Source organism: Microbacterium sp. 67-17, assembly GCF_001898325.1.
Taxonomy (GTDB): domain Bacteria; phylum Actinomycetota; class Actinomycetes; order Actinomycetales; family Microbacteriaceae; genus Microbacterium; species Microbacterium schleiferi.
Genome location: NZ_MKTR01000024.1, coordinates 293,601 through 407,712, shown reverse-complemented (window position 1 = coordinate 407,712; position 114,112 = coordinate 293,601). Strand labels below are relative to the sequence as shown.

Annotated in this window: 107 protein-coding genes (2 of these 107 only partly in view); 34 read left to right on the top strand and 73 right to left on the bottom strand. The window is 66.9% G+C overall.

The genetic code is table 11. The features are described from left to right. The 3 genes from lexA to BGO47_RS11620 all read left to right on the top strand — a co-directional run. Positions 1 to 310, top strand: the final stretch of a protein-coding gene (lexA, locus tag BGO47_RS11630; protein WP_292712095.1) for a transcriptional repressor LexA. 371 nt of this gene lie to the left of the window's left edge; only the last 310 of its 681 coding nucleotides appear in the window; the start codon falls outside the window, past its left edge; it ends in the stop codon at positions 308 to 310. Between the two features lie 63 nt (positions 311 to 373). Continuing rightward, positions 374 to 1,744 (top strand): hypothetical protein, encoded by a 1,371-nt coding sequence (locus tag BGO47_RS11625; protein WP_292712093.1) that lies wholly within the window; start codon positions 374 to 376, stop codon positions 1,742 to 1,744. A 10-nt stretch (positions 1,745 to 1,754) separates the two neighbouring features. After that, the gene (locus tag BGO47_RS11620) at positions 1,755 to 3,695 is read left to right on the top strand and encodes a prolyl oligopeptidase family serine peptidase (protein ID WP_292712092.1); all 1,941 of its coding nucleotides are present in this window, start codon (positions 1,755 to 1,757) and stop codon (positions 3,693 to 3,695) included. Here BGO47_RS11620 and hflX read toward each other — a convergent pair. Further along, complete coding sequence (gene hflX / locus BGO47_RS11615; protein WP_292712161.1) at positions 3,658 to 5,205, bottom strand: GTPase HflX; 1,548 nt, start codon at positions 5,203 to 5,205, stop codon at positions 3,658 to 3,660. The two genes, BGO47_RS11620 and hflX, sit on opposite strands and share 38 nt — an antisense overlap. Before the next feature lie 85 nt (positions 5,206 to 5,290). Here hflX and BGO47_RS11610 point away from each other — a divergent pair, with 85 nt between their 5' ends. After that, positions 5,291 to 5,932, top strand: coding sequence for a methyltransferase (locus tag BGO47_RS11610; protein WP_292712090.1), 642 nt, complete (start codon positions 5,291 to 5,293; stop codon positions 5,930 to 5,932). A gap of 19 nt (positions 5,933 to 5,951) precedes the next feature. Here BGO47_RS11610 and dapF read toward each other — a convergent pair whose 3' ends face one another. The 13 genes from dapF to dapA all read right to left on the bottom strand — a co-directional run bounded on the left by dapF (position 5,952) and on the right by dapA (position 19,475). Beyond that, positions 5,952 to 6,824: a diaminopimelate epimerase gene (gene dapF / locus BGO47_RS11605; RefSeq protein ID WP_292712088.1), complete on the bottom strand. Its 873-nt coding sequence runs from the start codon at positions 6,822 to 6,824 to the stop codon at positions 5,952 to 5,954. Between the two features lie 50 nt (positions 6,825 to 6,874). Beyond that, positions 6,875 to 7,789, bottom strand: coding sequence for a tRNA (adenosine(37)-N6)-dimethylallyltransferase MiaA (gene miaA, locus BGO47_RS11600; protein ID WP_292712160.1), 915 nt, complete (start codon positions 7,787 to 7,789; stop codon positions 6,875 to 6,877). Positions 7,790 to 7,834: 45 nt separating this feature from the next. Beyond that, positions 7,835 to 9,382, bottom strand: coding sequence for a tRNA (N6-isopentenyl adenosine(37)-C2)-methylthiotransferase MiaB (gene miaB, locus BGO47_RS11595; RefSeq protein WP_292712086.1), 1,548 nt, complete (start codon positions 9,380 to 9,382; stop codon positions 7,835 to 7,837). Positions 9,383 to 9,497: 115 nt separating this feature from the next. Beyond that, positions 9,498 to 10,217 carry a regulatory protein RecX gene (locus BGO47_RS11590; RefSeq protein ID WP_292712084.1) on the bottom strand — a complete coding sequence of 240 codons (720 nt, stop codon included), beginning with the start codon at positions 10,215 to 10,217 and terminating at the stop codon, positions 9,498 to 9,500. 5 nt (positions 10,218 to 10,222) lie between these two features. Next, positions 10,223 to 11,272, bottom strand: coding sequence for a recombinase RecA (gene recA, locus BGO47_RS11585; RefSeq protein WP_292712082.1), 1,050 nt, complete (start codon positions 11,270 to 11,272; stop codon positions 10,223 to 10,225). 260 nt (positions 11,273 to 11,532) lie between these two features. Continuing rightward, positions 11,533 to 11,754, bottom strand: coding sequence for a DUF3046 domain-containing protein (locus BGO47_RS11580; protein WP_292712080.1), 222 nt, complete (start codon positions 11,752 to 11,754; stop codon positions 11,533 to 11,535). Positions 11,755 to 11,771: 17 nt separating this feature from the next. Beyond that, entirely contained in the window at positions 11,772 to 12,080 is a 309-nt protein-coding gene (locus tag BGO47_RS11575) for a helix-turn-helix transcriptional regulator (protein ID WP_195693428.1), read from the bottom strand. A 178-nt stretch (positions 12,081 to 12,258) separates the two neighbouring features. Next, complete coding sequence (locus BGO47_RS11570; protein ID WP_292712077.1) at positions 12,259 to 12,750, bottom strand: CinA family protein; 492 nt, start codon at positions 12,748 to 12,750, stop codon at positions 12,259 to 12,261. Then, positions 12,747 to 13,337, bottom strand: a complete 591-nt coding sequence (pgsA, locus tag BGO47_RS11565) for a CDP-diacylglycerol--glycerol-3-phosphate 3-phosphatidyltransferase (RefSeq protein ID WP_292712075.1) — start codon at positions 13,335 to 13,337, stop codon at positions 12,747 to 12,749. Before pgsA ends, BGO47_RS11570 begins: the two co-directional genes overlap by 4 nt. 49 nt (positions 13,338 to 13,386) lie before the next feature. After that, positions 13,387 to 16,053, bottom strand: a complete 2,667-nt coding sequence (locus tag BGO47_RS11560) for a DNA translocase FtsK (RefSeq protein WP_292712073.1) — start codon at positions 16,051 to 16,053, stop codon at positions 13,387 to 13,389. Positions 16,054 to 16,248: 195 nt separating this feature from the next. Then, a complete protein-coding gene (locus BGO47_RS11555) occupies positions 16,249 to 16,743 on the bottom strand; it encodes a GNAT family N-acetyltransferase (protein WP_292712071.1) in 495 nt (164 codons plus the stop codon). Positions 16,744 to 16,797: 54 nt separating this feature from the next. Continuing rightward, positions 16,798 to 18,474 carry a ribonuclease J gene (locus tag BGO47_RS11550; protein WP_292712069.1) on the bottom strand — a complete coding sequence of 559 codons (1,677 nt, stop codon included), beginning with the start codon at positions 18,472 to 18,474 and terminating at the stop codon, positions 16,798 to 16,800. 23 nt (positions 18,475 to 18,497) lie between these two features. After that, positions 18,498 to 19,475 (bottom strand): 4-hydroxy-tetrahydrodipicolinate synthase, encoded by a 978-nt coding sequence (gene dapA, locus BGO47_RS11545; RefSeq protein WP_292712067.1) that lies wholly within the window; start codon positions 19,473 to 19,475, stop codon positions 18,498 to 18,500. A 56-nt stretch (positions 19,476 to 19,531) separates the two neighbouring features. Between dapA and BGO47_RS11540 the strand changes: the two genes are divergently transcribed. Then, positions 19,532 to 20,077, top strand: coding sequence for an NUDIX hydrolase (locus BGO47_RS11540; protein WP_292712065.1), 546 nt, complete (start codon positions 19,532 to 19,534; stop codon positions 20,075 to 20,077). 6 nt (positions 20,078 to 20,083) lie between these two features. On the opposite strand, the gene BGO47_RS11535 is transcribed toward BGO47_RS11540, so the two are convergent. After that, positions 20,084 to 20,848, bottom strand: a complete 765-nt coding sequence (locus tag BGO47_RS11535; protein WP_292712063.1) for an SDR family oxidoreductase — start codon at positions 20,846 to 20,848, stop codon at positions 20,084 to 20,086. 28 nt (positions 20,849 to 20,876) lie between these two features. Further along, positions 20,877 to 21,602, bottom strand: a complete 726-nt coding sequence (gene thyX, locus BGO47_RS11530; RefSeq protein WP_292712061.1) for an FAD-dependent thymidylate synthase — start codon at positions 21,600 to 21,602, stop codon at positions 20,877 to 20,879. Positions 21,603 to 21,746: 144 nt separating this feature from the next. Between thyX and BGO47_RS11525 the strand changes: the two genes are divergently transcribed. From BGO47_RS11525 to BGO47_RS11510, 4 genes are all read left to right on the top strand, one after another. Further along, positions 21,747 to 22,184 (top strand): thioredoxin family protein, encoded by a 438-nt coding sequence (locus tag BGO47_RS11525; RefSeq protein WP_292712059.1) that lies wholly within the window; start codon positions 21,747 to 21,749, stop codon positions 22,182 to 22,184. Continuing rightward, complete coding sequence (locus tag BGO47_RS11520) at positions 22,177 to 22,644, top strand: DUF4395 domain-containing protein (protein ID WP_292712057.1); 468 nt, start codon at positions 22,177 to 22,179, stop codon at positions 22,642 to 22,644. The genes BGO47_RS11525 and BGO47_RS11520 overlap by 8 nt, the downstream gene beginning before the upstream one ends. Before the next feature lie 117 nt (positions 22,645 to 22,761). Beyond that, a complete protein-coding gene (locus tag BGO47_RS11515) occupies positions 22,762 to 23,187 on the top strand; it encodes an OsmC family peroxiredoxin (protein ID WP_195693419.1) in 426 nt (141 codons plus the stop codon). Then, positions 23,180 to 24,091 (top strand): TIGR01777 family oxidoreductase, encoded by a 912-nt coding sequence (locus tag BGO47_RS11510; protein WP_292712052.1) that lies wholly within the window; start codon positions 23,180 to 23,182, stop codon positions 24,089 to 24,091. The genes BGO47_RS11515 and BGO47_RS11510 overlap by 8 nt, the downstream gene beginning before the upstream one ends. A 9-nt stretch (positions 24,092 to 24,100) precedes the next feature. Here the strand turns inward: BGO47_RS11510 and BGO47_RS11505 are convergent, their stop codons facing one another. The 6 genes from BGO47_RS11505 to BGO47_RS11480 all read right to left on the bottom strand — a co-directional run bounded on the left by BGO47_RS11505 (position 24,101) and on the right by BGO47_RS11480 (position 31,885). Then, positions 24,101 to 24,553 (bottom strand): hypothetical protein, encoded by a 453-nt coding sequence (locus BGO47_RS11505; RefSeq protein WP_292712051.1) that lies wholly within the window; start codon positions 24,551 to 24,553, stop codon positions 24,101 to 24,103. Beyond that, a complete protein-coding gene (gene dapB / locus BGO47_RS11500) occupies positions 24,550 to 25,380 on the bottom strand; it encodes a 4-hydroxy-tetrahydrodipicolinate reductase (protein ID WP_292712049.1) in 831 nt (276 codons plus the stop codon). Before dapB ends, BGO47_RS11505 begins: the two co-directional genes overlap by 4 nt. A 42-nt stretch (positions 25,381 to 25,422) precedes the next feature. Continuing rightward, complete coding sequence (locus tag BGO47_RS11495) at positions 25,423 to 26,025, bottom strand: histidine phosphatase family protein (protein ID WP_292712047.1); 603 nt, start codon at positions 26,023 to 26,025, stop codon at positions 25,423 to 25,425. 64 nt (positions 26,026 to 26,089) lie between these two features. Continuing rightward, positions 26,090 to 27,115, bottom strand: a complete 1,026-nt coding sequence (locus BGO47_RS11490) for an aldo/keto reductase (protein WP_292712045.1) — start codon at positions 27,113 to 27,115, stop codon at positions 26,090 to 26,092. 201 nt (positions 27,116 to 27,316) lie between these two features. Next, a complete protein-coding gene (locus BGO47_RS11485; protein ID WP_292712043.1) occupies positions 27,317 to 29,596 on the bottom strand; it encodes a polyribonucleotide nucleotidyltransferase in 2,280 nt (759 codons plus the stop codon). A gap of 249 nt (positions 29,597 to 29,845) precedes the next feature. Continuing rightward, positions 29,846 to 31,885, bottom strand: a complete 2,040-nt coding sequence (locus BGO47_RS11480; protein WP_292712042.1) for a glycosyltransferase — start codon at positions 31,883 to 31,885, stop codon at positions 29,846 to 29,848. Positions 31,886 to 32,062: 177 nt separating this feature from the next. Here BGO47_RS11480 and BGO47_RS11475 point away from each other — a divergent pair, with 177 nt between their 5' ends. The 4 genes from BGO47_RS11475 (at position 32,063) to BGO47_RS11460 (ending at position 36,655) form a co-directional block, all read left to right on the top strand. Further along, positions 32,063 to 32,689, top strand: a complete 627-nt coding sequence (locus tag BGO47_RS11475) for a VTT domain-containing protein (RefSeq protein ID WP_292712040.1) — start codon at positions 32,063 to 32,065, stop codon at positions 32,687 to 32,689. A 185-nt stretch (positions 32,690 to 32,874) separates the two neighbouring features. Beyond that, positions 32,875 to 33,657 (top strand): DeoR/GlpR family DNA-binding transcription regulator, encoded by a 783-nt coding sequence (locus tag BGO47_RS11470; protein ID WP_292712038.1) that lies wholly within the window; start codon positions 32,875 to 32,877, stop codon positions 33,655 to 33,657. Continuing rightward, positions 33,654 to 34,619 (top strand): 1-phosphofructokinase family hexose kinase, encoded by a 966-nt coding sequence (locus tag BGO47_RS11465; protein WP_292712037.1) that lies wholly within the window; start codon positions 33,654 to 33,656, stop codon positions 34,617 to 34,619. The genes BGO47_RS11470 and BGO47_RS11465 overlap by 4 nt, the downstream gene beginning before the upstream one ends. A 20-nt stretch (positions 34,620 to 34,639) precedes the next feature. After that, positions 34,640 to 36,655 carry a fructose-specific PTS transporter subunit EIIC gene (locus BGO47_RS11460; RefSeq protein WP_292712035.1) on the top strand — a complete coding sequence of 672 codons (2,016 nt, stop codon included), beginning with the start codon at positions 34,640 to 34,642 and terminating at the stop codon, positions 36,653 to 36,655. Between the two features lie 51 nt (positions 36,656 to 36,706). On the opposite strand, the gene BGO47_RS11455 is transcribed toward BGO47_RS11460, so the two are convergent. From BGO47_RS11455 to rpsO, 7 genes are all read right to left on the bottom strand, one after another. Further along, entirely contained in the window at positions 36,707 to 37,348 is a 642-nt protein-coding gene (locus BGO47_RS11455) for an FMN reductase (protein ID WP_292712033.1), read from the bottom strand. A 1-nt stretch (position 37,349) separates the two neighbouring features. Beyond that, on the bottom strand, positions 37,350 to 38,546 hold the full coding sequence (locus BGO47_RS11450; RefSeq protein WP_292712158.1) for an LLM class flavin-dependent oxidoreductase: 1,197 nt from the start codon (positions 38,544 to 38,546) through the stop codon (positions 37,350 to 37,352). Positions 38,547 to 38,659: 113 nt separating this feature from the next. After that, a complete protein-coding gene (locus tag BGO47_RS11445; protein WP_292712031.1) occupies positions 38,660 to 39,559 on the bottom strand; it encodes an alpha/beta fold hydrolase in 900 nt (299 codons plus the stop codon). A gap of 48 nt (positions 39,560 to 39,607) precedes the next feature. Then, on the bottom strand, positions 39,608 to 40,897 hold the full coding sequence (gene efeB / locus BGO47_RS11440) for an iron uptake transporter deferrochelatase/peroxidase subunit (RefSeq protein WP_292712029.1): 1,290 nt from the start codon (positions 40,895 to 40,897) through the stop codon (positions 39,608 to 39,610). 2 nt (positions 40,898 to 40,899) lie between these two features. Further along, positions 40,900 to 42,132, bottom strand: a complete 1,233-nt coding sequence (gene efeO / locus BGO47_RS11435) for an iron uptake system protein EfeO (RefSeq protein ID WP_292712028.1) — start codon at positions 42,130 to 42,132, stop codon at positions 40,900 to 40,902. Beyond that, positions 42,113 to 43,099 carry an iron uptake transporter permease EfeU gene (efeU, locus tag BGO47_RS11430; RefSeq protein ID WP_292712025.1) on the bottom strand — a complete coding sequence of 329 codons (987 nt, stop codon included), beginning with the start codon at positions 43,097 to 43,099 and terminating at the stop codon, positions 42,113 to 42,115. Before efeU ends, efeO begins: the two co-directional genes overlap by 20 nt. 168 nt (positions 43,100 to 43,267) lie before the next feature. Continuing rightward, on the bottom strand, positions 43,268 to 43,537 hold the full coding sequence (gene rpsO / locus BGO47_RS11425) for a 30S ribosomal protein S15 (RefSeq protein WP_228177722.1): 270 nt from the start codon (positions 43,535 to 43,537) through the stop codon (positions 43,268 to 43,270). Between the two features lie 145 nt (positions 43,538 to 43,682). On the opposite strand from rpsO, the gene BGO47_RS11420 reads away from it, so the two are divergent. Both BGO47_RS11420 and BGO47_RS11415 read left to right on the top strand, forming a co-directional pair. Next, a complete protein-coding gene (locus BGO47_RS11420) occupies positions 43,683 to 43,904 on the top strand; it encodes a DUF167 domain-containing protein (RefSeq protein WP_292712022.1) in 222 nt (73 codons plus the stop codon). Continuing rightward, positions 43,904 to 45,211 carry an MFS transporter gene (locus BGO47_RS11415; protein WP_292712020.1) on the top strand — a complete coding sequence of 436 codons (1,308 nt, stop codon included), beginning with the start codon at positions 43,904 to 43,906 and terminating at the stop codon, positions 45,209 to 45,211. The genes BGO47_RS11420 and BGO47_RS11415 overlap by 1 nt, the downstream gene beginning before the upstream one ends. 70 nt (positions 45,212 to 45,281) lie before the next feature. Here the strand turns inward: BGO47_RS11415 and BGO47_RS11410 are convergent, their stop codons facing one another. Both BGO47_RS11410 and BGO47_RS11405 read right to left on the bottom strand, forming a co-directional pair. Further along, positions 45,282 to 45,845, bottom strand: a complete 564-nt coding sequence (locus BGO47_RS11410; protein WP_292712018.1) for a YceI family protein — start codon at positions 45,843 to 45,845, stop codon at positions 45,282 to 45,284. Positions 45,846 to 46,024: 179 nt separating this feature from the next. Then, positions 46,025 to 46,393: an FKBP-type peptidyl-prolyl cis-trans isomerase gene (locus BGO47_RS11405; RefSeq protein WP_292712016.1), complete on the bottom strand. Its 369-nt coding sequence runs from the start codon at positions 46,391 to 46,393 to the stop codon at positions 46,025 to 46,027. A gap of 190 nt (positions 46,394 to 46,583) precedes the next feature. On the opposite strand from BGO47_RS11405, the gene BGO47_RS11400 reads away from it, so the two are divergent. Further along, a complete protein-coding gene (locus BGO47_RS11400; RefSeq protein WP_292712015.1) occupies positions 46,584 to 47,447 on the top strand; it encodes a fumarylacetoacetate hydrolase family protein in 864 nt (287 codons plus the stop codon). Positions 47,448 to 47,471: 24 nt separating this feature from the next. Here BGO47_RS11400 and BGO47_RS11395 read toward each other — a convergent pair whose 3' ends face one another. The 3 genes from BGO47_RS11395 to BGO47_RS11385 all read right to left on the bottom strand — a co-directional run bounded on the left by BGO47_RS11395 (position 47,472) and on the right by BGO47_RS11385 (position 50,258). Beyond that, a complete protein-coding gene (locus BGO47_RS11395) occupies positions 47,472 to 47,756 on the bottom strand; it encodes a hypothetical protein (RefSeq protein WP_292712013.1) in 285 nt (94 codons plus the stop codon). A gap of 108 nt (positions 47,757 to 47,864) precedes the next feature. Beyond that, positions 47,865 to 49,337 (bottom strand): aspartate ammonia-lyase, encoded by a 1,473-nt coding sequence (locus BGO47_RS11390; RefSeq protein WP_292712011.1) that lies wholly within the window; start codon positions 49,335 to 49,337, stop codon positions 47,865 to 47,867. A 12-nt stretch (positions 49,338 to 49,349) separates the two neighbouring features. Further along, positions 49,350 to 50,258, bottom strand: coding sequence for a phosphodiesterase (locus tag BGO47_RS11385; protein ID WP_292712010.1), 909 nt, complete (start codon positions 50,256 to 50,258; stop codon positions 49,350 to 49,352). A gap of 54 nt (positions 50,259 to 50,312) precedes the next feature. Here BGO47_RS11385 and BGO47_RS11380 point away from each other — a divergent pair, with 54 nt between their 5' ends. After that, entirely contained in the window at positions 50,313 to 52,421 is a 2,109-nt protein-coding gene (locus BGO47_RS11380; protein ID WP_292712008.1) for a S9 family peptidase, read from the top strand. 212 nt (positions 52,422 to 52,633) lie between these two features. On the opposite strand, the gene BGO47_RS11375 is transcribed toward BGO47_RS11380, so the two are convergent. The 4 genes from BGO47_RS11375 to BGO47_RS11360 form a co-directional block, all read right to left on the bottom strand. Then, positions 52,634 to 53,509: a DUF559 domain-containing protein gene (locus tag BGO47_RS11375; protein ID WP_292712007.1), complete on the bottom strand. Its 876-nt coding sequence runs from the start codon at positions 53,507 to 53,509 to the stop codon at positions 52,634 to 52,636. A gap of 345 nt (positions 53,510 to 53,854) precedes the next feature. Further along, complete coding sequence (locus BGO47_RS11370) at positions 53,855 to 54,883, bottom strand: 6-phosphofructokinase (protein WP_292712005.1); 1,029 nt, start codon at positions 54,881 to 54,883, stop codon at positions 53,855 to 53,857. A 135-nt stretch (positions 54,884 to 55,018) separates the two neighbouring features. Beyond that, positions 55,019 to 57,169 (bottom strand): DEAD/DEAH box helicase, encoded by a 2,151-nt coding sequence (locus tag BGO47_RS11365; RefSeq protein WP_292712003.1) that lies wholly within the window; start codon positions 57,167 to 57,169, stop codon positions 55,019 to 55,021. 232 nt (positions 57,170 to 57,401) lie between these two features. Continuing rightward, a complete protein-coding gene (locus BGO47_RS11360) occupies positions 57,402 to 58,022 on the bottom strand; it encodes a hypothetical protein (RefSeq protein WP_292712001.1) in 621 nt (206 codons plus the stop codon). A 93-nt stretch (positions 58,023 to 58,115) separates the two neighbouring features. On the opposite strand from BGO47_RS11360, the gene deoC reads away from it, so the two are divergent. Next, a complete protein-coding gene (deoC, locus tag BGO47_RS11355; protein WP_292712000.1) occupies positions 58,116 to 58,844 on the top strand; it encodes a deoxyribose-phosphate aldolase in 729 nt (242 codons plus the stop codon). A gap of 16 nt (positions 58,845 to 58,860) precedes the next feature. On the opposite strand, the gene BGO47_RS11350 is transcribed toward deoC, so the two are convergent. The 5 genes from BGO47_RS11350 to BGO47_RS11330 all read right to left on the bottom strand — a co-directional run bounded on the left by BGO47_RS11350 (position 58,861) and on the right by BGO47_RS11330 (position 62,303). Beyond that, positions 58,861 to 59,838, bottom strand: coding sequence for a bifunctional riboflavin kinase/FAD synthetase (locus tag BGO47_RS11350; protein WP_292711999.1), 978 nt, complete (start codon positions 59,836 to 59,838; stop codon positions 58,861 to 58,863). Next, positions 59,835 to 60,272: a hypothetical protein gene (locus BGO47_RS11345; protein WP_292711997.1), complete on the bottom strand. Its 438-nt coding sequence runs from the start codon at positions 60,270 to 60,272 to the stop codon at positions 59,835 to 59,837. Before BGO47_RS11345 ends, BGO47_RS11350 begins: the two co-directional genes overlap by 4 nt. Before the next feature lie 89 nt (positions 60,273 to 60,361). Then, positions 60,362 to 60,730: a hypothetical protein gene (locus tag BGO47_RS11340; protein WP_292711995.1), complete on the bottom strand. Its 369-nt coding sequence runs from the start codon at positions 60,728 to 60,730 to the stop codon at positions 60,362 to 60,364. Further along, positions 60,727 to 61,632 carry a tRNA pseudouridine(55) synthase TruB gene (gene truB, locus BGO47_RS11335; RefSeq protein ID WP_292711993.1) on the bottom strand — a complete coding sequence of 302 codons (906 nt, stop codon included), beginning with the start codon at positions 61,630 to 61,632 and terminating at the stop codon, positions 60,727 to 60,729. The genes BGO47_RS11340 and truB overlap by 4 nt, the downstream gene beginning before the upstream one ends. Next, positions 61,629 to 62,303, bottom strand: coding sequence for a uridine kinase (locus BGO47_RS11330; RefSeq protein ID WP_292711992.1), 675 nt, complete (start codon positions 62,301 to 62,303; stop codon positions 61,629 to 61,631). Before BGO47_RS11330 ends, truB begins: the two co-directional genes overlap by 4 nt. An 86-nt stretch (positions 62,304 to 62,389) precedes the next feature. Between BGO47_RS11330 and BGO47_RS11325 the strand changes: the two genes are divergently transcribed. Both BGO47_RS11325 and BGO47_RS11320 read left to right on the top strand, forming a co-directional pair. After that, a complete protein-coding gene (locus BGO47_RS11325; protein ID WP_292711990.1) occupies positions 62,390 to 63,298 on the top strand; it encodes an A/G-specific adenine glycosylase in 909 nt (302 codons plus the stop codon). Positions 63,299 to 63,309: 11 nt separating this feature from the next. Further along, the gene (locus tag BGO47_RS11320; RefSeq protein WP_292711988.1) at positions 63,310 to 63,819 is read left to right on the top strand and encodes a flavodoxin/nitric oxide synthase; all 510 of its coding nucleotides are present in this window, start codon (positions 63,310 to 63,312) and stop codon (positions 63,817 to 63,819) included. Positions 63,820 to 63,840: 21 nt separating this feature from the next. Here BGO47_RS11320 and rbfA read toward each other — a convergent pair whose 3' ends face one another. The 4 genes from rbfA to nusA form a co-directional block, all read right to left on the bottom strand. Beyond that, entirely contained in the window at positions 63,841 to 64,278 is a 438-nt protein-coding gene (rbfA, locus tag BGO47_RS11315) for a 30S ribosome-binding factor RbfA (RefSeq protein WP_292711986.1), read from the bottom strand. A 91-nt stretch (positions 64,279 to 64,369) separates the two neighbouring features. Continuing rightward, a complete protein-coding gene (gene infB, locus BGO47_RS11310) occupies positions 64,370 to 67,153 on the bottom strand; it encodes a translation initiation factor IF-2 (RefSeq protein WP_292711984.1) in 2,784 nt (927 codons plus the stop codon). Between the two features lie 57 nt (positions 67,154 to 67,210). Further along, complete coding sequence (locus tag BGO47_RS11305; protein ID WP_292711983.1) at positions 67,211 to 67,498, bottom strand: YlxR family protein; 288 nt, start codon at positions 67,496 to 67,498, stop codon at positions 67,211 to 67,213. Positions 67,499 to 67,543: 45 nt separating this feature from the next. Beyond that, a complete protein-coding gene (gene nusA, locus BGO47_RS11300) occupies positions 67,544 to 68,533 on the bottom strand; it encodes a transcription termination factor NusA (RefSeq protein ID WP_292711982.1) in 990 nt (329 codons plus the stop codon). A 130-nt stretch (positions 68,534 to 68,663) separates the two neighbouring features. Between nusA and BGO47_RS11295 the strand changes: the two genes are divergently transcribed. The 3 genes from BGO47_RS11295 to BGO47_RS11285 all read left to right on the top strand — a co-directional run bounded on the left by BGO47_RS11295 (position 68,664) and on the right by BGO47_RS11285 (position 71,662). Next, the gene (locus BGO47_RS11295; protein ID WP_292711981.1) at positions 68,664 to 70,169 is read left to right on the top strand and encodes an alanine/glycine:cation symporter family protein; all 1,506 of its coding nucleotides are present in this window, start codon (positions 68,664 to 68,666) and stop codon (positions 70,167 to 70,169) included. Then, the gene (locus tag BGO47_RS11290; protein WP_292711980.1) at positions 70,166 to 70,999 is read left to right on the top strand and encodes an NADH:ubiquinone oxidoreductase subunit 4 (chain M); all 834 of its coding nucleotides are present in this window, start codon (positions 70,166 to 70,168) and stop codon (positions 70,997 to 70,999) included. The genes BGO47_RS11295 and BGO47_RS11290 overlap by 4 nt, the downstream gene beginning before the upstream one ends. A 159-nt stretch (positions 71,000 to 71,158) precedes the next feature. Next, positions 71,159 to 71,662: a pyridoxamine 5'-phosphate oxidase family protein gene (locus BGO47_RS11285; protein ID WP_292711979.1), complete on the top strand. Its 504-nt coding sequence runs from the start codon at positions 71,159 to 71,161 to the stop codon at positions 71,660 to 71,662. 6 nt (positions 71,663 to 71,668) lie between these two features. On the opposite strand, the gene BGO47_RS11280 is transcribed toward BGO47_RS11285, so the two are convergent. Beyond that, positions 71,669 to 73,465 carry a proline--tRNA ligase gene (locus tag BGO47_RS11280; RefSeq protein ID WP_292711978.1) on the bottom strand — a complete coding sequence of 599 codons (1,797 nt, stop codon included), beginning with the start codon at positions 73,463 to 73,465 and terminating at the stop codon, positions 71,669 to 71,671. Between the two features lie 66 nt (positions 73,466 to 73,531). Then, complete coding sequence (gtfA, locus tag BGO47_RS11275; RefSeq protein ID WP_292711977.1) at positions 73,532 to 75,019, bottom strand: sucrose phosphorylase; 1,488 nt, start codon at positions 75,017 to 75,019, stop codon at positions 73,532 to 73,534. A 104-nt stretch (positions 75,020 to 75,123) separates the two neighbouring features. On the opposite strand from gtfA, the gene BGO47_RS11270 reads away from it, so the two are divergent. From BGO47_RS11270 to BGO47_RS11250, 5 genes are all read left to right on the top strand, one after another. Beyond that, on the top strand, positions 75,124 to 75,762 hold the full coding sequence (locus tag BGO47_RS11270) for a pyroglutamyl-peptidase I (RefSeq protein ID WP_292711976.1): 639 nt from the start codon (positions 75,124 to 75,126) through the stop codon (positions 75,760 to 75,762). A gap of 54 nt (positions 75,763 to 75,816) precedes the next feature. After that, on the top strand, positions 75,817 to 76,530 hold the full coding sequence (locus BGO47_RS11265; RefSeq protein WP_292711974.1) for a GntR family transcriptional regulator: 714 nt from the start codon (positions 75,817 to 75,819) through the stop codon (positions 76,528 to 76,530). Further along, positions 76,517 to 77,536 (top strand): 1-aminocyclopropane-1-carboxylate deaminase, encoded by a 1,020-nt coding sequence (locus tag BGO47_RS11260; protein WP_292711972.1) that lies wholly within the window; start codon positions 76,517 to 76,519, stop codon positions 77,534 to 77,536. The genes BGO47_RS11265 and BGO47_RS11260 overlap by 14 nt, the downstream gene beginning before the upstream one ends. Before the next feature lie 101 nt (positions 77,537 to 77,637). After that, positions 77,638 to 79,404 carry a maltose alpha-D-glucosyltransferase gene (gene treS, locus BGO47_RS11255; protein WP_292711970.1) on the top strand — a complete coding sequence of 589 codons (1,767 nt, stop codon included), beginning with the start codon at positions 77,638 to 77,640 and terminating at the stop codon, positions 79,402 to 79,404. Then, positions 79,401 to 80,846 (top strand): phosphotransferase, encoded by a 1,446-nt coding sequence (locus BGO47_RS11250; protein ID WP_292711968.1) that lies wholly within the window; start codon positions 79,401 to 79,403, stop codon positions 80,844 to 80,846. The genes treS and BGO47_RS11250 overlap by 4 nt, the downstream gene beginning before the upstream one ends. Positions 80,847 to 80,854: 8 nt before the next feature. Here BGO47_RS11250 and ispG read toward each other — a convergent pair whose 3' ends face one another. Continuing rightward, positions 80,855 to 81,985: a flavodoxin-dependent (E)-4-hydroxy-3-methylbut-2-enyl-diphosphate synthase gene (gene ispG, locus BGO47_RS11245; protein ID WP_292712156.1), complete on the bottom strand. Its 1,131-nt coding sequence runs from the start codon at positions 81,983 to 81,985 to the stop codon at positions 80,855 to 80,857. Between the two features lie 80 nt (positions 81,986 to 82,065). After that, complete coding sequence (locus BGO47_RS11240) at positions 82,066 to 82,350, bottom strand: 2TM domain-containing protein (RefSeq protein ID WP_292711966.1); 285 nt, start codon at positions 82,348 to 82,350, stop codon at positions 82,066 to 82,068. A gap of 197 nt (positions 82,351 to 82,547) precedes the next feature. Between BGO47_RS11240 and BGO47_RS11235 the strand changes: the two genes are divergently transcribed. Continuing rightward, positions 82,548 to 84,473 (top strand): chorismate-binding protein, encoded by a 1,926-nt coding sequence (locus tag BGO47_RS11235; RefSeq protein WP_292711964.1) that lies wholly within the window; start codon positions 82,548 to 82,550, stop codon positions 84,471 to 84,473. A 30-nt stretch (positions 84,474 to 84,503) separates the two neighbouring features. Here the strand turns inward: BGO47_RS11235 and BGO47_RS11230 are convergent, their stop codons facing one another. Beyond that, positions 84,504 to 85,823, bottom strand: a complete 1,320-nt coding sequence (locus tag BGO47_RS11230; RefSeq protein WP_292711963.1) for a M50 family metallopeptidase — start codon at positions 85,821 to 85,823, stop codon at positions 84,504 to 84,506. Positions 85,824 to 85,887: 64 nt separating this feature from the next. On the opposite strand from BGO47_RS11230, the gene BGO47_RS11225 reads away from it, so the two are divergent. From BGO47_RS11225 to pflA, 3 genes are all read left to right on the top strand, one after another. Continuing rightward, a complete protein-coding gene (locus BGO47_RS11225; protein ID WP_292711961.1) occupies positions 85,888 to 87,534 on the top strand; it encodes a UDP-N-acetylmuramoyl-L-alanyl-D-glutamate--2,6-diaminopimelate ligase in 1,647 nt (548 codons plus the stop codon). A gap of 219 nt (positions 87,535 to 87,753) precedes the next feature. After that, on the top strand, positions 87,754 to 90,024 hold the full coding sequence (pflB, locus tag BGO47_RS11220) for a formate C-acetyltransferase (RefSeq protein WP_292711959.1): 2,271 nt from the start codon (positions 87,754 to 87,756) through the stop codon (positions 90,022 to 90,024). Between the two features lies 1 nt (position 90,025). Beyond that, on the top strand, positions 90,026 to 90,838 hold the full coding sequence (gene pflA / locus BGO47_RS11215; protein WP_292711957.1) for a pyruvate formate-lyase-activating protein: 813 nt from the start codon (positions 90,026 to 90,028) through the stop codon (positions 90,836 to 90,838). Here the strand turns inward: pflA and dxr are convergent. Both dxr and BGO47_RS11205 read right to left on the bottom strand, forming a co-directional pair. Next, positions 90,832 to 91,917: a 1-deoxy-D-xylulose-5-phosphate reductoisomerase gene (gene dxr / locus BGO47_RS11210; protein WP_292711955.1), complete on the bottom strand. Its 1,086-nt coding sequence runs from the start codon at positions 91,915 to 91,917 to the stop codon at positions 90,832 to 90,834. The two genes, pflA and dxr, sit on opposite strands and share 7 nt — an antisense overlap. A 48-nt stretch (positions 91,918 to 91,965) precedes the next feature. Then, complete coding sequence (locus BGO47_RS11205; RefSeq protein WP_292711953.1) at positions 91,966 to 92,916, bottom strand: FKBP-type peptidyl-prolyl cis-trans isomerase; 951 nt, start codon at positions 92,914 to 92,916, stop codon at positions 91,966 to 91,968. Positions 92,917 to 93,101: 185 nt separating this feature from the next. On the opposite strand from BGO47_RS11205, the gene BGO47_RS11200 reads away from it, so the two are divergent. Beyond that, entirely contained in the window at positions 93,102 to 93,818 is a 717-nt protein-coding gene (locus tag BGO47_RS11200; protein WP_292712154.1) for a lysophospholipid acyltransferase family protein, read from the top strand. A gap of 9 nt (positions 93,819 to 93,827) precedes the next feature. Here BGO47_RS11200 and BGO47_RS11195 read toward each other — a convergent pair whose 3' ends face one another. Next, positions 93,828 to 94,310, bottom strand: coding sequence for an OsmC family protein (locus BGO47_RS11195; protein WP_292711951.1), 483 nt, complete (start codon positions 94,308 to 94,310; stop codon positions 93,828 to 93,830). A 52-nt stretch (positions 94,311 to 94,362) separates the two neighbouring features. Between BGO47_RS11195 and BGO47_RS11190 the strand changes: the two genes are divergently transcribed. Then, positions 94,363 to 95,352: an asparaginase gene (locus BGO47_RS11190; RefSeq protein WP_292711949.1), complete on the top strand. Its 990-nt coding sequence runs from the start codon at positions 94,363 to 94,365 to the stop codon at positions 95,350 to 95,352. Positions 95,353 to 95,358: 6 nt separating this feature from the next. On the opposite strand, the gene BGO47_RS11185 is transcribed toward BGO47_RS11190, so the two are convergent. From BGO47_RS11185 to prmC, 18 genes are all read right to left on the bottom strand, one after another. Continuing rightward, positions 95,359 to 98,163 (bottom strand): FtsK/SpoIIIE domain-containing protein, encoded by a 2,805-nt coding sequence (locus BGO47_RS11185; protein WP_292711947.1) that lies wholly within the window; start codon positions 98,161 to 98,163, stop codon positions 95,359 to 95,361. 96 nt (positions 98,164 to 98,259) lie between these two features. After that, complete coding sequence (locus tag BGO47_RS11180) at positions 98,260 to 99,036, bottom strand: protein phosphatase 2C domain-containing protein (protein WP_292711946.1); 777 nt, start codon at positions 99,034 to 99,036, stop codon at positions 98,260 to 98,262. A 106-nt stretch (positions 99,037 to 99,142) separates the two neighbouring features. Further along, entirely contained in the window at positions 99,143 to 101,164 is a 2,022-nt protein-coding gene (locus BGO47_RS11175; RefSeq protein ID WP_292711944.1) for an ABC transporter ATP-binding protein, read from the bottom strand. After that, positions 101,161 to 102,894 (bottom strand): ABC transporter ATP-binding protein, encoded by a 1,734-nt coding sequence (locus tag BGO47_RS11170; protein ID WP_292711942.1) that lies wholly within the window; start codon positions 102,892 to 102,894, stop codon positions 101,161 to 101,163. Before BGO47_RS11170 ends, BGO47_RS11175 begins: the two co-directional genes overlap by 4 nt. Before the next feature lie 183 nt (positions 102,895 to 103,077). Then, positions 103,078 to 103,749, bottom strand: a complete 672-nt coding sequence (locus tag BGO47_RS11165) for a DUF5684 domain-containing protein (protein WP_292711941.1) — start codon at positions 103,747 to 103,749, stop codon at positions 103,078 to 103,080. Between the two features lie 75 nt (positions 103,750 to 103,824). Then, positions 103,825 to 104,610 carry a peroxide stress protein YaaA gene (locus BGO47_RS11160; protein ID WP_292711939.1) on the bottom strand — a complete coding sequence of 262 codons (786 nt, stop codon included), beginning with the start codon at positions 104,608 to 104,610 and terminating at the stop codon, positions 103,825 to 103,827. Between the two features lie 129 nt (positions 104,611 to 104,739). Then, the gene (locus BGO47_RS11155) at positions 104,740 to 105,000 is read right to left on the bottom strand and encodes a F0F1 ATP synthase subunit epsilon (protein WP_292711937.1); all 261 of its coding nucleotides are present in this window, start codon (positions 104,998 to 105,000) and stop codon (positions 104,740 to 104,742) included. A gap of 2 nt (positions 105,001 to 105,002) precedes the next feature. After that, the gene (gene atpD / locus BGO47_RS11150) at positions 105,003 to 106,451 is read right to left on the bottom strand and encodes a F0F1 ATP synthase subunit beta (protein WP_292711935.1); all 1,449 of its coding nucleotides are present in this window, start codon (positions 106,449 to 106,451) and stop codon (positions 105,003 to 105,005) included. Positions 106,452 to 106,474: 23 nt separating this feature from the next. Then, entirely contained in the window at positions 106,475 to 107,371 is an 897-nt protein-coding gene (locus BGO47_RS11145; protein WP_292711933.1) for a F0F1 ATP synthase subunit gamma, read from the bottom strand. 22 nt (positions 107,372 to 107,393) lie between these two features. Further along, complete coding sequence (gene atpA / locus BGO47_RS11140) at positions 107,394 to 109,031, bottom strand: F0F1 ATP synthase subunit alpha (protein ID WP_292711931.1); 1,638 nt, start codon at positions 109,029 to 109,031, stop codon at positions 107,394 to 107,396. Between the two features lie 72 nt (positions 109,032 to 109,103). After that, positions 109,104 to 109,892 (bottom strand): F0F1 ATP synthase subunit delta, encoded by a 789-nt coding sequence (locus BGO47_RS11135; RefSeq protein WP_292711929.1) that lies wholly within the window; start codon positions 109,890 to 109,892, stop codon positions 109,104 to 109,106. Next, positions 109,892 to 110,446, bottom strand: a complete 555-nt coding sequence (locus BGO47_RS11130; RefSeq protein WP_292711927.1) for a F0F1 ATP synthase subunit B — start codon at positions 110,444 to 110,446, stop codon at positions 109,892 to 109,894. The genes BGO47_RS11135 and BGO47_RS11130 overlap by 1 nt, the downstream gene beginning before the upstream one ends. 28 nt (positions 110,447 to 110,474) lie before the next feature. Next, the gene (gene atpE / locus BGO47_RS11125) at positions 110,475 to 110,708 is read right to left on the bottom strand and encodes an ATP synthase F0 subunit C (protein ID WP_292711925.1); all 234 of its coding nucleotides are present in this window, start codon (positions 110,706 to 110,708) and stop codon (positions 110,475 to 110,477) included. A gap of 43 nt (positions 110,709 to 110,751) precedes the next feature. Continuing rightward, positions 110,752 to 111,543, bottom strand: coding sequence for a F0F1 ATP synthase subunit A (atpB, locus tag BGO47_RS11120; protein ID WP_292711923.1), 792 nt, complete (start codon positions 111,541 to 111,543; stop codon positions 110,752 to 110,754). Between the two features lie 166 nt (positions 111,544 to 111,709). Next, a complete protein-coding gene (locus BGO47_RS11115; RefSeq protein ID WP_292711921.1) occupies positions 111,710 to 112,177 on the bottom strand; it encodes a hypothetical protein in 468 nt (155 codons plus the stop codon). Beyond that, positions 112,174 to 113,328 (bottom strand): MraY family glycosyltransferase, encoded by a 1,155-nt coding sequence (locus BGO47_RS11110; RefSeq protein WP_292711919.1) that lies wholly within the window; start codon positions 113,326 to 113,328, stop codon positions 112,174 to 112,176. The genes BGO47_RS11115 and BGO47_RS11110 overlap by 4 nt, the downstream gene beginning before the upstream one ends. Next, positions 113,325 to 114,035, bottom strand: a complete 711-nt coding sequence (locus BGO47_RS11105; RefSeq protein ID WP_292711917.1) for an L-threonylcarbamoyladenylate synthase — start codon at positions 114,033 to 114,035, stop codon at positions 113,325 to 113,327. The genes BGO47_RS11110 and BGO47_RS11105 overlap by 4 nt, the downstream gene beginning before the upstream one ends. A 69-nt stretch (positions 114,036 to 114,104) precedes the next feature. Next, positions 114,105 to 114,112, bottom strand: partial view of a peptide chain release factor N(5)-glutamine methyltransferase gene (gene prmC, locus BGO47_RS11100; RefSeq protein ID WP_292711915.1) — the 3' end only. It continues 883 nt past the right edge of the window; the window shows 8 of its 891 coding nt (coding positions 884-891); its start codon lies beyond the right edge, outside the window; the stop codon is at positions 114,105 to 114,107.

Below are 114,112 nucleotides of genomic sequence, written 5' to 3'. Positions count from 1 at the left end.
GATCGAGGAGATCTTCCCGCTTCCGCGCCAGCTCGTGGGCAAGGGAGAGCTGTTCATGCTGCGCGTGAGCGGCGAGTCGATGATCGACGCTGCGATCTGTGACGGCGACTGGGTCGTCGTGCGCTCTCAGGCGACGGCAGAGAACGGCGACATCGTCGCCGCAATGCTCGACGGCGAAGCGACGGTCAAGGCGTTTCGCCAACGAGACGGCCACACCTGGCTCCTCCCCCGCAACTCCGCGTTCGAGCCGATCCTGGGTGACGAAGCGACAGTTCTCGGCAAGGTCGTGGCGGTGCTTCGAGCGGTCTGAACAGCATCAATCGCCACAATCGGGTGAGGCGCGGGGAGCGCACTTTCCGCCAGAATGGGGCCCATGAGCTTGCCGACGCCCGAAGACCTCGAATCCCGCATCCGCGCCCTTGAGGCAGAGAACGCCCGCCTGACGGGACGAACCTCTCCATCCGGCGGCTGGTGGCGCGCCGCGCTGTCGGCATTCGTGATCGTGGTCGCCACGATTCTCGTACCGGTATCGGTGGTGACCACCTGGGCGCGCGTGCAGCTGGTCGACGAAGAGGCATTCGTGTCGACCTTCGCTCCGTTGACCGAGGATCCCGCGGTCCAGGAGCTCATCGTCGATGAGGCCACTGCCGCGATTGACGAGCAGGTCGACTTCGCCGGTCTCACCGACCAGGTCTTCGACGGTATCGAGGACCTGGGACTGCCGCCAGCCGCGGCAACAGCGCTCAACGCGCTACGCGCGCCAGCGGCTCAGGGTGTTCAGAACCTCGTCAACTCAGCTGTCGAGCGCATCGTCGCTTCGGATGCATTCTCGGATGTCTGGGCCTTCGCGCTACGGGGGGTCCACCGCTCGATCACCACCGTTGCGACAGCCGACGGCGGCGGAATCCTCGTGCTCGATAACGACGGCCTCGGGATCGCCCTGGGGCCGATCATCGATCAGGTCAAGCAGCGCCTCATCGACAGCGGGGTCGGCGTTGCCGGGCTCATCCCGACGATCGATAAGACGATCATCATCGGCGACGGGGAAGCACTCATCGCCTTCCGGACCGTCTACGCACTCGCTGACGCCGTCGGCTGGTGGCTCTCGATCGTCACCATTGCGCTGTTCGTTCTAGCCATCGTCATCGCACGACGCCGCAGCGTTGCCGTGATCGGCGCGGGAGTGGGGCTGTTCATCGGCGGCGGCATGCTGGCCGCCGGCTTCGGAATCGGAGCTGCGGCGAGCACCGTCGTCGCCGGTCAGCTCGACCTCTCGCCCACAGCTCTCGGCGTTATCTACGCGCAGCTCACGGCGTCCATGGCGCAGAGCGCGCTCGTGATCGCGCTGCTTGGCGTCGTGATCGCCGTGATCGGCTGGCTCATGGGATCGAGCCGCTCGGCCACCACCACCCGCGGCGGAGTCAGCGGCTTCAATGCAACCATCCGCGGCGCCCTCGCTGCGCGGGGCCTCGACACCGGCGCTTTCGGACGATTCCTCGCTCGGTATCGCGTGGCGATCCGGATCGTGCTGGTCGTCCTCGCCGTTGTCTGGCTTCTCGCGCTGCGACCGCTTTCTTTCAGCGATGTCATCCTGGTGTTCCTGGTGACAGTCATCGTCGCCTGGGTCCTCGAGTTGCTGCAGCGGCGCGAGATCGTCGAGGTGGAGGTCATCGAGATGGACGCGCCCGACACAGCGGCCTCCGAAGAGATCGTCGTCGAGGAGCCCGCCAGCGACCGCGCGTAGCGTGGGGGCTATGGATTCCTCCGTCACTCGGCTCCCCTACGGCACCTGGCCCTCGCCGATCTCCGCGGCATCCGTTGCAGCGGCATCCCCGCGTTTCGAGGGTGCTGCGTTCGTCGGCGCACCGCAGGGTGAGGAGATCTGGTGGGGGCAAAGCGTTCCGACCGAGAACGGTCGTACGACGGTGCGGCGGCGCCTTCCCGACGGGAGGATCGAGGATCTGCTGCCCGCCCCGTGGAACGCACGATCCCGCGTCCATGAGTACGGCGGCGGCGCGTGGGCGGCGACAGATGACGGCGGGTTGTGCTTCGTCGAAAAGACCGACCAGCGGATCTGGATCCTCGACCCCGAGTCCGAGCCGCGCGCCCTGACACCGCCCGGGACGCGGATGCGATTCGGCGGACTGCGGTTCGCCGCCGGAGAGCTATGGGCGATCCGAGAAGACCACACACGGCCGGGCGTTCCCGCTCGCGACATCGTGCGAGTTCCGCGCGACGGTTCTGCCGCGAACGATGTGGATCAGATCGTCTCCGTGGGGGCAGGGAGTGACTTCGTCGCCCACCCCGCGGTTTCGCCCGACGGATCCCAGCTGGCCTGGATCGCCTGGAATCATCCAGCCATGCCGTGGGACAGCACCGAGCTTCGCCTTGGCACTCTCGTTGACGGTCGGATCCAGACGTGGCAGACCGTCGCCGGTGGCCCAAACCGAGCGCCCCTGCAACCCGAGTGGGCCGACGCCGGTCACCTCCTGTTCCTCGACGATCCTGACGACCGCTGGAACCTGCACACCTGGTCGGCCTCTCACGGCCCGAGGCGCGTGGCTGCAGCCTCGGAGGACACGGGCGGACCGCTGTGGTCGCTGGGGGGCAGTTGGTACTCGCTGACCGCCGATGGCACCACGGTGTGCGTCAGCACCCACGGCACCGACAAGATCGTCGCGGTGACGCCGGACGGTAGGGTCCGAGACCTCGGCGGACCGGTGAGCTCGGGAGCATCGGTTGAGGATGCCGCGGGTGAGCGCGCTCTGGTCATCGGATCGGGATCGGACGGCGCTGCCGGAGTATGGCTCGTCAACGCGGCAACAGCGCAGTGGGAGGCGGTCGCCGGAGGAGAGAGCACCTGGCCGGCAGGGTGGACGCCACAATCGATCGAGCTAAGCACCGAAGGCCCCCGGGGCGAGGTCCACGCCTTCGCCTTCCCCCCGACGAACCCGGCGGCGGCCGCTCCGGACGGGGAGCTTCCGCCCTACATCGTCCTCGTACATGGTGGTCCGACGGGCCATGTCGGCGGTGCGGCATCCCCGAAGATCAGCTACTTCACCAGCCGGGGAATCGGTGTGCTGGACGTGAACTACGGCGGCTCAACCGGGTACGGACGCGAATATCGCGAGAGGCTCCGGGGGCAGTGGGGTGTCGTTGACGTCGAGGACGTGCGCGACGCGGCGCTCGCGCTGGCGGAGTCCGGACTGGCAGACCCCGCCCGGATCGCGATCGACGGCGGCTCGGCAGGGGGGTGGACAGTCCTGGCTGCGATCGCCCGCACGGACGTGTTCGCCGCCGGAGTCTCCCGCTACGGTGTCGGCGATGCTCGGGCGCTTGCTGCCGACACCCACGACTTCGAGGCTCGGTATCTCGATGGCCTCATCGGTCCCCTCCCCGACGCGGAGGAGCTCTACATCGAGCGCTCTCCGCTCTCGCATCCCGACGGCTTCGATGTCCCCATGCTCCTGCTCCAGGGAGCCGAGGACGAGGTGGTGCCCCCGGCACAGGCAGAAGCCATTCGAGAGCTGCTAGCGTCGCGCGGCATCCCGCACGCCTACGTCCTTTACGAGGGAGAGGCTCACGGCTTCCGGCGCGCCGAGACCGTCATCCACGCCCTCGAAACAGAGCTTGCCTTCCTCGGAGCCGTGTTCGGTTTCACTCCGCCGGACGTCGCACCGCTGACGCTGAGCTGAAGGGCGCGAGCTCTGCCGCGAGCTTCTCCGAAACGAACGCGTGCAGCGCCGTCCCGGCTTCCTCGTGCGCGATGGTGATCACGTGGCCGGTCTCGTGAGCCGCTGAGACGAGATCGCCGCGGCCGTACGGGACGATCGCGTGAACTTCGACCGCCGGAAGCGGAAGCGCCCGCTCGATGGCAGCCCGAAGCTCCGCGATGCCCTCCCCCGTGCGGGAAGAGGCGAACAGCGCCGCGGGCTCGAGTCCTCGAAGAACCATGCGCGTCGATTCGTCGACGAGGTCTGCCTTGTTGAAGACGACGAGCTCCGGCAGATCGCGCGCTCCGACATCGCCGATGACGTCACGGACGGTAGCCAACTGCGCCGCGGGATCGGGGTGCGATGCATCCACCACGTGCACGATCACGTCCGACTGGCCGACTTCCTCGAGAGTCGACCGGAAGGCTTCGACAAGCTGGTGCGGCAGATTGCGGACGAAACCGACGGTGTCGGTGAGGGTGTAGACCCGACCATCGGATGCCTCAGTGCGCCGGACCGTTGCATCCAACGTCGCGAACAACGCGTTCTCGACCAGCACACCGGCGTTCGTGAGCCGATTGAGCAGACTCGACTTTCCCGCGTTCGTGTACCCGGCGATCGCAACCGACGGCACCGTGTTGCGCCGACGCTCAGCACGCTTGGCATCCCGCGCCGGCGCGAAGTCGCGGATCTGTCGCCGCAACTGCGCCATCCGGGTACGGATGCGGCGGCGGTCGAGCTCGATCTTGGTCTCACCGGGACCACGCGAACCCATACCGGCACCGCCGGCACCGACCTGGCCGCCGGCCTGTCGGCTCATCGACTCACCCCAGCCGCGTAGGCGCGGCAGCAGGTACTCAAGCTGTGCGAGTTCGACCTGCGCCTTGCCCTCACGGCTCTTGGCATGCTGGCTGAAGATGTCGAGGATGACGGTCGTGCGGTCGATCACCTTGACCTTGACGACGTCCTCGAGCGCGCGCCGCTGGCTCGGCGCCAGTTCGGTGTCGGCGATCACGGTATCGGCGCCGAGCGAGGCGACGATGTCGCGGAGCTCGTCGGCCTTGCCTCGTCCGAGGTAGGTAGCGGGATCTGGATGCGGGCGACGCTGGAGAACGCCATCGAGAACGACGGCACCCGCCGTCTCGGCGAGCGCGGCGAGCTCCCGGAGAGAGTTCTCCGCGTTCTCCTGCTCCCCCTGCGGGTGCACACCGACGAGGACGACATTCTCAAGCCGGAGCTGGCGGTACTCGACCTCGGTGACGTCTTCGAGTTCGGTCGACAGACCCGGGATGCGTCGCAGCGCCGCGCGCTCCTCGCGATCCCACTGGTCACCGTCCGAGTCCGCTCCCCCGGCAGTCGCGGCATCCTGCAGAGCCTGCGCCGAGCCGAAGACCCACACGTCCGATCTGCCGCGGGCGCGCTCGAGCACCCGGTCGACGGGGTCGACAGGGTGCTCCGCTGGGGTGGTCTGGGGATCTGGGATTTCGTCCATCATCATTTCTGTGGGATGCCCGCCATCAGGCATCCGTAAACTCTAGCCTCCCGGAGGCGGCCCGTCCTCCGCTACGCTCGTCGCCATGGAGAGCGATCACTACTTCACGTCGTCGCCTTCCAGTCCCGAAAATCTCCGCCGCATTCGTGTCTCGATTGCGGGGCATCCCGTCGAGGTCACGACGGCCGGCGGGATCTTCAGCCCGGATCACATCGACATCGGAACAACCGTCCTGCTGGAGAACACCCCTCCTCCGCCCGCAGGCGGACATCTGCTGGACCTCGGGTGCGGCTGGGGGCCTATCGCGCTGACCCTTGCCATGGACGCTCCCCACGCCACGGTGTGGGCTGTCGACGTCAACGAGCGAGCATTGGACCTCGTCCGCACAAACGCCAGTGAACTCGGTCTCTCCAATGTCAACGCCGTACTGCCTGACGATGTTCCCGACGACGTCGTCTTTCGAACGATCCGATCCAATCCGCCGATCCGGGTGGGCAAGAATCAGTTGCACGGGCTGCTCGAGAACTGGATCCCGCGACTGGACGAGCGCTCGGATGCGTGGCTCGTCGTCTCGCGCAACCTCGGTTCGGACTCCCTGCAACGGTGGATGACCACGACCTTCCACCGCGGGTACTCGGTGCATCGCTCAGCGACAGCCAAGGGCTTCCGAGTGCTGCGGGTGCGCCGCCACGGGTCCACTCCGACGGCTGCCATCGACATCGTCTGACGCCCGGCCCGGCACGAGGTCAGGCCAGAGCCATCTCGCCGGAGAACACGAGGGTGGCGGGCCCCGCGAGGAAGACGTGCGAGACATCATCCACGGATGCCACGCGAACCCCGAGCTCGCCGCCGGGCACACCGACCTGCCAGGCATCGGGCGCTGCAGCGCCGGCCCAGTGACGCACCGCGAGGGCAGCCGCAGCGACCCCCGTGCCGCACGAAAGTGTTTCACCGACGCCGCGTTCGAAGACGCGCATGCGGAGGCCCCCCGTGCCGCCCTGGACCAGAGGATCGTTCGGCACAACGAACTCGACGTTGGCACCCGCGACGGGAGCCGGCTCGAGCTGTGGAACGCGGGTGAGATCGATGCCGGCAAGCTCATCGGCTGTGGGGAGGGCCACCACGACATGCGGATTGCCGACATCCACCCCGATCCCGGGCCGCGCTACGTCGAGATGCCGAGCTCGAACCAAAACCTCGGACTCATCGATCTGGAAGGCGCCGAGATCCACTTCGAACCCGCGCTCATGGACCGTCACGGGCTTGATGCCGGCGCGGGTGCCCACCAGGACCGGGCCCGCTGCGGCATCCGCCCAGCCGACCGCGGTGAGGTACCGCACGAAGACACGGATGCCGTTCCCGCACATCTCCGCAGCCGACCCGTCTGCGTTCCGGTAGTCCATGAACCACTCCACGCCGGCGGCGGTGGCCGCAGCGCCCTCGGGGATCGCCGCGGCACGGACGACCCGCAGCAGCCCGTCGGCGCCGACCCCGAAACGTCGGTCGCACAGCGCCGCCACCTGGTCGTCGGAGAGGTCGAGGTCCCCGTCGGCGTCGGGCACGATGACGAAGTCGTTGCCCGTGCCGTGGCCCTTGGTGAAGGAGATGGGGATCGACATGCCTTCAGTCTAGAAGCGCACCGGCGCATGCTCGCCCCGGGGTGATCCCGTCACACGTCCAGCATCCGCGTGGCGTCGTCGTGAGGTTCAAGCCAGTGCACACCGGCGTATCTCCGGAACCACGACACCTGGCGACGGGCGTACCGGCGCGTGAGGGCCTGAGTCTGCGCTATTGCCTCCGCCTGCGAGAGCTCTCCCGCAAGCTGGCCCAGCGCCTGGGCGTAGCCGATGGCGCGGCGCGCGGTGACCCCGCGTTCGATCCCGGCGGCACGGAGCGATTCCACTTCGTCGAGGAGCCCGTCGGCCCACATCCGCTCGACACGGGCGTCGAGGCGAGCGACAAGGTCCTCTCTCAGCATCCGTCGCCCGAGGATCCACGTTCGCGGATGCCACGTCACGGGTCGATCGGGCAGCGCCGCGCCGTGGCCGGCGCTTCCCGATTCGATGACCTCGAGAGCGCGGATCACCCGCCGTTCGTTCGCCGGATCGATCCTTGCGGCGGTCTCGGGGTCGAGGGTGCGGAGGCGATCGACGAGGACACCGACGCCTCTCTCCGCCGCCTCGGCCTCCAGCGCAGCTCGGCGCGCGGGGTCGCGCGGGGGGAACCGGAAGTCGTAGATGACGCTGGAGACGTAGAGCCCTGATCCCCCGACGAGGATCGCTTCAGCGCCGCGCGCCTGGATCTGAGCGATCGCCGCGCGTGCTGCGGGCTGATAAGCCGCGACAGCCGCCTCTTCGGTCACATCGAGTACGTCGAAGAGGTGGTGCGGGATGCCCCTCCGCTCCGCCTCGGGGAGCTTGGCCGTTCCGATGTCCATGCCGCGGTACAGCTGCATGGCGTCGGCGTTGATGATCTCTGCGCGCCGCCCACGCCGCGTCAGCTCCTCAGCCAGGGCGAGCGAGGTCTCGCTCTTGCCGGTTCCCGTCGCCCCGACGATGACCCACAGCGTCGGCTCCGCCGTCATGTCAGCGCGGGCGCCCATGCCGGCCCATCCCCACGCGTGCTGGCGTCACGCGCTCACACGGATCGAGGGCACACCCAGCGAGACCGCACGGCGCTCACCGGTCGCGGACGGGGTCGGTACGGCGCACGACTCGGCGAGCGACCGATCCCACGCATCCCCTGCGCGCGTGCGGCGGACCCGAAGTCGTCCACCCTCGGGGGCATCGGCAAGCAGATGGAACGGCGCAGCATGGGTCACCGCTACCGTCACGACATCGCCGGGCCGCGGGACGTCCGAGCCCTCGGGGACCTCGAAATGCACGAGCCGGTTGTCTTCGGCGCGGCCCGTCAGGCGCCGGGTTTCGGCATCCTTCTTGCCCTCACCCGTCGAAACGAGCACATCGAGCTCCCGGCCCACTTGAGCCTGGTTCTCTTCGAGGCTGATTCGTTCTTGGAGTTCGATGAGCCGGTTGTAACGCTCTTGCACGACCGCCTTCGGCACCTGGTCGGCCATCGTCGCTGCCGGGGTTCCTTCGCGAATCGAGTACTGGAAAGTGAAGGCACTGGCGAACCGGGCGCGTTCGACGACACGCATCGTGTCTTCGAAGTCCTCGTCAGTTTCGCCCGGGAAACCGACGATGATGTCGGTCGAGATCGCTGCATGCGGAATGCGCTCACGCACACGGTCGAGGATGCCGAGGAATCTGTCGCTGCGATACGAGCGGCGCATGGCTCGCAGGATCCGGTCGCTTCCCGACTGGAGCGGCATGTGCAACTGCGGCATCACCGACGGCGTCTCGGCCATCGCGTCGATCACATCATCGGTGAACGCAGCGGGGTGCGGGCTGGTGAAACGAATGCGCTCGAGGCCCTCGATCTCCCCCGCGGCACGCAACAGCTTGCCGAAGGCCTGCCGGTCGCCGAACTCGACACCGTAGGAGTTCACGTTCTGTCCGAGGAGAGTGACTTCGATCGCCCCGTCGTCGACGAGCAGGCGGATCTCGTTCAGGATGTCGCCGGGGCGCCGATCCTTTTCCTTGCCACGAAGGCTCGGGACGATGCAGAACGTGCACGTGTTGTTGCACCCGACCGAGATCGAAACCCACCCCGACGCCGCGCTGTCGCGCTTGGTGGGAAGAGTCGAGGGGAAGATCTCGAGCGACTCGAGGATCTCGAGTTCTGCTTCCTCGTTGTGTCGCGCACGCTCGAGCAGAGTCGGCAGTGAACCCATATTGTGCGTGCCGAAGACAACGTCCACCCACGGCGCCTTCTCGAGGACTCGCTCCTTGTCCATCTGCGCGAGGCATCCGCCGACCGCGATCTGCATTCCCTCGCGCTTGTCTTTGCGGGACTTGAGGTGGCCGAGGGTGCCGTAGAGCTTGCCCGCAGCATTGTCACGGACCGCGCAGGTGTTGATGACGACGATGTCGGCTTCGTCACCGGCGGCCGCGCGCACGTAACCAGCGCTCTCGAGCGACCCGGAGAGTCGCTCGGAGTCATGGACGTTCATCTGGCAGCCGAACGTGCGCACCTCGTAGGTACGCGCCGCTCCCGTGGGTGACACGGCTGCGGGCGACGGCGCGATGAACGTCGGCGAAGCGGAGGGGGTGGTCATAGTGCCTGCCATTCTACGAGCCGCTCCGGGGTACTGGCCGAGTGCGCGTCCGCTCGGTATCAGTGAGAGCGAGCCGCAGATACCCGCGCAGCCCGGTGGATCCGAGGGGTCGGTCTCAGTCGCGCGGGTCAGCCAACGCAAGCCGTGCCGCGGTCATCGCCACCCCCGGTGGGTAACCGCGTCGCTGTAGCTGACCGACGAGGCGCCGGATCGCGACGTCGACGGCCACGCCACGGTAGCCACCGGCCTTCTGTCGTGCGAACTCGAGAGCCCGTTCGGCGTCGTCATCAGGAAGCGTTGCCAGCGCCGCATCGGCGACGTAACGGGGAATGCGGCGCTTGGCCAGCAGCTGGGCGATTGCTCGCCGTCCTTCGCGACGCCTGGTGACCGCGGTGTACACGAGCTGCTCTGCGAGGTCGGCATCACCGAGCCATCTCTTTCCCACGAGTTCGGCCACGAGCACCTCTGCGACGACCTTCTCAACGCCGTCGGCGACCAGCTCATCGGTGGCTTCCGCCTCCGACAGTCCGCGCCGGCGCAGCCGCATGATCAGTCGATCGAGCGCAGCACGGGTGACGGCCGACGACGCACGAGATTCCCCGTATGGGTCGGCGAAGTAGGAGTCGTCATCATCCTCAGCGAGATCGTCGTCATCGACCCACGTCGAATGCCACGTGCCTGCGGACAGTTCCGCACAAGCTTCACCGCGGTCTTCGCCGAAGAGATCTTCATCGCTGGAGACTGCGTCGCGGGCAGCTGGGCCGCGAGAGAAGGCCCCGTCACCGAACAGCGGGATGACGGGAGCGAGCGACTGCTCACCCCCGGTCTCACGCATCATGATCAGGCCGGGCGCCGCTTGGCGAGCTCGTCTTCGACATCACCCGCGGGCTTTGCTCCGCCGATGCCAAGCTTCTCTTTGATCTTGGTCTCGATGTCGGCAGCGATGTCTTCGTGCTTGAGCAGGAAAGACCTCGCGTTCTCCTTGCCCTGCCCCAGCTGCTCGCCGTCGTAGGTGTACCAGGCTCCGGACTTCTTCACGATGCCGTGCTCCACACCGAAGTCGATGAGGCTGCCCTCGCGAGAAATGCCCGTGCCGTAGAGGATGTCGAACTCGGCCTGCTTGAACGGCGGCGCCATCTTGTTCTTGACGACCTTGACGCGCGTGCGGTTACCGACAGCATCCGTGCCGTCCTTCAGCGTCTCGATCCGACGGATGTCCAGGCGCACCGACGCATAGAACTTCAGCGCCTTTCCACCGGCCGTGGTCTCGGGTGAGCCGAAGAACACACCGATCTTCTCGCGCAGCTGGTTGATGAAGATCGCCGTGGTCTTGGTCTGGTTCAGACCACCGGTGAGTTTGCGCAGCGCCTGGGACATGAGGCGAGCCTGCAGACCGACGTGGGAGTCACCCATCTCGCCCTCGATCTCGGCCTTGGGCACGAGCGCAGCAACCGAGTCGATGACCACGAGATCGATGGCTCCCGAGCGGATCAGCATGTCGGCGATCTCCAGCGCCTGCTCTCCCGTGTCGGGCTGTGAGACGAGAAGCTGATCGATGTCGACGCCGAGCTTCTGTGCGTAGTCGGGATCGAGCGCGTGCTCAGCGTCAATGAACGCGGCGATGCCACCAGCCTTCTGGACGTTGGCGATCGCGTGGAGGGTGAGAGTCGTCTTACCCGAGGACTCCGGACCGTAGATCTCGATGATGCGGCCGCGCGGCAGGCCGCCGACGCCGAGCGCGACGTCCAGGGCGATGGAGCCTGTGGGGATGACCTCGACCGGCGCGCGCTCGTCGCTGCCCAGTCGCATCACCGAGCCCTTTCCGAACTGGCGGTCAATCTGCGCGAGCGCTGAATCGAGCGCCTTCTCGCGGTCTGCGGGTGTGGGCATGGCGTGTGCTCCTTCAGCACTCGGTCCGTCGTCGGTCTGTCCGGCTCCGGAGGATCGGCCGCCTGTAGGCTGTCGCGCCGTTACTCGGATGAGCAGCAGCCCGACAAGGCGTGTGGTGTCGTTCGACGCTGCTCACGGTACGCGGGGGCTCCGACATTGCTGCCGGTCGGTCCGCGTGTCGTGAGGGAACGCCTTCTCGACTCCACTTGTGCAGGAGACTACGCGGTCATCGAACAGATCTTCGACGACACGCCGCCGCATCAGCGGCGAGGTTCGAGGCGACCGACGCCATACCGGCGCTGTGCGGGCACGTCGGTCTCCGCGCACAGGGCAAGCCACACATCCCGCGGCGGAACACCAGCCGTGAGCGCCTCGGTTGCCGTGCGCCCACCGACGCCAGCCAGAACGAGGTCCGCCAGAAGTGCGGCTGACTGCGCACCGAACTCGTCGGTTACGGCGCGGTCGAACTCGCTACGACGCATGCAGATCGCGGCGCTGGTCAGCGCAGCGAGAGCTCGGCGTCCATCGACGCGACAAGCTCGTCGGGGACGACATCGGGGAAGGTCTGCAGGCCCTCGAGCACCGCGAGGCGGTCACCAACCTCGCGCATGATTGTCGAGATAGGCACATCGAGCGCTTCGGCGACCGAGGCGAGGATCTCGCTCGAGGCTTCCTTCTGGCCGCGCTCCACTTCGCTCAAGTAACCGAGCGCGACGCTTGCGCGGCTGGCGACCTGACGGAGGGTGCGACCCTTCTGCTGGCGGAAGTCACGCAGGACTTCGCCGATCTCTTGACGTACCAGTACCATCTCGGGTCCCCTCCTCACTGACTGCTTCTGTTGGTGGTGATTCCGCTGGTGTCGCGGGTGGACAACAGTACAACACCGATGTAGGTCACACTAATGCTGCCTTCTGGGGAATGGGTGGGAATCACCGAAAGTAACGCATCCGAAACATCGTGTGTTCCCGCTTGCGACCCGCGCTCGCTCAGAGCGAAACGCGCAGCATCTCGAGGGCTGCCGCGACCGCTTCCGCACGAATCGCCGCCCGGTCACCGGCGAGCTGAAGCTCGGTGACCGCCTCACGCTCCGGTGTTACCACGGCAACGTAAACGCGTCCGACCGGTGCTCCGTCCTGCGGGTCGGGTCCGGCGACGCCGGTCGTCGCCACCCCGACCTCGGTGAGCGCGCCGGCGTCAGCGGTGGCTACCCGGATGCCGCGGGCCATCTGAATCGCAACCTCGGGGTGCACCGCACCCTCGCGCTGCAGGAGCGCGGCATCCACCCCGAGCAGGCTTGCCTTCAGATCGGTGGCGTACGCGACGATGCCGCCGCGCAAGACATCCGATGCCCCCGGGACCGACACGACCGCCGAAGCGAGTGCACCCCCGGTCAACGACTCAGCAACACCCAGCCGCCAGCCGCGGGAGCGAAGCGTCTCGAGAATCTCTGACGCATCCGCGGAGAGGCCGGACGTCATGATTCTGCCGAGTGCGCCGCCTCACCGCGCCGCGCGCGAGCGGCTCGGACTTCAGTGACGACATAGTCGATCCCGCTCGCGATGGTCAGGATGACGGCAATCGTCATCGCCACACCGTTGACCCAGAAGATCCACTCGCCGACGAGGGTCCACAGCGGCAGCAGGGCAAGCGAGAGCGCAACAGCCTGCGCGACCGTCTTGAGCTTTCCCATCCACGCCGCAGCCAGCACGTGATCGTTCACGACGATGAACCGATAGATCGTGATTCCCACCTCGCGAATCAGGACCACGATTGTGATCCACCAGGGCAACTCACCGAGGATCGACAGTCCGATGAACGCGAACCCGGTGAGCACCTTGTCGGCGATCGGGTCCAGGAGCTTGCCGAGGTCGGTGACGATCTCGTACTTGCGGGCAAGATAACCGTCGATCCCGTCCGTGGCGATGGCGACGATGAAGATCACCGCAGCCCACCACCGGAGCGCGCCATACGATCCCCCGTCAGCCAACAGCATCCAAAGGAAGACCGGCGCCATGAGAATACGCACGATCGTGATCGCGTTGGGCAGCTGCCGCGGAATCGCCATGGGCCGAGCCTACTGCGCGAGGCCTGCGCCGCTCTCAGGACCTGACCGGTCAGTCGCGACCGGTCAGCCCCCAAGCATCCTCGCTGCCCTCGTCACCGTCGACGACCTCGTACCCGGCGAACTGCCCATCGACCGCATCGGGACCGTACGGGTCCTCGGATGCCGCACTCGGCGCGTCCTCGCCGCGCAGACGCGCAAGCACGTCCGGGAGCTGCTCGGCCGTGACAAGTACATCGCGCGCCTTCGACCCTTCGGAGGGACCGACGATCTCGCGCGACTCGAGCAGATCCATCAGGCGACCCGCCTTCGCGAATCCCACGCGGAGCTTGCGCTGGAGCATCGAGGTCGAGCCGAACTGCGTCGAAACGACGAGTTCTGCCGCAGCCAGCAGCAGCTCGAGGTCGTCGCCGATGTCGGCATCCACTTCTTTCTTCTCGGCCGCCGCCTGAACGTCCGACCGATACTCGGGCCGCGCCTGCCCGGTGACATGAGCGACGACCTTCTCGATCTCGGACTCACTCACCCATGCGCCCTGCACGCGAAGAGCCTTGGAGGCCCCCATCGGCAGGAAGAGACCATCACCTTGGCCGATCAGGCGGTCAGCCCCGGGCTGATCCAGGATGACTCGAGAGTCGGTGACGCTGGTCACCGCGAACGCGAGACGCGAGGGGACGTTGGCCTTGATGAGGCCCGTGACGACGTCGACCGAGGGTCTCTGGGTCGCCAGTACCAGGTGGATGCCGCTCGCTCGCGCCAGCTGCGTGATGCGCACGATCGAGTCTTCGACATCGCGCGGGGCGACCATCATGAGGTCGGCGAGCTCATCGACCACGACCAAGAGGTAGGGGTAGGGCTTGAGCACCCGCTCGCTGCCCGGTGGAAGCTTCACCTCCCCGGCAACGACGGCACGGTTGAAGTCGTCGATGTGGCGGAACCCGAACGACGCGAGGTCGTCGTAACGCATGTCCATCTCTTTCACGACCCACTGAAGAGCTTCTGCAGCCTTCTTGGGGTTCGTGATGATGGGCGTGATCAGATGCGGCACGCCAGCGTACGAGGTCAGCTCGACCCGCTTGGGGTCGATGAGGACCATCCGTACCTCGGACGGCTTGGCCCGCATCAGCAGGCTCGTGATCATCGAGTTCACGAAGCTCGACTTACCAGAGCCCGTGGAGCCTGCCACGAGAAGGTGGGGCATCTTGGCGAGGTTCGCGATGACGAATCCACCGCCGACGTCCTTGCCCACCCCGATCGTCATCGGATGCGTGGACCCGGTGGCAGCAGCCGAACGCAGGACGTCACCGAGCGTGACGATCTCACGGTCGGTGTTGGGGATCTCGACCCCGATCGCGCTCTTGCCGGGGATCGGCGCGAGGATACGAACCTCGTTGGATGCGACGGCGTAAGCGATGTTGTTGGTGAGCGCCGTGATGCGCTCGACCTTCACGCCGGGGCCGAGCTCGATCTCGTACTGCGTGACTGTCGGTCCGCGGGAGAACCCCGTCACCCGCGCGTTGATCGAGAACTCCTCGAAGACGCTCGTGATGGCTCGGACCACGGCGTCGTTGGCCTCGGAGCGCGCCTTCGCGGGAGTTCCCGCCGAAAGATTGTTCACGGACGGGAGACGGTACGGCGCGGTCGGAGCGGACCGGGTCGCATCGCTGCCAATGCCGATCACGCCGGGCAACGCGGCATCCTCGTCATCGGCATCGTCATCCTGGAGCCCCGTACGCGACGCGCCAACCGCCTTCTTCGCGCCGTCGAGGACGGCCGGATCGATGACCTCGGTAAGCGCATCGGGCGCCGGCGCATCCGACGCGACAGCAGCGAAAGCCTGGTCGAACCCTCCCTCGGGCGGCCCCGGCGGAAGGAGTTCGGTGAGGAAGTCCTCCGTCGACATGCCGCCATCGGGATCCTGCTCGCGCCCCGAGCTGTTCCGGCGCCACCATGGCAAGGACGTACGCTCGGCAGACTCGGTCTCGTCGGTATCGGCCGACTCGGCAGGGCCCGTGGCGCGGTCGGCGCCGAACATCCAGGCGTAGAGGTCACCCAGACGCCTGCCGATGCGGTTGGGGGGCGTCTTGGTGAGGATCAGGATGCTGAGAATGCCGAGCAGGCTCAGCACGACGCCGGCACCGATCGAGGTCAGCCCCAGAGCGAGCGGCTCCCCCAGCATCCAGCCGAAGACGCCTCCCGCGGCACTGAGCGCGGGCAGGCCGTCACGCGGCTGCGGGCGGCCGCCGTAGACGTGCGCGAAGGCCGCGATGACCAGGATGATGAGGCCGAAACCGATTCCGATCCTGCCGTTGTCGTGAACGGATGCCGGATGACGAAACAGCCAGCCAGCGAGGATCACGAGCAGGACCGGCAGCACGAACGCGACGCGTCCGACAAGCGCGCCGACCGAATAGGCCGAGATCGTCTCACCGACATCCGACCCAATGAAGAACCACTCCACGACCGCACCGGCGATTGCCAGGAGCACGAGGAAGAAGGGGAATCCGTCGCGGCGCTGGTCTTTCTCGAGGGTCTCGGGACCGAACGCGCGGAACATCCCGCCGGTCGCATGGGCCAGGCCCATCCACATCCGCACGATCAGTGCGGGACGCTCCTCGTCACCGACGTACCGCTTGGGCGCCGGCGCTGACGCGCGCGAACGCGAACCCTTGGCGGGCGCACGACCAGAGGTCGAGGTCTTGGTGCTACTCCTCGGCATGACCTCCACGGTAGGTGCGACCGCCGACAAATCCCCGGAACGACGCGGCCTGTCGGCATCCGCCCGTATCCATCGACAAGCGCAGCCGTCGCCCTTTCGCCGAGAATTCGATCGGGCGCCGAGAATTCGCTCGGGCGGCGCCTCCCCGGGCGCCGGATCGGATTCTCGCTGTCTGGGCGTAGACGGATGCTCCCGTCAGCGCAGGCGCTTGACCATGGTGTCGCGGCCGAAGCCGCTCTGGACGACCGCAAAACCCTCTGTGCGGTAGAAGACCGCCGCGAAGTTGCCACGCTCCACGCTCAGACTCAGCCGCGCGAAGCCCTCGGCGCGGGCGTTGTCTGACAGTGAACGCAGGAGTGCGCGGCCGACCCCGTGTGCCCGCCAAATGGGCCGTACCCCGATGATCAGCTCGGGAACACCCGTGCCGACATAACCGAAGCCGGGGTCGGACCGCGGGAACATCCGATACCAGGCCGCTCCGATCGGCTCCCCCTGCGGATCTGACGCGACGAACCCGGCATCCCCGGGGCGCATCCAGCCCGAGACGTACCTGCCGTGCTCGGGGGCGGTCAGCACCTCATATCGCGGGCGCGAGCGTCCCGGCGACCAGTTGGCTGCCTCGACGACCATGTCACCCAGGAACGCGCCATCGGCAGCCGTTGCGGGGCGGATGCTGAAGCTGGCGGGCATGCCGTGATTGTAGCGAGCGCGACGGGTCGAGCATCCGCCGGCCGGCGGCGCAGCTCAGGCCTCGATGACCAGCGGTACGATCATCGGCCGACGACGCAGGGACTGGTTTACCCACCGGCCGATCGTTCGGCGCACGACCTGTGAGAGCGCGTGGTTGTCTCGCACACCGGACTGCGCGGCTTCGGCGAGCGCTGCAGCGATCTTGGGCTTCACACTCTCGAAAACTGCCGCGTCCTCCGCAAAGCCTCGCGCGTGGACCTCGGGTCCGGAAATGATGCGGCCGGTCGCGGCATCCACGACGACGATCACCGAGATGAAGCCCTCTTCGCCCAGAATGCGACGGTCCTTGAGGTCGGCGTCGGTGATCTCACCAACGCTTGATCCGTCGACGTAGACGAACCCGAGATCGAGCTGACCGACGTTGCGCGCGACACCGTCGCGCAGGTCGATGACCGACCCGTTCTCGGCGACGATCGTGTTCTCGGCCGGGACGCCGGTCTGCTGCGCCAGCTGAGCATTGGCCATCAGGTGCCGGTACTCACCGTGGACGGGGAGCACGTTTCGAGGCTTCAAGATGTTGTAGCAGTAGAGCAGCTCCCCCGCCGCCGCATGCCCCGACACGTGGACCTTGGCATTGGCCTTGTGGACGACGTTCGCCCCGAGCTTGGTGAGCCCGTCGATGACGCGGTAGACGGCGTTCTCGTTGCCGGGGATCAGGCTCGAAGCGAGGATGACGGTGTCGCCGGGGCCCGGCTCGATCTCGTGGTCGAGGTTCGCCATCCGCGACAGAACCGCCATCGGCTCGCCCTGCGATCCGGTCGACATATAGACGATCTGCTCGTCGGGGAGGTTACGGGCCTTCTTGTAGTCGATGAGCAGCCCATCGGGCACGTGCAGGTAGCCGAGGTCTTCAGCGATCGTCATGTTGCGTACCATGCTGCGACCGAGCAGCGCCAAGCGGCGTCCGTGGGCTGCTGCGGCATCCATCACCTGCTGAACGCGGTGGACGTGGCTGGAAAAGCTCGCGACGATGACGCGGCGCGGTGCTTTGCCGATGACCTGGTCGAGGACCGGACCGATCTCCTTCTCGAGGGACGTGAATCCCGGCACGTCGGCATTGGTGGAGTCGACGAGGAAGAGGTCGACTCCGGCTTCGCCCAGGCGCGAGAACGCCCGGAGGTCGGTGAGCCTGCCATCCAGCGGGAGCTGGTCCATCTTGAAATCACCGGTGGCGAGCACCGTTCCCGCATCGGTTCGGATGGCAACCGCGAGCGCGTCGGGGATCGAGTGATTGACCGCCACGAACTCGAGCTCGAACGGGCCGAGACGCTCGACCTGCCCCTCCTTCACCGTGAGGGTGTACGGACGCAGGCGGTGCTCCTTGAGCTTGGCTTCCGTGAGGGCAAGGGTCAGCCCCGAGCCGATCAGCGGCAGATCACCCTTGAGCTTCAGCAGGTACGGAACGGCGCCGATGTGGTCCTCATGGCCGTGCGTGAGCACGATACCGACGATGTCGTCGAGGCGCGCCTTGAGCGGTTCGAAGTCGGGGAGGATCAGATCCACTCCCGGCTGATGCTCCTCGGGGAAGAGCACACCGCAGTCGAGGACGAGGATCTTGCCGTCGAACTCGAAGATCGTCATGTTGCGGCCGACCTCGCCGAGACCCCCGAGCGGGATGACGCGCAGCGTCCCCGATTCGAGCGGAGGCGGGGCGAGAACAGCGTTGGACATGCGACTCCTATCGGCGCTGGGAATCAGCGCGTGGTGCCCGAGACCTTGGGCAGGGCACCGCCGGCGGCGGCGTTGCGGTCGGGGCGGAAGTTCGAGAAATCGACACCGGGAACACCTGAAACGAGGGCGAGTTCGTCCTCGATCTTGGCGGCTTCCCACTCCTCCGGGCCCACCAGCGGCAGGCGCACGCGGGGGCTGGTGATGCGGCCGAGCCCGTGGAGGATGTACTTGGCCGAGACGGTGCCGGGAACGTGGGTCATGACGGCCCGCACGAGCGGTTCGAGCTGACGGTGGGCGGCGGTTGCAACGGCGAGGTCCCCGGCATTGACGGCATCCACGATCACCCGATAGGGCTGCGCGGCAATATTGGCGGTCACCCCGATCAGGCCCGTCGCACCGATCGACAGGTGCGGCAGCACGTTCGCGTCGTCGCCGGAGAAGTACAGGAGGTCGGTCTGGTTGAGCACGCGGCTCACCTCGCTGAAATCGCCCTTGGCGTCTTTGATCGCGAGGATGTTCGGGTGCTTGGCAAGCCGCAGGATCGTCTCGTACTGGATCGGAACTCCGGTGCGGCCCGGGATGTCGTAGAGGATGACGGGGAGGTCCGTGGCGTCGGCGACCAGGCGGAAGTGGGTCAGGATGCCGGCCTGAGTCGGCTTGTTGTAGTAGGGCGTGACGATCATGATGCCGTCAGCGCCGACCTTCTCGCTGGCCTTATAGAGCTCGATCGCGTGGGCGGTCTCGTTGGAGCCGCCGCCCGTGATGATGGCGGCACGGCCTGCCGCGACATCCTTGCCGACCTCGACGAGGCGAATCTTCTCGGCGTCAGTCAGGGTCGAGGTCTCCCCCGTAGTTCCCGTCACGACGATGCCGTCGGCCCCGGCGCCGATCACATCGTCGATGTGCTTCTCGACGGCGGGCCAGTCGACCTCGCCATCGGCGGTCATGGGAGTGACCAGCGCGACGAGCACCTGCCCGAACGGGTTTGTCGAGTGCGTCATGGGTTCAGGCTATCGGTTCAGCATCCGGCGGCGCCTCGGCGCTCTAGCCTGGTGCCATGTCGTGGCGCACAGAATCCTCGAAGTCGATCTATGAGAACCGCTGGATCGCGGTTCGAGAAGACAGCGTCAGCGGCCCTGCCGGTGCGGGGATCTATGGCGTGGTCAGGATGCAGCATCCGGCAGTTTTCGTCGTGGCTGTCGATACGCACGACCGGGTCTGCCTGGTCGCCCTCGAGCGCTACCCGACCGGCAACCGATCCATCGAGGTTCCTGCGGGCGGCACCGATGGCGAGTCTGCCCGCAACGCGGCGGAGCGCGAGCTGCGTGAAGAGACCGGGCTTCAAGCGAGCGAATTCACTGAGATCGGCTTCATGTATGCCCTCAACGGCATCGCCGATGCCCCCGAGCACGTCTTCCTCGCAACCGGCCTCGAACCCGTCGTCGGAGCCGATCCGGCGGAGCGCCACGAAGAGGGAATCGACGAGGTGTCATGGGTCCCGTTTCCCGAGGTGCTCGGGATGATTCGTGATGGTGCGATCACCGACGGCGAGACGATCGCGGCGCTGATGTTCGCCGCGATCCACCTCGGGCGGGTGAGCTGACGGGCCTCACCGACCGCGGCGGCCGGCGGCTGCGGCGACGGATGCCGGCAGCAGGCGCGCGGCGGCAGTGATCAGCTTCCACTTCACGGATGGGATCGAGACTGCCCGGCCGCGGGCGGCATCGCGCAGGGACTGCTCGACGACGACGTCAGCGTCGAGCCACAGCCAATCAGCCACACCCTCGAGGCCCGGCGCCAGCCCCATCCGCTCGTGGAAATTGGTGTGGGTGAAACCGGGGCAGACCGCGGTCACCGTTACCCCGGACGGTGAGTAAGCAGCGTTGGCCCAGCGCGAGAATTCGACCACCCAGCGCTTGACCGCACCATAGGTCGACCGCGGCGTGTACGCGGCCACGGATGCGACATTGATGATTCGCCCGTGACCGCGACTGAGCATCGGTCCGAGAGCTGCGTGCATGAGCCGCATCGGCACCTCGACATGCAGCTCCAGGTGGCGGGCCTCATCCTCGATGTCATTGCGTTCGAACGCGAGAGGTAGCCCGAATCCGGCGTTGTTGACCAGCACCTCGATGGGGCGTTCGGGATCTGTCAGCCGGGCCTCGACCTTCGCCCGCTGCCGCGGCTTCGTCAGGTCGGCGACGAGGACCTCGGCCTGAACGCGGTAGCGATCACGGATCTCGGCGGCGACGGCATCCAGAGCTGCCCTGTCCCGACCCACGAGCACGACATCCGCCCCCCGCGCTGCGAGGCGGCGGGCGTACTCGGCGCCGAGCCCGGAGCTTGCCCCGGTGACGAGAACGGTCTTCGGCATGTGACTCAGCGGATCCTGCGGAAACCCATCACGGAGCGACGCGGCCGTTGGCTGCGAACGCGGCGTGTGTCATCGGCATGAGGGTCGCCCAGAGGTCCTCCATCTTTTCGGCGCACATCTCGATTTCGCGCTGCGGGAACGAGGGGAAGTGGGAGCCCTCGACCTTGGTTCGCAGCGAGAGGAAGTTCATGAGCGACCGGGCGTTCATCGTGACGTACATCGACGAGTAGGTGTTCAGCGGCAGCACGATGCGCGCAACCTCGCGGGCGACGCCGGCCTCCAGCATCCGTTGATACGCCGCGAACGCGTGCACTGACGCTTCCCGTGTCGCCTCGTCGACGATCGCGGTCTGCTCGGGGGTACCGTCGATGAAGTCGTACGCGCCGGGCTTTCCGACCTGCACGAGCTTGCGCTCGGGGGCTGGCACGTAGAACACCGGCCGCAATTCGCGGTAGCGCCCCGACTCCTCGTTGTACGAGGCGATCCGGTGCCGCATGAACTCGCGGAACACGAAGATCGGCGCCTGCACGTAAAAGGTCATCGAGTTGTGCTCGAACGGAGAGCCGTGCCGGTCGCGCATGAGGTAGTTGATCAATCCGCGGTCGCGATCGGAGGCCTCAACCCCCGCTGCTGCATCGCCGAGGGTCTGTTCACCCAGGGTGGATACCCGCGCCGCGAACAAGACGTCGGAATCTGCGGCACTGGCTCGGACAAGCTCGACGGTTACGTCGCTGCGAAACTCGATGTCGGTCACGGCTCACACCCTACTCGCGCAACTGCGCGTGACACGGTGCGCGCCGGGCGCGTCCTGCCTCCTGCAGCCGGCGCTCTGTCCGCCCAGCGTCACAGTCCGTCACGTGCGCCCGTCCCCTGTTCCGGTCGCTTAGTGTGGGATGCCGTGGAACCCGTCTCTGCTCTCATCGGCATCGCCGTTCTGGTCGCGGTCAGCGCCGTGATCGGCGTCCTGCTGCGCACCCGGCAGGGGCGCGCGCGACGCGATGTCAACCATGAGATCGTCGAACCCGCCCGTCTCGGCGCGGACCGCCTCGGGGATGCAGCAACCCTGCTGCAGTTCAGCACGGAGATGTGCAGCAGGTGTCCCGGGGTTCACCGGACGCTCGCCGAGATCGCCGCGTCCCGTCCCGGGGTTCTTCACCTGGATGTCGACCTGACCCACAGGCCCGACATCGCGCGCCACTTCAACGTGCTGCAGACCCCCACGACCCTCGTGCTCGACCGTGACGGCGCAGTGCAGACCCGATTCGGCGGCGTGCCGAACCGCCACGTGCTCGAACTCGAGCTTCAGCGACTGACGACGGAGAGCGCCCATGCCTGACAAAGCCCGCGGTATCGATCCTCGGGGTCCGCGGTTCGCCGCCGCGATCACCTCCGTCCTCCTGCTCATCGACGTGTTCCTCGGCCTCACCGGCGCCAGCGTCGCAGCGTTCGTACTGCTGGTCGCGATCGCCCTGCTGTTCCTGTGGGGTGTCGTATCGCCCCGCACCGCCCCGTGGGGCGCTCTGTATCGCGCCGTCATCCAGCCCCGCCTGGCGCCGCCGAGCGAGCTCGAAGACCCGCGTCCGCCCCGCTTTGCGCAGGGGGTGGGCCTGTTCGTCACCGCGATCGGCATCCTCCTGTTCGCCGTGGGTGTGCCCTGGGGAGTTCCAGCGGCCGCCGCTGCAGCGTTCGTCGCAGCCTTCCTCAACGCCGTGTTCGGACTGTGCCTGGGGTGCCAGCTCTATCTCGTGCTGCAGCGCGCAGGTATTCTCGGCCGGCGCCCCGCCAGCGCCGCCTGACCGAGGCATCCGGCCGGCGCCGCGGGTTTTGTCACGAGCCTGCCCTCCCCCGCGAAACGCCATTAGGCTGACCGCGGAAGCGCCCACTCCGGGTGCATGACGACCAGGGAGGTCCCCATGTCCGTGACGAGCGAAGCCACCACCGTCTGGAACGGCAGCCTGACCGATGGGTCGGGAACAGTGACGTTCGACAGTTCCCACCTCGGCACGTTCGATGTCAACTGGAAGGCCCGTAGCGAAGGCTCTTCGACGGTCACCACGCCCGAGGAGCTCATCGCGGCTGCCCATGCTTCCTGCTTCAGCATGGCGTTCTCGCACGAGCTCACCCAGAACGGCACGCCGCCGGAGTCGGTGCGGTGCTCGGCTGCAGTCACCTTCATCCCCGGCACCGGCATCACCGGAAGCCACCTCAACGTGCACGCCTCGGTCCCGGGTCTGTCGCAGGAAGACTTCGACCGCATCGCGAACGCCGCGAAGGCCGGATGCCCGGTCTCGGCAGCTCTCGCGGGGATCGAGATCACCCTCGAGGCGACGCTTGCCTGATTCGGCTCTGCGACACGTCGTCATCGGCGGAGCGTCCGGCCTCATCGGCCGGGCGTTCGCCGAGAGCCTGCGTGCCGACGGCATCCGTGTGACGACGCTCGTCCGCACATCCGATCCGGGTGCAGACGAGGTGCCGTGGCTCGTCGACTCCGACGTGCTCGACCCGGCGGTGCTCGACGGTGCAGACGCGGTCCTCGGCCTCAACGGGGCGAGCATCGGCCGATTCCCGTGGAACTCGTCCTACCGGCACACACTCCTGTGGTCGCGGATCACCCCGACGCGCGCTCTGGCGCGGGCCGTCCGCGAGCTGGGCGAGACGGCGCCACACTTCGTGTCGGCCTCAGCGGTTGGGTACTACGGCACGCATCCAGGCGGCCCGATCGCCGAGGACGCGCCGCGCGGGGACGGATTCCTCGCGGATCTGTGCGGCGAATGGGAGAGCGCCGCCTTCGGGGCTGGGGAGCGTGCGCGCGTCACGACGTTGCGAACAGCACCGATCGTCCACCGCGACGGCGTGCTCAAGCCCCTGGTCCTGCTGACGAAACTCGGCTTCAGCGGCCCCCTGGGTCGGGGCACGCAGGTGTGGCCGTGGATCTCTCTGGATGACGAGGTCCGCGCGATCCGGCACATCATCGACACCGGCACGACGGGCCCCGTGAACCTGTGCGGCCCGACCCGCGCGACCCAGAACGACATCGGCTTCGCGCTCGCCCGGGAACTGAACCGCCCGTACCTGCTGCGCGCCCCCGAGTGGGGCCTGAAGCTCGTACTCGGCTCGGACCCGACCGAGTCGCTGCTGACCACCGACGCCTACATCATCCCTGAGGTCCTTGCCTCATCCGGCTTCACCTGGACGCACGAGAGTGCAGAAGACGCCGTGCGAGCCGCCGTCGGCCGGCGCTGACCGATCTCGTCAGTTCTGCACACCCCGCCCGCGCTCAAGCCGGATGGCGGTTCGCACTGCGGCCCGGGCGCGTCGCCGGTCGCCCGCCGCGTCATAGACGATCCCGAGTCGATACCACGCCCGCCAGTCATCGGGTGCGTTCTCGACATCCGCTTTGAAGCGGGGAAAGAGCGCGTCCCCGTCAGCGCGCATGACCCGGCCGCTGGGGCGCACCGCGACGAGATCTTCCGGCACCTCCCCCTCGGCCTCAAGGCGCCGACCGAGTTGTTCGGCACGCACACCGAACCACAGTTCACGCGCAAGCGCCCAGATCGCGATGACCGGCAACACCACCAGCACAGCACCCATCGCCACACCGACCGGGTCGCCGCTGATCAGCAGCAGCCACGCCCGTTGGGCTACCAGGGCGATGTACAGCAGCAGGAGCGCCGCCATCACCCCCACGGCGATGCGCGAACTCATGCGCCGGTGGCGCGGGCTACCTGCCCGGGTACGCCGCCCTCGTCGACGGGGGCCTGGTCGACAAACGCCGGCAGACGGATGCCGATGTCAAGAAAGGTGTCCAGCCCGATCACGACGCCGCCGGGTTCGACGCCGGCGGAGCGATGGGCTACGGCTCCGAGTACGAGCCGGATGCCGGGGGCGTAGGCGGCTGCCGGGTCGATCGTGTCGTGGGCGAGGGTGAGCGTCTCCCCCGGCCCCGAGAGCACGACGCTCTGGCTCGCCACCACTCCCGGGCGCCGGAGGGAGTGGATGGGAACGCTCGCGACCTGCTGACCGCGCGCCCGCTGGTCGACATGGGGAGCGGCGACCGGGCCCGCATCTGCACGGGCTGCTGCAATCAGTTCAGCGGTACGCACCGCCGTTCCTGAGGGCGAATCGATCTTGGTCTCGCGGTGCGCTTCGATGATCTCGATCGAGGGGAAGAAGGGAGCAGCGGCGGCAGCGAGCGCTGAACCGATCACCGATCCGAGCGAGAAGTTCGGAATGAACACGGCCCTGATACCAGCCTGCTCGATCTCGGGCCGGACCCGCGCGATGCGCTCGGCCGACCACCCCGAGGTGCCGACGATGATGTCGATCCCACGCTCTGCCGCGGCGCGCACCACGTCGATCGACACGGCGGGAATCGTTGCATCCACGACAAGGTCTGCGCCGTCAAGCGCTGACATCGCTGACCGCGAGTCGAGCTCAGCATGGACCTCGAAGCCAGGCTCAGCAGCAATAACGTCGCGGATGATTCCGCCGAGCTTGCCCGTGGCACCGACGATGGCGACGCGTGTGGTCATGGGCTCCAGCCTATCCGCGGCATCCGGCCCCGCAGCGCACGCTCAGAACGCGTAAGCCTCGGGAAGCCCGGTGCGGTCTTCGACCGGAATATGCGCGAGGTCATTGTGGGAGAGCAGCGTCCAGGGCCTCCCCTGCTTCTGTGCGAGCACCGTCAGACCGCAGTTCGCCTGATTCAGCGTCATCCACTTCCACTCGGGAGCCTGGAGCACCTCACGGACGAACCATCCGATGACGAAGTTGTGGGTCACGAGCAGTTCGTGGACCTCACCGGACTTGCGCACCAGGAATGCGTTGACGGCGTCGGCCATCTGAGCACGACCCGCCTCAACCTCTTCTTCGGTGACCCCTCCGAAGAACGGCTCGAACACCGCGGGAGTCTCCTCGACCATGCCGGTGGGAACGCAATCGAACAACAGAGCCGACGGTGTCGGAGTGAGGGCAGGCATTCGCTCCGCGATCGCCCGCGCTGTCTCAGCGGCGCGATCGAGCGGGGAATGCCAGAGCGCGTTGAAAGGGATCCCCGAAAGGCGGTCGGCCAAGAAAGCTGCCTGCCGCTTGCCGCGGGGTGACAAGGGTCCGTCGATCAGACCATGCTCGGCATCCAGATGCTCACCGTGGCGAACGAGATAGATGTAGTGGGTCACGGGGCCGCTTCCTCGACGTGCTCGGAACAGTCCTACCCTAACCTCTCGGCCCGGGCGGGTGGTCTCAGTCCGCCGCGCGCGCGATATCTGCCAGCTGGGCTCGCGTGAGCCGCACGCCCACGCCCTGCACGAGCTCGTCGACCTGGTGGGGGGCGAACGCGTTGATGATCGGGGCCGTAATGATGCGCTGAGCGAGAAGCCAGGCAACGGCGACTGAGGCGTTGGTGACGCCCAGCTCCGCGGCAATCGCATCCAGCGCCTTCAGGGTGCGTGTACCGCGTCGGTTGACGTTCGCCGTGATCTGCTTCGCCCGAACCGACAGCGGTCCGTTGAGACGGTCGCGGTGCAGACCCGACAAGAACCCGTGCTCGAGGGCGTGAGAGGGCGTCACCGCCATCGACTGAGCGCTGGCGACCAGCCGCAGATCGCTGTCGAACTCGTGCCGCCGCAGGACGTTGAAGGGAACATCAAGAACCGAGATCCGGGGGTACCCTGCGGAGCACAGGATTCGAGCCTCCACGAGCTGCGCCGCTTGATACCCGATCGCCCCGATCGCGCGGACCTTGCCGGCGCTGATGAGCCACTCAGCGGTAGCGAGCGTCTCTTCGACCGCAGTAGTCGTGTCTGCCCGAGCGTCGAGGTAGAGGACGTCGATGCGGTCGGTGCCGAGGCGCGTGAGCGAGGCCTCTGCGGCTCGCACGAGGTCGACAGGCCCGAGCCCCGGGTGGTCGGGATGGGCACCGACCCGCACGGCCAGCACGACGTCATCGCGGATGCCGCGCTCAGCCATCCATCGGCCGATGATGTGTTCGCTGCGGCCGCCCGAGAAGCTGTCTGCCGTGTGGATGGCATTGCCGCCCGCACGCACATAGGTGTCGAGGATCTCGTGGCTCGTGGCCGCGTCGACGGTCCAGCCGAACTCACCGCCGCCGAGGATCAGGGGGAAGACCGACATCCCGGTCTCGCCGAGATCGACGCGCACGTTCGAGCCGAGCGGCTGACCCAGGACGGGAATCGGGGCGGAGGGATGGGCGGGGTTCACTGCCCCGGCTCCTGCCGTTGCCGCGGCACCGACGCCGAAAGCAGCCATTCCCTCACCCCCTTTCACGGTGTCCGTGGTGGTGAGTCACGGATGCCGGCGCGCTCCCCGGCGCGTGTTTCGAGGGTACGGCGTAACAGCGGTGGTGCGGCGGCGCCAGGCGACACAGGCGTGAATATTACATAACGCTTCGATCACGCCGGAAAGCGAGAACGCCCGCCCCCTGAGGGACGGGCGTTCTCGAAACCAAGCTCAGCCTTCGGCCGGAGCCTCCGGACCCTCGTTCGCGGCAGCGCGGCCCTCCTGGTCGGCGGGCTCGTCGATCACGGGCTCGAGCGAGAGCTTGCCGCGGTCGTCGATCTTGGTGATCTTGACCAGAAGCTTCTGCCCGACCGAGAGCACGTCCTCGACGTTCTCGACACGCTTGCCACCGGCGAGCTTGCGGACCTCGCTGATGTGCAGCAGGCCGTCCTTACCCGGCAGCAGCGAGACGAACGCACCGAACGTCGCGATCTTCACGACGGTTCCGAGGAACTGCTCGCCGACCTCCGGGTTGGTGGGGTTGGCGATCGCGTTGACCTGAGCGCGGGCGGCCTCGGCCGATGGACCGTCGGTCGCGCCGATGTAAACGGTGCCGTCTTCCTCGATGGAGATGTCGGCGCCGGTCGCATCCTGGATCGCGTTGATCGTCTTGCCCTTGGGGCCGATGAGCTCACCGATCTTGTCGACCGGGATCTGCACGCTGATCACGCGCGGAGCCGTCGGAGCCATCTCGTCGGGGCCGTCGATAGCGGCATTGATGACGTTCAGGATCGTCAGACGCGCTTCCTTGGCCTGCGTGAGAGCTGCCGAAAGCACCGACGACGGGATGCCGTCGAGCTTCGTGTCCAGCTGGATCGCCGTGACGAACTCGCTCGTGCCGGCGACCTTGAAGTCCATGTCGCCGAGCGCGTCTTCAGCGCCCAGGATGTCGGTCAGTGCCGCGTAGCGGGTCTGACCGTCGACCTCGTCCGAGACCAGACCCATCGCGATACCGGCGACGGGTGCGCGAAGGGGCACGCCCGCGTTCAGGAGCGAGAGCGTGGAGGCGCACACGGAACCCATCGAGGTCGATCCGTTGGAGCCGAGAGCCTCGGAGACCTGACGGATCGCGTACGGGAACTCCTCGCGCGGCGGCAGCACCGGCACGAGCGCACGCTCGGCCAGGAACCCGTGGCCGATCTCGCGACGCTTGGGGCTGCCGACACGACCGGTCTCACCGGTCGAGTAGGGCGGGAAGTTGTAGTGGTGCATGTAGCGCTTGCTCGTGGTGGGCGAGAGCGAATCGATCTGCTGCTCCATCTTGAGCATGTTCAGCGTCGTGACACCCAGGATCTGGGTCTCACCGCGCTGGAAGATCGCCGAACCGTGCACGCGCGGGATCACCTGGACCTCGGCATCGAGCGGACGGATGTCGGCAAGCCCACGACCGTCGATGCGCACGCCCTCGGTGAGGATGCGACCGCGAACGATCTTCTTGGTGACCGACTTGTACGCTGCCGAGAACTCACCCAGCGCCGTGTCGGGGAGCTCCCCAGCCTCAACGGCTGCAACGAGCTCTGCCTTGACGGCATCCTTGAGCTCGTCATCGGCGTTCTGACGCTCGACCTTGTCGGCGATCTGGTAGATCGGCACAAGCTTGTCGTACGCGCGACCAGCGACGAAGTCGTACGTCTCGTCGGCGTACGCGGGGAAGACCGGGTAGGGCTGGATCTCCTTGGCGGCGGTGTTCGCGACGACGTTCTGCGCGGCGACGAGCTCCTTGATGAAGGGCTTGGAGGCCTCCAGGCCCTGCGCAACGATCTCTTCGCTGGGCTTGGTGGCGCCGCCCTTGATGAGGTTCCAGCTGCCTTCGGTAGCCTCTGCCTCGACCATCATGATCGCGACGTCACCATCGGGCAGGACGCGCCCTGCGACGATCAGATCGAAGACGGCATCCTCGAGCTGCTCGGCCTTGGGGAACGCAACCCACTGGTCGGCGTGCTCGCCGTGACCGGGGATGAGCGCGAGACGGACACCCGCGATCGGACCCGAGAACGGCAGCCCCGAGATCTGGGTCGAGAGGGATGCTGCGTTGATCGCGAGCGCGTCGTAGAACTCGCCCGGCGCGATCGAGAGGACCGTGACCACGATCTGGACCTCGTTACGCAGCCCCGAGACGAACGAGGGGCGCAGCGGACGGTCGATCAGGCGGCAGACCAGGATCGCCTCGGTCGAGGGGCGACCCTCGCGGCGGAAGAACGAACCGGGGATCTTGCCCGCGGCATACGAACGCTCTTCGACATCCACCGTCAGCGGGAAGAAGTCAAAGCCCTCGCGAGGGTGCTTTCCGGCGCTCGTGGCCGAGAGCAGCATGGTTTCCTCGTCGAGGTAGGCGGCAACGGCGCCCTGAGCCTGCTGAGCGAGGCGTCCGGTTTCGAACCGGACGGTGCGGGTGCCGAAGCGGCCGTTGTCGAGAACGGCTTCAGCGGCGGTGATTTCAGGACCTTCCAAGAGGTCTCTCCTTCTTTGTTTCGACTCGCGCACCCGTGTGGCGCGCGAGCACATGCGAAGGAGCAGGAACAGGCAGTATCGAGCGTGCGGCACTTCCCCGCGTGAATCGTCGGCGCTGGCCACCAGTAGAAGACCACCCGGCGCTATTCGACGGGGAACCCACCACAGGGGACCAGCTTCCTGCCGGCCTGCTCCATGAAGCTCACTGTGAAGTTGAGCGGATGCCGTAAGGCAACCCTGACGATCCTATCAGGGCCGCGCAGGGCGCACCGGGTCGACCGACTGCCGCTCCGGTGATCGCCGCACCGGGCGGGATCCGGAATCCGGTGTGACGAGCGACGCCGTCGTCGAGATCGGTCGCCGTGAGATCGTGACGTAATCCCCGTGCTTCGCTGTCAGACCATCTCCGGCGGTGCGGCCGCGAAGCCGCCGCCAGAGCCAGGGCACGGCGTCGCGACGCACCCAGCCGCGCGGGTTCGGATCATCATCGTCGTGGAAGGCCGAGTCGAGGTTCGCGAGCTCGTCGGCGTACGGCACCCCCAGGGCCTCGGCTGCCCGATAGGCGACGAACCGGTGACCCTTCGACCGGAAGTGGACCTTGTCGTCGGCCCACATGTCCAGGTCGCTGATGGCCGGCTGTGCCTCGAGATCGAGCAGCATAGAGCCGGTGTGGGCGGCGATGCGTCGAATCTCGGAGTTGTAGATCGCGACACGTCGGGCGAAGATCATCGCCGCCCGGCGCCGAGGCAGCACGATGCTCACCAGCAGCACGTCGATGCCACGCGAGCGCAGCTCCACGACAGCCCGCTCGAGTCCCTTTGCCAGGGTAAGCGGATCAGCGCCGCGGCTTACCAGGTCGTTCGCGCCCATGAAGACCGACACCAGATCCGGCTCCATCTCCAGCGCACGCGGGAGCTGCTCGACGAGGAGGTCCCGGATCTTGCGGCTGCGCACGGCAAGATTTGCATACCGGAAGGGCTCCGCGGTCGCCGGGAGTCTCGCCTCTCGGGCCCCGGCCAGCAGATCCGCGAGGCGGTCGGCCCACCCGCGGTACTGACCCTTCGGCATCCGCGATGTGTCGCACAGTCCCTCGGTCAGGGAATCGCCGAGTGCAACGAAACGGGACCACCGCGGCGTCCCCTCCGTCGCGGGCGCTGGCGGCGCTGCGGGCCGAGTCGCGGCACGGGCAAACAGGGCGTCATCGATCGGGCGCAGCATCCGAGCTTCGCTGTAGTGGCCGATGAGCTGGCGGCCCAGGGCCTCCCAGGTGCGCTCGCGCACGGATTCACGGGCCGCGGTGGCAAACGCGCGCCGTTTGGATTCGTCGCCGATGAGGTCTGACACCCGCGCGCGGAGGTCGGCGAGGTCGCCTGGCCGATAAAGCCATCCGTCGACGCTGCTGCGAACAAGATCGACCGGTCCGCCCGTTCCTGTCGCGACAACCGGAACTCCCGCCGCGAGCGCTTCCTGGATCGTCTGGCCGAACGTCTCGCTTTCACCGGGGTGGACGAAAACGTCGAAGGATGCCATCGCCTCGCCCAGCGCATCGCCGGACAGGTGTCCGAGGAAGACCGCTCGCGGCAGGGCGCGCTCGAGCGCGGGTCGAGAGGGCCCATCCCCGACGATGACCAACCGGGTTCCCGGAAGATCGTGCAACGCGACGAGGTCTTCGACCTGCTTCTCGGGGGCGAGGCGCCCGACGTAGCCGATGATCGTCTCACCCGGGGCGACGCGCTGCCGCCAGCTGGCGCTGCGATGCTCGGGAGCAAAGCGCACGGCATCCACGCCCCGCCCCCACCGGCGGAGGCGATCGATGCCGAGACCTTCGAGCTGGGACATGCTCGCCGAGGAGGGCACCAAGGTCAGCGTCGAGCGGCGGTGCAGTCGCGTCAGGTGCGACTGCACGATGGATGTCGCAGCCGGCAGCCCATACTTCTGGGCGTACGCGACCACATCCGTCTGGTAGACCGCGACAACGGGAACCTTCAGCGCGTCGGCGGCCGCTGTCCCCTGCCAGCCGAGCACGAAGGGCGACGCCAGGTGAATGACATCGGGCCGGAACTCCCGCAGGTGAGCCGCAAGCTTCGCCGCGCGAGCGAACACGACACGAACCTGCGGGTACGAGGGCAACGGCACCGACCGCAGCATTGTCGTGCGAGCGCCGGACAGATCAGCGCCGCGCAGATCCGCCTCGACGTCGCCGGCCTTGGGCGCGATGACAAGGGTTTCGTGTCCCTCGTTCGCGAGATGACGAAGGATCTGGAGCACCGAGCCAGTGACTCCGTTCATGTGGGGGAGGAACGATTCCGCCAATACCGCGACTCTCACGCCTCCAGGGTGACGCGTGCCGGATCGCCGAACACGCTGAGGCAGGCAGGGTCGCCGAGAGTTCACCGGATGCACGCCATCGCGTCACCGGACGTGCCCCGTTCGGTCTCCGTTCACCCTCCAGTGTTACCCAGAGGTGTGATCGATGAGGTGCTGACGCACGTTGCCGGCAGCCCCTGGGCACTCCCCCTCATGTTCGCTCTCGTCCTGGCCGATAGCCTGCTCGTGTTGGTGCCGGGAGAGGTGGCCGTGACCGCCTTCGGGGCCCTCGCCGTGACCGTCGGCTCACCACCGCTCCTGGGCGTCGTGCTGCTGGCCGCGCTCGCTGCCTTCCTCGGCGACATGATCGTGTACCTCGTCGGGCGCCGCGTGGGGCTGGATCGGTGGGCGTGGATGCGGGGGCGCAGAGTGGGTGCCGCGATCGGGTGGGCCCACCGGCGACTGCACCGCTCGAGTGCGACGGTGGTCTTCACGGCACGGTTCATCCCGTTCGCCCGATTGGCGGTGAATCTGACGGCAGGAGCATCGCGGGTGCCGGCTCCGCGATATCTCGCCCTCGTTGCCGCCGCTGCGACGGGGTGGGCGGTCTACCAGGCCGCCGTCGGCGCGATCGTCGGACGACTCGTGCCAGGGGGCCCCATCGTCGCCGTCCTCATCTCCATCGGTGTCGCGATCGTGCTGGGCCTGGCGATCGACCTGATCGTCACGCGCATCTCGTCCGCGCGAGCCGACAGCTCTCCCGACGAGGAAGAGACCCCGGCGTAGCTCGCACCCCGGTTCGGCACACCCCACGGGCGCCACTCACCGCCCTCGGGCGAAACGCCGGACGTCAGCGGACCCAGAGCTACGCCTGAAATGCAGATCCATCCTTGTAAACCAACACATTCACAGCTACTCTCACACATACACAGATTTCGGGGTCAGGGATGACGCCGGGTGGGAGAACACTCATGTACGCGACGGAGCGCCAGCAGCGCATCGCGGGAATCGTCACCGACGAGGGCCGCGCATCGGTAACAACCCTGTCAGCCCTGTTCGGCGTCGCGCAGGAGACGATCCGCCGCGATCTCGACCAGCTGCAGGCCGACGGCGTGCTCCTGCGCGTGCACGGCGGCGCCGTTCCCGCGGGCCGAACCAGCGCTGCCGAGCCGAGCCTCGCTGCCCGCGAAGCGACCGCAACCGAAGCCAAGGAACGTATCGCCGCGGCAGCGGTGGATCTGATCCCCCGCGGTCTCGGCGGCGCTGTCCAGATCGATGCCGGCTCCACGGCAGCGCGCGTCGCCCGCCTTCTTGCCGCTCGAGAAGACGGCAACGCCTCGCTCACGCTCATCACGAACTCCGTGATCACCGCGTCGATGCTGAGCCACCTGACGACTCCGGGAGTGCGCGTGATCGGCGGACGACTTCGGGCGCTGACCGGCGCCCTGGTCGGCGCGGGAGCGATCGAGCAGATCGCCGGCTTGCGGCCGGATGTGGCGATCATCGGGACCAATGCCGTGCACGCGCAGTTCGGGCTGAGCACACCTGATGAAGCCGAGGCTGAGGTCAAACGAGCCGCTGTCGCCTCGGCGCGGCGGGTGATCGTCGTCGCTGACGCATCGAAACTCGGCGAGGAATCACTCGTGCGGTTCGGAGGGCTCGATGACATCGATGCCCTCGTGACCGACGGTGAACCGGATGCCGACCTGCGCGAGGCGCTGCGGGCCGCCGACGTCGACCTGGTGCGAGCATGATCGTGACCGTCACGATCAACCCGAGTGTTGATCGCACGATCCAACTTCCCTCCCGACTCGTCCGCGACGCTGTCCTTCGCGCGAGCGCTGTCACGTCGCAGGCAGCCGGAAAGGGCGTGAACGTCTCGCGGGCGTTGGCTCACGCATCCATCCCGACGCGGGCGATAGTCCGGGCCGATTACCACGATCCGTACGTGCGGGAACTCGTCGAGAGCGGCCTGGCGGTCATCACCGTGGATCCGGGCGCCACCGTGCGCACCAACATCTCGCTGGCCGAACCCGACGGCACGACGACGAAGATCAACGAACCCGGTTCACCGCTGAGCGCCGCCGCCGTGGCAGCCCTTCACGATGTCGTAGCAGCCGAGGCGCCCCGGGCCAGTTGGCTGGTTCTTGCCGGCTCGCTCCCCCCGGGCGCCGATGTCGAACTGCTCGCCGATCTGGCACGGACGGCGCGGATCGCCGCACCGGGCGTGCGCATCGCGGTCGACACCTCCGGCGCGCCGCTTGCAGCGCTCCGCACCGCGGGCGTGCGGATCGATCTGATCAAACCCAACATCGAGGAACTCGCGGAGTTGACCGGATCCGACCCCGCGGCTCTCGGGACACCGGAAGCGGTGGCGAGCGCGTGCGCAGCACTGCGGACCGACGGAATCGTCGCCGTGCTGGCAACTCTCGGCGCCGCGGGCGCGGTCCTCGCCTCCGCCGATGGCGCCTGGCACGCGACCCACCCGCCGGTGGTCGCCCGCAGCACTGTCGGCGCCGGCGACTCGTCCTTGGCCGGCTACCTCATCGCCGACGCCGAAGGGCTCCCGCCTGCTGCGCGCCTCGCACGCGCCGTGGCCTACGGCTCGGCCGCCGTCTCGCTTCCCGGGACCACCATCCCGCGCCCCACAGACACCCGCCCTGACCAGGTCACGGTCACCGAGATCCACCTGCCCGCCACGGTGACAGCACCGTGACGTTCATCAAAGGAGAGAACATGTCAATCATCACCCCGGAGCTCGTCGCTCTCGATGTCGCGTTGGGAGCGACATCCGGGGACGTCATCGATGCCCTCAGCACCATCATCGCCGGCGCGGGTCGCACAACCGATGCCCACGCGCTTTCGGCAGACGCTCACGCCCGCGAGGCGCAGACCTCGACCGGCATGCCCGGCGGGATTGCAATCCCCCACTGCCGCACGGCTGCCGTGACGGAGCCCACACTCGCCTTCGCGCGCCTGTCGGACCCGGTGGACTTCGGCGACGACGACCCGAGCGATCTCGTGTTCTTCATCGCCGCGCCGATCGGAGCCGACACCGATCACCTCGCGATCCTCTCCACGATCGCCCGCGCGCTGGTGCGGGAAGAGTTCGTGGACTCGCTCCGCGCCGCCACCTCGGCGCCGGAAGTCGTCGCCCTGATCGACGAGGCGATCGCCCCGGCGCCTGCCGCGACCACCGCGGCACCGGCGGCGCCCGATCAGCGCGTGCTCGTCGCCGTCACCGCCTGCCCGACCGGCATCGCCCACACGTACATGGCGGCCGATGCCCTCGTCGCCGAGGCGAAGAAGCGCGGCATCCGCCTCGAGGTCGAGACGCAGGGGTCGAGCGGGTCAACCGCGCTCGATCCCGCCGTGATTGCCGCTGCCGACGCCGTCATTTTCGCAGTGGATGTGGATGTGCGGGGCCGCGCGCGCTTCGCCGGCAAGCCGGTCGTTCAAGGCCCCGTCAAGCGCGGGGTCGAAGCTCCCGGCGCCATGATCGACGAGGCGCTGGCCGCGGCCGCGAACCCGGATGCTGCGCGCGTCGCAGGTACCGAGACCACGACGGCGAGAACCGATGCCGCCAGCGAACACGCCGGGCGCAAGCTCCAACGCTGGCTTCTCACCGGCGTCAGCTACATGATCCCCTTCGTTGCCGGCGGTGGTCTGCTCATCGCCATCGGGTTCGGCCTCGCGGGATACGACATCAACGCGACAGCTGGCGACATCGTCGCGTCGTCGTCCCTGTGGAACCTTCCCGACGGCGGCTTCTGGACCTACATCGGCGCTGTCGCCTTCGTCATCGGCGCCGCTTCCATGGGCTTCCTGGTGCCGGCGCTTGCAGGATTCATCGCCTACGCGATGGCCGACCGGCCCGGCATCGCGCCGGGGTTCGTGGTCGGCACGATCGCCGTCATGATGAACGCCGGCTTCCTCGGCGGTATCGTCGGCGGCCTCCTCGCGGGCCTCGTGGCAGCATCACTCACTCGTATCCCCGCGCCGCGGTGGCTCCGTGGTCTCATGCCGGTCGTCATCATTCCGCTGCTGGCCTCGATCGTGGCATCCGGTGCCATGATCCTCTTCCTCGGCGGACCGATCGCCTGGCTCATGACGACGCTCACGGACTGGCTCAACAGCCTCACCGGCGTCGGAATCGTGCTGCTGGGCGTGATCCTGGGCCTCATGATGTGCTTCGACCTCGGCGGGCCCGTCAACAAGGTTGCATACTCGTTCGCCGTTGCTGGGCTGGGCGCTGCATCGTTGGCCAACCAGGTGCCGCTGGAGATCATGGCAGCCGTGATGGCCTCGGGCATGGTGCCGCCGCTGGGCCTCGCTCTTGCCTCAACGGTGCTTGCCCGCAAGCAGTTCACTCCCGTCGAGCGGGAGAACGGTGTTGCAGCCTGGCTGCTCGGCGCATCCTTCATCTCGGAGGGCGCGATCCCCTTCGCCGCAGCCGATCCGCTGCGCGTCATCCCTGCCTCGATGCTCGGCGGTGCCGTGACCGGTGCGCTCTCGATGGCCTTCGGGGTCACCTCGCAGGCACCCCACGGCGGCGTTTTCGTGCTCTTCGCCATCGGGAACATCCTGTGGTTCTTGCTGTCTATCGCGATCGGCGCCGTGATCACCGCTGTCGCGGTCATCGGCCTCAAGCGCATCGGTCGGAAACCAAGCGCCGCGATCGTCGAGGCTGCGGGAGCCGCCGACGACACGGAGGCCAGCGGCGTGCTCGCCAGCGGTGCGGCTCGGGCCTGAGAACCCACGATGCCCCGGCCCTCGGGTGCGGCCGGGGCATCGTGTACTGCGTCAGTCGGCGCTCAGTCCGCCGAGCAGGCTCTCGAACGAGCGGCCCTCGCCAAGGTAGGTCGCCGGGTCGAACGGGTCCTCGGCGATGGTTGGGTCCCGACGAGCGACGGCATCTGCGAGTTCTCCAGCGGCCCGCTCGGTGCGCGAACGCAGCGAGGACGCCCCCTCGCCGCCGGCCCAGTCCTCGGCAGCCGCGAACACTGACGTCGAGACGGGGTTGGCGTGCAGATAGGTGAACAGCGGGCGCATCGCGTACTCGAGGGCCAACGAGTGCCGTGGTGACCCGCCGGTGGCAGCCAGCAGCACTGGCTTCCCGCGCAGTGAGTCCGGGTCCAGGATGTCGAGGAATGACTTGAACAGGCCGGAGTAGCTCGTCGTGAAGATGGGCGTGACGGCGATGAGGGCATCTGCGGAGGTCACGGTCTCGATCGCCTCAGCGAGCTCGGGGCGCGCGAACCCGGTGAGGAGATTGTCGGTGATCGCATGAGCGTGCTCACGCAGCTCGATCACATCCACCCCGACCTCGATCTCCCGTTCGGCCAGCTGTGCACGAACGGCCTCCGCCAGTCTGTCGGCAAGCAGCCTCGTGGATGACGGGTTCGAGAGCCCTGCGGTGACGACGGCGATGCGGCGCGTGGTCATCTCACACCCCCTGACGTGTCGCTGCGGCACCGAACGCGGCACCTGCCAGCGGCGCGCTGTCACGGTACGGGGAACCGCCGGTAACGTTGTCGCCGCGGTTGGGTCGGGGCCGAGCTTCCCGCGGTCCGCCCGCAGCTGCCACAAGACGCTCGTGGGTCGGAGCGTCGGCGACGCCTTCCGGGCGATGCTTTGCGAGCTCCTTGCGGAGCACCGGTACGACCTCGCCGCCGAGGATGTCGAGTTGCTCGAGGACTGACTTGAGGGGCAGACCCGCGTGGTCGATCAGGAACATCTGGCGCTGGTAGTCACCGAAGTGCTCCCGCATCTGCGCGTACCGATCGATGACCTGCTGCGGCGAACCCACCGTCAGCGGCGTCATCTCGGTGAAGTCCTCCAGGCTCGGTCCATTGCCGTAGACCGGCGCGTTGTCGAAGTACGGGCGGAACTCGCGGACCGCCTCCTGAGAGTTGCGGTGCATGTACACCTGCCCACCGAGCCCGACGATCGCCTGCTCCTGGGTGCCGTGTCCGTAGTGTTCGAACCGCTCACGGTAGAGCGTGACCAGCCGCTGGAAGTGCTCCTTGGGCCAGAAGATGTTGTTCGCGAAGAACCCGTCGCCGTAGTAGGCGGCCTGCTCGGCGATCTCGGGAGTGCGGATCGAGCCGTGCCAGACGAAGGGCGGTACGCCATCGAGCGGGCGCGGCGTCGAGGTGAACCCCTGTAGCGGCGTGCGGAACTGGCCCTGCCAGTCGACGACATCCTCACGCCACAGCCGGTGGAGCAGGGCATAGTTCTCGACCGCGAGGTTCAGACCCTGACGGATGTCCTTACCGAACCAGGGGTAGACGGGGCCGGTGTTACCGCGTCCGAGGATGAGGTCCGCCCGGCCGCCCGAAACGTGCTGAAGCATCGCGTAGTCTTCGGCGATCTTCACGGGGTCGTTGGTCGTGATGAGGGTCGTCGCGGTCGAGAGCAGAATGCGCTCGGTTTGGCCGGCGATGTAGGCGAGCGTCGTGGTCGGCGAGGACGACCAGAACGGCGGGTTGTGGTGCTCGCCCAGGGCGAAGACATCAAGTCCCACCTCCTCGGCGTGCTTGGCGATCTGCAACGTCGCGCGGATCCGCTCAGCCTCGCTGGGGGTGTGACCTGTCGTGGGGTCTTCCGTGATGTCGCTGACGGTGAAGATCCCGAACTGCATCTGGCTCATCGTGCTCTCCGCTTCCGGTCGCGGGGTGCGCGGCCGATCTATTCAAGTGAATGTATCTTGTGCAACGCCACCTCGTCGAATCTATTCCCGTCGCGCTCGAGACCTCACCGGCCCCTACGGCCGTCGATCTCGGCGAACATCGCGAGCATGTCCCGAACCAGTTGGTGCGGTGCTGTTTCACAGGGACTGTGTCCCGTCTCGTAGACCGCCACCTGCGCACCGATGCTCTGCGCGTACGACAGATACTGCTCGGTCGGCCACAGGTCGTGGGCGCCCGTCGCGACGAGCGTGGGCACGGATGCTGCGCGCACCGCATCGGCGACATCCGGCATCCGCATCATGAGCCCGACGATGTGATCGACACTTTCTCGTCGGGTGAGAGCGAACCGCTCACGAACGAACGCGATGCGTTGCGGGGGCACCCGGTTCAAGTTGTTGCGGATGCCCCACAGCATGAGGGATGCACCGCTTCGCGGCCCCGCGAGATTGCTGAAGCGGCCGATCCGCTTCACCCCCCGAAACACTTGTCCGGTCGCCGGCGGCGTCGACAACAGCGTGAGCGAGGAAAACAACTCCGGCCGCTCAGCAACGATCAACTGCGATACGAGTCCCGCGAAGGAGTACCCGAGGACGTGAGAGCGTGGCCCGCTCTCGAGGACGGCGGTCAGGTCGTCGATGAACAGCGGATAGTCGTAGCGGGCCCGGGGTGGATCCAGGTTCTCGGGACCGGCATCCCGCGACTCATATTGCCCGGCCAGGTCGTACGCCTCCACGCGGTAGCCGGCCTCAGCGAGCAGGGGCAGCATGAGAGTGAAGTCCTCTTTGGACCCCGTCACACCCGGAAAGAGCACGACCCGCCCGCGGGCTCCGCTGCCGAGAACGACCCGCGCCAGGGGTCCGCTCGGGGCATCGAACTGGTCGCGCACGGTGCCGACCGGAAACACCCGCCAGTCGAGGTCGGGAATCGCCGCGTCCCGTTCGCGGGCGTCGTCGGTAAGCGTCATCGACGCCCGAGACTACCCCAGCCCTCCGCACGCGGGCAGCATTCGCCGCTAGGAGAACAGCCCCGCGCCCACGAACGACCCGTCGGACGGTGCCGGCGGGATGGCCCAGATCCCGGATCCGATTGTGAGGAGATACTCCATCATGAGGTCGGTTGCGACCGACTTCTGAACCGTGATGAACCGCTCCGGCGAGCGCACGTAGCCGAGGAAGAAAAGGCCAGCATCGAGGCGTCCCAGCGCGGTGTTTCCGTCGACGTAGTTGTAGCCTCGGCGCAGCATCCGAATGCCGCCGTTGTGGTCGGGGTGCGCGCGGGCGACGTGGGATGCCGGGTCGATCGCGGTTCCACCGGATGCCGAGAGCGCCGCGAAGTCAGGGGCGGTGAACTCGTCACCTCCGCTCAGGGGGGCACCGCTGCCCTTGGCCCGGCCGGTGATGGTCTCCTGCTCGGAGAGACGCACCCGGTCCCACGTTTCGATCTTCATCGCGATCTTGCGGGCCACGAGGTACGAGCCACCGGCCAGCCACGCGGGGCCATCCTCGGCTGAGACCCACACGTGCTCGGCAAGAGCTTCCTCGTCGGTGGCCAGGAGGTTCGCTGTCCCATCTTTGAACCCGAACAGATTCCGCGGGGTCTGCTGCTGCGCGGACGTGCGAGACGTTCGACCGAAACCGAGCTGAGACCACCGCAGCCGCGCGCGCCCGAACGCGATGCGACTGAGGTTGCGGACGGCGTGAACCGCGACCTGCGGATCATCGGCGCAGGCCTGAACGCAGAGGTCACCCCCCGTGTGATCAGGGTCGAGGTCATCGCCGAGGAACGGGGGCAGCGGCGCGAGCACCTCAGGAGCCCCGGCCGCGATGCCGAAGCGGTCCACGCCATCTGCAGAGCGGAACAGAGTAGGCCCGAACCCGAAGGTGATGGTGAGGTTGCTCGCCGGCAGCCCGAGCGCCTCGCCGGTGTCATCAGGCGGCGCCTCGGGCGATCCGCCCACGGCTCCGGAGGCGCTCACCTCGAGTCCGAGCATCATCCTCGAGGCTGCATAGCTCCAGTCCTGGAGCAGTTCGACCAGTTCTTCGCGGGTTGTCGTATCCGAGACGTCGAACGCCGCGAAGTGGAGATGATCTTGCACCTCGGTCGTGATCCCGGACTGGTGCTCCCCGAAGAAGGGTTGCGTGTCGGCGCGCGGCGCGGCCTGCGCGTCCGAGACGCGCGCCACCGCGGCAGTGGCACCGACGCCGACGGCCACCCCGGCGGCGCCGGCGCCCAGCGCCAGGCCGAGCAGACCGCGCCTGCTCAGCCCGGCTGCGGGGCGCTCCGGCGATGCAGGATCGGTCATGCTCACTCCAGCACTGTCACCGTCAGCTGGGACAGCGGTTCGGCGAGGGCGTTGATCTGATCCGACAGCGCACGCTTGTCAGCCTCGGTCAGCGCACCGTAGGCGACGAATCCGTCGCTGAGCGAGCCGAAAGCCGCCAGTTCCGCTTCCAGCTGAGCGTAGCCGTCATCGATCTGCGCGACGTGCTCCTCGCCCTCGGGGCCGCTCGCGACGGCAAAGTCGCGCACGAGCGAGAAGGCCATCTTCGAGCCCTCGACGTTGGCGGCGAAGTCGTACAGGTCGGTTCCCGACCACCAGTCCTCCTCGCCGCTGATCTTGCCGGTCGCTACCTCATCAAGCAGCGCAATGGCGCCGTTGGAAATGCCCGCGATGCCTTGCGACTCGAGCGTGTCGACGAACTCCTGGCCGTGCACGTAGTCGTACAGTTCCTGCACGTCGGCGACGAGCAGGTCGCCGACGTCGGCCCGCTGCCCGGGAGTGGACGGTTCCCAGCCCTGCCACGCCGGGGTCACACCGTCGGAGTTGAGGGCGTCGGATGCGGGGACCCACAGATCCTTTTCGATGCGGTGGAACCCGGTCCAGTCGATGCCGTCGGCAACGGCGTCGACCTCACGGAAGTCGATGCGCGGATCCAGGTCGCCGAGGGCCTCGGCAACCGGCTCGATGCGCTCGTAGTAGGCGCGCACCTGCGGGAACATCTGCTTCGCGGTCTCGTCGTCACCTGCCACATAAGCCGTGACGAATTCGTCGACGGCTGGGACGAGCTGACCGACCTGGTCCTTCACGAATGCGGCATAGAGATCGACCGCCTGCTGCTTGAGCTCAGCATCCTCGCCGTCCACCGCGACGGACTCTCCGGTCACCGTGAATGCTGCTCGACCCACGCCGTCGCCGAGCATCCCGGGCTTGCACAGCGTGTAGTAGTCGCCGGGCTGGGCGAGCACGGTGAGTGTCCGGGACGCACCGGGGGCGATGTTCTCGACCTCCCCGACGATCCGCAGCCCGTCGCTGGCGAGCAGGTAGAACTCGGTGGTATCCGAACCCGCGTTCGTCACCGCGAAGTTCAGCGTGCCGCTGGCCGCACTGGCCGAGGAGATCTCGCAGGAGTCATTCGTGGAGGTCACGGTGAGCGCGTCACCGCCTTCCTGCTCGGCACGAGCTACGCACCCGGCGAGCACGAGCGAACCGGCTGCGGTCACGGCGACCAGGGCCAGGCTACGAGAGAGGACGTTCATGGGTCTCCTTGCTGTGGGAACTGGGGCCGGACGACGCTTCGCCGTGGGCGGATTCGACCGCCGTGGACTCGGCATCAGTGTGCACGGACGCCGCCCGCGGCGATGCCGTGAGCGCCCGAGCGAGAAAGAGGGTGCCGACGGCCGTGACATAGAGCACCCAGGCAATGACCTGCAACCAGCTCATGCGGGCGGTGAAGCCGACGGTGGCCTGCAGAAGCGCGGCAATCGGGCTCGTCGGATCGACCGCGCTGGTCAGGTCGAACGCCCAGCCGAACGGGAATCCGGACCAGCCGACCGCGACGGCACCACCCTCGAGGGGCGCAAGAACCGTGTTCGGACCCGGGAGGACGCCCGCCTCCTGCAGATCGCCGATCCCGTAGGCCAGCACACCCGCCGCGACCACGATCAGGAATGCACCGGTCCACGTGAAGAAAAGCCTGAGGTTCAGGCGCAGCATCCCGCGGGCAACAAACCAGCCGATAACTGCTGCGCACAGGATGCCGAGCACGGCGCCGACGAGGGCTTCTGGCCTATTACCCAGCGACTGCACCATGGACCAGAGCAGAAGCGTCGTCTCCACGCCCTCCCGGGCGACGGAGACGAACCCCAACACGACGATGCCCCACAGTCCTCCCGTCGCGATCGCCCGGTCTACGCCGCTGCGCAGTCCGCTTGCGAGCGTTCGTGCATGGTTCTGCATCCAGAAGATCATCCAGGTGACCATCGCGACCGCGAGCAGCGACAGCAAGCCGCCGATGATCTCTTGCGCTTCGAACGTCAGCGCATAGGCACCGAACGTGAAGAACGCTCCGATCGCAAGCGCCAGCGCGATCGCACCCCCGACACCAGTCCAGAGGCGCGGCAGCACATCACGACGCTCCAGCTGCGTGAGATAGGCCACAAGGATGCCGATGACGAGGGCAGCTTCGAGCCCTTCGCGAAGGCCGATGAGAAAGCTAGCGAGCACGCGGAACCTCAAGCGGTGACGGGTAGACCTCGGTAAGGCTTACCTAAGTCATCCGAGAGATTACTCCCCCGTCGTCAGGTGAGCAATTCCTGCGCGCACCGTCAATGACGAAGGGCCGCCCCACACCGTGGGACGACCCTTCGAGAAAGCGATATACGCGGTTCGCGCTTAGCGGCGAAGCCCGAGACGCTCGATCAGCTTGCGGTAACGCTCGATGTCGATGTCCTGGAGGTAGCCGAGCAGACGACGGCGCTGGCCCACGAGCAGGAACAGGCCACGACGCGAGTGGTGGTCGTGCTTGTGCTCCTTGAGGTGCTCGGTGAGGTCCTTGATGCGCTGCGTCATGAGCGCGACCTGCACCTCGGGGGATCCGGTGTCACCGGGGTGCGTTGCGTACTCTTCGATGATCGCCTTCTTGGTCTCTGCTTCCAGTGCCATAGAACGATCCCCTCTCTCTTCGTTGCGCGGTGCCCGTCACCTGCTGTGCGAGCTCTCTTTCTCCGCGGCCGATCTAACGGCAACCGAACAACTCTACCAGCCCGAGGCAGAGCCCGCGAGCGCGAGCGCAGAGTAGCCTCGTCGGGTGCGCATCACCGTCCGAACAAAGCCCGGGAGCCGGCGCGGTCCCCTGGTCGAGACGGTGGGATCCGATCTCGTCGTGTATCTGCGGGAACCGGCACGCGAGGGCGAGGCCAACGCCGCTCTCCCCCGGGTGCTGGCAGAACACTTCGGCACCTCGCCGAGCCGGGTCTCGATCGTTCGGGGACATTCGGCGCGCGTCAAACAGGTCGAGGTCGACCTGTGATGGCGCGGCTCTCGCGCGACCAGTTCCTTGATCTGCGTCCCTTCCGCGCCAGCCCCGCCTTCGCGCGGCTGTGGATCGGCTCGACCCTGGCGGGCCTTGGCGGGCAGCTCACGATCGTCGCGGTCATGCTCCACGTCTACGACCTCACGCAGAGCACCTTCGCCGTCTCCATGATCGCCGTCGTCGGGCTCGTCCCGATGGTCGCGGCAGGACTCTACGGCGGAATGCTCGCCGACGCCTTCGACCGGCGCCTGGTCGCGCTGGTGGCGGCATCCATCACCTTCGCCTCTACCGCTGTGCTCGCGATCCTCGCGTGGACCCAGCTCGAGTCGGTGTGGTCGCTCTACGCGCTCAGCATCATCAACTCCGCCGCGAACTCGGTGGTGCTCGCGACCCGTTCTGCGATCGTTCCCCGACTCCTGCCGCGTCAGCTTCTGCCCGCCGCTGCCGCACTGCAGGGCATCACCGTCGGGATCATGGTCATGGCTGGACCGGCTCTTGCCGGCGTGCTGGTCGCGACGGTCGGGTACGCGTGGACGTACTCGGCCGACGTGGTTCTGATGACATCCCTCTTCCTCGGACTGTGGACTCTGCCCCGCATCGTCCCGGAAGGCGAGATCGTCAAGCCCGGCCTCGACTCGCTGCGTGATGGAATCGCATTCCTGCGACGCGCCGCGAACATCCGTTTGCAGTACATCCTCGACATCACAGCGATGACTTTCGGCCAACCCCTCGCCCTGTTCCCCGCCATCGGCGCGGTGCTGCTCGGCGGCGGCGCAATCACCACCGGCGCTCTCACCGCGGCTTTCGCGGCCGGCGCTTTCCTCTCCAGCCTCTTCTCGGGCCGGATCGGGCGCTACCGGGCACACGGCCTCGGGATCGAACGCGCGATCCTCGTCTACGGCGCTGCCATTGTGCTCTTCGGCGGCGTACTGCTGGCAGGCGCTTTCGGGATCGGGGCCCCGAACGGTGTGGACGAGACCTCTCCGAATGTGCTCCTCATCGCCCTGGCAGTGCTGGTTCTGGCCGTCGCAGGCGGGGCAGACAATGTCAGCGCGATCTATCGGTCGACCATGATGCAGTCGGCCGTACCCGACGCTATCCGCGGGCGCCTCCAAGGCATCTTCATCGTCGTCGTCGCCGGGGGGCCCCGAGTGGGCGCGCTCTACGCCGGAACCCTTGCGACGTTCACGACTCTCTGGTTCCCACCGCTCCTCGGCGGACTGCTGATTCTGGCGATCGTGACCACCCTCGTGCGCGTGAGTCCCGGGTTCCGCGCGTACGACGCCGACAACCCCGTCCCCTGATCAGGCTCGCCGCAAACGACGGTGGGGCGGATGCCGCAGCATCCACCCCACCGGTGATTTCTCCGTTACCTCAGTCGGCCTGGAGGGCACCCTGCAGGTCGAGTTCGATCGTCACGTCCTTGCCCACGAGCACGCCTCCGGTCTCGAGCGCGGCGTTCCACGTGAGGCCGAAGTCCTCGCGGTTGATGACAGCCTTGGCCGTTGCGCCGGCCTTGTAGTTGCCCCACGGGTCGTTGCCGAAGCCACCGAACTCGACCTCGAAGGTCACGGGCTTGGTGATGCCGCGGATGGTGAGGTCGCCGTCGACGAAGAAGTCGCCCTTCTCGATGCGCACACCGGTCGAGACGAAGTCCATCGTGGGGTACTGCTCGGCGTCGAAGAAGTCGGCAGAGGCGAGGTGCTTGTCGCGGCCCTCATCCTTCGTGTCGACCGACGTCACGTCGACCGATGCGGTCACGGTGGTCTCAAGCGGGTTCGCAGGAGTCACGAACGTCGCGCTCTTGACACCGAAGGTGCCGCGCACCTTCGAGATCATCATGTGCCGGACGGTGAAGTGGACCTCGCTGTGCGACGCATCAAGCTGCCACGTGCCGACGCGGTAGCCGGGGATCTCGACGGTTGTCGTTTCGGTCATGCTCTCTCCTCGGGAGTTCTCTGGGCCGCCACGCGGCGACAAGAGCCCCAACACTGCAGCTCGGGCGCTCTATTCCCGTGAATGGAAAAATTTGCGAGCGCGTCATCTCCCGGTCATCGCAGCGACGAAACGGCGGCGGATGCCGAACCATCCGCCGCCGTGTGAAAAGTCAGAGATACTCAGCCGACCGAGACGAGGTCGATGATGAAAATGAGGGTCTTGCCGCCCAGGAAGTGGCCACCGGCGGGGCCGTACGCCAGGTGAGGCGGGATCACCAATTCGCGGCGACCGCCCTCACGCATCCCCGGAATGCCGTCCTGCCAGCCCTGGATGAGTCCGCGGAGCGGGAACTGGATGCTCTCACCGCGGTTCCACGACGAGTCGAACTCCTCACCCGAGTCGTACTCGACGCCGACGTAGTGCACGGTGACGCTGTCGCCCGGCTTCGCCTCGGCTCCCTCACCCACGATGAGGTCACGGATGACAAGTTCGGAGGGAGCGGGGCCCTGCGGGGCGTCGATGTCGGGCTTGGTGCGGTCATCAGTCATGCTCACCATCCCACCAGAGCCGGTCGCGGCGCGCAATGCGACACCGCGACCGCCGATCACACGGGGACTCTTGACAGGGCGCGGATGCGGCGAGAAGCTGATAGTAGTTCAACTCAGCGCCCGGATTTCGACTCGCAGGCATCGCCGCGGCACCGGGCGCTGAGTCTTTGTTCGGCGCTAGCGTGGGTGGATGCGCTTCGCCCACATCTCCCTCCCCGGGTCAGCCACACCGCAGCTCGTAACCGTCGATCACGACGGGGCAGCGGTGGTGTCGCAGCTCTTCGACGGGGCGCCGGTCACCCTCAACGAGCTCATCGAGGGCGGCGATGAGCTGCTCGATCGGGTTCGCGCGGCGGCGTCGACAGCTCCCCGTATTCCCCTCGACGGCGCCGTCTACGGGCCCGCGGTGCCCCAGCCACCCGTCATCCTCGCCGTCGGCCTGAACTACGCGGCGCACTCCAGCGAACTGGGGCTGAAGACCGACACGGCGCCGACGGTCTTCGTGCTGTGGCCGGGCTCCCTGGCAGGGCACGACGGCACGACGAGCTGGCCACGCACACTCAGCGAGTCCGTGGACTATGAGGCCGAGCTCGGAGTGATCATCGGCCGGCCCGCGAAGGACGTCACACCCGAGTCAGCTCTTGATCATGTCTGGGGCTACACCGTCGTCAACGACATCACGGCGCGCGATATCCAGTTCGCTGAGGCGCAGTGGTCGCGCTGCAAGTCATTCGACGGCTTCACCCCGGTCGGACCGGTCGTCGTCACAGCCGACGAGATCCCCGACCCGCAGGACCTGCGCATCTGGACGGTCCTCGACGGACACACCCTCCAGGATGCCTCCACGGGCCAGATGGTCAGGCCGGTCTCGACGCTGATCGCTCACTTGTCAGCGTCAGCGACCCTCCTGCCCGGGACCCTCATCTCCACGGGCAGCCCGGGCGGTGCCGGCTACTCCCGGGATCCACAGGTCTTCCTCCGCGACCGCTCGACGGTGACGGTCGGCGTTGAAGGGATCGGGGAATTGAGAACGCACTGCCGGATCATCGACTGATCGGGCAGTGCATTCGGGTGATCGTCAGTTCGAGTAGACGACGAAGGATGCCGTCGAGAACACGATGATCATGATGACAACTCCCAGCACCATGAAGATGATGCTGAGCCAGATGGCCCACTTGGCGGGAGCGTTGCTGTAGCCCGATCCCTTGCTCTGGTTCAGCGCGACGATCCCAAGGATCAGGCCGAGCAGCTGGAAGAAGAAGGCGAGGATCAGTGCGACGATGCCGAGCGTCTTACCGGGCACGACGGCCGGCACGCCGGCGGGAGCCTGCGGGGCAGGCTGGTAGGCGGGTGAATCGGACATGGGCGACTCCTTGCGTCCATTTCGGGTGAGGGGTGGTCGCACGCCATTGAGCGACCTCGCCGCAATCTAGCGGCATATTCCCAGCTTCCGCAATGCGCTGGCTCCGCGTTACAGGTCGGTGTCTCCCGTGGGCGCGGTCTCGAACCCGATGATCGGCATCGCGGCGGTCACGGCTTGGAGTCCCGAGAGCCGCTGGGGCGAGAGCTGCTTGGTCACTTCGTCGCGCGACATGAGTCCACCCTCGACCACCAGATCAGCGATGTTGCGTCCAGACACCAGAGCAGCCTTGGCCAGTGCTGCAGCAGCCGCGTAACCGATGAACGGTGTCAGCGCGGTCACGACACCGACCGAGGCTCCAACCGACGCCGCGAGACGCTCGCGATTGGCGGTGATGCCGTCGACGCAGTTCACGCGCAGGGTGCGCATCGCGCGACGCATCCAGGTGATCGATTGGAAGATCGAGTGAGCGATGATCGGCTCGAAGGCATTCAGCTGCAGCTGACCGCCCTCGACGGCCATCGTCACCGTCAGGTCCGCGCCGGCTACCGCGAAGGCCACCTGATTGACGACCTCCGGGATGACGGGGTTCACCTTGCCGGGCATGATGCTCGATCCCGCCTGGCGCGCGGGCAGCGAGATCTCTCCGAGCCCCGCCTGCGGGCCCGACGAGAGCAGACGCAGGTCGTTCGAGATCTTCGAGAGCTTGATGGCGTTGCGCTTCAGGGATGCCGAGAACGACATGAACGCCCCCGTGTCGCTGGTCGACTCGACGAGGTCGGATGCGGTCTCGAGGTCCAGCCCCGTGATCTCGCGAAGATGACGCAGCACCGCCGCCGCATAGTCGGGGTGGGCGGTGATCCCGGTGCCGATCGCCGTCGCGCCGAGGTTGACCTCGAAGAGCAGATGCGCGTTCTCGGTAAGCCGCTGATAGTCCTGACCCAGGGTGGTCGCAAAGCCGTGGAACTCCTGCCCGAGAGTCATGGGGACGGCATCCTGCAGCTGCGTGCGGCCGACCTTCAGGACGTCGTGGAATTCCGTCGCTTTCCGCAGGAACGATTGGCGTAGCAGGTCGAGCTCTTCCAAGAGTGTCTGCAGGTCGAGACTCAACCCGACCTTGATTGCCGTCGGATAGACATCGTTGGTCGACTGACTACGGTTGGTGTCGTCGATCGGCGAGAGGAACGCGTAGTCACCCTTGGGCCTGCCTGCTAGCTCCAACGCGATGTTCGTGATGACCTCGTTCGCGTTCATGTTCGTCGAGGTGCCAGCGCCTCCTTGAACCACCCCGACCACGAACTGGTCGTGGAACTGACCGTCGATGACCAGCTGCGAGGCTCGGTCGATGAGCACCGCCTTCTCGCGATCGAGAACCCCGATCTCGGCGTTGGCTCGCGCCGCAGCCTGCTTGACCATCGCGAGGGCGCGCACGAGGTCGGCGTAGACCGAGATCGGGCGCCTCGAGATCGGGAAGTTCTCCAGCGCGCGGGCGGTGTGGATGCCCCAGTACGCGTCAGCGGGGATCTCCATCGACCCCAGAGAATCAGTTTCGGTGCGCGCCGAAGCGGCCGTGTGGTGCGTCATTGTTCCTGCCGTTCATGAGCGCTTTCGAGAGAAAGCCTCGAGTCGCTCGTGGGGGGTGAGTGCCGCCATCCGTTCGACCCACTCCTCGGAGAAGTAGTCGCCGGTGTCGGCATCGACGACCGGCACGACAGCGTGCGTGATCGTCGCCTCGTACACGTGCACGAGGTGGAAGGACTGCCCGGCATCCATACCGTTTACCTGCTGCGCAGGCCGGGCGAGATCCATGGTGTAGCAGGTGGCTGCCGAAACCGACACGGGAATCCCGGCGAAGGTCGCACTCGTCGAATAGTGCAAATGGCCCGCAAGGATGCCGCGAACATCGGTGCCTGCGATCACCTCGGCGAGACGCTGCTGGTCACGTAGTTCGAGGATGTCGAAGAACGGCAGGTGGGACGGAATCGGCGGGTGGTGCATCGCGAGGAGCGTCCCGAGCGGTGCGGGAGTGGCGAGCTGCTCCTGGAGCCAACGAAGCTGACCCTCATCGAGGTCGCCGTGATGCCAGCCGGGCACCGACGTGTCGAGGGCGATGAGCCGCAAGCCGCCGAGATCCCAGACGCCGGTCACCGGCTCCTGCGTCGGTTCGGCATCCAACAGCTGCTCGCGAAGCATCGGGCGCTCATCGTGGTTGCCTGCCACCCAGACCAACGGTGCCTCGAGCTGCCGGGCGAGGGGCTCCAGGAACGCACGCAGGTCACGGTAGGCGCCGGGCTCTCCCTCGTCAGTGAGGTCGCCGGTCACCACGATCGCGTCGGGACGGATGCCGAGGCTTCGCACTTTGTGAAGGGTCCGGTCGAGGTTCGCTGCGGTGTCGAACCGACCGCCGAGGCGCCGATCACCGTCAAGGAAGTGGGTGTCGCTCAGGTGCACGATCGTCCGCAGCGCGGGCGGATACTGACCGAAACGCACGGGAGCCGAAGCCATGTCGCCAGCATACGTCGCACGGGCGACGCGGCCCTCTCGACTAGCGTGGGTCGGGTGACATCCGTCCCCGAAGCACCCAGCGCCGCCCGCCGCCCCGTTCTGCGTTCGCATCATGGCGACGAGGTCGAGGATGCCTACGAATGGCTCCGCGCGAAGGACGACGCCGACGTCCGCGCCCATCTCGAGGCAGAGAACGCCTTCACCGAGGCGCGCACGGCCCACCTCGCACCGCTTCGCGAGCAGATCTTCGAGGAGATTCGCTCCCGCATACTCGAGACCGACATGTCGGTGCCGGTGCGTCGCGGACAGTGGTGGTACTACACCCGCTCGATCGAGGGGCAGCAGTACGGCATCCATTGCCGGGCGCCCTTGGCCTCGCCCGAAGACTGGGATCCGCCGGTCCTCTCCCCCGACATCACGGTTCCGGGCGAGCAGGTGCTCCTGGATGCCAACCGTGAAGCCGATGGGCATGACTTCTTCGCCCTGGGCAGCTTCGAGGTCTCCACCGATGCGACCAGGTTGCTGTATGCCGTCGATACGGTCGGTGACGAGCGGTACACGATCCGCGTGCGCGACCTCGAGACCGGTGAGCTGCTGCCCGACGAGATCCCCGACACGTTCGCGGGAGCAAGCTTCTCCCCCGACGGCCGCCATATCGTCTACACGACCGTCGACGAGGCGTGGCGCCCCGACACCGTGTGGCTCCACGAGGTCGGCACCGCGACATCCGATGACCGCACGCTCTTCCATGAGCCCGACGACCGCTACTGGGTCGGTGCAGGGTTCACGCGCAGCGACCGCTATCTGATCATCGAACTCGGCTCCTCGATCACCTCGGAAGAGTGGCTGATGGATGCCGACGACCTGTCGGGGCAGCCCCGCGTTGTGTGGCCGCGGCAGGAGGGGGTGGAATACTCAAGCTCCCATGCTGTCGTCGACGGTGAAGACGTGCTCTACATCGTCCACAACGACCAGGCTCTGGATTTCGAACTCGTCCGGGTTCGCGCCGATGACCCGCAGGGTCCGCGCGAGATCGTGCTCGCGCACGAACCCGGGCAGCGCCTGCTCGGCATCTCGACGTTCCGTGACTGGGCAGTGGTGGCCTACCGCCGGGACGGGCTGTCCCGGCTCGCGACCCTCGACTACCTCAGCGGGGCGCCCACCGAAATCGCCTTCGACGAGGACCTGTACGACGTCGGCACCGCGGGAAACCCCGAGTGGGCGCCCCCCATGATCCGGCTCGCATTCGGGTCCTTCGTGACACCCTCGACGGTGGTCGACATCGTGGTAGCGACCGACGAGCGCCGCATCCGCAAGCAGCAGCCGGTGCTCGGCGGCTACGACCCGGCCGACTACGGGCAGCGCCGCGTGTGGGCCCTCGCCGAGGACGGCACGCGGATCCCGGTATCCCTCGTGTGGCGACGCTCGTTCGGCGAGCCTGGCGAGAAGCCTCGCCCGCTGCACCTGTACGGCTACGGATCCTATGAGCACTCGATCGACCCGGCGTTCTCGATCGCGCGGCTGTCGGAGCTCGACCGGGGTGTCGTGTTCGCTGTCGCGCACGTGCGCGGCGGCGGCGAGATGGGACGCAGCTGGTACGAGGACGGCAAGCTGCTGAGCAAGCGCAACACGTTCACCGACTTCGTTGCGGCAGCCCGGCACCTCGTCCAGAACGGGTACACAGATGCCGAGCACCTCGTAGCGGAGGGCGGCAGCGCCGGCGGCCTGCTCATGGGCGCGGTCGCCAACATCGCTCCGGAGCTGTTTGCCGGCATCCTGGCTGTCGTGCCGTTCGTGGATGCCCTGACGACCATCCTCGATCCGTCGCTGCCGCTGACCGTCATCGAGTGGGACGAATGGGGCAATCCGCTCGATGACCCGGGCGTCTATGCGTACATGAAGGGGTACACGCCCTACGAGAACGTCCGCGATGGCGTCAGCTATCCGCGGATCCTCGCCGTCACCTCACTCAATGACACCCGCGTGATGTACGTGGAGCCGGCCAAGTGGGTGGCGCGGTTGCGCGAGGTCGGTGCCGATGCGCTGCTGAAGTGCGAGATGTCGGCGGGCCACGGTGGCGTCAGCGGACGCTACAACTCGTGGCGTGAGCGGGCATACGAACTCGCGTGGATCTTCGATGTCCTCGGGGTTGCGCAGGACTGACCCGCCGGCGCGGCCTCCTCACCGCGCCGCTCCTTGTGCAGGTAGGCGAAATCACCGGCGTAGGACGATGTAACGCCAACACCTCCTACCTCGGTGATTCCTCCTACCTCCACGCGGCGGGTCCCCACCGCGAGCCTGTCTGTGTTGCAGGCCGTTGACATACCGCAGGTAGGAGTAGTCACCGATGCAGGGCGAATCCACGCCAACACGTCCTACCTCCGGGAGAAGACCGACCTCCGCGAGGCGAGCGGTTGCCGGTGCAGGCCCTGGGCGATGGCATCCGTGATTGTCGACGTCACATACTCGGGGTCGAACAGAATCTGGTGGTAGTCAAATCGCAGCACCGTGAAGCCACGGAGGGCGAGTCGCGTATCAGCGCGAAGGTCGCGGCGACGATCGGATGCCTGGTGATGGGCAAACCCGTCGAGCTGAACAACGAGGCGGTCACCGATGAGGCCGTCCAGCGGATGCCCGTCCACCCAGACCTGCTGGGCGACTGTCACTCCGATGCTGCGCATGAGGTGGACGAAGTGTGTTTCGATCCCCGAGTCGGATAGTAGCGACGCCACCGACGCCAACTGCCGGGCCCGCTCACTCCCCCACTGGACGCGCTCCAGTATGCGGCGATCGGTGCGGCCGCTACGCAGCGCCGACTCCCAGACGGCCGCTGCGTCCGCGAGCGGCACGCAGCGAGCCACGTGGAAGAGCACATTGACAAGAGGGTCATCGGTGTGGGTCGCCGAAGTCGGTGCGGGGCCGCTACCCCAGTGCAGCCGCACCCTGGGAGCACGGACGCGAGACGCCGTTGGCGCGACGGCGACATGGACCTCGTCGTGGAGCGGAGTCCACAGTCCCAGGGCCGACGCGGCGCTCAGACACGTCAGCCGCCCGCCTGTTGCCGCAGCCGTGCGCCGTGCGAGATCGCAGCCGGGGCGCACGAGCCAGCTCCGCCGAACCCGCTCGAGCGCCCCGAGTGCGATGGCAGTACGCACCACGTGCACGGTGAAGCCAGCGGCAGCAACCGACCGCGAGTGCGCGGCACCGCCGCATCCGTCGACCCATCTCGCCAGCTCACCCACGCTCCGCATCTGTCGAGTCTGGCGCGCCCGCGCTGGCGCAACCCGACGGATCCGCATAGCCGTGGATGCCGCCGCCGGGACGCTGCCCGGGGAGGAACGCCGCGCACGAACGAGAGGTAGGAAAACTCACCAACGGAGGACAGTGCGGCGCCTGAGCGTCCTACCTTCCGGAGAACGCCTACGCCGGGAAGTTCGGCCTGAGCCACGAGGCGCGCGCGCTGACGAGACCACGACCTGACCCCACCCCTCACCGAGGGAGGAGAAGTTCCCGGCGTAGGACGAATCGACGTCATCACGTCCTACGCCCCGAAGAAGTCCTACCCTCGCGCGCGGGCGGATGCCGCAACCGACCGATCAGCCGAAGAGGGCTGCGGCTTCCTCGTATCGGTAGAGCGGAACGGTGTTCAGCTCGCCGAGCGCCTCCTCGAACGAGACACGGACGATGTCGGTTCCGCGCATCGCCACCATCTGACCCCACGCGCCGTCGACGAGCGCGTCGGCTGCGTGCAGCCCGAGGCGCGTCGCGAGGACGCGGTCGAACGCGGAGGGCGATCCGCCGCGCTGGATGTGGCCGAGCACCGTCGCACGCGTCTCGATGCCCGTGATGCGCTCGATCTCGGGTGCGATGAGCTCACCGATACCACCGAGGCGAGGGCGGTTGAAAGCGTCCAGGCCCTTGTGGCTGTGCGCCTCATCCATCCCGGTGATGGTGAACCCCTCAGAGACCACGACAAGCGGCGCGCGTCCACGGTCGTGGGCGCTCGTGACCTGCCGGCAGATCTCGTCAATCGACATCGGGACTTCGGGGATGCAGATGACGTGGGCTCCAGCCGCGATGCCGGCGTGCAGCGCGATCCAGCCGACATGGCGACCCATGACCTCGGCGACCATGCAGCGCTGGTGCGAGTCGCCCGTCGTGCGCAGGCGGTCCATCGCATCGGTGGCGATGTTGACGGCGGTGTCGAATCCGAACGAGTAATCGGTGGCCCGCAGGTCGTTGTCGATCGTCTTCGGCACGCCGAGAACGTTGATGCCGTCCTTCCAAAGCCGGTCGGCCGCAGCGAGCGTGCCCTCACCGCCGATCGCGAGGATGCCGTCAATACCGGCGTCCTCCAGCGTTCGCGCGATGTTCTCGGCGCCACCGCGTGGGCCTTCGTAAGGGTTGGTACGGCTGGTTCCGAGGATCGTCCCGCCGACCTTCGACAGGCCCTTCACATCGTGGCGCGAGAGGGGAAAGAAGTCGCCGTCGACGACGCCGCGCCATCCGTCACGAATGCCGACGAAATCGAGCCCGTACGCCGTCGTGCCCTTGAGGACCACGCCGCGGATGACCGCGTTCAGACCGGGGCAGTCGCCGCCGCTGGTGAGGATGCCGATTCTCATGTGCCGTCCCTGTTGGTGTTTCCGGATGCAAGGTGGCGACGTTGCCTCCACCGACACTAGCGTCCACGCCCCGCGGCATCCATCCCCGGGTCGCCGTGATTACTCGACGAGCCCGTTGGGGACGGTGCGCAGTGTCTAGTCAACCTCGCCCAGCGCCTGCCGCAGCAGGTGCATGAGCGCCGCCAGCTGCACGGAGTCGCTCGACGCCGGGTCGACAGCCTCACCGTCGAGCGCACGCAGCGCAAGACCCTGTTTGGTGTCGATCAGTTCGGCGATCTTCGTGTCGATCGTGTGCGCGGCAATGATCCGCCACGCCGTGACCGGCTCGTCCTGGCCGATGCGGTGCACTCGGTCGATCGCCTGCGTCTGCTCGGCAGCGGTCCAGCTGAGCTCGGCGAGAACGACGTTCGATGCCGCCTGCAGGTTCAGTCCGACACCGGCTGCCGTGAGCGAACACACCGCGATCGCGACATCGGCGTCCTCGTTGAACGCATCGATCGCCTGCTGCCGAGCTGTCGTAGTCTGCTCGCCGCGGATCGAGACAGTGCGAAGGCCCGCCTGAGCGAAGTGGCGCTCGGCGGCATCCATGACATCGATGTGCTTCGCGAAGAACACGACCTTGCCGACCGACCGCTGCAGTTGCGCGGTGTAGTCGGCAGCGACGGTGGCCTTGGCCTGACCGATACGCCGGACCATCGTGAAGACGTTCTCGCTGCCGGAACCGGCTGCCTTCGACTCTTCGAGCTCGCCCTCCGCCACAAGCCGGACGATGTCCCCGTCGATCTCGCCGGGCGCAAGTCCCCGATCTCCGCGCGCTTCGATGATGCGCCGGTACTTGGCGGCCAGACGCGCGCCGAGCTCGCGCTCGGCCTGGCGGATCGAGCGCCCGTACTCGTCGTCGAGCTCGACCGGCAGGTCGGCGATGAGCTTGTCGGGGAGGTCTGCGGCGACATCCTTCTTCTTGCGCCGCACGATGCCCATCGAGATGACGGCGGAGCGCGCTTCGGGATAGAACGCCTTGTCTGCCGGGGTGAAGCCCGTCTCATCGAGCTTGGCCATCAGCTCAGCACCAGGCTTGTCGCCGGTTGTCCAGCCGAGGAACCGCCAAATGGCATCGAAGTCTTCGACGTCGTTGATCAGCGGCGTTCCGGTCAGCGCGAGTAGCAGCGGATTGTGGACCTGCTCCTTGATACGGCTGGCCAGCGCGAGGACGTTCTGCGAGCGCTGAGACGTGAGGTTCTTGATGAAGTGGGCTTCGTCAACGACCATGCCCTTCAGCCCGATCGAACCGAGCCATGACAGGTGCCGGTCGAGGATCTCGTAGTTGACGATGAAGACGTCGGCGAAAGCATCCAGGTCCTCACCGTCGCCCGAGATCACGGTTGCCCGCCGGTGCGGCGTCCACCGCTCGACCTCGCGAGCCCAGTTCATCTTGACGACGTTGGGTACGACAGCAAGCAACGGGTAGGCACCGGCAACGGATGCCGCGAGCACCGACTGCGCGGTCTTGCCCAGTCCCGGCTCATCGGCCAGCAGGAACGTGCGGTGTCCCTCGCGCACCGACTCCAGGAAGCGGGACTGGTGAGGCATGATCTCGAGTCCGCGCGGCGAGAGCCGATCGAACTCGGGAACCGCCGGAAGCTCCATGGATGCCGCCGCGCCTCCGGCGCCGGTTTCGAAAGCCTTGTACAAGGGGCCCATGAGCTCCCACCCGTCCAGGCGGCGTCGGGGGGTGTCCCGCGGCGCGCGGACGGTCAGGTCCGGAGCGAGGAACGGGTTCGCCATCTGTCGCGCCTCGATCGAGGCAGGCACCACCTGGCGCTCGGCGAGCGCCGCCGGCACGACCTGCTGCGCAGGAGCCGGCGTGTCGGTGATGATCAATTCGTCCGGAGGAAGTTCCGCGCCGGATTCGAGCAGCCAGTCGCGGCGCATGCGACGCGCCACGGGCGATGTCGCCTGATCGACCTCGAGCAGCTGGATGAGGGACGTGTCCCGCGCAGCGGTCTTGGCAAGGATCGTCGCGACGCCGTCAAGACGCTTGAGCAGCTCGGCGCGCGCGGCATCCGCGATCGACGAGTCGGCCTTCACCCGGGCGCGCTCCTCGCGAACGAGGAACGCGATCACCTGGAACTTCACGCGGTTGGTAGGCCCGAGCTTGCCGCGCTGGGCCTTTGCCTCGACCTCGCGCACCTTGCGCGCGAGGATCGGGATGATCGGGGCCTCGTCGTCGCGGCGAGCGGACGAGGATCTCTTGCGCCGCTGAGCGGCGGTTGCCGTAGCCGGCATGCTCCTCCTGAGCGTTGATACATCTGTGACCGCCGCCGTCATGGCGTCGGATGAGCGTCTGGGACAGACGCGATCTCACTTGAACATCGACTCCTGCGGCTCACGACAGCACGGGCACTCGCTTCTGCGAGCTGTGCAATGTGACGCGGCGTCGCTCCTAGTCTAGCGCGAGTGCGCAGTGCGCCATCGCGAGGGGGCAGTTCACAGCATCCGGGTGACGTAGCAGGCGGTGTCACGGCCACAGCGTGGCGACGATGTCCTCTGTGTAACCGTCGGGTGAGAAGCCCACCCAGTGCGTCGCGACCCAGCCGTCACCCTGTAAGTAGTGCGCCTCACCGATTGTCACTATGTTGTCGTTGCGATCGATGGTCTGCTGCTCGATCCGACACACCGTGCCCGCGCCGAGGGTCTCACACGCCATGCCCGAGCTCGTGAAGGCATCCAGGAGCGTCGACGACTGATCCGACGAAACGATCGAGACATTCGTCACGAGTCCCGGCGACCCGGCGGCACCCCACGAGCAACGCAGTGTCGGAATCCCGGAGGTCAGAATCTCCAGCGCCGCGACGTTCTCGGTCGCGTAGATCGTGATGCCGGGGTCGTTCAGAGGCGGGTTGGTGCTGTTGAGTTCCTCAAGCATTGCCGGCGAGTACAGCGCATCGCACGAGTCCGGCAGTGTGAACCCCGCCTCGGCGGTCGGTGAGGGTGCAACTGTCGAGCTTCCGCTCGGAGTGGGACCAGGCGAAGACTCGGATGCCGTCGGGGAGGGAGTGTCGGACGGCAATGCGTCACACCCGGCGAGCACGAGCGCGCCAGCGATCAGCACGACGGCGGCGAGGGATCTCGAACGCATCCTGTTCTCCTTGGGCTCGACAGCAGGAGCGACGATACCTCTCCCTTCCGCCTTCTGCTGTCCCCCGCGCCGACCGGTGCGTAGGCTTGAGGCATGAGCGAGACCACCGACCAGATCACCGAGGCGCAGCTGGCAGCCACGATCGACCACGCGATCCTCAAGCCAGAGTTCACACGGGACGACGTCGACGCGCAGCTGACGATCGCCCGGGACTGGAACGTCTTCAGCGTGTGCGTCCGCCCCTCCGACATCGCCCATGCCGTGCAGTTCCTCGCCGGCTCCGGCGTCGCCGTCGGCACCGTCATCGGCTTCCCCCACGGAACCACCTCGACCGCTGCGAAGGTGGCGGAGACCCGACAGGCCGCGGCGGACGGAGCCACCGAGTTCGACATGGTGGTCAACATCGGCGCGCTGCGATCGGGATTCGACGATGTGGTCCGTGACGACATCCGTGCCGTCGTGGAGGCCGCGGGCGGCGCTGTCACCAAAGTCATCCTCGAGGTCTCCCTCCTGGACGATGAGCAGATCGAGCGGGGTTCCCGACTTGCCGAAGAGGCAGGGGCCGACTTCGTGAAGACCTCGACGGGCTTCGCCGGCGGAGGCGCCACGGTCGAAACGGTGAGTCTCATGCGGCGCACCGTCGGGCCGGACACGCAGGTCAAGGCGTCCGGTGGAGTACGCAGCCTCCAGGACGCATTGGCGATGCTCGAGGCTGGCGCGACCCGACTGGGCACGAGCGGCAGCGCGACGATCCTCGGCGAGCTTCGGAGCATCGCTGCCGGGGGAACTGCCAGCGGCGCGGTGGACGAGTCCTCGTACTAGCTCTCAGCCGCCGTGATCAGTCAGTGGACTGATCACGCGCGAGAATCTCGCGGGTGCGCTCGACATCGTCGGCGATCTGGGTAACCAGAGCGTCGATGCCCTCGAACGCCCCCATGCCACGGATGCGCTCGACGAACCTCACTTCGACGTGATGACCGTAGAGGTCGAGGTCGGTCTCGTCGAGCACGTAAGCCTCGACCTGGCGCGATGCGACGTCATCGAACGTCGGATTCGTGCCGATGCTGATCGCTGCCGGGTACCGGATGCCGGGGCGCAAACCACTGGCATCCGCTTCGTCGATAAGCCATCCGGCATACACCCCGTCAGCCGGAACGAACCCTTCGAGGTCGTGGCTGAGGTTCGCTGTCGGGTACCCGATCTCTCGTCCGCGCTTGAGCCCGTGGACGACCTCGCCGACCACGGAGTGGTCGCGCCCGAGCAACTTCCGGGCGCCCGCGACGTCGCCGGAGCTCAACAACTCCCTGATCCAGGTCGACGAGACGCGTCGGCCTCGGTCGGCAGCTCTCACGTCATGGACGACATCGACATCGAAACCGTGACTGAGGCCCAAAGCGGTCAGGGACTCCGCCGTGCCGGCGCCGCCTCGCCCGAAGCGGAAGTCGGCGCCGACCAGCACTGCTTGGGCTGCCAGGGTGTCAACGAGCACCAGGCGCGCGAACTCGTCGGCTTCCAGTGACGCGAGATCTTCGTCGAATCGCAGCACCAGCACGGCGTCCACGCCGGTGTCGGCAAGCAGACGCACCTTCTGGTTCACACCGATCAGGTTCTCGGGGCACTTGTCAGGAGCCAGCAGTGCCAGCGGGTTGCGGTCGAACGTGACCGCAACGACCGTCGCACCGAGCGACACGGCCTTCACCCGCGCGCGGTCGATCACTGCGCGGTGACCGGAGTGCACGCCATCGAACTTGCCGATGACAACGACGCTCGGGCCGAAGCCCGACGGCACCTCGGCGGGATCTCGAAAGACGATCATGATGCGGCGGCAACCTCGTCGGAAGAGGCGACGCGGGAAGGCCGGTGCGACCAGAGCCACCACAGCCCCAGGAACGGCAGGACGAGCGGAACGAAGACGTACCCGATATAGCCGTCCGGTCCGATTCCCCCGAAATAGGACCACACCGACGGATGCCCGAAGATCTCGGGAATGAGGTAGCTCAGAGTCCCCACGATGAGCACGCCGGCGAGTTCGAACGAGATCGCGATCCACGCGACCAGGTACCAGCCGCGGCGTCCCGCGAAGATGAGCGCGAGGGTGGCGACGATGTAGACCACGGCGGCCAGCGCCGACAGCGTGTAAGCGACAGGTGCCTCGTCGAACTCGCGCGCGATCTGAACGAATGAACGACCGGTGGCCGCCAGGGCCATGATCGCGTAGACGATCACGAGAACCCGTCCGATTCCGGTCATGCGGGGTCGGGAAGGCGTAGTCATAGCGGCATTCATCCTACGTCCCACGCGACCGGTCTCGGGGCGAGGAGCGACCCCGCACGAGGCGCTCAGCCGATCTGGATCGTCCAGATGACCTGCATCCGCCACACCATCACGGCAACCGATAGCGCCGCGATTCCCATGATGACCGTGCTCCATCGGCTGCGCTCCAGCAATGCCCAGATCACAGCTGCCGGCGGCAGGAGCGCCGCCGAGACGAGGTAGACCCAGAATTCGAGGACGCTGCCGGTCGGCAGGTTACCGACGAACGGGGCCACGATGGCGATGACGACCTGAGCCACCACCAGAAGCTCCACCAGCGCGAGGGCTCCAACCGTATAGTCGCTCGGACGACGCCCCGCGAGACCCAGGATGACGCAGAGCAGACCTCCCAGGACCGCCACTGCCACCTGCACGTAGGTGAACCACAGGATCATGAGCCCTCCGCCATGTTCATCGCACTCTTCAGATCGTTGCCGCGCCGCTCCAGGATGCCGACCAGCCGCCCGTCAGGGTCGATGGCCGCCGTGCCCGATACGAGCCGGTCCGCCGCGCCGAGGAGGCGCTTGCCGTGGCGGAGGTCGCGCGCCTCATCCGCTGTCACGGGGACTGCGCCGAGAACCGCCGTGGCTACCGCCGCTGGTGCGAGCAGCCGAGCGGCGGTCATATCGTCGAGCGCTGCACCGTCGGCGACGAGGAACGGGCCGATGCGGGTACGTCGCAGCGCCGTCAGGTGTCCCCCGACCCCAAGCGAGGCACCGAGGTCTCGGGCGAGCGCGCGGATGTAGGTTCCGCTGGAGCAATCGACCACAACGTCAAGGTCGACCAGCGGCAGCGCTGTGCCATCGACATCGGCCCCACCCCGTCGAGCGTTGCGAACCTCGAATCGCGACACCGTCACGGTCCGCGCAGCGAGTTCGACCTGCTCCCCGACGCGGACGCGGTCGTACGCGCGACGCCCGTCGACCTTGATCGCAGACACGGCACTGGGAACCTGGTCGATCGTTCCGGTGAGCGCGTCGATGCCAGCACGGATGTCGACGTCGGTCACGGACTCTGCCGACGCAGCAGCGGTGAGCTCACCCTCGGCGTCGTCGGTATCGGTCGAAACCCCGAGCCGGATCGTCGCCTCGTAGGTCTTGTCGAGCCCCACGATGAAGGTCAGCAGACGTGTCGACGCGCCGACGCCGAGCACGAGAAGTCCTGTGGCCATCGGATCCAGTGTTCCGGCGTGCCCGACTTTGCGCGTACCGAGGGCGCGCCGCGCGCGGGCCACCACATCGTGGCTGGTCATGCCGCCGGGTTTGTCCACGAGCAGGATGCCGGTGGGATCGCTCATCGGATAACCTTCGGGCTCGCCGGATCGGAGTTGTCGATGCGAACGGCAGCGAGAGCTGCGGGACCTACGCGGTCGACATACATCTCCTGGCCAACGCGATAACGCTCGTTCGACGCCGCAGCGGGGTCGGGGTCCGTGCCGTCGCGTTGCGCCATCCGGGTGAAGCGCACCTCCGCAGGTGCCTCCAGCCAGAACGACCAATCCCAGATGTCGATCAGTTCAGGCCGGTGCAGAAAAATGCCGTCGACGACGAGAACGGCATCCTGCGGCGCAGTCGTCCACTCTGCTTCGACCGGGATGTCGCGCTCAAGATCGAACGCAGCTACCTGGAAGCCGGTGGTGGCCCCGGTCAGCCCGCCCTCGCGAAACGGGTCGACCAGCACTCGGCGGAACGTCGCGTAGTCATAGGAGTCGAGGTAGAACCCCTCGGGCGAGCGCCTGCCGCGGGCATAGCGCTCTGCACGAGAGCGGTGGAAGCCGTCGATCGATGCGCGCACTGCCACCACGCCCAGGTCGTTCATGACGGCGGCAAGCGTGTCGGCGAACACCGTCTTGCCGGCACCATCGGCCCCGTCCACAGCGACGATCGAGCGGCCTGTGAGCCGGCGCCGGGGAAGCGCGCCAACCAGCTCCCGCATCAGCGTCACGGTCGGTGTGGCGGGCAGACGCATGAGCCCAGCCTATTCGGCGAGGGCCGAATCCCCTGCGGTCCGGCCGATCGCGATCCAGCCGACCGTGGCGCGGGACGCATAGGCTGATGGCCGTGCAACCGCTCGTCTCCGACCTCAATGAGTGGTTTGGGCACAACGCGAGGGACCTACCGTGGCGCAAGCCCGGCGTCGGTGCGTGGGCGATCCTTGTCAGCGAGTTCATGCTGCAGCAGACGCCGGTCAATCGGGTGATTCCGCACCTGCAAGCCTGGCTGCAGCGCTGGCCGACACCCGCCGCGCTCGCCGAGGCAGCACCCGCCGATGCCGTCACCCAGTGGGCGAACCTCGGATATCCGCGGCGAGCGCTGTGGTTGCACCGCGCGGCTGAAGAGATCACCACGCGACACGGCGGCGTGGTTCCCCGCGACGTGGAAGATCTCCTGGCTCTGACCGGCATCGGCGACTACACCGCTCGCGCGGTTGCGGTCTTCGCCTACGGTGAGCGGCATCCGGTCGTCGATACGAACACCCGCCGAGTGCTCGCGCGTGTGATCGACGGACGATCTCAGCCGGGGCCCCCGTCCCGGCGCGACCTCGATGCCATGTACGCCCTTCTCCCCCACGAGCGGGAGGATGCCGCACTCTTCAACGCCGCCACGATGGAACTGGGCGCGACGATCTGCACGGCTCGCGCACCGCGGTGCGACGCGTGCCCGGTCGCGAGTCTGTGCGCGTGGCGGTCCGCCGGCTACCCCGACACCGGAGACCGACGCCCGCGGCAGGCGACCTATGAGGGAAGTGACCGCCAGGTGCGCGGGCTCGTCCTGCGGGCGCTCCGGGAGTCCTCGCCCTCCCCCGTCGCAGCCGAGGACCTCGCCCCGGACTGGCCGGACCCCGCCCAGCGGGACCGCGCGATCGATTCCCTCATCGTCGATGGACTCATCGAACTCGAGGACGGTATTGCCTGCCTGCCGCGGGGGCGAAAGTCCCTATCCGAGGCATCCGCGGCACCCTAACCTCAACACTCGTGAAGACCGTCGTGATCTACGAGTCGATGTTCGGCAACACCCGGGATATCGCCCGCGCAACGGCCGAAGGGCTGGCTGAGTGGTCGGATGTGTCGATCACGGATGTCGACAGCGCGCTGCTGACGGTCCCGACGGATGCCGCGCTCGTCGTTGCCGGCGGCCCGACCCACGCGTTCTCGATGTCGCGCGACACCACACGCCACGACGCCGCCTCACGCGGAGCCGTGCGAGCGAGCTCCCGGGGTCTGCGCGACTGGCTCGGTGCCGTCAGCCTCGCCGCCCCCGTTCCCCTGGCCACGTTCGACACGCACACCAAACAGCGCTGGGTACCGGGATCTGCCAGCCGGGCTGCGGCCAAGGAAGGCCGAACGCGCGGCTTCGTCCCGGTTGCGTCACGGAGTTTCTATGTGTCCGATATCCAGGGACCGCTCGTAGCCGGTGAGCTCGAGCGAGCTCGACACTGGGGTCGCTCACTCCACTCGGCCGTCCGCGCCGCGGTGCACGGCTGAACCCGTCCAGGTCGGTAGAACTCAGTCCTCGTCGTCGGCGAGAGCGCGCGGCGCCACGTACGGGTCGGCGTCGCCAGCGTAGGTCGCCGAGGCGGCGAGGCCGGCAACGGCGTCGTCCCGTTCGCGTGCCTCACGCAACAGGTCCTCGATGTGGCCAGCGTCCTCTGCCAGTCCGTCGTGGATGAACTCGAGCGTGGGGGTCAGCCGCACGCCGAGCTTTCGCCCGACCTCGCTGCGGAGCATCCCGGTCGCGGCTCGCAGCGCATCAGCTGTCGACGTCCGTTCGTCTTCGCTGCCGAGCACCGTGTAGAAGACTGACGCGTGCTGCAGGTCACCCGTGACGCGCACGTCGGTGATCGTCACGAACCCCATGCGAGGATCGCGCAGCCCCTTCTCCAGACGTTCGGCAACGAGCACCTTGATCCGGTCGGCCATGCGTGCCTGACGTTCCCCAGTCATGTCATCTCTCCTTGCGCTTGCAAACTGCCACGACTCAGGATGTCCCGACCTCATCGGGCGGGACATCCTGAGTTTCAGCGTGTCGTGGTTCTCAGCCGCGCGGCTTCTCCACGAGTTCAGTCGTCTCGATTTCGTCGCCGACCTGGATGTCGTTGAACTTGCCGAGGCCGATACCGCACTCGTAGTCGGTGCGAACCTCGGTGACGTCGTCCTTGAACCGGCGAAGCGACTCGATCGCCAGGCCATCGGCGATGACGACACCCTCGCGGATGACGCGCGCCTTGGCGTTGCGGGTGATGGTGCCGCTGCGGACGATACATCCGGCGATGTTGCCGAACTTCGAGGAGCGGAACACCTCGCGGATCTCGGCGACACCCGACTGCACCTCTTCGAACTCCGGCTTGAGAAGGCCCTTGAGGGACTGCTCGACGTCGTCGATCGCGTTGTAGATGACCGAGTAGAACCGGATGTCGACACCCTCGCGGGCAGCCCGCTCGCGAGCCTTGGAATCCGGTCGGACGTTGAAGCCGAGGATGATCGCGTTGTCGATGGTCGCCAGGTTCACGTCGGACTCGGTGACCGCACCGACACCGCGGTGGATGATGCGCAGCTGCACCGAATCGTCGACCTCGATCTTGAGGAGCGACTCTTCCAGCGCCTCGACGGCACCGGACACGTCGCCCTTGATGATGAGGTTGAGCGATTCGACCTTGCCCTCTTCGAGCGCCCGGGTGAAGTCCTCGAGCGAGATGCGCTTGCGCGCCTTGGCCAGCTGAGCGTTGCGCTCGGCGGCCTCACGCTTCTCGGCGATCTGGCGGGCCATGCGGTCTTCGTCGGTCACGATGAACACGTCACCGGCGCGGGGCACGGAGTTCAGACCCTGAACCTGCACCGGACGCGAGGGCGCTGCCTCCTCGACCGGATCGCCGTTCTCGTCGACCATCGCGCGAACACGGCCATAGGCGGTGCCGGCGACGATCGCGTCGCCGACGCGCAGCGTTCCGGACTGGATGAGCACTGTCGCCACCGAACCGCGGCCCTTGTCGAGCTTGGCTTCGATCGCGACACCACGGGCGTCCTTGTTGGGGTTCGCACGCAGATCGAGGCCGGCATCCGCAGTCAGCAGAACGGCGTCGAGTAGCTCCTGGATGCCGGTTCCCTGACGCGCCGAGACGTCGACGAACATGACGTCGCCACCGTACTCCTCAGCGACCAGACCGTACTCGGTCAGCTGCTGGCGGACCTTTTGCGGGTTGGCGTCGGGCTTGTCGACCTTGTTGACTGCCACGACGATCGGCACCCCGGCGGCCTGGGCGTGGTTGAGCGCCTCGACCGTCTGGGGCATGATGCCGTCGTCGGCGGCGACCACGAGGATCGCGAGGTCGGTCACCTGCGCACCACGGGCACGCATAGCGGTGAACGCCTCATGACCCGGGGTGTCGATGAAGGTGATGGCCCGCTCGATGTCTTCGTGCTCGGTCCACACCTGGTAGGCACCGATGTGCTGCGTGATGCCGCCGGCCTCACCCGCCACGACGTTGGTCTGACGGATGGCGTCGAGCAGACGGGTCTTACCGTGATCGACGTGGCCCATGACGGTCACGACCGGGGGCCGGATCTCAAGGTCTTCGTCGTCTTCATCAGCGAGCTCCTGCTCGAGGTTCAGACCGAAGCCTTCGAGCAGTTCCTTGTCCTCGTCCTCGGGCGAGACCATCTGGATCTTGTAGCCGAGCTCGGCGCCCAACACCTCGAAGGTTGCCTCGTCCAGCGACTCGGTGGCCGTGGCCATCTCGCCGAGGTTGAACAGGATCGTCACGAGCGTGCCCGGCTGCACCGTGTAGCCGCGGATCGCCTCGAGCTTGTCGGCGAAGTCCGAGATCGACGCGCCACGACGCAGGCGAATGATCTCGCCGTTGCCCTTCTGGACGTTGACGCCACCGACCTGCGGCGCATCCCTCATCTCGAATTCTTGACGCTTTGCCCGACGCGACTTGCGCTGCTTGGACTTGCCGCCGCCCTTACCGAACGCACCAGCTGTCCCACCGCCGGGGCCACGGCCACGGCCGCCAGCACCGGGACGAGCGGGGAAAGCTCCACCACCGGCGGGTGCTCCCGGACGAGCGAAGCCTCCGCCGGCGCCGCCGGGACGACCGGGGCCACCGGGACGCTGCTGGAACGGGGCACCGGGACGACCGCCACCACCGGGACGACCCGCGCCGCCCGGCCGACCGGGGGCACCGGGGCGCCCGGGCGAACCGGGACGCGGGGCCTGGGGCCGCGGGATGTTGGCAGGGGTTGGGCGCTGACCCATGCCCTGCTGCGAGGCAAACGGGTTATTGCCCGGACGGGGACCCGCCGGGCGCTGACCCATGCCCTGCTGCGACGCGAACGGGTTATTGCCCGGGCGCGGTGCACCACCGGGACGCGGGGCTTGCGGCGTCGGCGCGGCGGAAGATTCCGCATCGGCCGAACCACTTTCAGGCGCCGGCGCGCTCGGCTTCGTGGGCGCGGCAGGGGCTGCAGATGCCGCCGGAGCCGGAGCCACGGCTTCTTCTACCGGCTTGGGTGCGGGGCGCGGTCCCGGGGTTGCTGCTCCGGGTGTGGCTGCCGGGCGGGACCCGGAGCGGCCCGATGACGCACCGGGACGGGGCGCGGGGCGCGCGCCGTCAGCGCCCGTAGGTGCAGCGGTACCGCTGCCCGTGGGCGCGCCAGCAGCCTGGCCCTCGAATGCCGCGCGGAGCTTACGCGCGACCGGCGGCTCGATCGTCGAGGAAGGGCTCTTGACGAACTCGCCGAGCTCCTTCAGCTTTGCGAGAGCGACCTTGCTGTCAATGCCGAGTTCGGATGCGATCTCGTGCACGCGTGGTTTTGCCACAGTTCTCCTGTCTGGGGTCCGCCCAGACAGGGGCGGACCACTAGTTGCGGACGGGTCTCATTTCGAGCCGTTCACTTTGTGTCCATTGCCATTCAGCCGTTTCTCGTTCAGCCGTTTCATGAGCGCTTGCGAATCCAGAGGACCTGGAACGCGGAGCGCGCGTACGAAAGCTCGACGCTTCAGTGCCGCGTCGACGCACTCTCCCGTCGGATGAACCCACGCGCCCCGTCCCGGCATCGACGCCCGCTCGTCCCAGACGAGTGAGGATTCGATGGCCACGACGCGAAGAAGCGCCGATCGGGTAGAGCGCGTGCGACATCCGACGCACGTTCGTACGGGTTCCATCCTACACCTGCCCTCCCGGGCCAGCCCACGCAGGGCGAGGGCTGATCAGGCCTCGTCGAGGATGCTGTCGGGCTGGATGTCGATCTTGGCGCCCGTGAGTTTTGCGGCAAGACGCGCATTCTGCCCCTCCTTGCCGATGGCAAGAGACAGCTGGTAGTCCGGCACCAACGCCCGTACAGCCTTGGTCTTGGCATCCAGCACGAAGCTGGAGGTGACCTTCGCGGGCGAGAGGGCGTTGCCGACGAACGTCGCGAGATCGGGGCTGTAGTCGACGATGTCGATCTTCTCGCCGCCGAGCTCCTCGGTGACCGCGCGGACGCGCCGCCCCAACTCCCCGATGCACGCGCCCTTGGCGTTGATCGAGGGATCGTTGGCCTTCACCGCGATCTTGCTGCGGTGCCCTGCCTCGCGGGCGAGCGAGACGATCTCCACGAGCCCCGCGGGAATCTCGGGAACCTCGAGGGCGAAAAGCTTGCGCACCAGACCCGGGTGCGTGCGCGAGACGGTGATCGAGGGACCCTTCGTTCCCTTCGAGACGGATGTCACGTAGACGCGCAGGCGGGAGCCGTGTGCGTAATCCTCGCCGGGAACCTGCTCTTCGGGCGGCAGAATCGCCTCGACAGTGCCGAGGTCCACGTGAACCATCCGGGGGTTCGGTCCCTGCTGGACGACGCCCGCGACGATGTCGCCCTCTTTGCCGCGGAACTCTCCGAGCACGGCGTCGTCCGCGATGTCCCGCAGGCGCTGGCTGATGACCTGCTTGGCGGCGAAGGCGGCGATGCGGCCGAAGTCTTCGGGAGTGGTCTCCTCCTCGCCGATGACCGCGCCCTCGTCATCCAGCAGCGGCACGAAGATCGCGACGTGACCCGTCTTGCGGTCCAGTTGAGCGCGCGCGCCCTCCGGAGCCTCGCCACTCGGCGAGGTGTGCTTGGCATAGGCGGTCAGAATCGCCTGCTCGATGATGCGAACGAGTTCGTCGAACGGAATGTCCTTCTCGCGCTCGACCGTTCTGAGCAGTGTCAGATCGATGTCCATCGTGACCTCCCTATTCAGCTCTACCCGTCGCGAATCACACGCCGCGCGGAATCATCCCACGTTACCCGATCACTCCTGCGCTCGCCCCGTGCGCTCGCCCATTCCATCGCCGAACCGACATACTGATGCCGTGGATGCCGTCAATTCCCTCATCGTCGAGTGGGGCGACCTCTTTTGGACCTGGATCGTCCTTCCGATCGTCGTCGGGCTCGGCCTGTACTTCACAGTGCGATCGGGCGTCGTGCAGATCCGACTGTTCCCGGAGATGTTCCGAACCCTCACCGACAAGACCCCGCGAACGACCGACGGCGCACCGCAGTCCGTGTCCTCGTTCCAGGCCTTCACGATCTCGGCAGCGTCACGGGTTGGAGTCGGCAACATCGCGGGCGTGGGAACCGCGATCGCGCTGGGAGGGCCGGGCGCCGTCTTCTGGATGTGGCTCATGGCGCTGATCGGGGCATCCTCGAGCTTCATCGAGTCCTCCCTCGCGCAACTTTTCAAGGTGCGAGATGCCGAGGGCGGCTTCCGCGGCGGTCCCGCGTACTACATGCAGCGGGGCCTCCGCGCCCGGTGGATGGGTGTGCTCTTTGCCGTGATCCTGCTGATCTGCTTCCCCTTCGCGTTCTCGTCCCTGCAGGCGAACACGATCGCCGACACCGTCTCGTCGAGCTTCGGGACGGATGCCGGATGGGTGGGGCCGGTCACCGGGGTGGTGGTGGCGCTCTTGACGGCGCTCGTCGTCTTCGGCGGCATCCGTCGCATCGCCTCGGTCACCCAGACTCTGGTGCCCCTCATGGCACTTGCGTACCTGCTCCTGGGCCTTGCTGTGGTCGCCATCCACATCGATCAGCTTCCGGTCGTCTTCGCGGAGATCTTTACCCAGGCGTGGGGGTTCAACGAGGTCGTGGGCGCGACGTTTGGCTACATCGTGCTCACGGGTGTGCGTCGCGGCATGTTCTCCAACGAGGCGGGCCTGGGTTCGGCTCCGAACGCGGGCGCGAGCGCCGCCGTGACGCACCCGGTCAAGCAGGGCCTCGTCCAGTCGCTCGGCGTTTACTTCGACACGTTCCTCGTCTGCTCGATCACGGCCTTCATCATTCTGGTTTCGGTCCCCGACCTTGCGGGCGCATCGCGAGGAATCGCGCTCACGCAGGGGGCGCTCGTCTCCACGCTCGGCGAGTGGTCGAACATTGCACTCAGTATCATCATCTTCCTGCTCGCGTTCTCGTCGATCCTCGGCAACTACTACTACGGCCAGTCCAACATCGAGTTCATCACCACCCGACGCGGCGTCCTCCCCGCCTACCGCGTTGCCGTCGTCCTCGCGGTTCTCGTCGGCTCGCTCGCCTCTGCCGACCTGGTGTGGAGCTTCGCGGACGGGGTCATGGGGGTCATGGCGTTGATCAACCTCGTCGCGATCGCTCTCCTGTCGGGCATCGCCTTCCGACTGCTGCGCGACTACACACGCCAAAGGCGGGAAGGCCGGGATCCGGTCTTCACCCGTGACCGGCTTCCCGGGGTGACCGGGATCGACTGCTGGGAGGACGAACTGACCGTGACCGGCCCGCTGGACCTCATCACCAAGAAGCGGCAGTCCCAGAAACACCGCGACCACCTCCACGGAGCGCAGCAGTGACACGCCGCCTGACAGCGACCGGCTTTTCGACCGCCCTCGTCGCCCTCGTCCTGGCACTGTCGGGTTGCTCGCTGACAGCGTTCACCGACGTCGACACCGTGGATCAGAGCGACGGATTCGGCCAGTACGGCGATGGTGAGGTCTACACCGAGGAAGACGAGGATCTCGGCGTCGTCGAGGTGTACACCGTCGAGCCGGACGCGTCCCTCTCCCCCACCGGCGACGAGACCACCGAGTCGGTCTGGGACATGTTCGTGAGGATCGTGACCCCCGAGGTGGCAGGCAGCGTCATCCGCGACTTCCGTGTCGGGGATTCGGAATCCAGCGACACGCTCGCCTACGTCCTGCAAACTGACGATCCGCAGCAATGGACGCTCGTGGTCAACCTCGCCTACGCGTCAGATGAAGATCTGCTGCTGTCCACACTGATCCATGAGTACGCACACATCCTGAGCCTCTCCCCGGGCCAAACCGACCCCGAAGCCTGGAGCTGCGACACGCTGCAACTCGACGAAGGGTGTGCAGAGCCGGACTCCGCCCTGTGGGCCTTCGACCAGGAGTTCTGGGCACAGTACGGCACGGATGCTCCGGATCCTGCCAACGCAGACGCCGATCTCGCCTACGAGTTCTACCTCGATCACGAGGAAGATTTCGTGAGCGACTACGCCGCGACCAACGTCGTCGAGGACTTCGCCGAGAGCTTCATGACCTTCGTGCTCGAGCCCGAGCCCGACAGCGACACAACGATCGCGCAGAAGCTGCTCTTCTTCTGGGACAGGCCGGAGTACGTCGAGATCCGCGACCACGTGCGGTCAGAGTTCGACCTCTGAGCCCTGGTTGTGCCTCCGGCGGGGCCCGCACTCGTCATCGGTGTCGGCTCCGGCTTCGCAGCGCAGGCGCTCTTCTGTGTCTTCCGCGCCCGTTATGCAGACCTGTGACACGTGTCAATCCCCTCGCGCGCGAGAGGGTGCGACCCGCATCCTGCCGACATGACGGAATTGACAGGAAACGAAGCTCGCACCCGCGCCAAGGAACTCGTCGAAGACATCGACATCACGATGCTCACGACGCGCGATGACAGCGGCAACCTCGTGAGCCGCCCGATGAGCACGCGCCGAATGGACGAGAACGGCGACATCTGGTTCTTCACCGCCGAGCACACCAAGAAGGTGGACGAGGCCGAAGCAGATGACGAGGTCGGACTGTCGTACTGCGACCCGAAGGCCATGCGCTATGTGTCGGTCGCGGGTCGCGCTGGGGTCGTCCACGACGATGCACTCATGCGTGAGCTGTACTCACCGTCGCTGGAGGTGTGGTTCGAGGATGGGCTCGACACTCCCGGCATCACGCTCCTGCGGGTCACGCCCGTCGAGGTTGAGTTCTGGGAGCCCGGGCAGAACAGGCTCGCTCAGGCAGCGGGGATGCTGAAGGCGCTCGTCACGCGCGATACCCCGGATGACGACATCGTCCGGCACGCGAAGATCAGCTACTAAGACCTCTCACGCGGCGAGGCGAGCGATGGCATCGTCAAGCGTCATCGTTTCGCGCTCCCCCGTACGGCGATCCCAGAGCTCGACCTCGCCGGCAGCCGCTCCCCGTCCGACGACGAGGATGCGTGGCACGCCGACAAGTTCCGCGTCGCCGAACTTCACTCCCGGAGACACCTTCGGCCTGTCGTCGTAGACGACCTCGAGACCGGCAGCCTCGAGACGGACGCTGGCTTGCTCCGCAAGATCGAAGGCGACGGCATCCTTGCCCGCGGCGACGATGTGCACATCGAAGGGCGCCACAGCGCTCGGCCAGATGAGACCCTTCTCGTCGTTGCTGAGCTCTGCGATGATCGCGAGGATCCGCGTGACACCGATGCCGTAGGAGCCCATCGTGACCGTCACGAGCTTGCCATTCTCGTCGAGAACCTTCAGGCCCAGGGTCTCAGCGAAGAAGCGGCCGAGCTGGAAGACGTGACCGATCTCCATTCCGCGCGCGAGCTCGACCGGACCAGAGCCATCCGGTGCCGGGTCGCCAGGCAGAACGTTCGCCACCTCGACGAAGCCGTCGCCGCTGAAGTCCCTGCCCGCAACGAGCGAGTGGACGTGCTTCTGGTCGATGTTGGCGCCAGTGACCCAGGACGTACCGTCCACGACCCGCGGGTCGAGAAGATACCGGATGCCGGTCGCCGACTCTTCCCCGAGAATCGCCCCAGTCGGCGACCAGGGACCGATATAGCCCTTCACAAGGAGCGGGTTGTTCTCGAAATCATCGGCCGTCGCCGCCTGCACGGCGGCGGGGGCGAACGCCACCTCGGCGCGCTTGTCGTCGATGTCGCGATCTCCGGGAATGCCGACGACGACGATCTCTCGCGTGCCGTCGAGGTGGGTCAGCGCCAGCACCACGTTCTTGAGCGTGTGGGCTGCCGTCCACGTTGCGTCGTCATCCGTGGCAGGACCGGCGATACCGGGAGCCGGGGCAGCCTCGTTCGCGTTGAGGTGATCGACAAGCGTCGCGATCGTCGGGGTGTCGGGCGAATCGAAGATCACCGGCTCGGCAAGTCCGGCGAGCGGGAGCGGCGCAGGGACAACCGTCGTGAACGCCTCGACATTGGCGGCGTATCCCCCGGCGCTACGCACGAAGGTGTCTTCCCCGACGGGGGTCGGATGCAGGAACTCCTCGCTCCGAGCGCCACCCATGAGCCCGTTGTCGGCGTTGACGATGACGTACTCGAGCCCGAGTCGCTGGAAAATCCGCTCGTACGCGTCACGCTGGGCCTGGTACGACGCATCGAGCCCGGCATCCGTGTAGTCGAACGAGTAGGCATCCTTCATCGTGAACTCACGCCCGCGCAGAAGCCCTGCGCGGGGCCGAGCCTCGTCGCGGTACTTGTCCTGGATCTGGTAGATCGCCAGCGGGAGGTCCTTGTACGACGAGTAGAGGTCCTTCACCAGGAGCGTGAACATCTCCTCATGGGTCGGCGCGAGAAGGTAGTCGGCGCCCTTGCGGTCCTGGAGGCGAAAGATACCGTCGCCGTAAGACTCCCAGCGCCCTGACAACTCGTAGGGCTCACGGGGCAGCAGCGCCGGGAAATGCACTTCGTAGGCTCCCGCAGCCGCCATCTCGTCGCGGATGATCTGCTCGAGCTTTGCCTTCACGCGCAGGCCGAGCGGCAGCCAGGCGAAGATGCCGGGAGCCTGGCGCCGGATGTAGCCGGCGCGCACCAGGAGCTTGTGGCTGGTGACCTCGGCATCGGCGGGGTCTTCGCGAAGCGTGCGGAGGAAGTAGTGCGACAGACGAGTTACCACGAGCGTCAAGTCTAGGCCGCGGCGCCGCACCAGCGCGGCGAGCCGTGCGCTGGACCCGTCCGAGCCTCACGCATCGGTGGGAGGGATCTCGAGCAGGTCCGCGGTGGCATGCTCGAGCCCGTCAGCACGCGCCCAGCGCAGTTCGGCTTGGCCCTGGTCCAGCCGCGCCCGCAGCTCGGACCACCCGGATGCCGACTCCCACCGCATCTGCAGCCATCCGTCGTCGTCGAGCCGGGACTGGAACACCCCGTCGAAACCGGGGGCGTCGGAGCGGAATCGGCACAGATCCAACAGAGCTGCAACGACAGGCCGCTCGAGGTCGCGCTCCAGGTCGGCGTCGCTGTAGTGGTGACGGTTGATGTCGCGACCGACCCCCGTGCGTTCGAGTAGATCCATGTCGTTGGTTCCGGCGAGGGCACCTACGTAATAGATCTGATGGATGCCGGGCACGAACAACTGCACCGCACGAGCTGCCAGGTACGCCCGATCGTCGCGCCGCATCGCGTCGTAGAAAGTGCTGTTGACCTGATAGATGTCGAGGTTCGAGGCCGCAGCGCCCGTTGCCGCCCGGCTTTGTCCGCCCGTGGCGTCGTGGATCGCTTCGACCAATGCGCCGAGCTGGCCGGCATCCAAGAGCCCGGGCTCCCCCGTCGCGGGGTCGGGACCGACGTCGACGATGCCGATGCCGTCGTGGGTGTCGAGAACGGTCACGGCGTTCTCGGGTCGTTCAGCGATCCAGCGCGCCAGCGGCGCGTGATCTCCTGTCGCGGCAGCGAACAGCACCAGGGGCGGAAGTGCGAAGTCGTACACACGGTCGACGCGCTGGGCGATCTCGATCTGGCGTCGGTAGAACGAGTGGACCTCGACGAGGACCTCAAGCCCACGCTCGTGCGCCAGCGCGGTCAGCTCATCGATGAAAGCAAAGGTCTCGGGCGTCATGAACGACGAGGTGCCCGGCGTCTTCACCGCATAGCCGACGGCGTCCAGGCGAATCATCCGTGTGCCGGCATCCCGCAGGGCATCCAGGATTGAGATGAGGTACGCGGAACCGGCAGCACTGCGCACATCGATATCGACCTGCGCAGCGGTGAAGGTGGTCCACACCAGCCGCGTCGACTCGCCCCACGGGTACGGGGTGAACGGGAGCCCGGGTCGGGGGCGATAGATCCGCAGCAGATCGGCTTCTGTCGCGCCCTCCGGAAACACGGTGCCCATCGTCAGGAACATCTGGGCGTACGGCGACTGGTCACCGTTCTGGATGACGTCGCGGAACTGCGGCGAGCGGGCAGACACGTGATTGACGATGACATCCACCATGACATCGAGGTCGTCAGAGAGGGCGCGGACGTCGTCCCACGTGCCCAGCCGAGGGTCGACTGTCGTGTGATCATCGGGGTCGAATCCGGCGTCGGCGCCGTCGAAGGGCGTGAAGAAAGGAAGGATGTGGACGCCGCCGAAGGCTCCCGCGAATCGATCGCGTAGGACCTCACCGAGCGCGGGAATCGTCCCTCCCAGGCGGTCGGCATATGCGATGAGCTGGATCGGATGGGTCATGAGCAGCACTCCGGGGGCGTCTGCGGCTCGGTCTTGACGACCTCTTCCGCGTTGCTAAATCGTGTCAGCATATTCTACCGACCTGCCCCACGTACCGTGAAGGCATGTCGACCGTGCCAATGACCGGCTTCGAACCGTTCGCTGGCGACCAGTCGAACCCGTCAGGCGACGCGGTAGTTCGATTGGCCGCAGCGTGGACCGGGCCGGCGCGACTGGTCACGGCGATACTTCCTGTCGACTTCACCCGGGCGAGCGCGCTGCTGATCGAGCTGGTCGCCGCCAACCGCCCCGACGTCGTCATTGCCACGGGCCTGGCCGGCGGTCGCGATGCCATCACTCCGGAGCGCATCGCCGTGAATCTGCGCGATGCCCGCATTCCCGATAACGCGGGACACCAACCCGTCGACACCCCCAGCATCCCCGGGGCGCCCCTTGCGTACACATCCTCGCTCCCTGTCAAGGCGATCGCCCACGACATCGCAGCCAACGGCATCCCTGCGTCCGTGTCCTTGTCGGCTGGCTCGTTCGTCTGCAACGACGTCTTCTTCACGCTTGCTCATTTGAGCGCGAACACACCGGGACTGCGGGCTGGCTTCATCCATGTGCCGTGGGACGCCGAGAGCGCACCACCAGGCGCCGCCTCGCTCCCCCGGGCCGACATCACGCGCGCGCTCGAGATCGCCGTGAGGACGACGCTCACGCACACCAGCGATCTCGACATCCCCGGCGGACACCTGGCCTGAGCCGGGCCGGGTCGAACTTGACAAGTCCTGCTCGAGTCACCTGCAATATATTGCATGCCGGTCCCCTCGACAGCGGGCACCCACCGCCCCCTCCTGCGTGACGAGGTACAGGCACGGCTGCGCGCGGCCATCGTGGACGGCACCCTCGCGCCGGGCGAACAGGTCCGCGACGGCGATATCGCTCACTGGCTGGGGGTCAGCCGCACCCCCGTGCGCGAAGCGCTGCTCGAACTGGCAGGCGCCGGATTGGTGCACACGACCCCGGGGCGAGCGACGATCATCTCGCCGATCGAGCCGCGAGCGATTCGCGACGCCCGCGACGTTGTAGCAGCCATGCACCGATTGGCCGCTCTGGGCGCGGTACCTCGCCTGGACCGGGAAGCGATTGAACGGATGCGAGCGGCCAACCGCCTTTTCAGCGCTGCGGTCGGCCGGGGCGACATCGACGGAGCAATCGCCGCAGATGAGCTCTTTCACGGCATTCTCGTCGAGATCGCGGACAGCGACGCCGTGCGAACGGTCCTGCGCCTCTACGAACCGGTCCTGCTCCGTGCCGAGCGGGCACAGTTCTCGTCGGAGCGCGCCGAGCTCTCGACGCTGCGACACGAGCAGCTCATCGCACGATGTGCGCGCGGCGATGCTGCCGGAGCCGCCGAGATCGCCGAATCGATCTGGACCCATCTCGTCACCGAGTCCGACTCCACTGCCCCACCCCGCACACCCCCGCCACCGCAGAAAACGAGACAGCCCCCGCATGAAGCTTCATGAGTTCCCCCGCCACCCGCTCACTTTCGGGCCGAGCCCGGTCCACCACCTCGCACGCCTGAGCGGGCACCTCGGCGGCGCACAGATCTGGGCGAAGCGCGAAGACGTCTCGAGCGGTCTTGCGTACGGCGGCAACAAGGTCCGAAAGCTCGAGTACATCGTCCCGGACGTCCTCGCATCTGGAGCAGACACCCTCGTATCCATCGGCGGCTACCAGTCCAACCACACGCGACAGGTCGCCGCCGTTGCTGCCCATCTCGGGCTGAAGGCCCGGCTCGTGCAAGAGAAGTGGGTGCCGTGGGAGGACCCGACCAACGATAAGGTCGGCAACATCCTGCTCTCCCGGATGATGGGAGCAGACTCCCGCCTCGACGACGCGGGGTTCGACATCGGTATCCGCGACTCGTGGAAGAGCGCGCTACAGGAAGTCGAGGACGCCGGAGGCGTTCCGTATCCGATTCCCGCGGGAGCCTCGGAGCACCCCCTGGGGGGCCTCGGGTTCGCCAACTGGGCTTTCGAGGTCGCTGAGCAGGAGAAGCATCTCGGAGTCTTCTTCGACACGATCATCGTGTGCACCGTGACCGGGTCGACCCACGCCGGCATGATCGCTGGCTTCGCGGCGCTCGAGGAGCTGACCGGAGTGAGCCGCCGGGTCATCGGGATCGACGCGTCAGCGACGCTCGAGAAGACGCGCGACCAGGTAGCCCGCATCGCGCGCAACACCGCGAGCCTCATCGAACTGGGTCGCGACCTCCGAGACGACGAGATCCAAGTGCTCGAAGGATGGGCTGGCGATCTGTACGGCATCCCGGTCGAATCGACGATGGCGGCCATGGCGCTCGGCGCCCAGCTCGAGGCCATGATCACCGACCCCGTCTACGAAGGAAAGTCGCTGGCGGGGCTCATCGACCTGGTACGCAGCCGCGACATTCCACAAGACTCGACTGTGCTGTACGCCCATCTCGGCGGGCAGCCCGCCATCAACGCCTACTGGCGCCTATGGGACTGAGCTGCCCGAGCGCAAGGGGATAGCGTCGTGCAGACACGTGTGGCAGGTTAGGCAGACGACCAGGCCACACCCGCCGACATCCGGAACCACGGGAGGAACAGATGACCGCCGCGGAACCGACGACCAATACCGTTTCCATCCCGATCCTGACGCAGGAGCCGTTCCCCGATACTCCCGGAAGCGCGGAGCCCGAATGGTTCAAGACGGCCGTCTTCTACGAGGTCCTGGTTCGATCTTTCAAGGACAGTGACGGCGACGGAACCGGAGACTTTCGGGGCCTCATCGACAAGCTCGACTACCTGGAGTGGCTCGGGGTCGACTGCCTGTGGCTTCCGCCTTTCTTCCCCTCCCCGCTGCGCGACGGCGGCTACGACGTTGCCGACTACACCGGCATCCAGCCGGGCCTGGGAACGACCGAAGACTTCCAGGCGTTCCTCAATGCCGCGCACGAGCGGGGCATGCGGGTCATCATCGACTTCGTGATGAACCACACCAGCGACGAGCATCCGTGGTTCCAAGAGAGCCGCCGCGACCCGAACGGACCCTACGGCGACTTCTACGTGTGGAGCGACACCGACGAGCTCTACGAGGATGCCCGCATCATCTTCGTCGACACCGAGCCGAGCAACTGGACGTGGGATCCGGTGCGGCAGCAGTACTTCTGGCACCGGTTCTTCTCGCACCAGCCCGATCTGAACTTCGACAACCCGCGCGTCCACGACGCGGTGCTGGACGCAATGCGGTTCTGGCTCGATATGGGACTCGATGGGTTCCGTTTGGATGCCGTCCCGTATCTCTATGAGCGGCCCGGCACCAACGGCGAGAACCTCCCCGAGACACACGAGTTCCTGAAGAAGGTGCGCCGCATCGTCGATCGCGAGTACCCGGGGCGCGTGCTCCTGGCAGAGGCGAACCAGTGGCCTGCCGATGTCGTCGACTACTTCGGAAACCCGGAGGTCGGCGGCGACGAGTGCCACATGTGCTTCCACTTCCCGGTCATGCCGCGCATCTTCATGGCAGTGCGCCGCGAGTCCCGCTATCCGATCAGCGACATCCTCGCCGAAACTCCCCCGATCCCCGCCGGATGCCAGTGGGGAATCTTCCTGCGCAACCACGACGAGTTGACCCTCGAGATGGTCACCGATGAGGACCGCGACTACATGTGGAACGAGTACGCGCAGGATCCGCGCATGAAGGCGAACATCGGCATCCGTCGCCGCCTCGCGCCGCTCCTGGACAACGACATCGATCGGATCGAACTATTCACTGCGCTGCTTCTCTCCCTGCCCGGCGCACCGGTGCTGTACTACGGCGACGAGATCGGCATGGGCGACAACATCTGGCTTGGTGACCGCGACGGCGTGCGCACGCCGATGCAGTGGACCTCGGACCGCAACGCCGGGTTCTCCACCGCCAACCCGGGCAAGCTCGCCCTGCCCATCGTGCAGGACCCGGTGCACGGCTACCTCGCGGTGAACGTGGAAGCGCAGCAGGAGAATCGATCGTCGCTGCTGCAGTGGACGCGGCAGATGATCCAGGCCCGCAAGCGCCATCCCGCGTTCGGACTCGGCAGCTTCAACGACCTGGGCGGGTCGAACCCCTCTGTGCTGTCCTACACCCGGGAGCACACCAACGACGACGGCACCGTAGATGTCATCATCTGCGTCAACAATCTGTCGCAGTTCCCGCAGCCGGTCGAACTCGACCTCCGTCGCTTCGAAGGCCTCGTGCCGGTCGAGCTCGTCGGCGGCGTTCCGTTCCCCCGGATCGGTGAGCTGCCCTACCTGCTTACCCTCGGCGGTCACGGGTTCTTCTGGTTCCAGCTGCACGCACCGGCCGACGATGCCGAGGAGGTGGGGCTGCTGTGACCGCTCCCGACGCCGCTCTCCTGGAGAGCTATCTGGTACGGACCCGCTGGTTCGGGGGCAAGGGGCGCCCGTTCGAGGTCGACGAGGTGCGCACGATCGCCGAGGTTCCCGCCCAGCATCGCAGACCGTCCCTCACCGTCTACCTCATCACAGTCACCTACGGCGACGAGGATGCCGGCAGTGAGCTGTATCAGGTGCCCCTCAGCGGGTACCCCGACATCGAGGAGCGGATCAGCCACGCCTATGTCGGCGCGATCGAGGCCGACGGCGACCCCGTGCACCTCTACGACGCCATCCACGACCGCGAGGCGATGCGCATCTGGTTGGACGGCTTCATCTCCGCAGAATCGGCGGGAACCGCTCAGATCGACCGGCTCCGCTTCCACCGGATGCCCGGCGGCGACCCTCTCGATGACACGCTTGTGTCCTCTCCGATGACCGGTGAGCAGTCGAACTCATCGGCGCGGTTCGATGACACCGCAATCATGAAGCTTTTCCGCAAGGTGAGCCCCGGCATCAATCCCGACATCGAAATCCACGAGGAACTCACCCGCGGCGGTTCCGAGTACATCGCGCAGCTGTACGGCTGGGTGGAGATCGAGGTCGACGGGCAGTTACTGCAGACGGCGATGCTGCAGGAGTTCCTGGCCACAGCGACCGACGGATTCGAACTGGCCATCGCGAGTGTTCGAACGCTGCTCGCCGATCCGAAGCAGCGCGTGGAGGACTCTGGCGGTGACTTTGCCGGCGAGGCCGCGCGTCTGGGCGAAGCCCTCGCGCAGGTTCACGCCCTGATGCGGGATCGCTTTCCCGCCGGGACGCGCGGTGGCGACACTGCCGCCGACCTCGCCCGAGCGATGCGCGGGCGACTCGACGAAGCTCGCAGGTCGGTTCCCGGGCTCGAGGCTCACGTCCCGCAACTGCATCGCCTCTACGACGCGGTCGCGGCGCTCGACGGTCTCGAGGTCCAGCGTGTGCACGGCGATCTTCATCTCGGTCAGACGCTGCGCACCTCGCACGGGTGGCGCATCGTTGATTTCGAGGGCGAACCGGGCAGGCCCTTTACCCTACGCTCTCTTCCGGACTCGCCCTGGCGGGATGTTGCCGGAATGCTCCGCTCGTTCGACTACGCGGCCGCCATGATCGAGATGTCCTGGGCGACGGATGCCGACACCGACGACGGACAGGCCCTGCGGGCAGAGCGCGCACGAGAGTGGTCGGCCCGAGCTCGCGAACACTTCGTCGCGGCATACGTCGCTGCTGCGGCATCCGATGATGTTCCGGTCGACGACGCGGGCGCCGAGCTCACCGGCGCTCACGGCGTGCTGCTTGACGCCTATGTCGCCGACAAAGCGGTCTACGAAGTCATGTACGAGATCCGCAACCGGCCCACCTGGGTCTCGATCCCGCTTGAGGCACTGGAACGGGTCGCGGGTTCGTAGCGCGCGGACTAGCTCGTAACGACCTGCGCAGTGCCGAGCGGCGCGTCCGGCCCCATCTCGTCGGCGAGCCGGTTGGCTTCCTCGATGAGGGTGGCAACGATCTCTGATTCCGGCACGGTCTTGATGACCTCACCCTTGACGAAGATCTGACCCTTGCCGTTACCCGAGGCAACGCCGAGGTCGGCGTCCCGGGCCTCGCCGGGCCCGTTCACGACACAGCCCATGACCGCGACGCGCAGCGGCACCGTCATGTCCTTGAGTCCCTCGGTGACGTTGTCCGCGAGGGAGTACACGTCGACCTGCGCGCGCCCGCACGACGGGCACGACACGATCTCGAGCTTTCGCTCACGCAGGTTCAGCGACTGCAGGATCTGGTGCCCGACCTTCACCTCTTCGGCGGGCGGAGCTGACAGCGAGACGCGGATGGTGTCGCCGATCCCCTCGCCGAGCAGGATGCCGAAGGCTGTGGCCGACTTGATCGTGCCCTGGAAGGCGGGTCCCGCCTCGGTAACACCGAGGTGGAGCGGCCAGTCACCGCGCTCGGCCAGCAGCCGGTAAGCCTTCACCATCACGACGGGGTCGTTGTGCTTGACCGAGATTTTGAAGTCGTGGAAGTCGTGTTCCTCGAACAGCGAAGCCTCCCAGACAGCGCTCTCCATGAGCGCCTCGGGGGTCGCCTTGCCGTACTTCTCGAGCAGGCGCCGGTCCAGAGAACCCGCGTTGACGCCGATCCGCAGCGACACCCCAGCCGCCTGCGCAGCCTTCGCGATCGCTCCGACCTGGTCGTCGAACTTTCGGATGTTGCCGGGATTCACGCGAACCGCCGCGCAACCGGCGTCGATCGCCTGAAAGACGTACTTGGGCTGGAAATGGATGTCTGCGATCACCGGGATCTGACTCTTGGCCGCGATGATGTGCAGCACGTCGGCGTCATCCTGGGACGGCACTGCCACCCGCACGATCTCACACCCGGATGCCGTGAGCTCGGCGATCTGCTGCAGAGTCGCGTTGATGTTGGTCGTCGGCGTCGTCGTCATCGATTGGACACTGACGGGGGCATCTCCGCCCACCAGAACCTTGCCCACCTTGATCTGACGGCTCTTGCGGCGCGGAGCGAGGGTTTCGGGGACCTTCGGCATTCCGATGTTCACAGCTGGCACGGGACCAGCCTACGCATTCCGGCTGGGTGGCAGGCCGACCTCGCCCTGGTAGGTCGGCGTTACTGCAGTCGACGCATCTCGTCTTGAATCTTGCTCTCGGTGAGGCCACCACGCGAGGGCCCGTAGGCGCGGATACCAGCAAAGGCCACACCGATGGCGATGCCGGCGATGGGCCACACGGGCCAGAAGCCACCCATTCCGGTGAGCGCCCAGATCAGCACGAAGAACGCAGAGAGCACAACCCAGGTGGCCAGGCTGTACCAGAAACCTTGCTTAGCACGCAGGCTCGCGACAGCGCGCTGGCGCAGGTCGTCAGAGCCGGTGGGATCTTGAGAGTCCGTCATGCCCAGAATCTAGTGCCCGCGACAACACCGCACTAGAGCGCGCGGCTGTCTTTGGCGCCATTGTGGTAGTTTCGGCGCATGTTCGCGAGCACCGCATGGTGGCCCACCGTCTGAGGCGGTGTGCTCGTTGATCCTGAGACCGCCCCCGGGGCGGTCTTCTTTGTGAGGGTGGCCGCCCCACGACGAAAGACCGATCCATGACCGGGACTCCCCTTCCCCCGCTTGCCGGGCTCGCCACCAGCGACCTGCCGTTCGCCATCCTCGCCCGCGACGCCGTCACCGTCGAAGTGCTCACCGGCGACGTCGTCGATGTCGAGCTGTTGCGCGACATCCCCCTGCTGGCAGCTGATGGGACGCCCCGCGAGGTTCTCGCACTCGTGCCGTTCCGACAGGTCCGCGAACGCGGGTTCGCCTGCCACGATGACGATGCCCCGCTGCGGTGTCTGGTGATCACCGAGCGTGCCACCTATCCGCGCGATGAGGCGCTGGCCATCCTCCCTCACGACGACATTCCGCTCCGAAACGCCGGGTTCGACATCGACGACGAGGCGTATGCCGATATCGTGCGTCGGGTCATCGCCGATGAGATCGGTCGCGGCGAGGGCGCCAACTTCGTCATCCGTCGCGATTTCACGGCCGACGTCGACGCTGACCCACGGGTCGCGGCGCTCGCCTGGTTCCGGGCTCTGCTGGAGCATGAGCGCGGCGCCTATTGGACCTTCGCGGTGGTGACCGACGGCCATGTCGCGGTCGGGGCGAGTCCCGAAGCGCACGTCAGCGCCGAGGGCGGCATCGTCACGATGAATCCGATCTCGGGAACCTTCCGGCATCCCGAGGGAGGGGCGAGCGTCGACAACCTCAGCGAATTCCTGCGCTCCACCAAGGAGACCGAAGAGCTGTTCATGGTCGTCGACGAAGAGCTCAAGATGATGAGCGCCGTATGCACGGACGGCGGGCGCATCACCGGCCCGCACCTGAAAGAGATGTCGCGCCTCACACACACCGAGTACATGCTGCGCGGGTCGAGCAGGCTTGACCCGCGCGACATCCTGCGCGAGACCATGTTCGCACCGACGGTCACGGGCTCTCCCATGCAGAACGCGTGCACCGTGATCACCCGGCACGAGACGACTCCACGCGGCTACTACTCGGGGGTCGCCGCACTGTTCACGCCGCGTACCGACGCCGCGAAGGCTCCGGGAGCTGACGCCGTTACCCACGACCTCGACGCCCCGATCCTCATCCGCACCGCCTATATCGAGGATGGACGCCTGCGAGTGCCCGTCGGCGCCACGCTCGTGCGCCACTCCGACCCGTATGGCGAGGTCAGCGAGACGCACGGCAAGGCAGCCGGAGTGCTGGGGGCGATCGGAGCGATCCCGCGCGATGCCCAGCCTGCCGTCGTAACTCTCGACGAGGACGCTCCGACTGCTGCGCCGCTGCGGTTGGCTGATGATCCGACGATCGGGGCCCTCCTGGAGTCCAGGAACGCGAGGCTCGCGCCGTTCTGGCTGAACCCGCAGGAACCGGTGGGGTCAGGGCCGTTCGCGGGGCGCCGGGCGCTGGTGGTCGACGCCGAAGACCGCTTCACGACGATGCTCGCGCACCAGTTGAGCCACCTTGGCCTCGATGTTGCGATCGTGCCGTGGGATGCCGTCACCGATGACGCGGTAGACGCTGCGGAGCTGCTCGTGTCGGGGCCCGGGCCCGGCGACCCGCTGGATCCCGCGTCACCACGGATGGCGAGGCTGCGGGAGATCATCGCGCGGCGCCGCGCAGCATCCGCACCGCTGCTCGCGGTGTGTCTCAGCCATCAGATCCTCGCGAGCGAACTGGGCCTCGAACTCGCTCCGCTCGCGCAGCCTCACCAGGGCTTGCAGCTGACGGTCGATGTTTTCGGGCAGCCCGCTTCGATCGGCTTCTACAACACCTTCACGGCGCGCTGCGCTCCGGGGACGACAATTGCCGGTGTGGAGATCGCGGCGGATCAGGCAACGGGCGATGTCTACGCGCTGCGGGGCACCGGATTCGCCTCCGTGCAGGGCCATCTGGAATCGATCCTCTCGCGCGATGGCATGTCGACGCTGCGCCAGCTCATCGAGTGGGCACTCGACCCCGCCTGACATTCGCGGCTGGCGCCCGGCGCGACTCTCTCAGCCGAAGAGCGAGATGGGGTTCACGAGGTCAGCGATGATCAGGATCCCAGTCATCGCAATCAGGGCTATGACCACAACGAAGGTCAGAGGCACGAGTTTGGTCGCATCGATCGGAGCGGGTTCGGCGCGTCCGCGAATGCGCGCCCACCAGCTGCGGATGCCGCCCCACAGCGCGACGGCGATGTGACCCCCGTCCAGCGGGAGCAACGGAATGAGGTTGAACACGAACAGCGCGATGTTCAGTGACGCCAGGAGCGAGAGGATGACCGCGACGCGATTGACGACCGGGGCATCGGTTGCTGCCACTTCACCCGCGATCGCGCCGGCACCGACGATACTGAGCGGCCCGTTCGGATCGCGCTCGGCGCCGGTCACGAGGGACGCCGCCGTCTCGTAGACCTTCACGGGAAGCTGCACGATGATCCCGGCCACTGCTCCGACGTTCTCGACCGCGGCGACGGGGCCTGACCAGATCGGCTGACGCACGTATTCGACAGTCCCCGTGACACCGATGACGCCGACCTGGGTGTCGGCTGTCTGACCGTCCTCGTCGACCACCTGACGGGTCACGGTGTCGGGGGTCACCGACAGCGAGAGGGTCTGGCCACCGCGGTCGACCACGATCGGCACACTTTCCCCGGGCACGCCCTGGATCAGGGCAGCTGCCGCGGCAAAGTCCGAGACCTCGTGCCCGTCGACCGACACGATGACATCGCCGGACTGGATGCCTGCTGCGGCAGCCGGTGAGGGCGGATCGCCAGCCTGACACTGCTGGCCAGCCTCGGCGGGAACACACGTGCTCACCGTTGCAACGGTGTTCGTCACGGTCTGCACACCGATGCCGCTGAGCACGACGGTCATGAGGAAGATCGCGAACACGAGGTTCATGAGCGGCCCGCCGAGCATGATGATGACGCGCTTGTACACCGGCAGCCGATAGAAGACACGGTCATCGTCTGCACCGTCGAGCGTCTCGTCGTTCGCCGCGCGGGCATCCTGCACCATCGTCGCGAAGAAGCCGCCGCCTGCGCGACCCGAAACTGCGCCGCCTTCGGCTGCCGCAGCGCGTGCGGTCGGCGAAGGTGGGTACATGCCGGCCATGGAGATGTAGCCGCCGAGCGGAATCGCTTTCACGCCGTATTCGGTCTCGCCCCGGCGGCGGGACCAGAGCGTTGGCCCGAAACCCACCATGTACTGACCGACCCGCACCCCGAACCGCTTCGCGGGAACGAGGTGGCCAATCTCGTGCAGCGCGATCGAGATCGCCAGGCCCACCACGAGCACGACGACACCGACGATGAAGGCGACCACATCCACGCCGCCACGCTATCGGCTCTGCCTTTGAGTCAGCCCAGTGCGCGGGTGAGAAGATGGAGGCGCCATGACGACAGATCCCGCGAACCTGCCGCCCGTGCTCCGGCCGCAGAACCCGCCCGCGCACCGCCTCGCGGACCTCGCGGCGCACCTCGGAGCCTCGATCGAGCGGCGCGGAGGCGACGACGAAGCTCAGGGCGCGGAGACCGACGCGTCGGCATCCGTCACCGGCCTCACTCTCGCGACCGCCGACCTCCGCCCCGGCGATCTGTTCGTCGCCGTCCAGGGCGCAACCCGCCACGGCGCGGAGTTCGCGGGCGATGCGGCAGTGCGAGGAGCTGTCGCCGTCGTCACGGATGCCGCGGGTCGCGAACGTGCTCTGGGAAGCGGCCTGCCGACGATCGTCGTTCCCGACCCGCGCGGGATCCTCGGTGCCCTGTCGGCCTGGGTGTATTCGACCGGGCCTGAGGACACGCTTCCGATCCTGTTCGGGACGACCGGCACGAACGGTAAGACGAGCGTGTCGCATCTGCTCGAGGGCATCCTCACCCAGCTCGGCGTCACCTCGGGGCTTTCATCGACAGCCGAGCGCCACATCGCCGGCGATGTCATCGTCTCCCGCCTCACGACTCCCGAGGCCTACGAAATGCACGCCCTCCTCGCCCTCATGCGCGAACGCGGCGTCGAGGCCGTCGCCATCGAAGTCAGCGCCCAGGCCCTCAGCCGCCAGCGGGTCGACGGCATCGTGTTCGACGTGGCCGGGTTCACCAACCTCTCGCACGACCACCTCGACGACTACGCCGACATGGCTGAGTACTTCCAGGCGAAGGTGCCGCTGTTTCGCCCCGACCGCTCGCGCCGAGCCGTGATCTGCCTCGACTCCGCGTTCGGTGCCGACGTCGTCGCAGCCTGCGAGGTACCGTACGTCACGATCGGCACCCCGGCGATCGCCGCCGATCCGGATGCCGCAGCAGCGGCTGACTGGACGGTCGAGATCCTCGACGAACAGCCCGACGGCACACGATTCCGCCTCTCGGGGCCCGAGGGGCGTTCGCTGTCGACCACGGTCCCCGTGATCGGCCGCCACATGGCAGCAAACGCAGCCCAGGCGATCGTGATGATCTTCGAGGGAGGGTACGACTGGGCCCGCCTAACCCAGACCCTCGACGAAGGAGTCATCCGCGCCCACCTGCCCGGGCGAACCGAGCTCGTGTCAGGGCCGTCAGGACCCGCCATCTACGTCGATTTCGGCCACTCCCCCGACGCCTTCGAGAAGACACTCGCCGCCGTCCGGCGCGTCACACCGGGGCGGGTCCTCATGCTCTTCGGCGCCGACGGCGATCGCGACAAGAGCAAACGCCACGACATGGGCCGCACCGCGGTCGAGGGCAGCGACATCCTGGTCATCACCGACCACCACCCGAGGTTCGAGGACCCCGATTCGATTCGGGCGACCTTGCTCGAGGGGGCTCGGCGAGCGCGACCGGATGCCGAGATCTACGAGTACTCGCCCCCCGAGCGAGCGATCGTCGAGGCCGTGGCACTGGTTGGAGATGGCGACGCGATCCTGTGGGCAGGACCCGGCCACCAGGACTACCGCGACATCCGCGGCGTGCGGACCCCCTATTCGGCCCGGGAGCTGTCGCGCCGAGCCCTGCGGGAGGCCGGCTGGCCGGTTCCCGAGCCTCGCTGGCCGGTTCCCTACCCCGACTGATCCCAGGTCCGCGCGAGGCAGAAAGCGTGGACTCGGGTGTTGTGGTCTGACCACAAACATCCGTGTGGTCAGACCACATGGATGCAGTGTTTCGTGCATCTTTCGGACGTGCCTGAGACGCGGGTCTAGCGTCGGTGTCAGAAGCACTCCCGCGGCGGCGTAACCCGTCGCCGAGACGAGTGACCGACACTTCGACACCCACGAAGGAGATGCGTCACCATGAGCACCGTCACCCCCATCCCCGTCGACCAGGCAGACGCGATCCCCGCAGCCTGGGACGGATTCGTCGCCGGCCCCTGGCAGGATGCCATCGACGTCCGCGACTTCATTCAGCGCAACTACACGCCCTACAGCGGTGATGCCTCGTTCCTGACGGGCGCTACTGAGCGCACGCACCGGGTCTGGCAGACCCTCACGGCGATGTTCCCCGCGGAGCGTGAGCGTGGCGTCTACGACGTCGACGCCACGACGCCCTCGACCATCACCTCGCACGCGCCGGGCTACATCACCCGCGACGACGAACTGATCGTCGGCCTACAGACCGACGCCCCGCTCAAGCGAGCCATCATGCCCAACGGTGGATGGCGGATGGTCAAGGGTGCCCTCGAGACCTATGGCTACGACGTGCCGGCGGATCTGGAGAAGATCTTCACGACCTACCGCAAGACCCATAACGACGGCGTGTTCGACGTCTACCCGCCCGCCGTGCGCCGAGCCCGCAGCAGCCACCTCATCACGGGGCTTCCGGACGCGTACGGCCGCGGTCGCATCATCGGCGACTACCGCCGGGTCGCGCTGTACGGCACCGACGCACTGATCGACGCCAAGAAGGCCGAACACGCCGAGCTCGACATGCACTTCTCGACCGAGGACATCATCCGGAGCCGCGAAGAGAATGCCGAGCAGATCCGCGCGCTGCAGGAGCTGACCCGGATGGCAGCGACGTACGGATACGACATCGCGCGTCCCGCCGCGAACGCCCGCGAAGCGTTGCAATGGCTCTACTTCGCCTACCTCGGTGCGGTGAAGGAGCAAAACGGCGCAGCGATGAGCTTCGGCCGCAACACCGGGTTCCTGGATGTCTACATCCAGCGCGACCTGGAGGCCGGCGTCCTCGACGAAACGGGAGCGCAGGAACTCATCGATGACCTCGTCATCAAGCTTCGGATCGTGCGGTTCTTGCGCACGCCCGAGTACGACGCCCTGTTCTCCGGCGACCCGACATGGGTGACCGAGTCGCTGGGGGGCACGGGCGTTGACGGGCGGACTCAGGTCACCAAGACTGCGTTCCGATTCCTGCAGACGCTGTACAACCTCGGTCCGGCTCCGGAGCCCAACCTGACGGTGCTGTGGTCCAACGACCTCCCCCGCGGGTTCAAGGAGTTCTGCGCGAAGGTCTCGATCGACACGTCCTCCATCCAGTACGAGTCGGACGCCCTCATCCGGGGCCTGTGCGGAGACGATGCGGCGATCGCCTGCTGCGTCTCACCGATGAGCGTCGGCAAGCAGATGCAGTTCTTCGGTGCCCGGGTGAACCTCGCCAAGACCCTCCTCTACGCCATCAACGGTGGACGCGACGAGGTCACCGGCAAGCAGGTTGCCCCCGTCCTGCCGGCCGTCGTCGGCGACGTCCTCGACTACGACGACGTGCGCGGCAAGTTCCGCACGATGATGGAGTGGCTTGCCGCGACCTACGTGGATGCACTCAACTGCATCCACTACATGCACGACAAGTACGCGTACGAGCGCCTCGAGATGGCCCTGCACGACCGGGAGGTCCTTCGGACGATGGCCTGCGGCATCGCGGGATTGTCGGTGGCTGCGGACTCCCTGTCGGCGATCAAGTTCGCTCGGGTTTCTCCGGTTCGCGATGAGACGGGCCTCGTCGTCGACTACGTCGTGGAGGGCGAGTTCCCCACCTACGGCAACGACGACGACCGTGTCGATGACATCGCGCGGGAGCTCGTGACCGAGTTCATGGAGATGCTGCGTTCGCACCCGACGTACCGGAATGCCGTGCACACGCAGTCCGTGCTGACGATCACCTCGAACGTCGTCTACGGCAAGGCCACCGGCAACACCCCCGACGGCCGCCGCGCGGGGGCCCCCTTCGCGCCAGGCGCGAACCCGATGAACGGACGCGACACGCACGGGATGCTCGCAGCTACCCTGTCGGTCGCCAAGATCCCCTTCGACCAGGCCCAGGACGGCATCTCGCTGACCACGACGGTCGTTCCCGCGGGACTCGGCCGCACCGAGGACGAGCGGGTCGCAAACCTCGTCGGGCTCCTGGATGCCCAGATGGCTGCGGGTGGTTACCACCTGAACGTCAACGTGCTCACGCGGGAAACGCTCGAAGATGCGATGGAGAACCCGGAGAACTACCCCCAGTTGACCATCCGGGTCTCGGGTTACGCGGTCAACTTCGTCCGGCTCACCCGCGAGCAGCAGCTCGACGTGATCAGCCGCACCTTCCACACGGGGGTGTGACATGGCCGCCGTCGCGCTCCCGCAGCCGACGGTCCACGCGGGCCGCCTCGAGACGCACCACGCGCGTCTGGAGGCGGCCCGCGCCGGCGAGATGGGAAGCGTCCACTCCTGGGAGCTTGTCACCGCCGTCGACGGGCCGGGTACCCGGATGACGCTGTTCCTCTCCGGCTGCCCGCTGCGCTGCCAGTACTGCCAGAACCCCGACACGTGGCTCCAGAAGGATGGAACGCCCACGACGCTCGCCGAGATCGTCACCCGCATCCGCCGTTACGCTGGCGTCTTCCGGGCCACCGGCGGCGGGCTGACGATCTCAGGTGGCGAGCCGCTGCAGCAGTCCGCCTTCGTTGCCCGAATCCTCCACGAGGCGGCAGCAGAAGGCATCCACACCGCCATCGACACCTCGGGCTACCTGGGTCGCAACGCGTCTGACGCGATGCTCGACGATGTCAGCCTCGTGCTGCTGGACGTGAAATCCGGCATCCCCGAGACGTACCGCACGGTCACCGGACGCGAACTGCAACCGACCATCGACTTCGGTGACCGCCTCGCCGCCCGGGGAATCCCCACGTGGATCCGCTTCGTTCTCGTGCCAGGCCTCACGGATGCCGAAGACAACGTCGACGCCGTCGCCGAGATCGTCACGCGGTGGCCGAACGTGGAGCGGGTCGAGGTTCTCCCGTTCCACCAGATGGGCGCCTCGAAGTGGGACCGCCTGGGGCGCGCCTACAGCCTCGCCGAGACCCGGGCCCCCGAGCCGGAGCTGATCGAACGCGTGCGCCAGCAGTTCCGGGCGCGGGGCCTCACGACCTACTGACCGCCCCGCACGAGTTCAGCCGCCGCGCGGCGGGCCCACGCCTCGGCGTCAGCAAGGCTCTCTCGGGTGAGCGATGACGGGGCGTCATGAGCCTCGACGACCCGCTCGACGGTATCGAGGATGCCAAGGAACCCGATGCGACCGTCGTGGAAAGCATCCACCGCGACCTCGTTGGCAGCGTTGAACACCGCCGGATACGTTCCGCCCGCGCGCCCCACTCGCTTTGCCAACGCGACGGCGGGAAAGGCTGTCTCGTCCAGCGGCTCGAAGCTCCAGGTGGTCGCGGTGCTCCAGTCGATGGGGACGCCGACTCCGGCAATGCGATGCGGCCAGTCCAGGCCGAGCGAGATCGGGAGGCGCATATCGGGCGGGGATGCCTGGGCGATGGTGGAGCCATCACTGAACTCCACCATCGAGTGGACAACCGACTGTGGATGCACCACCACGTCGATCTGCGCGTAGGGCACGTCGAACAGCAGGTGCGCCTCGATCACCTCGAGGCCCTTGTTGACCAGGGTCGCCGAGTTCGTCGTGACGACCCGACCCATGTTCCAGGTCGGATGCGCCAGCGCTTCGGCGGGCTTCACCGACTCCAGCGCTTCGCGGGAGCGGCCACGGAACGGGCCCCCTGACGCAGTCAGCACCAAGCGGCGGACCTCCGCTCGTTCGCCGGAACGCAGGGCCTGGGCAAGTGCAGAGTGCTCGGAATCGACCGGCACGATCTGGCCCGGTTGTGAGAGCGCTGTCACCAGTTCTCCACCGACGATGAGAGATTCCTTGTTCGCAAGGGCGAGCGTTCGCCCTTGCTCGAGAGCTGCGATGGTTGGCCCGAGGCCGACCGAGCCCGTGATGCCATTGAGGACGACGTCAGCCTCGACATCCCGGACCAGCTGCTCTGCCTCATGGATGCCGACAGCCGTGCTCTCGACACCGAACTCGCGGGCCTGCGCCTCAAGCACGTCGCGCTGACTCCCGGTGGCAAGGCCCACGATCTCGAACCGGTGCCGGTTGCCCCGAATGACGTCGAGGGCCTGTGTGCCGATCGACCCACTGGAACCGAGAATGATGACGCGGCGCATGCGCTCAGCCTATCGAGGGCCTCACGCTGCGCCGCGTCAGGGCGGTGCTCAGCCGGCTGCGGGCTCGGTGGAGATGATCTGCACGACGAAGACGAGAGTTTCGCCGGCCAGCGCGTTGGTGTTGGTCACTGATGCTTCGCCGTATCCGCACAGGGGCGACATCGACACGAGGACCGTCGAGCCGACCTTCTGCCCTTCGAGGGCGCGCTGGAAGCCGGACACGACCTGCGTGGTCTGGAAGGTCGCGGGCGAACCCTTCTCCCAACTGGAGTCGAAGACGGTGCCATCGCTCCATTTCACGCCGGTGTAGTTGACCGTGACGCTGTCACCGGGCTCGACGACGGCGCCGTCACCTTCGGTGAGAACGTCGACGACGACGCCGCTGGGCGGGTCTGATGCCGGGATCGCGATGGCGGGGGCACCGCTCTCGTCGAAGGCGACGGTGGGCATGGCAGCGTCCGCGTCCACGACCTGGCACCACTGATCAGCCGGAGTCACATCGAGCACATCGAGGACGTAGACCTGCGCTGCGGTTTCACCCTGACCAGGCACTGCCAGAACGATGCGGGATCCCGCCGTTGCGCATCCGAAGAACTCATCGATACCCGTGCCGGCTTCCACCGGAATCGGCGCGAGCGGCGCGGCCTCGTCATACCCCGCGGAATCCACCTGCGCTCCCGTGTCACCGTCGAAGACGGTGAGGGCGTACGAGACATACGCACCGTCTGTCAGCGCAGTTCCGTCGCCGGTGATGGCGACAGTCCGCTGCAGCGCATCAACGGCGATGGGCGTCGAGAAAGAGGCGGTGGGGACCTGTCCGAACTCGCCCTCGACGGTGACAGATTCGGAGACGGGGCCGGAGTCGGCCGCTGCCGCGCAGAGTCCACCGTTGTTCACGGATGTCGCAGTCGGGTCGCTTTCGGCAGCCGATGTACAGCCAGCCAGAAGTAGTGCCGCGGTCGCGGCGACGGTCAGGGCAAGAAGGGAGCGTGAGCGCACAATGGTCCTCTGCTGTGGGCGGATTCTCCATCCTTTCGCACAATTCCTCTGTCTCTGCTGGGAATCGCATTGCCCCTGCCATTCCGAACAGGGAATGAAACCGGCGGTAGCCTCGACGGGTGACCGTCGACCCCACCGCCCCCGCAGCCGAGGAGCTCCTCAGCGACGGCACCCGGATCCACCGCATGGGGGTCACGTATGTGCTCGGGCGCATGGTGATCGCGCCGCTTGCACGTCTGATCTATCGACCGCGAGTCGAAGGCAAGCATCTCGTACCGCGAAGCGGGCCCGTCATCTTCGCGAGCAACCATCTCTCGTTCATCGACTCGATCGCCATCCCGGTCGCGGCACCGCGTCGGGTTCACTTCCTCGCGAAGTCCAGCTACTTCGAAGGTTCGGGTCTTTCGGGATGGGCATCGCGACAGTTCTTCACGTCGATCGGAGCGATTCCGGTTCGTCGTGGCGCAGGTCAAGCCGCCCTCGACGCCCTGGATCAGCAGCGTGCGCTCCTCGAGGCGGGGAGCGCCGTCGCCCTGTATCCGGAGGGCACACGTTCTGTCGACGGTCGCCTCTACAAAGGGCGCACGGGGGTAGCCTTCCTTGCACTCCAGACCGGCGCACCCGTCGTTCCCGTGGGCCTTATCGGCACGGACAAGGTCATGCCGAAGGGTGCGACGCTGCCCTCCCCGAGGCATCGCATCACTGTCAAATTCGGTCAGCCGTTGGACCTGTCCCACCACGGCGACTCCTCATCGGGTCGCGCCCGCCGCGGGGCAACCGATGAGATCATGGCCGCGATCCACGCCCTGTCCGGGCAGGAACTCGCTGGCGCCTACAACGAAGTCCAGCCGCAGTCGCCCATCGAACGCATCAAGCAGGCGCTCCCCCACGAGCGCCGCTGACCGGCGCGTTCAGGCCTCGAGCCCTGCGACGAGTGTCGTGGGGCGATGGTTGACCGGAAAGTTCACCGAGTTCGCGATGAAACACCACTGGTTGGCCTGGTGGTGGGCAGCCTCGGCGGCGGACCGCATCGACTCGTCAGCCACCGTCACAACGGGGTGCAGCGTCACCTCACGGAAACTGCCACCGCCGCGACCGTCCTCCACCATGACGCCGGTCGCGGTGTCCCGATACGCGACCACCACCACCCCGGCCTGAACGGCAGCGTGCAAGTAAGACAGCAGGTGGCACTCGCTCAGGGCAGCAACCAGGAGATCCTCCGGGTTCCACCGCGAAGCATCCCCACGAAACGGCTTGTCGCTGGAGGCCAGAAGCTCCGGCTTCCCCTCGATCTGCAACGTGACGTCCCGGGCATAGTCGCGGTAGCCAGCGGTACCGACACCGCGGTTGCCGGTCCATTCGGCCCGAACGGTGTACTCGTGTTCACCCAGCATGGGCCCAGTCTGGCATCGCTGTGCGCACTGATGCCCCGGATAGGCTGTGGGAGTGCCTGAGACCCTCCCTGTTACCGCTGCCGTCGAGCTCGCGCGGGTGGAACGAGGCGGATTCGTTGAGTCGCGCCATGCCGGGGCGGCGATCGTCCTGAACCCCGATGGTCAGGTCATCGAGAGGCTTGGTGACACCGATGCGCCCATCCTTCCGCGGTCGTCTCTGAAGCCGATCCAGGCACTGGCATGTCTCGCGGCGGGGGCACAGCTCAAAGATGAGACGCTGGCGCTCGCGACCGCCAGCCACGCGGGAACCGACCGGCACGTCGCCGTCGTCCGCGACATCCTCGACGCCGCCGGGCTGGACGAGCGGAGCCTCCAGTGCCCGCCTGCCTGGCCGTCCGATACGACCACACGAGATGCGCTTGTGCGCGCCGGAGGAGAGCCCGAGCGACTCCGCATGAATTGTTCGGGAAAGCACGCTGCGATGCTGGCGGCGTGCGTCGCGCAGGGGTGGGACATCGCCACGTACCTCGACTCGGAGCATCCGCTGCAGGTTCAGATTCGGGAGCTCGTCGAGCGGCTGACCGGAGAGCGCGTGCAGGCATCCGTTGTCGATGGATGCGGCGCTCCCGTCTTCGCCCTCTCCCTGTCTGGCCTGGCCAAGGCAGCACACCGCATCGGAAGTTCCTCCGAACGCTCCCCCTTCGCTCTGCACCGCAACGCGGCAGCACTTGTTGCGGCAGTGCGCCAGCATCCCTGGACGATCGACGGTCCCGGCCGGGCCGACACGATCGCGATCGAACAGACCGGGGTCTTTGCCAAGGGCGGCGCCGAAGGTGTGATGATCATGGTCGCGCCGGACGGGACCACCGCAGCCCTCAAGATGCTCGATGGCTCGGCCCGGGCCACATCCATTGTCGCGCTGCGTCTTCTGGAGCGAGCTGGTGCACTGAGCGCCGCAGACGTTTCGCGAGCTCGGGACGAGCTGCCTCTGCGGGTCCGCGGCGGCGAGCGCGACGTCGGGGTCATCTGCCCCGCGTTCTGACCCGGATCATCCGAGCCGCACCCGGCCGACGTCGCATCCGGGTTCAAGGAGCCATCCGCGCGGCGCCCCCGGAAGGCACAGCGGAGGAAGGTCTCGTCGGCCGGTGAGGATGCGGTACTCCCCCGAGCAGGACGGATCAATGAGAAGCGGGCCCTGGGCGCGCAGGGTCGTGAGCGCGGCCCAGAATCGCTGCCACTGCTCGGGTTCAGCGCGCACGACGCGCGAGCGTCCAGGTTCAATCATCGGCGGAACGCCAGCGCCGAGTACGTCATCGGGGCTCATGATCTCCACGCCGTGAGCGAGCCACTGCTCGTGAGTCCGCTCGGCGCCGGGGGTGGCGCGCGTGACCCAGCTCGTCAGCCCAGCAGGCGGCAGCCAGAGGGAGGGATGCGACGCCGCTCCGCTCCGCGGAGAGGCTTCCGCCCGATACACCTGGACGAGCGTTCCGCTGAGCCGACCTCGACCCGGCGGAGCTGTGGGGTCGTGGTGGCTCGCCATGCCGCCGGCCGCGAGGTAGTCGGTGCGCTGGGTGTGGCGAAGCAGGAGCCGGCGCGACATCAGGTCGGCGATGCGAGCGAGCGGCGCTGTGAGGCGTTCCAGACCGAGCAGGAACTGACGTTCCTCCCCAGAAGAGCGGGCTATCGTTTCGAGGAGGCCGGCAGCGGCGTGGGCGTAGTCCGGCGGAAGCGCGGCCAGCAGGGCGTCAGCCTCATCCACCACGACGGCGCCGTCCCGCGAAACGGCAACGCGGTTCAAGTCATCCCAGGCCGCCTCGAGATCTCCTGCATCGATCCACGCATCCACGCGATCGATCTGCGCCGCAATGGTGTGCAACGCAGTGGTCACTCCCGAGCCGGCGGCGCCGATGACGCAGAGCCCTCGATCGGATCGCGCCAGCCCGATCGGCTCCTGACGCTGCAGGTGGGGCTCGTCAGCGATGCCGATGAGGAGCATGTCGTCGTTCCCCTCACGACGGGGAAGCCGGGCATCGGCCGGGAGGGGTTCGAGCCACGGCGCCGGCACCCGGGCACCCTGGGCGCGGGCAGCGAGCTCAGACACAAACTCGTCGTCTGCCACCGCGACGCGAATCCGCACCGCGCGCTCGTCTCCCGCCCGTCTCACGTGGGCTGTGCCGGCGCTGTGCGCTCCGGCGGGCCTGCGCTGGGGGGTGTCATCTCCGAGCATCAGACGGCAATCGGCCGCATCGGCGGCTCGCAGAACGACGCGCAGCAGACAGTTCGCAAGGAGCGCCTCTCGAAACACCCCGGTGGCGCGCTGCGTGCCGAGGATGACGTGGATACCGAGCGCCCGACCCCGCGCCGTGAGGTCGATGAACAGGTGAGCGAGCTCGCCGTGAGAACTCAGCAGCGTGGCGAATTCGTCGACGACCACGACCAGTCGAGGAAGGCCGGTCGCGCCCTCGGCGATGTCACGGATGCCGACGGCCGCGAGCACACCCTCACGGCGGCGCACCTCCGCACGCAGGCCCTCAAGACCGCGCGTTGCCGCGGCCGCATCGAGGTCGGTCAGCACACCGGTGACGTGCGGGAGGCTCCGAAGGGACGAAAAGGCGGTGCCGCCCTTGAAATCGGCGAGGACGAACACGACGTCCTCAGGGGTGTAGTGCGCCGCAAGGGAGACGACCCAGGTTCGTAGCAGTTCGCTCTTGCCGCTTCCTGTCGTGCCGACCACCAGCGCATGCGGTCCATCGCTGACCAGATCGAGGCAGAACGGTCTCGCACCGGAAGTGCCGATGGCACCCGCGAGCGTTCGGGAACCCGCGCCGGGCGCTGGCGTCCGGCGCGGAGCCAGCAAATCACCCAGCGCCAGCGGGCTGTCATCCGGCGCCGTCGGCGCAATCCTCCCGCGCAACGAACGGGCCAGAAGGCTCGCCTGGAACTCCGAGAGGACCTGCGGAACGACCTCGAGCGTGGTCTCAGCGGTCTCCAGTGCCGCATGCGCCGCTCCTGTGGATGTCTGACCGACGAGCATCCGGACTGCGGCGCCACGCCCGCTCCCGACGAGGATTGTGGCGTCGGCCGCTCCCGCGGCGCCCTCCCATCCACTCGAGAAGCCAAGCGCGACGCGGTGTTGGCCTGGGGTGACCCGGTGCGGAAGCTCCTCGACCCAGGCGAAGCTCTCCGGAAGGTCTCCGACAATCTCGAGCCGGCCCGGCGGATGGACCAGACAGAGTTGCACAATCATCGCGCGCACGACGCCGGCAACGAGCGGCTCGGGCCCGTCCACCCCGAGACTGCCTCGCAGCGGCACCACGATAGGAGCGTCCCGCATCGTCGGTCCGCCCGCGCCCAGTACCCTCGTCATACTCTTGGGCGCAGACCCCTCGGCGCCGAGGCCTGTCAGCTGCGCAGCGGGCAGTTCGGTCGCTACATCTCCACTCCCCAACACCAGGTGCTCCTGGCGGCCGGGGACCTCCCGCCATAGCTCTGCCGGTTCCTCCAGAAGCCGCCGAATGTCGGGCGAGGCGCGCCATGCACGGTCGCGGCGATGGGTGAGCTCCTCCTCGAGCGCCGCGCTCAGCGCGGCGGAATCCGCCTGGGCCACGGCATCATCCCGGCGCCTCGCACGCCGTGCCGCCCACACCCGGTCACCGAAGCCTGCGACAGCCATCAGCGGCGCGAGGGCGGCGAACCACAGACTCAGAACGGACCCGGTCACCACCCACAGTGCCACTGCCCCGAGCACCGGCACCGTCATCGCGAGAACCGGAAGTCCTGTCGTACCGCGAGCAGGGCCGCGCGAGTCCTTCACAGATGACCGGCGATGTGCGGTTCCAGACGATGAACGCATGGCCCCAGCCCATCATCCGGTCTGGAGCGGTCGCGGTTACGGGCCCGCCGTCCTGGGCGACCGACGAGAAACGCGATGCTGGGGAGGAGCGGAACCTCAGGAGCCGGGGACGCGAGCGACGTTCACGACGACGATCGAGATGTTGTCGCGTCCGCCGTTCTCGAGCGCGGCATCCAGCATCGCCTCGACCGCCGCAGCCGGCTCGGGGTGCTCCACGAGGAAGTGCTGGATGCCGAAGTCGGTGAGTTCCTTGGTCAGTCCGTCGGAGCAGATGACGAATCTGTCGCCGTCGACGACATCGAGACGGACGTAGTCGGGCGTGACGCTCTCGCTCGGCCCGAGAGCCCGAGTGATGACGTTGCCGTACGGGTGGTTCTCGGCCTCTTCCGGACTCAACCGCCCCGAGGCGATGAGCTCCTGCACGACCGAGTGGTCTGTCGTGACCTGGACGATGGCGCCATCACGTAGCAGGTACACACGCGAGTCGCCGATGTTGAGGGCAACCCAGGATGCCTCGGCTCCCGAGACATCCAAAAACAGCCCGGTCACGGTCGTTCCGGTGGCCTCGTCAGTCGCTTCCGGGCGAGCGGCGATGTCTTTGACAGCGCGCGCGAGGGCCTTCTCGATCGCTTTGGTGGAGACCGAGCCGGTGTCGGCGACCGCGTGAAGGCGTTCGACAGCGCTCGCGCTGGCAATCTCACCGCCGATGTGACCGCCCATTCCGTCGGCGACGACGAACAGCGGATATTCCGCGAGGACGGCATCTTGATTGACCTCACGCCGACGGCCGGTATCTGTCACCGCTGCCCACGCGAGCTCGAGGCGATCGCGTGCCAGGTCAACGGTGCGGGAATGGGCGGAAACCTCGGCCACGCGACCCTTTCCTCGTCGTTGTCGGTATCGGCGCCAGGCGCCGACCGTCACATCCTAATCGAACGTCAGGTCCCGAGCGCGGACATACCGTGCCGGGGACGCGCCGTCATCCGTTCGCGGTGTTTTCGGCACCCTCATCGGCGGGAGCCTCGAACTGTGCGTTGTAGAGCGACCAGTAGGCCCCCCGCGCACGCAGCAGCTCCTCGTGGGTCCCCTGTTCGACGATCGCGCCGCTCTCCATGACCAGGATGAGGTCGGCATCCCGAATCGTCGAGAGACGGTGTGCGATGACGAACGAGGTGCGGTCACGCCGCAGGCGAGACATCGCGCGCTGGATCAGCAGCTCCGTGCGGGTGTCCACCGACGAGGTGGCCTCATCGAGAATCAGGATGCGGGGATCCGCGAGGAACGCGCGCGCGATCGTGACGAGCTGGCGCTCACCGACCGAGAGGTTCGTCGCCTCGTCATCGAGCACGGTGTCGTATCCGTCCGGCAGGGCGTGGACGAATCGGTCGACGTATGCCGCCGAGGCTGCCGCCACCAGCTCTTCCTCGCTCGCGTCCGGCCTCCCGTAGGCGATGTTCTCGCGAATCGTGCCCGCGAACAGCCACGTGTCCTGCAGCACCATGCCGGTGCGCGCCCGTAGGTCATCGCGCGTCATCCGTCGCGTATCGAGGCCACCGCCTGGAAGGCCCGCTCCGGTGTCGAGCAGGATGCCGCCCTCATCCACGTCGTAGAAGCGCATGACGAGGTTGACGAGCGTTGTCTTTCCCGCTCCGGTGGGCCCGACGATAGCGACCGTGCTTCCGGATGCGGCGCGCAGGCTCAGGTCGTCGATGAGCGGCGTGTCCGCGACATAGCGGAACGAGACGTCGCGGAACTCGAGGGTGCTCGCGTCGGCCGGAACGGTCTCGGCAGGCTCCGGATCGTCTGACTGCTCGGGCTCGTCCAGCAGCTCGAACACCCGCTCGGCACTTGCCACCCCCGACTGCAGCAGGTTCGCCATGGAGCCGAGCTGGCTGAGCGGCTGCGTGAACTGTCGCGAGTACTGGATGAAGGCCTGCACGTCTCCGATCGAGAGCAGCCCCCCGGCAACCTGCAGCCCACCGACGACCGCGATGGCGACGTAGACGAGGTTCCCGATGAACATCATCGCGGGCATGATGATGCCGGACAGGAACTGTGCCCCGAAGCTCGCGCGGTAGACCTCGTCGTTCTCGGCGGCGAAGTCGGTTTCGGCCTCACGCTGGTGGCCGAAGACCTTCACCACCGAATGCCCCGAGAAGGTCTCCTCGACTCGGGCGTTCAGAACGCCGGTCGCACGCCACTGGGTGACGAACAGTGCCTGGGAGCGGCGGGCGACCAGGACCGTCACGACAATCGTGAGCGGAATCGTCACGAGTGCGATCACTGCCAGCAGCGGCGAGATCACGAACATCATGACCAGCACGCCGATCACGGTCAGGAGCGAGATGACGACCTGCGACAGTGTCTGCTGCAGGCTTTGACCGATATTGTCGACGTCGTTGGTGACGCGGCTTAGCAGCTCGCCGCGCTGCACCCGGTCGAAGTACGACAGCGGCAGGCGGTGGATCTTCTCCTCCACTTCGATGCGCAGCCGGTGCATCGCGCGTTGGACGACGCCGTTCAGGATGCGAGCCTGCAGCCATCCGAACACACTCGCGCCCACATACACGGCGAGCACGAGCAGCAAGAGTTGGCCGAGTGCAGTGAAGTCGATACCGGCGCCCGGGGTGAAGGTCATCGTCGAGAGGAGGTCAGCCTGCTCCTGCTGACCGTTCGCAGTCAGCTGGTCCATGATCTGCTGCTGTGTGGTTCCCGGGGGAACATCCGAGAACTGCAGCGAGACGAACCCGGCGAAGACGAGGTTGGTGCCCTCCCCCAGGAGCTTCGGTCCGATCACCGACAGCGCGACCGAGAACACGCCCAACACGATGACCAGGATGAGCAGCGCGTTCTCCCGGCGCAGATGCGCGAGCAGGCGCTTCGCGCTCGCGCCGAAGTTTTGAGCCTTCTGGACGGGCATTCCTATCCCGCGTCCCATGGGGCCACCGCCCATCGGGCCGCGCGCGGGAGCCGCACCTGCAGCGGGGCGTGGCGCGCTCATGCTGCAGCCTCCGCCGAGAGCTGGGAATCAACGATCTCGCGATAGGTCTCGCAGGTCTCCACGAGGTCCTCATGTCTCCCGATGCCGACGATCCGACCGTGGTCGAGCACCACGATCTGATCGGCGTGCTGAATCGTCGAGACGCGCTGGGCGACGACCAACCGGGTAGCGTCGGGAAGCTCCGTGTCGAGAGCACGGCGAAGCGCGGCGTCCGTTCGCAGATCGAGGGCCGAGAACGAGTCGTCGAAAATGAAGATCGGCGGGTTCTTGACGAGCGCTCGTGCTATCGCGAGGCGCTGTCGCTGCCCACCCGAGACGTTCGTGCCTCCCTGCGCGATCGGTGCCTCGAGCCCGAGGGGGAAGGCCTCGACGAAGGAACGGGCCTGGGCGAGCTCGAGAGCACGCCACAGGCTCGGGTCGTCGGCGGCGGCATTCCCGTAGCGCAGATTCGACGCGACCGTTCCGGAGAACAGGAATGCCCGCTGCGGAACCAGCCCGATCCGCGCCCAGAGGTCATCGGGATCGTAAGAGCGCACGTCGACGCCGTCGACGCGCACCTCCCCCGCCGTCACATCGAACAAGCGCGGCACAAGCCCGATGAGCGTCGACTTACCCGACCCGGTCGATCCGATGATCGCTGTCGTCGTGCCCGGCTCGACGGTGAACGTGATGTCGTGAAGCACCGCATCCTGCGCACCCGGGTATGCGAAGTCGACGTGGGAGAACTCGACCCTGCCGCGAGGCGTCGGCGCGGTGACAGCCTCTGCGGGCGGCTCGACCGAGGGGTCCGTATCGAGGACTTCACCGATCCGCTTTGCACAGACCGCGGCGCGCGGAATCATGACGAACATGAAGGTCGCCATCATGACTCCCATGAGGATCTGCATGATGTAGGTGAGGAAAGCGAACAACGTTCCGATCTCGACGCCGTCGTTTTGCACCTGGAAGGCGCCGAACCAGATCACCGCAACGCTCGAGATGTTCAGCACGAGCATGACGACGGGAAACATCAGCGCCATGAGGTTGCCCGCGCGAAGTCCGGTCGCCATGACATCCCGGCTCGCGACATCGAAGCGCTGACGTTCGTGGTCTTCGCGGACGAAGGCGCGAACGACTCGGATGCCGGTGAGCTGCTCGCGCATGATCTGGTTGACGCGGTCGATCCGCTGCTGCATGACCGTGAACGCGGGAACCATCCGCACCACGATGAGTGAGACCAGGATCAACAGCACCGGCACGGCCACCGCCATGAGCCACGACAGGCCCGGGTCCTGGCGAATCGCCATGATGACTCCACCGATCGCGAGCATGGGAGCCGAGACCATCAGCGTCGCGGAGACCTGCACCAGCATCTGAACCTGCTGGACGTCGTTGGTGTTGCGGGTGATGAGCGAAGGCGCGCCGAAGTTCCCCACCTCGCGCTGCGAGAACGCGACGACGCGGTGGAAGACGTCGGCGCGCAGGTTCTTACCCATTCCCATGGCGAGCCGAGACCCGAAGTACACGGCGATGACCGCGCAGACGACCTGTACGAGTGAGATGACGAGCATGAGACCGCCGGTCGACCAGATGTAACCGATGTCGCCGGTCACCACGCCGTTGTCGATGATGTCAGCGTTCAAGGTCGGCAGCAGCAGTGACGCGATCGACTGGGCGAGCTGAAAGACGATGACGGCGATGATCAGCGGCCACGCGGGTCGGAGATACCGCACCAGGAGGGTCCAAAGCACGAGGAGTTCCTTCCACCGGAAACGGACGGTCGGCTCCCCGCTGACACGTCCTCGCTGACGCTACGCCCGGCATCCGGCGGCAGGCAAATCACTCGGGTGCGCCGTCAGCGAACGTCCAAGAACGCAGCCGCGAACGTGCAAGAGGCCCCCACCGTGCGGTGGGGGCCTCTGTGCCAAGCCGGATCAGGCCTTGGGCTCGTCCGGAGCCGCGGGCGGCTCGGGGCTTGCCGGCGGCTGCGCGGCGGGAGGAGCGTAGCCCGTCGGAGGCGCCGGAGGTGCTGCATAGCCGGGGGCCGGGCTGGTGGCGGGGTTGGCCGGGTAGCCACCGGCAGGGACCTGCGAGGGGATACCCTCCCAGTTCGTGCGATCGCCCAGGAATCCATTGCCGGCCCACGGGGCGGCGGGGATCGCCGTGTTCCAGCGCGACTTATCGAAGGCGGCGATACCGAGCCACACGATCGAGAGGAAGAAGTAGAGGATGAGCCACACGGCTTCCTTCTGCAGCTTCAGTCCCACACGCCACGCCGCCATCAGCGTCAGGATGAAGGTCGCGAGCAGGATGAGCTGGCCGACGACCGGAATCCAGCCCAGCAGAATCGACGCGCCGATGGCGTAGAGAAGCAGCCACGGGCTGAGGTCGCCGAGCTTCAGGAAGATCATGCCGTTGTAGATCGGCACCCACGCACGCCACTTGCCCTGCACACCGGCCTTGTCGAAGACCCGCATCAGGAAGAACGACGTGAGGACGTAGCCGGCAGCAGCGAAGATGATCCAGAAAAAGACGAGGAAGATCAGCAAGCCGATCGACCCGCCATCGTTGTAATAGACGACTGACGCGCCTACCTGTTCGAACATGAACGTTCCTCCCGAACGGTCAGGACCCGCACCTCGAGCTGGTGCGTGACGGGGCACTCGCCCGTTGCGTTCATGCTAGCGATCCTTGGGCGCCGCTGTCAGCAGATTCTCAGCATGAGGCACGATCAGCGCTATGGCGTCGCCGTCGCGGTCCGTCTCGAATCCGGCGCCGCTGGCCCATTCCATGAACTGTGCCGCGTCCGACAGGTCGGCGCCGGATTCCGCGAGAGCGCGGGTGAGTCGCCCCTTCGCGTTCTTGTTGAAGTGATTGAGAGCTCGTGTCTGCCCGTGCACTGCCCGCGTCAGAACTCGCACGTATGCGCTCCGCTTGGCGGGCGCAGCCCCGAGTGCGACGTAGGCTTCGGACCTCAGGTCAAGCACGAACCCGCGGGCGTAACGGTCGAGCGCTGCCGCGACGGGACCGGCCCAGAGCTGACGCTGCGATGCGAGACCGGGAAGACGGATGCCAGCACCCAGCCGGTACGACGGAATGGGGTCCAGAGCACCGACCGGCCCGAAGGGCGCGGAATGGATCAGGACATGCTCGCCGAGCCACTGCCTCGCAGGGGCGTCCAGACTCGCGGCATCCAGAGCGTCGAAAAGCACCCCCGTGTACCGGTCGATCGCTGGCATTGTCGACGACGTGCGCAGCGCACGATTCACCTCGATCTCACCGCGCTGCTTCGGGCCGAGCTTCAGCGCCCGTGCCGCAGCATCGGGGTCATCGCTGAGCGCGACCAGCGCCTCGATGACCGATTCGCGGATCGGCGTCAGCTCGGGAAGGGCCAGACGGGATGCATCCCACGGAACCCCCGCGCCACCAGCCCGCTTCGTCTCCGACGGCGGCAACAAAATCAGCACGGATGCACCCCACCGAGAACGGCGAAATCGCCGAGGGAGGACGGATGACGATGCACTCGTCCTACCTCGGCGATTCTTCCTACGCCCGTGCGATGCGGCCGAGGCCGAGCGCTGGGGCGGATGCTGGTGTCAGGCGACGAGAGCGGCGTTGCCGGCCACGATCGTGACGACATCGCCCTCGATCGAGAGGAAGCCGTCTTGCGCGTTCGCGACGACTTTGCTGCCGTCATCCTTGGTGATGCGGACCTGACCCTCGGCGAGAATCGCGAGAACCGGTTCGTGTCCGGTCATGAAGCCGATCTCACCCTCGACGGTCTTGGCGACCACGAGGGATGCCTCCCCCGACCACACTTCGGCGTCGGCAGAGACGAGGCTGACGTGCAGCGGCATGATCAGCCGTTCTCCTTCTGGATCTGCGCCCAGCGCTCCTCGACGTCCGAGATGCCACCGACGTTGAAGAACGCCTGCTCGGCGACGTGGTCGAAGTCACCCTTGACGATCGCGTCGAAGGACTCGATCGTCTCCTTGATCGGGACCGTGGAGCCCTCGACACCGGTGAACTTCTTGGCCATGTAGGTGTTCTGCGAGAGGAACTGCTGGATCCGGCGCGCACGCGACACGACGACCTTGTCCTCTTCGGAGAGCTCGTCGACACCGAGGATCGCGATGATCTCCTGCAGTTCCTGGTTCTTCTGCAGGATCTGCTTGACGGCGGTCGCCACACGGTAGTGGTCTTCACCGACGTAGCGCGGGTCGAGGATGCGGCTGGTCGAGGTCAGCGGGTCAACCGCGGGGTACAGACCGCGCGAGGCGATCGCACGCGAGAGCTCGGTGGTCGCATCCAGGTGGGCGAAGGTGGTCGCCGGCGCCGGGTCGGTGTAGTCGTCAGCGGGCACGTAGATTGCCTGGAGCGACGTGATGGAGTGACCACGCGTCGAGGTGATGCGCTCCTGGAGCACACCCATCTCGTCGGCGAGGTTCGGCTGGTAACCCACGGCGGAGGGCATACGGCCGAGCAGCGTCGAGACCTCGGAACCTGCCTGCGTGAAGCGGAAGATGTTGTCGATGAACAGCAGCACGTCCTGCTTCTGGACATCACGGAAGTACTCGGCCATCGTCAGGGCCGACAGCGCCACGCGAAGGCGGGTCCCCGGCGGCTCGTCCATCTGACCGAACACGAGCGCGGTCTTGTCGAAGACCCCGGCGTCCTCCATCTCGTGGATGAGGTCGTTGCCCTCACGGGTACGCTCACCGACACCGGCGAACACCGACACACCACCGTGGTCCTGCGCGACGCGCTGGATCATCTCCTGGATGAGGACGGTCTTGCCGACGCCGGCACCACCGAAGAGGCCGATCTTTCCACCCTGCACGTAGGGGGTCAGCAGGTCGATGACCTTGATGCCGGTCTCGAACATCGTCGTCTTGGACTCGAGCTGGTCGAAGGCCGGAGCCTTGCGGTGGATGCCCCACCGCTCGGTGATCTCGATCTTCTCGCCCGGCTCGGCGTTGAGGACCTCGCCGGTGACGTTGAACACGTGGCCCTTGGTCACGTCGCCCACCGGCACCGAGATCGGGCCGCCCGTGTCACGGACTTCCTGACCACGAACGACACCGTCGGTGGGCTTGAGCGCGATGGCGCGGATGAGGTCGTCGCCCAGGTGCTGCGCGACCTCGAGGGTCAGCTCGCTGGACTCGCCATCGATCGTGATCGTGGTGGTCAGCGCGTTGTAGATGTCGGGGATCGAGTCATGCGGGAACTCGATGTCGACGACAGGGCCGGTGACGCGCGCGACGCGGCCGACGACCGCGGTCTTCTCGGCGGTTGCGGTGGGAGTCATGGTCATTCTCTTTCGTGTCAGGTCTACTTGCCCGACGCCAGAGCGTCGGCGCCGCCGACGATCTCGGCGATCTGCTGCGTGATCTCGGCCTGTCGCGCGTTGTTGCGCAGGCGGGTGTAGTCGGTGATGAGCTTGTCGGCGTTGTCACTCGCGGACTTCATCGCCTTCTGCGTCGCGGCGTGCTTTGCGGCAGACGACTGCAGGAGAGCGTTGAAGACGCGGCTCTGGATGTACACCGGCAGCAGCTGGTTGAGCACGGTTTCGGCGTCCGGCTCGAACTCGTACAGCGGATACACCTGGGCGGATGCCGACTCCTCGGCCTCGACGACCTCGAGCGGCAGCAGTCGAACCTGCTCGGGGCTCTGGGTCATCATGCTGACGAAGCGGTTGTAGACGAGGTGGATCTCATCGACGCCGCCCTCGTTGCCGCCACGGTCGTACGCATCCAGCAAGGCTGCCGCGATCTCTTCCGCGGTGTGGAAGTGCGGCGTGTCGGTGTCGCCCGTCCACTGCCCCGCGCTTGCCATCTTGCGGAACTGGAAGTACCCGACGGCCTTGCGGCCGACGAGGTAGAACACCGGCTCCTTACCCTGCTCGCGCAGCAGCTGTGCAAGCTCCAGGCCCTCGCGGAGGATCTGCGAGTTGAACGCGCCGGCAAGTCCACGGTCGGAAGCGAAGATCACCACGGCCGAGCGCCGGATGACCTCGCGTTCGGTCGTCAGCGGGTGATCAACGTTCGAGTGCGTGGCAACCGCCGACACCGCGCGGGTTACCGCGCGAGCGAACGGAGCTGACGCCCGCACGCGACCCATCGCCTTCTGAATGCGCGAAGCCGCGATGAGTTCCATCGCCTTCGTGATCTTCTTGGTCGTCTGGGCAGAAGAGATCTTCTGCTTGTAGACCCGGAGTTGTGCACCCATGGTTTATCGCCCTCGCGCGCCCTTAGTGGCGGCCCTTGACGATCTTCTCCTGGTTGACGTCCTCGGCCTGCGCGGCGCCGACCTCTTCGTGGCCGGGCTTGGAGATCGCCTGACCCTTGCCGGAGCGGAACTCCAGTACGAAGTCGTCAACGACCTTCTCGAGCTCGGCGACAGTGTCGTCATCCAGCACGTTGGTCTCGCGAAGACGGTCGAGGATCGTCGTGTTGCGGCGCAGGAAGTCCAGCAGCTCGCGCTCGAACGGCAGCACGTCCTCGACCTCGATCGTGTCGAGCTTGCCGTTGGTGCCGGCCCAGATCGAGACGACCTGCTCCTCAACGGGGTACGGCGAGTACTGCGGCTGCTTGAGCAGCTCGGTCAGACGCGCACCGCGGGCGAGCTGGCGACGGGATGCCGCATCCAGGTCGCTCGCGAACATCGCGAAGGCCTCGAGTGAGCGGTACTGGGCAAGCTCGAGCTTGAGCGTTCCCGAGACCTTCTTGATGGACTTGACCTGAGCGTCACCACCGACGCGCGAGACCGAGATACCCACGTCGACAGCGGGACGCTGGTTGGCGTTGAAGAGGTCGGACTGCAGGAAGATCTGGCCGTCGGTGATCGAGATCACGTTCGTCGGGATGTACGCCGACACGTCGTTGGCCTTGGTCTCGATGATCGGAAGACCCGTCATGGAGCCTGCGCCCAGCTCGTCGGAGAGCTTCGCGCAACGCTCGAGCAGACGCGAGTGCAGGTAGAAGACGTCGCCGGGGTAGGCTTCGCGGCCCGGCGGGCGGCGAAGCAGCAGCGACACCGCACGATAGGCCTCAGCCTGCTTCGAGAGGTCATCGAAGATGATCAGGACGTGCTTGCCGCCGTACATCCAGTGCTGGCCGATGGCGGAACCGGTGTAGGGAGCCAGGTACTTGAAGCCCGCGGGGTCGGATGCGGGAGCGGCGACGATGGTCGTGTACTCCATGGCACCGGCATCCTCGAGCGCACCCTTCACGGCGGCGATCGTCGAGCCCTTCTGGCCGATGGCGACGTAGATGCATCGCACCTGCTTGTTCACGTCGCCCGACGCCCAGTTGTCCTTCTGGTTGATGATCGTGTCGATCGCAATCGCCGTCTTGCCGGTCTGGCGGTCGCCGATGATGAGCTGGCGCTGACCGCGGCCGACGGGGATCATCGCGTCGATCGCCTTGATGCCGGTCTGCATGGGCTCGTGCACGCTCTTGCGCTGCATGACGCCCGGCGCCTGCAGCTCCAGAGCGCGGCGACCTTCGGTGGCAACCTCGCCGAGACCGTCGATCGGGTTACCCAACGGGTCGACGACGCGGCCGAGGTAGCCGTCGCCGACCGGGACCGAGAGCACCTCGCCGGTACGCGTGACCTGCTGACCCGCCTCGATGCCGGCGAAGTCACCGAGCACGACGACACCGATCTCGTGCTCGTCGAGGTTCAGGGCCAGACCCTGCGTGCCGTCGGCGAAGGTCACCAGTTCGTTGGCCATGACGCCGGGGAGACCCTCGACATGGGCGATGCCGTCGGCGGCGTCGATGACGGTGCCGACCTCGTTGGCCGCTGCCCCGGAGGGCTCGTAGGCCGCGACGAAGTCTTTCAGCGCGTCACGGATGACGTCGGGGCTGATGGAGAGTTCTGCCATGGTCTTCCTTCGTTAAGGTCCTTCTCGGGTTCCGTGCGTCGGACCCGAAGTCTGCGCCTGTCGGCGGTGTCGTTAGCCGGCCAGTCGCTGACGGAGGTCTGCGAGCCGGGAGGAAACGCTCATGTCGATGACGTCATCGGCGATCTGCACACGCAGGCCACCGACCACCGTCGGGTCGATCACGGTGTTCAGGGAGATCTTGGTGCCGTAGCGACGGCTGAGCAGCTCGGTGAGGCGGCTCGCCTGTTCCGTGCTCAGCGCTGCCGCTGCGGTGACGGTGGCGACAGCGCGGCCGCGTTCGTCGGCGACGATGCGGATCGCACGCGACAACAGCTGACGTACGCGGCGTTCGCGCGGCTGCTGCACGAGCGAGGATGCGACCAGGACCGTCGCTTCGCTCGCCCGCCCGGTCAGGAGCTTCGCGACCAGGTCACCCTTCGCTGCGGCATCACCGAGGCGGCTCCCGAGCGCGAGTTCGAGTTCGGGGTTCGCCGCGACCGTGCGGGAGAACTCGAACAGCTCGGACTCGACGTCAGCGTCCGACGCGATGGTGGCGGCGCGGACGGCGAGCTCCTCGATGCCATCGATGAGATCGGATGCCGACGACCACCGCTGTGTTACGGCGTTAGTGAGCAAGCCGACAGTCGCCGGTGCCATCGACGGACCGAAGACATCAGTGATCACCTTCGCGCGAGCCGCGGGAGCAGCTGCCGAGTCGGCCAGCGCACCGCTGAGCTGCGAGGTCTGACCGAGCTCACGCGCGGCAACGAACAGCTCGCGGGCGACGGTCAGGTCGACGCCACGAGCCGCAGCCAGCGCCGCGGTCGTTTCCGCGAGCGCCTGATTCGTCGCGCTGCCCATTACTTGGCCGCCGTCTCGGATGCCTCGAGGTCGGCAAGGAACCGGTCGACCACGGCCTTGGCCTTGGCGTCGTCCGACAGCGTCTCACCGATCACGCCGCCGGCGAGGTCGAGGGCGAGGGTGCCCACTTCGCTGCGCAGCGACACGAACGCCGTCTGGCGCTCGGCGTCGATCTGCGCGTGCGCGGCAGCTGTGAGGCGCGTGGCCTCGGCAGACGCGGTCTCCTTGGCTTCTGCGACGATCTTCTTGCCGTCCTCGCGGGCGGCGTCGCGGATCTCGCCGGCCTCGCGGCGGGCGTCAGCCAGCTGCGCGGTGTACTCCTCGAGGGCAGCCTCCGCCTTGCGCTGTGCCTCGTCGGCCTTCGCAATGTTGCCTTCGATCGCCGCTGATCGCTCGTCGAGCAGCTTCTTCATCCGCGGGAGGGCGTACAGCCAGAACAGCACGAGGATGACGATGAAGCACACCGACGACCAGATGATGTCGTACCACGCCGGGATGAGGGGGTTGTGCGCAGCCCCCTCTTCGGCGGCATACGTGACAAGAGCCGTGAGCATCCTGTCTCCTTAAGGCTGGTGAGTCGGATCAGACGAAGATGAAGTAAGTGGCGATACCGATGAACGCCAGCGCCTCGGTGAAGGCGATACCGATCCACATCAGCACCTGCAGGCGACCGGCCAGCTCGGGCTGGCGGGCAACGCCCTCGATCGTCTTGCCGACGACGATGCCCACGCCGATGGCCGGGCCGATGGCGGCAAGGCCGTAGCCCATCGTCGCGACGTTGCCGGATACCTGGGCGAGAACCGTAGTTGCGTCCACGGATTTTTCCTTTCGGTTGAGGGCGGCTTTCGGGCCGACCCGCTTAGTGCTCTTCCGCCACCGCGAGCTGGATGTAAACCGCGGTGAGGAGGGCGAAGACGTAGGCCTGGAGGACGGCCACCAGGATTTCGAACAGAGTGAAGACGAACCCGAAGGCGAGGCTGCCAGCTGCCAGAGCCGACCACCAGCCGCCGAGGTCGAAGAGGAAGAACTGCGTCGCTGCGAAGAAGAGGACGAGCAGCAGGTGACCGACCATCATGTTCATGAGGAGTCGAAGAGTCAGCGTCACCGGACGGATGATGAAGGTCGAGATCAGCTCGATCGGGGTGACGATGATGTAGATCGGCCACGGCACGCCCGAGGGGAACAGCGAGTTCTTGAAGAAGTTCTTCGGGCTCTTGCGAATGCCGGCGTAGATGAACGTCACGTAGCTGATGATCGCGAGAACCAGCGGCACGGCGATCACGCTCGTCCCCGCGATGTTCATGAACGGAATGATTCCCGTGATGTTCATGAACAGGATCATGAAGAACATCGTCGTGAGGATCGGCAGGAACCGCTGGCCGTCCTTCTTGCCCAGCAGATCCTCGGCGATGTTCACCCGTACGAAGTCCAGGCCCATCTCGACCAGGCTCTGGAAGCGACCCGGCACGACCCGCATGCGGCGCGTGCCCAGCCAGAAGATCAGGACGATCGCGATCGTCGCAGCGAACTGGATCAGGGTGATTCGCGTAACCGCGAGCGCCTCGATCCCGAACAGGTGGAAGATCGGCTCCGGGAAGAACTCATCGACGGATGGTCCGTGGAATCCCCCGCCATCTTCGGCAGTGGACACGATAAGGCTCGCAGCTTGAGTAAACAGCGCTGGCTCCAGCTTCGGGGCACCGGGGATAAGCCGTTGCGACGATGGGCGATGAGTTTGGCGATCCCGGCAGCGCTCGTCAGGCGAACGGGCGGGCGCAAGACCACATTAGCAAACCCGGAGGGGTGCCGGCGCCGCGTCACTCCCTTACGGAGGTGTCGTCGGGATCCGCGGTGGGCAGTTTCGTGTCGCTCGCGTAGGGCAACCGCATCCGGGTCAGCACGATGACATCAACGGCGAGCGAGGCGAGGATGCCCGCAACCATGGCGAGGAAGAACACCATCTCGTTGACCCAGGGCTGGTCACGCACGACGAACAGTACGACCAGAAACACGATGAACTTCAGCAGCCAGCCGCCCAGCACGATGCCGAAGAAGATCGGCACATACAGGTCGGTTCCGAACCACCGGTTGGCGATCAGGATGCTGATACTCGTGATCCCGAGGAAAACCGCGGCAAGCAGCACACCGAGCAGCGCGCTCCACAACCCCGACTCAGCGGCGACGAGGTAGCCCACGACGGCACCGACCACGGCGAGTGCGCCGGTCACGATCGCCGACCAGATCACCGTCGTACGCAGGATCGGGGTGCTGGACACGGTGCTCACGAGGCCTCCTGGGCGATGACGGGGTCGGGGCGACGCCCCGGGGGCATGAGGGTGACGACGAGGCAGGCGATAGCGCCGATGACGCCGAACCCGACGCCGAGGAGGTACTCCCCCGGCCAGTCGGATGCGGTTCCGATGTACATCAGCAGCATGGCCAGGCCGATGATCGCGGTCCACGCATAGAAGATCAGGACGGCAGTGCGATCGCTGTGGCCCATGTCGAGCATCCGGTGGTGCAGGTGCTTGCGGTCCGGCGAGAACGGCGACTTCCCGGCCCCGACACGACGGATGATCGCGAGACCGAAATCGAGCAGCGGCAGCAGCACGATCGTGATCGGCAGCAGGATCGGGATGAATGCACCGAGCAGCTGGGACCTGCCGAAGTTGTCGGGATCGAGTTGCGACGGGGTGATCTGACCGGTGATCGCGATCGCCGACACAGCCATCAGCAGGCCCAGCATGAGTGCTCCGCTGTCTCCCATGAAGAGCTTCGCGGGCGTCCAGTTCAGTGGAAGAAATCCGATACACGCCCCGATGAGCGCTGCCGCGATGAAGGATGCCAGGTTGAAGTAGGTGGTTGCTCCGGCGTCACGGACGAGCAGGTACGAGTACGCGAAGAAGACGCCATTGGCGATGAGGGCGACACCGGCGACAAGACCATCGAGTCCGTCGATGAAGTTGACCGCGTTCATGACGATCACGATCGACAAGACCGTCAGCACGAAGCTCATCCAACTCGAGCCGACCGTCAGCCCGCCGATCGGAAGCGAGAGGATCTGCAGCTTGCCGAACCACGCGATGATTCCCGCGGCAGCGAACTGCGCGCCGAGTTTGATCATCCAGTCGAGGTCCCAGATGTCGTCGGCGACACCGACGAGCACGATGAGTGTCGTGGCGCCGAGGATCGCCCACACGGCCGCGGGGTCCGCCCAGAAAATCGAGAAGAAGGGATGCTGCGACGATGCGAGGAATGCAGCGACGATACCGAGATACATGGCGACCCCGCCTAGGCGCGGCGTCGGTGTCTTGTGGACGTCGCGCTCCCGGATGCCGGGGTAGAGCTTGTAGCGCATGCTCAACTGCCACACCGCCCACGCCAGCACGAGGGTGATGGTCGCGGTCAGGATGACGACGAACAGGTACTGCTTCACGCGGATCCGGTGTCGTCGGCATCCGTGTCCACAGGCGGTGCAGCGGGGTCATCGAGCAGATCGCCGATCACCTCACGGATCTCATCAGCCGTCACCGCGCCGACACGAAGGATGCGCGCCGCTCCGCGCTCGCGTCGAGCGAGTCCCGTGGCGTCGAGGATCGTCGAGGGAACTCCGGTGGCGACGGGACCCGAATCCAGGTAGACATCGATCCGGTCACCGAGCATCTGGTGTGCGCTGAGCACGTCGACGGCGGCGGCCTCACCGGTCAGGTTCGCGCTCGAGACCGCGAGCGGACCGGTCTCTTCGATGAGTTCGAGGGCGATGCGGTGATCGGGCATGCGAACCGCGACCGTGCCGCGGGTCTCCCCCAAGTCCCACGTCAACGAGGGCTGAGCGGGCAGCACGATCGTCAATCCGCCGGGCCAGAACCTTTCGATGAGTCGCTCGATCGGCTCGGGCAGGTCGGCAACGAGTGCGCGCACCATGGTTGTTCCCGCCACGAGCACGGGCGGCGGCGATTCACGGGTGCGGCCCTTGGCATCCAGCAACCGCTGCACTGCGGCAGCGCTGAACGCGTCGGCGGCTACCCCGTACACGGTGTCGGTGGGGATGACGACAAGGGCACCCCGGCCGATCGCTTGGCGCGCCTGTCGCATGCCGGGCAAGAGCTGGGCATCGTCACGGCAGTCGAAGATGTCGGACATGGCCTGCTCAGTCTACGGAAGCCACGGGCCGTTCCGGGAAGCGGCGGCCGTTGCAGGAAGCGCGAGCGGTTACGGAT

What these genes read in the sequence shown, in the direction of transcription:
- BGO47_RS11625 (WP_292712093.1), top strand. Translation starts at nt 374, where the DNA reads ATGAGCTTGCCGACGCCCGAAGACCTCGAATCCCGCATCCGCGCCCTT.
- BGO47_RS11620 (WP_292712092.1), top strand. Translation starts at nt 1,755, where the DNA reads ATGGATTCCTCCGTCACTCGGCTCCCCTACGGCACCTGGCCCTCGCCG.
- hflX (WP_292712161.1), bottom strand. Translation starts at nt 5,205, where the DNA reads ATGGACGAAATCCCAGATCCCCAGACCACCCCAGCGGAGCACCCTGTC.
- BGO47_RS11610 (WP_292712090.1), top strand. Translation starts at nt 5,291, where the DNA reads ATGGAGAGCGATCACTACTTCACGTCGTCGCCTTCCAGTCCCGAAAAT.
- dapF (WP_292712088.1), bottom strand. Translation starts at nt 6,824, where the DNA reads ATGTCGATCCCCATCTCCTTCACCAAGGGCCACGGCACGGGCAACGAC.
- miaA (WP_292712160.1), bottom strand. Translation starts at nt 7,789, where the DNA reads ATGACGGCGGAGCCGACGCTGTGGGTCATCGTCGGGGCGACGGGAACC.
- miaB (WP_292712086.1), bottom strand. Translation starts at nt 9,382, where the DNA reads ATGACCACCCCCTCCGCTTCGCCGACGTTCATCGCGCCGTCGCCCGCA.
- BGO47_RS11590 (WP_292712084.1), bottom strand. Translation starts at nt 10,217, where the DNA reads ATGCGTGAGACCGGGGGTGAGCAGTCGCTCGCTCCCGTCATCCCGCTG.
- recA (WP_292712082.1), bottom strand. Translation starts at nt 11,272, where the DNA reads ATGCCCACACCCGCAGACCGCGAGAAGGCGCTCGATTCAGCGCTCGCG.
- BGO47_RS11580 (WP_292712080.1), bottom strand. Translation starts at nt 11,754, where the DNA reads ATGCGTCGTAGCGAGTTCGACCGCGCCGTAACCGACGAGTTCGGTGCG.
- BGO47_RS11575 (WP_195693428.1), bottom strand. Translation starts at nt 12,080, where the DNA reads ATGGTACTGGTACGTCAAGAGATCGGCGAAGTCCTGCGTGACTTCCGC.
- BGO47_RS11570 (WP_292712077.1), bottom strand. Translation starts at nt 12,750, where the DNA reads ATGACGTCCGGCCTCTCCGCGGATGCGTCAGAGATTCTCGAGACGCTT.
- pgsA (WP_292712075.1), bottom strand. Translation starts at nt 13,337, where the DNA reads ATGGCGATTCCGCGGCAGCTGCCCAACGCGATCACGATCGTGCGTATT.
- BGO47_RS11560 (WP_292712073.1), bottom strand. Translation starts at nt 16,053, where the DNA reads ATGCCGAGGAGTAGCACCAAGACCTCGACCTCTGGTCGTGCGCCCGCC.
- BGO47_RS11555 (WP_292712071.1), bottom strand. Translation starts at nt 16,743, where the DNA reads ATGCCCGCCAGCTTCAGCATCCGCCCCGCAACGGCTGCCGATGGCGCG.
- BGO47_RS11550 (WP_292712069.1), bottom strand. Translation starts at nt 18,474, where the DNA reads ATGTCCAACGCTGTTCTCGCCCCGCCTCCGCTCGAATCGGGGACGCTG.
- dapA (WP_292712067.1), bottom strand. Translation starts at nt 19,475, where the DNA reads ATGACGCACTCGACAAACCCGTTCGGGCAGGTGCTCGTCGCGCTGGTC.
- BGO47_RS11540 (WP_292712065.1), top strand. Translation starts at nt 19,532, where the DNA reads ATGTCGTGGCGCACAGAATCCTCGAAGTCGATCTATGAGAACCGCTGG.
- BGO47_RS11535 (WP_292712063.1), bottom strand. Translation starts at nt 20,848, where the DNA reads ATGCCGAAGACCGTTCTCGTCACCGGGGCAAGCTCCGGGCTCGGCGCC.
- BGO47_RS11520 (WP_292712057.1), top strand. Translation starts at nt 22,177, where the DNA reads ATGCCTGACAAAGCCCGCGGTATCGATCCTCGGGGTCCGCGGTTCGCC.
- BGO47_RS11515 (WP_195693419.1), top strand. Translation starts at nt 22,762, where the DNA reads ATGTCCGTGACGAGCGAAGCCACCACCGTCTGGAACGGCAGCCTGACC.
- BGO47_RS11505 (WP_292712051.1), bottom strand. Translation starts at nt 24,553, where the DNA reads ATGAGTTCGCGCATCGCCGTGGGGGTGATGGCGGCGCTCCTGCTGCTG.
- dapB (WP_292712049.1), bottom strand. Translation starts at nt 25,380, where the DNA reads ATGACCACACGCGTCGCCATCGTCGGTGCCACGGGCAAGCTCGGCGGA.
- BGO47_RS11490 (WP_292712045.1), bottom strand. Translation starts at nt 27,115, where the DNA reads ATGGCTGCTTTCGGCGTCGGTGCCGCGGCAACGGCAGGAGCCGGGGCA.
- BGO47_RS11480 (WP_292712042.1), bottom strand. Translation starts at nt 31,885, where the DNA reads ATGAACGGAGTCACTGGCTCGGTGCTCCAGATCCTTCGTCATCTCGCG.
- BGO47_RS11470 (WP_292712038.1), top strand. Translation starts at nt 32,875, where the DNA reads ATGTACGCGACGGAGCGCCAGCAGCGCATCGCGGGAATCGTCACCGAC.
- BGO47_RS11465 (WP_292712037.1), top strand. Translation starts at nt 33,654, where the DNA reads ATGATCGTGACCGTCACGATCAACCCGAGTGTTGATCGCACGATCCAA.
- BGO47_RS11460 (WP_292712035.1), top strand. Translation starts at nt 34,640, where the DNA reads ATGTCAATCATCACCCCGGAGCTCGTCGCTCTCGATGTCGCGTTGGGA.
- BGO47_RS11455 (WP_292712033.1), bottom strand. Translation starts at nt 37,348, where the DNA reads ATGACCACGCGCCGCATCGCCGTCGTCACCGCAGGGCTCTCGAACCCG.
- BGO47_RS11450 (WP_292712158.1), bottom strand. Translation starts at nt 38,546, where the DNA reads ATGCAGTTCGGGATCTTCACCGTCAGCGACATCACGGAAGACCCCACG.
- BGO47_RS11445 (WP_292712031.1), bottom strand. Translation starts at nt 39,559, where the DNA reads ATGACGCTTACCGACGACGCCCGCGAACGGGACGCGGCGATTCCCGAC.
- efeB (WP_292712029.1), bottom strand. Translation starts at nt 40,897, where the DNA reads ATGACCGATCCTGCATCGCCGGAGCGCCCCGCAGCCGGGCTGAGCAGG.
- efeO (WP_292712028.1), bottom strand. Translation starts at nt 42,132, where the DNA reads ATGAACGTCCTCTCTCGTAGCCTGGCCCTGGTCGCCGTGACCGCAGCC.
- rpsO (WP_228177722.1), bottom strand. Translation starts at nt 43,537, where the DNA reads ATGGCACTGGAAGCAGAGACCAAGAAGGCGATCATCGAAGAGTACGCA.
- BGO47_RS11415 (WP_292712020.1), top strand. Translation starts at nt 43,904, where the DNA reads ATGGCGCGGCTCTCGCGCGACCAGTTCCTTGATCTGCGTCCCTTCCGC.
- BGO47_RS11410 (WP_292712018.1), bottom strand. Translation starts at nt 45,845, where the DNA reads ATGACCGAAACGACAACCGTCGAGATCCCCGGCTACCGCGTCGGCACG.
- BGO47_RS11405 (WP_292712016.1), bottom strand. Translation starts at nt 46,393, where the DNA reads ATGACTGATGACCGCACCAAGCCCGACATCGACGCCCCGCAGGGCCCC.
- BGO47_RS11400 (WP_292712015.1), top strand. Translation starts at nt 46,584, where the DNA reads ATGCGCTTCGCCCACATCTCCCTCCCCGGGTCAGCCACACCGCAGCTC.
- BGO47_RS11395 (WP_292712013.1), bottom strand. Translation starts at nt 47,756, where the DNA reads ATGTCCGATTCACCCGCCTACCAGCCTGCCCCGCAGGCTCCCGCCGGC.
- BGO47_RS11390 (WP_292712011.1), bottom strand. Translation starts at nt 49,337, where the DNA reads ATGACGCACCACACGGCCGCTTCGGCGCGCACCGAAACTGATTCTCTG.
- BGO47_RS11385 (WP_292712010.1), bottom strand. Translation starts at nt 50,258, where the DNA reads ATGGCTTCGGCTCCCGTGCGTTTCGGTCAGTATCCGCCCGCGCTGCGG.
- BGO47_RS11375 (WP_292712007.1), bottom strand. Translation starts at nt 53,509, where the DNA reads ATGCGGAGCGTGGGTGAGCTGGCGAGATGGGTCGACGGATGCGGCGGT.
- BGO47_RS11370 (WP_292712005.1), bottom strand. Translation starts at nt 54,883, where the DNA reads ATGAGAATCGGCATCCTCACCAGCGGCGGCGACTGCCCCGGTCTGAAC.
- BGO47_RS11365 (WP_292712003.1), bottom strand. Translation starts at nt 57,169, where the DNA reads ATGCCGGCTACGGCAACCGCCGCTCAGCGGCGCAAGAGATCCTCGTCC.
- BGO47_RS11360 (WP_292712001.1), bottom strand. Translation starts at nt 58,022, where the DNA reads ATGCGTTCGAGATCCCTCGCCGCCGTCGTGCTGATCGCTGGCGCGCTC.
- deoC (WP_292712000.1), top strand. Translation starts at nt 58,116, where the DNA reads ATGAGCGAGACCACCGACCAGATCACCGAGGCGCAGCTGGCAGCCACG.
- BGO47_RS11350 (WP_292711999.1), bottom strand. Translation starts at nt 59,838, where the DNA reads ATGATCGTCTTTCGAGATCCCGCCGAGGTGCCGTCGGGCTTCGGCCCG.
- BGO47_RS11345 (WP_292711997.1), bottom strand. Translation starts at nt 60,272, where the DNA reads ATGACCGGAATCGGACGGGTTCTCGTGATCGTCTACGCGATCATGGCC.
- BGO47_RS11340 (WP_292711995.1), bottom strand. Translation starts at nt 60,730, where the DNA reads ATGATCCTGTGGTTCACCTACGTGCAGGTGGCAGTGGCGGTCCTGGGA.
- truB (WP_292711993.1), bottom strand. Translation starts at nt 61,632, where the DNA reads ATGAGCGATCCCACCGGCATCCTGCTCGTGGACAAACCCGGCGGCATG.
- BGO47_RS11330 (WP_292711992.1), bottom strand. Translation starts at nt 62,303, where the DNA reads ATGCGTCTGCCCGCCACACCGACCGTGACGCTGATGCGGGAGCTGGTT.
- BGO47_RS11325 (WP_292711990.1), top strand. Translation starts at nt 62,390, where the DNA reads ATGGCCGTGCAACCGCTCGTCTCCGACCTCAATGAGTGGTTTGGGCAC.
- rbfA (WP_292711986.1), bottom strand. Translation starts at nt 64,278, where the DNA reads ATGACTGGGGAACGTCAGGCACGCATGGCCGACCGGATCAAGGTGCTC.
- BGO47_RS11305 (WP_292711983.1), bottom strand. Translation starts at nt 67,498, where the DNA reads ATGGAACCCGTACGAACGTGCGTCGGATGTCGCACGCGCTCTACCCGA.
- nusA (WP_292711982.1), bottom strand. Translation starts at nt 68,533, where the DNA reads ATGGACATCGATCTGACACTGCTCAGAACGGTCGAGCGCGAGAAGGAC.
- BGO47_RS11285 (WP_292711979.1), top strand. Translation starts at nt 71,159, where the DNA reads ATGACGGAATTGACAGGAAACGAAGCTCGCACCCGCGCCAAGGAACTC.
- gtfA (WP_292711977.1), bottom strand. Translation starts at nt 75,019, where the DNA reads ATGACCCATCCGATCCAGCTCATCGCATATGCCGACCGCCTGGGAGGG.
- BGO47_RS11270 (WP_292711976.1), top strand. Translation starts at nt 75,124, where the DNA reads ATGTCGACCGTGCCAATGACCGGCTTCGAACCGTTCGCTGGCGACCAG.
- BGO47_RS11265 (WP_292711974.1), top strand. Translation starts at nt 75,817, where the DNA reads ATGCCGGTCCCCTCGACAGCGGGCACCCACCGCCCCCTCCTGCGTGAC.
- BGO47_RS11260 (WP_292711972.1), top strand. Translation starts at nt 76,517, where the DNA reads ATGAAGCTTCATGAGTTCCCCCGCCACCCGCTCACTTTCGGGCCGAGC.
- treS (WP_292711970.1), top strand. Translation starts at nt 77,638, where the DNA reads ATGACCGCCGCGGAACCGACGACCAATACCGTTTCCATCCCGATCCTG.
- ispG (WP_292712156.1), bottom strand. Translation starts at nt 81,985, where the DNA reads ATGCCGAAGGTCCCCGAAACCCTCGCTCCGCGCCGCAAGAGCCGTCAG.
- BGO47_RS11240 (WP_292711966.1), bottom strand. Translation starts at nt 82,350, where the DNA reads ATGACGGACTCTCAAGATCCCACCGGCTCTGACGACCTGCGCCAGCGC.
- BGO47_RS11235 (WP_292711964.1), top strand. Translation starts at nt 82,548, where the DNA reads ATGACCGGGACTCCCCTTCCCCCGCTTGCCGGGCTCGCCACCAGCGAC.
- BGO47_RS11225 (WP_292711961.1), top strand. Translation starts at nt 85,888, where the DNA reads ATGACGACAGATCCCGCGAACCTGCCGCCCGTGCTCCGGCCGCAGAAC.
- pflB (WP_292711959.1), top strand. Translation starts at nt 87,754, where the DNA reads ATGAGCACCGTCACCCCCATCCCCGTCGACCAGGCAGACGCGATCCCC.
- pflA (WP_292711957.1), top strand. Translation starts at nt 90,026, where the DNA reads ATGGCCGCCGTCGCGCTCCCGCAGCCGACGGTCCACGCGGGCCGCCTC.
- dxr (WP_292711955.1), bottom strand. Translation starts at nt 91,917, where the DNA reads ATGCGCCGCGTCATCATTCTCGGTTCCAGTGGGTCGATCGGCACACAG.
- BGO47_RS11200 (WP_292712154.1), top strand. Translation starts at nt 93,102, where the DNA reads ATGGGGGTCACGTATGTGCTCGGGCGCATGGTGATCGCGCCGCTTGCA.
- BGO47_RS11195 (WP_292711951.1), bottom strand. Translation starts at nt 94,310, where the DNA reads ATGCTGGGTGAACACGAGTACACCGTTCGGGCCGAATGGACCGGCAAC.
- BGO47_RS11185 (WP_292711947.1), bottom strand. Translation starts at nt 98,163, where the DNA reads ATGCGTTCATCGTCTGGAACCGCACATCGCCGGTCATCTGTGAAGGAC.
- BGO47_RS11175 (WP_292711944.1), bottom strand. Translation starts at nt 101,164, where the DNA reads ATGAGCGCGCCACGCCCCGCTGCAGGTGCGGCTCCCGCGCGCGGCCCG.
- BGO47_RS11165 (WP_292711941.1), bottom strand. Translation starts at nt 103,749, where the DNA reads ATGTTCGAACAGGTAGGCGCGTCAGTCGTCTATTACAACGATGGCGGG.
- BGO47_RS11155 (WP_292711937.1), bottom strand. Translation starts at nt 105,000, where the DNA reads ATGCCGCTGCACGTCAGCCTCGTCTCTGCCGACGCCGAAGTGTGGTCG.
- atpD (WP_292711935.1), bottom strand. Translation starts at nt 106,451, where the DNA reads ATGACTCCCACCGCAACCGCCGAGAAGACCGCGGTCGTCGGCCGCGTC.
- BGO47_RS11145 (WP_292711933.1), bottom strand. Translation starts at nt 107,371, where the DNA reads ATGGGTGCACAACTCCGGGTCTACAAGCAGAAGATCTCTTCTGCCCAG.
- atpA (WP_292711931.1), bottom strand. Translation starts at nt 109,031, where the DNA reads ATGGCAGAACTCTCCATCAGCCCCGACGTCATCCGTGACGCGCTGAAA.
- BGO47_RS11135 (WP_292711929.1), bottom strand. Translation starts at nt 109,892, where the DNA reads ATGGGCAGCGCGACGAATCAGGCGCTCGCGGAAACGACCGCGGCGCTG.
- BGO47_RS11130 (WP_292711927.1), bottom strand. Translation starts at nt 110,446, where the DNA reads ATGCTCACGGCTCTTGTCACGTATGCCGCCGAAGAGGGGGCTGCGCAC.
- BGO47_RS11105 (WP_292711917.1), bottom strand. Translation starts at nt 114,035, where the DNA reads ATGTCCGACATCTTCGACTGCCGTGACGATGCCCAGCTCTTGCCCGGC.